General features: G+C 71.2%; 79 protein-coding genes. 39 read left to right on the plus strand and 40 right to left on the minus strand.

The genetic code is table 11. The features are described 5' to 3' along the window. The first annotated feature begins 116 nt into the window (after positions 1 to 116). A complete protein-coding gene (locus ACIQNU_RS40975) occupies positions 117 to 473 on the plus strand; it encodes a nitroreductase family protein (RefSeq protein WP_401377113.1) in 357 nt (118 codons plus the stop codon). Positions 474 to 502: 29 nt separating this feature from the next. Here the strand turns inward: ACIQNU_RS40975 and ACIQNU_RS40980 are convergent, their stop codons facing one another. After that, entirely contained in the window at positions 503 to 2,653 is a 2,151-nt protein-coding gene (locus ACIQNU_RS40980; protein WP_401376927.1) for an MMPL family transporter, read from the minus strand. Positions 2,654 to 2,875: 222 nt separating this feature from the next. Here ACIQNU_RS40980 and ACIQNU_RS40985 point away from each other — a divergent pair, with 222 nt between their 5' ends. The 3 genes from ACIQNU_RS40985 to ACIQNU_RS40995 all read left to right on the plus strand — a co-directional run bounded on the left by ACIQNU_RS40985 (position 2,876) and on the right by ACIQNU_RS40995 (position 5,650). Further along, a complete protein-coding gene (locus tag ACIQNU_RS40985; RefSeq protein ID WP_401376930.1) occupies positions 2,876 to 4,093 on the plus strand; it encodes a sensor histidine kinase in 1,218 nt (405 codons plus the stop codon). Beyond that, on the plus strand, positions 4,080 to 4,757 hold the full coding sequence (locus ACIQNU_RS40990) for a response regulator (RefSeq protein WP_401376933.1): 678 nt from the start codon (positions 4,080 to 4,082) through the stop codon (positions 4,755 to 4,757). The genes ACIQNU_RS40985 and ACIQNU_RS40990 overlap by 14 nt, the downstream gene beginning before the upstream one ends. 83 nt (positions 4,758 to 4,840) lie before the next feature. Then, complete coding sequence (locus tag ACIQNU_RS40995; RefSeq protein WP_401376936.1) at positions 4,841 to 5,650, plus strand: SAM-dependent methyltransferase; 810 nt, start codon at positions 4,841 to 4,843, stop codon at positions 5,648 to 5,650. Positions 5,651 to 5,699: 49 nt separating this feature from the next. Here ACIQNU_RS40995 and ACIQNU_RS41000 read toward each other — a convergent pair whose 3' ends face one another. From ACIQNU_RS41000 to ACIQNU_RS41015, 4 genes are all read right to left on the minus strand, one after another. After that, complete coding sequence (locus ACIQNU_RS41000; RefSeq protein ID WP_401376939.1) at positions 5,700 to 6,008, minus strand: hypothetical protein; 309 nt, start codon at positions 6,006 to 6,008, stop codon at positions 5,700 to 5,702. Between the two features lie 10 nt (positions 6,009 to 6,018). Then, positions 6,019 to 6,657, minus strand: a complete 639-nt coding sequence (locus ACIQNU_RS41005; protein ID WP_401376942.1) for a LysE family translocator — start codon at positions 6,655 to 6,657, stop codon at positions 6,019 to 6,021. Positions 6,658 to 6,745: 88 nt separating this feature from the next. Next, positions 6,746 to 7,402, minus strand: a complete 657-nt coding sequence (locus ACIQNU_RS41010; protein WP_401376944.1) for a class I SAM-dependent methyltransferase — start codon at positions 7,400 to 7,402, stop codon at positions 6,746 to 6,748. Between the two features lie 54 nt (positions 7,403 to 7,456). After that, positions 7,457 to 8,419, minus strand: coding sequence for a M56 family metallopeptidase (locus ACIQNU_RS41015; protein ID WP_401376947.1), 963 nt, complete (start codon positions 8,417 to 8,419; stop codon positions 7,457 to 7,459). Positions 8,420 to 8,737: 318 nt separating this feature from the next. On the opposite strand from ACIQNU_RS41015, the gene ACIQNU_RS41020 reads away from it, so the two are divergent. Beyond that, entirely contained in the window at positions 8,738 to 9,511 is a 774-nt protein-coding gene (locus tag ACIQNU_RS41020; protein ID WP_401376950.1) for an IclR family transcriptional regulator, read from the plus strand. 17 nt (positions 9,512 to 9,528) lie between these two features. Here ACIQNU_RS41020 and mmsB read toward each other — a convergent pair whose 3' ends face one another. The 6 genes from mmsB to ACIQNU_RS41050 form a co-directional block, all read right to left on the minus strand. After that, positions 9,529 to 10,773: a multiple monosaccharide ABC transporter permease gene (gene mmsB, locus ACIQNU_RS41025; RefSeq protein WP_401376953.1), complete on the minus strand. Its 1,245-nt coding sequence runs from the start codon at positions 10,771 to 10,773 to the stop codon at positions 9,529 to 9,531. Then, entirely contained in the window at positions 10,770 to 12,410 is a 1,641-nt protein-coding gene (gene mmsA, locus ACIQNU_RS41030; RefSeq protein WP_401377116.1) for a multiple monosaccharide ABC transporter ATP-binding protein, read from the minus strand. Before mmsA ends, mmsB begins: the two co-directional genes overlap by 4 nt. A gap of 5 nt (positions 12,411 to 12,415) precedes the next feature. Continuing rightward, complete coding sequence (gene chvE / locus ACIQNU_RS41035; protein ID WP_401376955.1) at positions 12,416 to 13,528, minus strand: multiple monosaccharide ABC transporter substrate-binding protein; 1,113 nt, start codon at positions 13,526 to 13,528, stop codon at positions 12,416 to 12,418. Between the two features lie 5 nt (positions 13,529 to 13,533). Continuing rightward, entirely contained in the window at positions 13,534 to 14,586 is a 1,053-nt protein-coding gene (locus ACIQNU_RS41040; RefSeq protein ID WP_401376957.1) for a hypothetical protein, read from the minus strand. A gap of 64 nt (positions 14,587 to 14,650) precedes the next feature. Then, on the minus strand, positions 14,651 to 15,661 hold the full coding sequence (locus tag ACIQNU_RS41045; RefSeq protein ID WP_401376960.1) for a zinc-binding dehydrogenase: 1,011 nt from the start codon (positions 15,659 to 15,661) through the stop codon (positions 14,651 to 14,653). 32 nt (positions 15,662 to 15,693) lie between these two features. Beyond that, positions 15,694 to 16,851: a mandelate racemase/muconate lactonizing enzyme family protein gene (locus ACIQNU_RS41050; protein WP_401376963.1), complete on the minus strand. Its 1,158-nt coding sequence runs from the start codon at positions 16,849 to 16,851 to the stop codon at positions 15,694 to 15,696. 307 nt (positions 16,852 to 17,158) lie between these two features. On the opposite strand from ACIQNU_RS41050, the gene ACIQNU_RS41055 reads away from it, so the two are divergent. The 3 genes from ACIQNU_RS41055 (at position 17,159) to ACIQNU_RS41065 (ending at position 20,680) form a co-directional block, all read left to right on the plus strand. Next, a complete protein-coding gene (locus ACIQNU_RS41055) occupies positions 17,159 to 18,352 on the plus strand; it encodes a serine hydrolase domain-containing protein (protein ID WP_401376966.1) in 1,194 nt (397 codons plus the stop codon). A 170-nt stretch (positions 18,353 to 18,522) separates the two neighbouring features. Then, a complete protein-coding gene (locus tag ACIQNU_RS41060; RefSeq protein ID WP_401376969.1) occupies positions 18,523 to 19,536 on the plus strand; it encodes an alpha/beta hydrolase in 1,014 nt (337 codons plus the stop codon). Positions 19,537 to 19,597: 61 nt separating this feature from the next. Further along, positions 19,598 to 20,680, plus strand: a complete 1,083-nt coding sequence (locus ACIQNU_RS41065; RefSeq protein WP_401376971.1) for a helix-turn-helix domain-containing protein — start codon at positions 19,598 to 19,600, stop codon at positions 20,678 to 20,680. Between the two features lie 28 nt (positions 20,681 to 20,708). Here ACIQNU_RS41065 and ACIQNU_RS41070 read toward each other — a convergent pair whose 3' ends face one another. The 4 genes from ACIQNU_RS41070 to ACIQNU_RS41085 all read right to left on the minus strand — a co-directional run bounded on the left by ACIQNU_RS41070 (position 20,709) and on the right by ACIQNU_RS41085 (position 25,383). Then, positions 20,709 to 21,524 carry an SAM-dependent methyltransferase gene (locus ACIQNU_RS41070; protein ID WP_401376974.1) on the minus strand — a complete coding sequence of 272 codons (816 nt, stop codon included), beginning with the start codon at positions 21,522 to 21,524 and terminating at the stop codon, positions 20,709 to 20,711. Positions 21,525 to 21,776: 252 nt separating this feature from the next. Next, entirely contained in the window at positions 21,777 to 24,113 is a 2,337-nt protein-coding gene (locus ACIQNU_RS41075; RefSeq protein ID WP_401376976.1) for an FtsX-like permease family protein, read from the minus strand. A gap of 2 nt (positions 24,114 to 24,115) precedes the next feature. Beyond that, entirely contained in the window at positions 24,116 to 24,877 is a 762-nt protein-coding gene (locus ACIQNU_RS41080; protein ID WP_401376979.1) for an ABC transporter ATP-binding protein, read from the minus strand. Beyond that, positions 24,874 to 25,383 (minus strand): PadR family transcriptional regulator, encoded by a 510-nt coding sequence (locus ACIQNU_RS41085; RefSeq protein ID WP_401377119.1) that lies wholly within the window; start codon positions 25,381 to 25,383, stop codon positions 24,874 to 24,876. The genes ACIQNU_RS41080 and ACIQNU_RS41085 overlap by 4 nt, the downstream gene beginning before the upstream one ends. Positions 25,384 to 25,595: 212 nt before the next feature. Between ACIQNU_RS41085 and ACIQNU_RS41090 the strand changes: the two genes are divergently transcribed. The 6 genes from ACIQNU_RS41090 to ACIQNU_RS41115 all read left to right on the plus strand — a co-directional run bounded on the left by ACIQNU_RS41090 (position 25,596) and on the right by ACIQNU_RS41115 (position 32,793). Beyond that, positions 25,596 to 26,876, plus strand: coding sequence for an ABC transporter substrate-binding protein (locus ACIQNU_RS41090; protein ID WP_401377122.1), 1,281 nt, complete (start codon positions 25,596 to 25,598; stop codon positions 26,874 to 26,876). A gap of 225 nt (positions 26,877 to 27,101) precedes the next feature. Further along, entirely contained in the window at positions 27,102 to 28,796 is a 1,695-nt protein-coding gene (locus ACIQNU_RS41095) for an alpha-amylase family glycosyl hydrolase (protein WP_401376981.1), read from the plus strand. Between the two features lie 105 nt (positions 28,797 to 28,901). Further along, the gene (locus ACIQNU_RS41100) at positions 28,902 to 29,693 is read left to right on the plus strand and encodes a hypothetical protein (protein WP_401376984.1); all 792 of its coding nucleotides are present in this window, start codon (positions 28,902 to 28,904) and stop codon (positions 29,691 to 29,693) included. Positions 29,694 to 29,920: 227 nt separating this feature from the next. Beyond that, positions 29,921 to 30,130, plus strand: coding sequence for a ferredoxin (locus ACIQNU_RS41105; RefSeq protein ID WP_401376986.1), 210 nt, complete (start codon positions 29,921 to 29,923; stop codon positions 30,128 to 30,130). Continuing rightward, on the plus strand, positions 30,120 to 31,505 hold the full coding sequence (locus tag ACIQNU_RS41110) for an NAD(P)/FAD-dependent oxidoreductase (protein WP_401376989.1): 1,386 nt from the start codon (positions 30,120 to 30,122) through the stop codon (positions 31,503 to 31,505). Before ACIQNU_RS41105 ends, ACIQNU_RS41110 begins: the two co-directional genes overlap by 11 nt. A 76-nt stretch (positions 31,506 to 31,581) precedes the next feature. Continuing rightward, complete coding sequence (locus ACIQNU_RS41115) at positions 31,582 to 32,793, plus strand: cytochrome P450 (protein ID WP_401376991.1); 1,212 nt, start codon at positions 31,582 to 31,584, stop codon at positions 32,791 to 32,793. Here the strand turns inward: ACIQNU_RS41115 and ACIQNU_RS41120 are convergent. Both ACIQNU_RS41120 and ACIQNU_RS41125 read right to left on the minus strand, forming a co-directional pair. After that, complete coding sequence (locus ACIQNU_RS41120) at positions 32,780 to 33,283, minus strand: FBP domain-containing protein (RefSeq protein WP_401376993.1); 504 nt, start codon at positions 33,281 to 33,283, stop codon at positions 32,780 to 32,782. The two genes, ACIQNU_RS41115 and ACIQNU_RS41120, sit on opposite strands and share 14 nt — an antisense overlap. 90 nt (positions 33,284 to 33,373) lie before the next feature. After that, entirely contained in the window at positions 33,374 to 33,670 is a 297-nt protein-coding gene (locus ACIQNU_RS41125) for a hypothetical protein (RefSeq protein ID WP_401376996.1), read from the minus strand. Between the two features lie 337 nt (positions 33,671 to 34,007). On the opposite strand from ACIQNU_RS41125, the gene ACIQNU_RS41130 reads away from it, so the two are divergent. Then, positions 34,008 to 35,210 carry an acyltransferase family protein gene (locus ACIQNU_RS41130; RefSeq protein ID WP_401376999.1) on the plus strand — a complete coding sequence of 401 codons (1,203 nt, stop codon included), beginning with the start codon at positions 34,008 to 34,010 and terminating at the stop codon, positions 35,208 to 35,210. A gap of 25 nt (positions 35,211 to 35,235) precedes the next feature. On the opposite strand, the gene ACIQNU_RS41135 is transcribed toward ACIQNU_RS41130, so the two are convergent. The 5 genes from ACIQNU_RS41135 to ACIQNU_RS41155 all read right to left on the minus strand — a co-directional run bounded on the left by ACIQNU_RS41135 (position 35,236) and on the right by ACIQNU_RS41155 (position 39,776). Further along, entirely contained in the window at positions 35,236 to 36,015 is a 780-nt protein-coding gene (locus tag ACIQNU_RS41135) for an ABC transporter permease (protein ID WP_401377001.1), read from the minus strand. Then, positions 36,012 to 36,965, minus strand: a complete 954-nt coding sequence (locus ACIQNU_RS41140) for an ABC transporter ATP-binding protein (protein WP_401377003.1) — start codon at positions 36,963 to 36,965, stop codon at positions 36,012 to 36,014. Before ACIQNU_RS41140 ends, ACIQNU_RS41135 begins: the two co-directional genes overlap by 4 nt. Positions 36,966 to 37,107: 142 nt before the next feature. Continuing rightward, positions 37,108 to 37,773, minus strand: a complete 666-nt coding sequence (locus tag ACIQNU_RS41145) for a response regulator (RefSeq protein WP_401377006.1) — start codon at positions 37,771 to 37,773, stop codon at positions 37,108 to 37,110. Further along, positions 37,770 to 38,954, minus strand: coding sequence for a sensor histidine kinase (locus ACIQNU_RS41150; RefSeq protein ID WP_401377008.1), 1,185 nt, complete (start codon positions 38,952 to 38,954; stop codon positions 37,770 to 37,772). The genes ACIQNU_RS41145 and ACIQNU_RS41150 overlap by 4 nt, the downstream gene beginning before the upstream one ends. Positions 38,955 to 39,035: 81 nt before the next feature. Continuing rightward, positions 39,036 to 39,776 (minus strand): SDR family NAD(P)-dependent oxidoreductase, encoded by a 741-nt coding sequence (locus tag ACIQNU_RS41155; RefSeq protein WP_401377010.1) that lies wholly within the window; start codon positions 39,774 to 39,776, stop codon positions 39,036 to 39,038. Positions 39,777 to 39,957: 181 nt separating this feature from the next. Between ACIQNU_RS41155 and ACIQNU_RS41160 the strand changes: the two genes are divergently transcribed. Next, entirely contained in the window at positions 39,958 to 40,833 is an 876-nt protein-coding gene (locus ACIQNU_RS41160) for a DUF3626 domain-containing protein (protein ID WP_401377012.1), read from the plus strand. On the opposite strand, the gene ACIQNU_RS41165 is transcribed toward ACIQNU_RS41160, so the two are convergent. The 3 genes from ACIQNU_RS41165 to ACIQNU_RS41175 are packed head-to-tail and all read right to left on the minus strand — an operon-like array spanning position 40,812 to position 45,607. Beyond that, a complete protein-coding gene (locus tag ACIQNU_RS41165) occupies positions 40,812 to 41,585 on the minus strand; it encodes an ABC transporter ATP-binding protein (RefSeq protein WP_401377014.1) in 774 nt (257 codons plus the stop codon). The two genes, ACIQNU_RS41160 and ACIQNU_RS41165, sit on opposite strands and share 22 nt — an antisense overlap. Further along, positions 41,582 to 44,326: an ATP-binding cassette domain-containing protein gene (locus ACIQNU_RS41170; protein ID WP_401377017.1), complete on the minus strand. Its 2,745-nt coding sequence runs from the start codon at positions 44,324 to 44,326 to the stop codon at positions 41,582 to 41,584. Before ACIQNU_RS41170 ends, ACIQNU_RS41165 begins: the two co-directional genes overlap by 4 nt. Before the next feature lie 9 nt (positions 44,327 to 44,335). After that, on the minus strand, positions 44,336 to 45,607 hold the full coding sequence (locus ACIQNU_RS41175; protein WP_401377019.1) for an ABC transporter substrate-binding protein: 1,272 nt from the start codon (positions 45,605 to 45,607) through the stop codon (positions 44,336 to 44,338). A gap of 265 nt (positions 45,608 to 45,872) precedes the next feature. Here ACIQNU_RS41175 and ACIQNU_RS41180 point away from each other — a divergent pair, with 265 nt between their 5' ends. Continuing rightward, positions 45,873 to 46,259: a DUF4259 domain-containing protein gene (locus ACIQNU_RS41180; RefSeq protein ID WP_401377125.1), complete on the plus strand. Its 387-nt coding sequence runs from the start codon at positions 45,873 to 45,875 to the stop codon at positions 46,257 to 46,259. Positions 46,260 to 46,396: 137 nt separating this feature from the next. Here ACIQNU_RS41180 and ACIQNU_RS41185 read toward each other — a convergent pair whose 3' ends face one another. Both ACIQNU_RS41185 and ACIQNU_RS41190 read right to left on the minus strand, forming a co-directional pair. After that, complete coding sequence (locus ACIQNU_RS41185; RefSeq protein ID WP_401377021.1) at positions 46,397 to 47,071, minus strand: hypothetical protein; 675 nt, start codon at positions 47,069 to 47,071, stop codon at positions 46,397 to 46,399. 72 nt (positions 47,072 to 47,143) lie between these two features. Beyond that, positions 47,144 to 47,929 carry an IclR family transcriptional regulator gene (locus ACIQNU_RS41190; RefSeq protein ID WP_401377024.1) on the minus strand — a complete coding sequence of 262 codons (786 nt, stop codon included), beginning with the start codon at positions 47,927 to 47,929 and terminating at the stop codon, positions 47,144 to 47,146. Positions 47,930 to 48,123: 194 nt separating this feature from the next. On the opposite strand from ACIQNU_RS41190, the gene ACIQNU_RS41195 reads away from it, so the two are divergent. The 14 genes from ACIQNU_RS41195 to ACIQNU_RS41260 all read left to right on the plus strand — a co-directional run bounded on the left by ACIQNU_RS41195 (position 48,124) and on the right by ACIQNU_RS41260 (position 61,233). After that, positions 48,124 to 48,288 (plus strand): putative leader peptide, encoded by a 165-nt coding sequence (locus tag ACIQNU_RS41195; protein ID WP_401377027.1) that lies wholly within the window; start codon positions 48,124 to 48,126, stop codon positions 48,286 to 48,288. Between the two features lie 170 nt (positions 48,289 to 48,458). Next, positions 48,459 to 49,544, plus strand: a complete 1,086-nt coding sequence (locus ACIQNU_RS41200) for an ABC transporter substrate-binding protein (RefSeq protein ID WP_401377030.1) — start codon at positions 48,459 to 48,461, stop codon at positions 49,542 to 49,544. 9 nt (positions 49,545 to 49,553) lie between these two features. Next, a complete protein-coding gene (locus tag ACIQNU_RS41205; protein WP_401377033.1) occupies positions 49,554 to 50,561 on the plus strand; it encodes an NrtA/SsuA/CpmA family ABC transporter substrate-binding protein in 1,008 nt (335 codons plus the stop codon). A 119-nt stretch (positions 50,562 to 50,680) separates the two neighbouring features. After that, positions 50,681 to 51,508 (plus strand): ABC transporter permease, encoded by an 828-nt coding sequence (locus ACIQNU_RS41210; protein WP_401377128.1) that lies wholly within the window; start codon positions 50,681 to 50,683, stop codon positions 51,506 to 51,508. Beyond that, the gene (locus ACIQNU_RS41215) at positions 51,505 to 52,317 is read left to right on the plus strand and encodes an ABC transporter ATP-binding protein (RefSeq protein WP_401377034.1); all 813 of its coding nucleotides are present in this window, start codon (positions 51,505 to 51,507) and stop codon (positions 52,315 to 52,317) included. The genes ACIQNU_RS41210 and ACIQNU_RS41215 overlap by 4 nt, the downstream gene beginning before the upstream one ends. After that, positions 52,318 to 53,184 (plus strand): ABC transporter substrate-binding protein, encoded by an 867-nt coding sequence (locus tag ACIQNU_RS41220; protein ID WP_401377037.1) that lies wholly within the window; start codon positions 52,318 to 52,320, stop codon positions 53,182 to 53,184. An 11-nt stretch (positions 53,185 to 53,195) separates the two neighbouring features. Continuing rightward, positions 53,196 to 54,272, plus strand: a complete 1,077-nt coding sequence (locus ACIQNU_RS41225) for an LLM class flavin-dependent oxidoreductase (protein ID WP_401377040.1) — start codon at positions 53,196 to 53,198, stop codon at positions 54,270 to 54,272. Between the two features lie 159 nt (positions 54,273 to 54,431). After that, a complete protein-coding gene (locus ACIQNU_RS41230) occupies positions 54,432 to 55,199 on the plus strand; it encodes a DUF1684 domain-containing protein (protein ID WP_401377043.1) in 768 nt (255 codons plus the stop codon). 83 nt (positions 55,200 to 55,282) lie between these two features. Then, the gene (locus tag ACIQNU_RS41235) at positions 55,283 to 56,803 is read left to right on the plus strand and encodes an ABC transporter substrate-binding protein (protein WP_401377046.1); all 1,521 of its coding nucleotides are present in this window, start codon (positions 55,283 to 55,285) and stop codon (positions 56,801 to 56,803) included. Further along, the gene (locus ACIQNU_RS41240; protein WP_401377048.1) at positions 56,803 to 57,768 is read left to right on the plus strand and encodes an ABC transporter permease; all 966 of its coding nucleotides are present in this window, start codon (positions 56,803 to 56,805) and stop codon (positions 57,766 to 57,768) included. Before ACIQNU_RS41235 ends, ACIQNU_RS41240 begins: the two co-directional genes overlap by 1 nt. Further along, entirely contained in the window at positions 57,765 to 58,667 is a 903-nt protein-coding gene (locus tag ACIQNU_RS41245) for an ABC transporter permease (protein ID WP_401377051.1), read from the plus strand. Before ACIQNU_RS41240 ends, ACIQNU_RS41245 begins: the two co-directional genes overlap by 4 nt. Next, the gene (locus ACIQNU_RS41250) at positions 58,664 to 59,464 is read left to right on the plus strand and encodes an ATP-binding cassette domain-containing protein (RefSeq protein ID WP_401377054.1); all 801 of its coding nucleotides are present in this window, start codon (positions 58,664 to 58,666) and stop codon (positions 59,462 to 59,464) included. The genes ACIQNU_RS41245 and ACIQNU_RS41250 overlap by 4 nt, the downstream gene beginning before the upstream one ends. Next, positions 59,461 to 60,225, plus strand: coding sequence for an ABC transporter ATP-binding protein (locus ACIQNU_RS41255; RefSeq protein ID WP_401377057.1), 765 nt, complete (start codon positions 59,461 to 59,463; stop codon positions 60,223 to 60,225). The genes ACIQNU_RS41250 and ACIQNU_RS41255 overlap by 4 nt, the downstream gene beginning before the upstream one ends. Positions 60,226 to 60,291: 66 nt before the next feature. After that, positions 60,292 to 61,233 (plus strand): hypothetical protein, encoded by a 942-nt coding sequence (locus ACIQNU_RS41260; RefSeq protein WP_401377060.1) that lies wholly within the window; start codon positions 60,292 to 60,294, stop codon positions 61,231 to 61,233. A gap of 88 nt (positions 61,234 to 61,321) precedes the next feature. On the opposite strand, the gene ACIQNU_RS41265 is transcribed toward ACIQNU_RS41260, so the two are convergent. The 8 genes from ACIQNU_RS41265 to ACIQNU_RS41300 all read right to left on the minus strand — a co-directional run bounded on the left by ACIQNU_RS41265 (position 61,322) and on the right by ACIQNU_RS41300 (position 72,819). Continuing rightward, a complete protein-coding gene (locus ACIQNU_RS41265) occupies positions 61,322 to 63,745 on the minus strand; it encodes a lamin tail domain-containing protein (protein WP_401377063.1) in 2,424 nt (807 codons plus the stop codon). A 222-nt stretch (positions 63,746 to 63,967) separates the two neighbouring features. Next, entirely contained in the window at positions 63,968 to 64,975 is a 1,008-nt protein-coding gene (locus ACIQNU_RS41270; RefSeq protein ID WP_401377066.1) for an aminoglycoside phosphotransferase family protein, read from the minus strand. Positions 64,976 to 64,977: 2 nt separating this feature from the next. Continuing rightward, entirely contained in the window at positions 64,978 to 65,445 is a 468-nt protein-coding gene (locus ACIQNU_RS41275) for a hypothetical protein (RefSeq protein ID WP_401377068.1), read from the minus strand. 84 nt (positions 65,446 to 65,529) lie between these two features. Then, entirely contained in the window at positions 65,530 to 66,402 is an 873-nt protein-coding gene (locus ACIQNU_RS41280; RefSeq protein ID WP_401377071.1) for an ABC transporter ATP-binding protein, read from the minus strand. Next, positions 66,399 to 67,499: a FecCD family ABC transporter permease gene (locus ACIQNU_RS41285; protein WP_401377074.1), complete on the minus strand. Its 1,101-nt coding sequence runs from the start codon at positions 67,497 to 67,499 to the stop codon at positions 66,399 to 66,401. The genes ACIQNU_RS41280 and ACIQNU_RS41285 overlap by 4 nt, the downstream gene beginning before the upstream one ends. Further along, entirely contained in the window at positions 67,496 to 68,533 is a 1,038-nt protein-coding gene (locus ACIQNU_RS41290; RefSeq protein WP_401377076.1) for a FecCD family ABC transporter permease, read from the minus strand. The genes ACIQNU_RS41285 and ACIQNU_RS41290 overlap by 4 nt, the downstream gene beginning before the upstream one ends. Before the next feature lie 16 nt (positions 68,534 to 68,549). After that, a complete protein-coding gene (locus tag ACIQNU_RS41295; RefSeq protein WP_401377078.1) occupies positions 68,550 to 69,614 on the minus strand; it encodes an iron-siderophore ABC transporter substrate-binding protein in 1,065 nt (354 codons plus the stop codon). A 181-nt stretch (positions 69,615 to 69,795) separates the two neighbouring features. Next, entirely contained in the window at positions 69,796 to 72,819 is a 3,024-nt protein-coding gene (locus ACIQNU_RS41300; protein ID WP_401377081.1) for a carbohydrate binding domain-containing protein, read from the minus strand. A gap of 410 nt (positions 72,820 to 73,229) precedes the next feature. On the opposite strand from ACIQNU_RS41300, the gene ACIQNU_RS41305 reads away from it, so the two are divergent. Then, positions 73,230 to 74,954: a carbohydrate-binding module family 20 domain-containing protein gene (locus tag ACIQNU_RS41305; RefSeq protein ID WP_401377084.1), complete on the plus strand. Its 1,725-nt coding sequence runs from the start codon at positions 73,230 to 73,232 to the stop codon at positions 74,952 to 74,954. Between the two features lie 103 nt (positions 74,955 to 75,057). Here the strand turns inward: ACIQNU_RS41305 and ACIQNU_RS41310 are convergent, their stop codons facing one another. Beyond that, positions 75,058 to 75,996 (minus strand): EamA family transporter, encoded by a 939-nt coding sequence (locus ACIQNU_RS41310; RefSeq protein WP_401377087.1) that lies wholly within the window; start codon positions 75,994 to 75,996, stop codon positions 75,058 to 75,060. Here ACIQNU_RS41310 and ACIQNU_RS41315 point away from each other — a divergent pair. The 4 genes from ACIQNU_RS41315 (at position 75,995) to ACIQNU_RS41330 (ending at position 78,775) form a co-directional block, all read left to right on the plus strand. Further along, positions 75,995 to 76,555, plus strand: coding sequence for a MarR family winged helix-turn-helix transcriptional regulator (locus ACIQNU_RS41315; RefSeq protein ID WP_401377089.1), 561 nt, complete (start codon positions 75,995 to 75,997; stop codon positions 76,553 to 76,555). The two genes, ACIQNU_RS41310 and ACIQNU_RS41315, sit on opposite strands and share 2 nt — an antisense overlap. Positions 76,556 to 76,628: 73 nt before the next feature. After that, entirely contained in the window at positions 76,629 to 77,234 is a 606-nt protein-coding gene (locus tag ACIQNU_RS41320) for a peptidoglycan-binding protein (protein WP_401377092.1), read from the plus strand. A gap of 72 nt (positions 77,235 to 77,306) precedes the next feature. After that, positions 77,307 to 78,110, plus strand: a complete 804-nt coding sequence (locus tag ACIQNU_RS41325; RefSeq protein ID WP_401377095.1) for a DUF427 domain-containing protein — start codon at positions 77,307 to 77,309, stop codon at positions 78,108 to 78,110. 98 nt (positions 78,111 to 78,208) lie between these two features. Beyond that, on the plus strand, positions 78,209 to 78,775 hold the full coding sequence (locus ACIQNU_RS41330) for a YcxB family protein (protein WP_401377098.1): 567 nt from the start codon (positions 78,209 to 78,211) through the stop codon (positions 78,773 to 78,775). 23 nt (positions 78,776 to 78,798) lie between these two features. Here the strand turns inward: ACIQNU_RS41330 and ACIQNU_RS41335 are convergent, their stop codons facing one another. The 3 genes from ACIQNU_RS41335 to ACIQNU_RS41345 form a co-directional block, all read right to left on the minus strand. Next, positions 78,799 to 79,092 (minus strand): DUF1330 domain-containing protein, encoded by a 294-nt coding sequence (locus ACIQNU_RS41335; RefSeq protein ID WP_401377101.1) that lies wholly within the window; start codon positions 79,090 to 79,092, stop codon positions 78,799 to 78,801. Positions 79,093 to 79,260: 168 nt separating this feature from the next. Beyond that, on the minus strand, positions 79,261 to 80,709 hold the full coding sequence (locus ACIQNU_RS41340) for an MFS transporter (RefSeq protein ID WP_401377131.1): 1,449 nt from the start codon (positions 80,707 to 80,709) through the stop codon (positions 79,261 to 79,263). A gap of 128 nt (positions 80,710 to 80,837) precedes the next feature. Then, complete coding sequence (locus ACIQNU_RS41345) at positions 80,838 to 81,593, minus strand: TetR/AcrR family transcriptional regulator (RefSeq protein ID WP_401377104.1); 756 nt, start codon at positions 81,591 to 81,593, stop codon at positions 80,838 to 80,840. 128 nt (positions 81,594 to 81,721) lie between these two features. On the opposite strand from ACIQNU_RS41345, the gene ACIQNU_RS41350 reads away from it, so the two are divergent. Continuing rightward, positions 81,722 to 82,681 carry an NAD(P)-dependent alcohol dehydrogenase gene (locus tag ACIQNU_RS41350; protein WP_401377133.1) on the plus strand — a complete coding sequence of 320 codons (960 nt, stop codon included), beginning with the start codon at positions 81,722 to 81,724 and terminating at the stop codon, positions 82,679 to 82,681. A gap of 177 nt (positions 82,682 to 82,858) precedes the next feature. Then, positions 82,859 to 83,821 (plus strand): EamA family transporter, encoded by a 963-nt coding sequence (locus ACIQNU_RS41355; RefSeq protein ID WP_401377107.1) that lies wholly within the window; start codon positions 82,859 to 82,861, stop codon positions 83,819 to 83,821. Positions 83,822 to 83,851: 30 nt separating this feature from the next. Here the strand turns inward: ACIQNU_RS41355 and ACIQNU_RS41360 are convergent, their stop codons facing one another. Further along, complete coding sequence (locus ACIQNU_RS41360) at positions 83,852 to 84,445, minus strand: TetR/AcrR family transcriptional regulator (protein ID WP_401377108.1); 594 nt, start codon at positions 84,443 to 84,445, stop codon at positions 83,852 to 83,854. A 208-nt stretch (positions 84,446 to 84,653) separates the two neighbouring features. Between ACIQNU_RS41360 and ACIQNU_RS41365 the strand changes: the two genes are divergently transcribed. Continuing rightward, on the plus strand, positions 84,654 to 84,927 hold a 274-nt coding region (locus ACIQNU_RS41365; protein WP_401377111.1), incomplete at its 3' end, for an SDR family NAD(P)-dependent oxidoreductase.

Below are 84,927 nucleotides of genomic sequence, written 5' to 3' on the forward strand. Positions count from 1 at the left end.
GTCTTGAGGACCAGGGGGGACCCCCATCGAGGACCTTCCGGCGCCTTGCGATCGCACGCACCAGACGCCGCACGGCCCGCCCTACCGGGCGAACGCCGGGAGTTTGACGACAGGCCCTGGCCCACAAGGCGGCCTATCTCGAACGCTACGCCGAGGCCGACAAGGGGTGGGAGGATCGCGCCGAAGCCCGGTGGCCTGCCCCGTACTGGTACATCGACACAGGGATGTCCGCCCTGCTGATGCTGCTGGCCTCCGTCGACGAAGGGCTCGGTGCCTGTTTCTTCGGGATCATGCCCGAACAACTGCGGCCCTTCCGCGCCGAGTTCGGCATACCCGATGAGTACGACCCCATCGGCGGGATCACCGTCGGCCACCGTGCCGACGACCTGCCCCCGCAGAGTCCGCGTATCGAAGAGCGCCGTCTCGGCGCGGACGAAGTCATCCACCGCGGACACTGGGGCCGACACGCCTGATACGCGAACCCGCCCGTGTCCCGCCCGTGTCACCCGGGCACTCGCGAGCGACGGTGATCCCGGCCAGCCCGGTGGGTCGGCCACCAGGTGCGGTCGCCGAGAAGGGTGACCAACGCCGGTACCAGCAGGGAGCGTACGAGCAGGGTGTCGATGAGGACGCCGACCGCCACCGCGATACCGACCTCGGCGACCGTCACGTCCGGGATCTGGCCGAGCGCGGCGAAGGTGCCTGCGAGCACCAGACCGGCCGCGGTGATGACGCCGCCCGTACTGGCCAGCCCCCGCCGTACCGCCTCGGTGTTCGCCGTGTGCCGGCGCTCCTCGCGCACCCGCTCCATCAGGAAGATCGTGTAGTCGACGCCGAGGGCGACAAGGAACACGAAGATGTAGACGAACAGGTCCGCCGCCACGCCGCCGAAGCTCATCACCTGGGTGAAGACGAGCGTGGACAGGCCGAGCGCGGCGGCGAACGACAGGACATTGGCCGCGAGCAGCACCAGCGGGGCCACGAGCGAGCGCAGCAGCAGCCCGAGGACGACCGCGACGGCGAGCAGCACCAGCGGCACGATGCGCCGTGTGTCGTCCAACGCGGCCTGCTTGTAGTCGAGTTGGACGGCCGGGCCGCCGCCGACCAGCGCGCCGTCGGTGACATCGGCGAGATCGGCCCGCAGGCTGTCGATGGCGGCGGCGGCCCGGTCGCCGTACGGGGACACGTCGAGCTGCGCCGTGATCGTCGGCCTGGCGTCGAGCGGGGTGCCCGGTTCGGCGCGCGCCACATCCGTGGCCGACGCGGTGACTTTCCCGGCGGCGGCCACCGTGGACCGGTCGGCGCCCCTCGGCAGGACCACCGTCAGGGGCGCCGAGACACCTTCGGGGAAGTGCGCCGCGAGCACGTGTGTCCCGGTGACGGACTCGGCGTTCGGCGGGACCTTGTCCATCGGGTCGGCGCTGGTGTGCAGACCGGTCAGGCCGAAGGCAGCCGCGCCGAGTCCGGCGGTGACCAGCAGCGCGTACCGGCGCGGGCGGCGCACCACCGTACGGCCGACGGCTGCCCACAGGCGGTGCCGGTCCGCGCCGCGCGGCCGGCCCGGGGCCGGCACACGCGGCCACAGCAGCCAACGGCCCGCGCACACCAGCAGCGCCGGCAACAGCGTCAGCATCGCGACCATGGCGACGACGACCCCGGCGGCGGCGACCGGCCCGAGCCCCCGCAGCCCGGCCAGATCGGCGACCAGCAGACAGAGCAGCCCGGCCACCACCGTGCCGGCGCTCGCCACGATCGCGGACGAGGTACGGCGCAACGCCTCGGCCATCGCCTCGTGCCGGTCGGCGTACCGGGCCAACTCCTCGCGGTAGCGGTTGAGCAGCAGCAGGGCGTAGTCCGTGGCCGCGCCGAAGACCAGCACGATGAGGATCGCCGACGACAGGTCGGTCACGGCGAGCCCCGCCTTCGCCAGCCCGTAGGCCGTGCCACAGGCGGCCATCACCGCCATCAGCGCGGCGAGCAGCGGCACCAGCCACAGCACCGGGGAGCGGTACGTGAGCAGCAGCAGGACCGCGACGATCACCATCGAGGTCAGCATCAGCGCCGCGTCGACGTCACCGCCGCTGTTGTCCACGCCCAGCGCCGCATCCCCGGCGACCTGCACCCGCAGACCGCCGGGCAGTTCGCCGTGCACGGCCGTCCTGAGCGCCGCGACACCTTCGTCCACGGTGTCGTCCCCGGTCTCCTGCGGCTGGATGACCACCGGGAACATCGCCGCCCTGCCGTCGTCGGACACCGTCGTCCCGCCCGGCTCGCCGACGCCTTCGGCCCGTACGGCCGCAGCCGCCGCGCGCCCCTCGGCGACGGCGGCCCGGTCCGCGTCCGTCAGCGCGTTCCCTGTGCGGCTGTAGACGACGAGCGCCGTCTCCGCCTCCGGACGCTCCGGATCCGGCTCGGCGAGCCGGGCCACGACCGTCGACTCGTAGCCACCGGGCAGATAGGCCGCCGCGTCGTCGCGCTGTACGTCACTCAGCCCGGCCGCGAGCACCATACCCAGGGCGGCCAGCGCCGCCCACACCAACAGGACGAACCACTTCCAGCGGCGTACGGCCCGGCCCAGCCGGGTGGATTCCGCAGATGTGGGCGGGCGTGGGGTGTCGACGCGGGCCGACGAGGACGGAGTGGGAGGGTGCATGCCCCCATTGCGCCTCCGCGACCCTGCCCCGGACATCGCCGTATCGAGCGCATCCCGCAGGGGCCGCCTCACTCCTGGGGACCAGGCGCACGGCGCACGGCCCGTCCGAACGGAGGAGGCGACGCGGACCGTCCGCTGCCTAGGCTCGAACCGTCCCGCACCGGCGGGCACTTGCCCCCGCCCTTCGCGAGACGAGTGCCCCCGCCATTCGAGAGACGAGCGATGTTCGACGACGACAAGGAGCCCCACCCCCTCGCGGGCCGCGCGGCCGACGCGGTGATCGTCCTTGCCGCGCTCGCCCCCGCCTTCATCGACCAGGCCACCACCGACACCTCGTCCGGCGCCTGGCTGGCCCTGTCCCTCTACGCGCTCGTCACCGCGGGCGCCCTCGCCGTACGCCGCCGCCTGCCGCTCACCGCCTTCGCCACCACCCTGCTCGCCCTCGGCACCGCGCAAGTCGTGTGTGCCGCCGCCGAGACCAAGCTCAGCCCGCTGACGGTGCTCCCGCTCGCCTTCGCCCTCTACGCCACCGGCGCCCACACCCCGCTGCGCCGCTCCCTCGCCGCCCTGACCGGCGGCGCCGCGCTCGTCGTCATCGGCGTCGGCGTCAACCACGCCACCGCCGCGAACGACTGGCGCGGCGGCTCCGACGTCCTCGCCGTCCTCTCCCCGCTACCCGCCGCCTGGGGCCTGGGCGTGGCCGCCCGCGGTCGCCGCGACAGCCTCGCCACCGCCGAGCGGCGCGCCGACGACGCGCAGCGCGAACAGCGGCTGCGCGCCGAACGCGCCGCCGCCGCCGAACGCACCCGTATCGCCCGCGACATGCACGACGTCGTCGCGCACTCCCTGACCCTGCTGGTCGTGCACGCCGAGACCATGCGTGCCCGCTCCGCCGAACTGCCGCCCTGGGCCCGCGAAGGCGTCGACGCGATGGCCGCGGCGGGACGGCAGGCCACCGGCGAGATGCGGGAACTCCTCGGCGTGCTGCGCGGCACCACCGGCGAGGCCGCACCCCGCACCCCGGCTCCGCAACTCGTCGACCTGCCCCGGCTGGTGGCGGACGCGGAGCAGGCGGGCACCCCCGTGCGCCTCGCCATCGACCCCGAGGCCACCGCTCTGCCCCGACCCGTCCAGCTCGCGGCCTACCGCCTCGTCCAGGAATGCCTGGCCAACGCCCGCCGTCACGCCCCCGGAGCCGAGATGACCCTCCGCGTCCGCACCACGCCCGACGAGACCCGCGTCGAAGCCGACTGCGGACCGCCACCCCGCGAGCACCGGCCCGCCCCCGGCGCCGGTGTCGGACTGGCCGGGCTGCGCGAACGCTTCACCGCCCTCGGCGGCGACCTCACGGCGGGACACGCCCCCGACGGCCGCTTCCGTGTCACCGCCGCCGTCCCCACCCCGGCACGCACCGGAGGTGACCACCTTGCCGCCGGCTGACCGTCCGCCCGTCCGCGTCGTCATCGCCGACGACGAGCGTGTCGTACGCGACGGTCTGCGCCTGATGCTCGAAATCCAGCCCGACCTGGCCGTCACCGGCACCGCCGCCGACGGAGACCACGCCCTGCGGCTCACCACCGACCTCACCCCGGACGTGCTGATGCTTGACGTCCGCATGCCCGGCCACGACGGCCTGTGGGTGCTCGCGCGCCTCGCCGAACGCGGTCTCCTCGCCGGGACGCGGGTGTTGATGCTGACGACGTTCGACATGGACGAGTACGTGGACGAGGCGCTGGCGGGCGGCGCCGCCGGTTTCCTGCTGAAGTCCGCCTCGTACGAGGAGATCACCGCCGCCGTACGGGCCACCGCCGCCGGCGACGGAGCCCTCAGCCCCAGCGTCGCCGGCCGCCTCATCCGCGGCTACGCCGCCCACCGCAGGGCCGGTCGCACCGACCCCGCCGACGTGGCGCGGCTCTCCGCCCTCACCGGCCGCGAGCGCGATGTCCTCGCCCTCGTCGGCGAAGGACTGAGCAACGCCGAGATCGCCGTGCGCCTCACCGTCTCCGAACACACCGTGAAAAGCCACGTCAGCCGCCTGCTGGCCAAGACCGGCTGCCGCGACCGCGCCCAGGCGGCGGTCCTGGCGCGCCGCACCACAACCTGACCTCTTACCCTGAACGTCTCCCGGAGTACGCGGTCCGGAACTAGTCTGATCATGTTCCCCAGGGCAGGAAGTGGAGTAGTCCCATGACCGATGGTTTCGATGCGGCGGCTCGGATCGACACGAGCAAGATGCATCCGGCGCGCGTGTACGACTACCTGTTGGGCGGCAAGACCAACTACGTGGTCGACGAGGAGTTCGCCGAAGGCATGATCGCCGTCGACCCCACGGTCAGGAACACGGCGATGAGCAACCGCTGGTTCATGCACCGCGCCACCCGCTGGCTCGCGGGCCGCGGCGTCGGCCAGTACATGGACATCGGTACGGGAATCCCCACCGAGCCGAACCTCCACCGCATCGCCCAGCAGGCCGACCCCACCTCGCGCATCGTGTACGTGGACAACGACCCGATCGTGCTGCGCCACGCGGAAGCCCTGCTGGACAGCACCCCGGAGGGCAGCACGGACTACGTCGAGGCGGACGTACGCGATCCCGCGCAGATCGTCGAGAAGGCCGGCGCGACGCTCGACTTCAAGCAGCCCATCGCGCTCTCCCTCATCGCGCTGCTGCACTTCGTGGGGGACGAGGACGACGCCTACGGGATAGTGAGCCGCCTGGTCGACGCGCTCCCGGCGGGCAGTTACCTCGTCATCGCCCATGTGACGGGTGACTTCGCGCCCGAGGAGAGCGCGGAGGTCGTCGCCCGGTACCGCCGCGCCGGTTCGACCCTCCGCCCCCGCACGAAGAAGGAGGTCGAGCAGTTCTTCGACGGCATGGACCTGGTGGAGCCGGGCCTCGCCCTGGCCCCCGACTGGAACCCGGACCTCGGCCCGGACCAGCCCCCGGCCGGAGACACCCCGGTGCCGGTCTATGTCGGGGTGGCCCGCAAGCGCTGAACCGCTCCCGGCGGCGCACACCGAACCGTGCGCCGCCGGCCCGCCCTCGTCAGGGCCCGTGGAGTTCGGTCTCCCACGCCTCGAACGGCGGGTCGACCCGATACCCCGGGTCGCAGTGGGCCCGAATCCACTGTGCGGCGCGGTACTGGGCGTCCCCGTCGTTCAACACCCGGCCGTCCGCGTCGACTTCCAGCACATTGCCGTAGATCGCGAACACCTGCTCCAGGGACGAACCGAACCGGAAGAGCGTCGGCCGGTAGTCGATGCCGTCGAGCAGGTCGACGTCGAGAGTGCCGTTCGCCAGATAGAAGGCGAAGAACCGCAGCGAGGCGCGAACGTCGACGGGCAGATGTCCCACCGGGGCGCTCCTAGTCCTTGCGGCCCGTAGCAGCCACCGTCACTCCCAGGCCGATCATCGTGAGGCCGCCGACCCCGCCGATCAGCGAGAGCCGCTGCGGGGAGCGCGCGAACCAGGTGCGGGTGGTCGCGGCGACCAGGCCCCACACACTGTCCGACGCCACCGCGATGATGTTGAAGACGAGGCCCAGGATCAGCATCTGCGCGGCGACATGCCCTTGCGCGCGGTCCACGAACTGCGGGAGTACGGCGGCGAAGAACACGATGGTCTTGGGGTTGGCGACGCCGACCGCGAAGCCCTCCGCGAGCGTCCGCAGGCCACTGTGCGCCGGACCGTCACCGGTGAACGCGGCGTGCAGCGAACCGCGTTGCCGCCACGCCTTGACGCCCAGATACACCAGGTACGCGGCGCCCACCAGCTTCAGTACCGTGAACACCAGCACCGAGCGCTCCACCACGGCCCCGACCCCGAACGCGACGGCGACCACGAGCACGTACGCACCGAGGGTGTTCCCGACGACCGTCGTCAGCGCGGCCCGACGCCCCTGCGCCAGCGCCCGCCCGATCACGAACAGGACGCTGGGCCCGGGAATCACGATCAACAAGAAGGACATGGCCGCGAACGCCAGCAGCCGGTCGGAAGACACCATGAGGTCTTCATACAGGGGGTGCCAGGGATCCGCAGCCCATTTTCGCGGGCGCCCACCGGCTCGCCGCCGTAGCGGCAGGAAGGGACGGTCAGCTCTCGCGCCAGACCAGCGTGTAGCGCCAGAACAGCCGACGGCGCAGGTGTGCGCCGGGCAGTACGCGGCGGGCCTCGCGGACGACGTCGGGGAAGGTCATGGTCGCCGGCCGGACCCGGGCGGTCATCGACACCGGCCCCGGCGTGCGGCGACCTCTGTTCTTGAGCCAGCCCGTCACGATGTTCAGAAGTGACGCGGCGGCGCCGAGCAGGTGGTCGCCGAGGGACCGCTCCCGATAGAGGCCGACCACCACCAGGGTGCCGCCGGGCGCCAGATGGCGGCGCAACAGGGCGAGCGTGTCGGTGAAGGGCAGATGGTGGATCGTGGCGACGCACGTGATGACGTCATAGGGGCCGGACGGCAGGTCGGTGCCCGCGTCCCCGGTCGTGAAGGTCACCGGGGCGCCGGGAGGTGTCAGGTCCCGTGCCTGGGCGACGATCGCCGGGTCCACGTCGACACCCTGGGTGGACGCCGCACGGGTGGCGAGCAGTCGTGCCAGGTCGCCGGTGCCGGAGCCGACGTCCATGGCACGGGCGAAGCGCCGGGGCAACTGCCGCAGGATCCAGCGGTGGTAGTGGGCGTTGTGGTCCCAGGGGTGGGCCGCGTTGAACTCGTCCAGTGCGCGGAGGACTCCGGTGAGCGGGGCAGTCATGCGACGAGTTCATCAGACCGCCGGCCGTCCGCGAAAGCGGTCAGCCGAGCGCGGTCAGCCGAGCGCTGTCAGGGCCGGGGCGAGGGCGATCAGCACAGGGACGAGGGGCGCGAGGGCGGCGGCCAGCGAGGTGGCGGTCCGACGGGTGCGGGCGAGCCGGGGCGGTGGTTCGAGCAGCCGCTGCACCCGGTCGCCGAACAGCCGCCGGGTCGACGAGCAGGACAACACACCCCGGTGCTGGTTGAGTTCGATGAGCGCGAGCGCCGTGGTGAGGTGACCGCAGCGGCGCGACGCCGTGTCGTCGGCGGCGAGTTCGACCAGCCGGTACGTCTGGTCGCGGAAGTGGGCGAACAGCGGGACCCTCGGGAAGCCCGTCGCCAGTGCCGTGGAGAGCTGGAGCAGCCAGTCGTGCCGGGCGTGCGCGTGCCCCAGCTCGTGGGCGAGTACCGCGTCGAGCTGCGGATCGGTCAGCCGGCGCAGCGCACCGGTGGTGACCACGAGGCGCGGCGCCGCGCCCCGCATCAACCAGGCGTCGGGATACTCGTCTTCGAGGACGAGCAGCGGGCCGTGCGCGACCGGCGGGCCGTCCGGCACCGCGTCCGGCAGCCACTCCGGCAGCTCGGGGGCGCGCTCGCGCAGATCCTCGCGGCGCAGGTCCCGTCGCCTGCGGGCCTCGACGATCTCGCGCACCAGCATCGCGCCCGACCAGGCCGCACCGCAGGCGAGCAGCAGCGTCAGCACGGTGACCCAGGCGGGCGCGGCGCCGGGCGCGTACGCGGCGATGACCCTCGGGGGCGCGGGCGCGAAAGCGTAGGCGCGCACGGAGCGGAAGACGGCCGTCGAGCCCAGCAGGAGGGCGGACAGACAGCTCAACAGGACGGTGGCGACCAGGCATTGCCACACCCACAACGCGAGAACGGGCTCCCGCTCGGCCCAGGTCACCCGGGTCAGGACACGGGGGAGCGCCAAGGCGGCCGTCAGCGCGACGGCGGCCATCACCACCAGACAGACGGCCATGCCAGGGCCCCCTTTCCGCTTGCCGCACCGGGGCGCCGGAGGGGCGGTGCACCGCGAACCCGCTGCCCGCCTCCGGCACCACCGAGGTCATGAGCGGCGAGACAGTCTAGCCACAGGTCGCGGCGGAGAGGGAGCCGGAGAAGAGGCCGGATTCGCCCGGCACGAGGGGCGCGCCGAACGATCCTTCTCCCCGCTGAGCCACCGCACCCTCCACGCCTACGGGTGAGCCGACCCATTGCCCGCCCAAGACCCCTATGGATACGCTGTGTTCGCCATTTCGGTCAGTTGTTGAAATATCGAACAAAGGGAGGGTCGGTCGTGGGCCGCCTCGTACCTGCCGTGACCCGCGCACTCGACATCCTGGAGCTGTTCCTCGACGGGGACGGCACCCTCTCCGCCCCCGAGATCGTGCGCAAGCTCGACCTGCCCCGGACGACGGTGCACGAACTGGTCGTCACCCTCACCGCCCGCTCCTACCTCGTCCCGGTGCCGGGCCGCCCGGGACGCTACCGGCTCGGCGTACGGCCGTACCAGCTCGGCAGCCGCTACGCCGAACAGCTCGACCTCGCTGCCGAGGGACAGCAGGTGGCCCGCTCCGTCGCCGAGACCTGCGACGAGACCGTCCATGTGGCGATCCTCGAAGACACCGACGTCATCTACATCGCGAAGGTGGACTCCACGCACGCCGTACGCATGGTGTCCGCGGCGGGCCGGCGGCTGCCAGCACACTGCACATCCGTCGGCAAGATGCTGCTCGCCTCGCTCCCCGAGCCCGAACTCGCCGCACGCGTCCCCGACGGCGTGGAGCTGGTCGCGATGACGCCCAACAGCATCACCGACCCGGCCGCCCTGCGCACCGCGCTCGCCGAGATCCGTGCCCGGGGCGTCGCCGTGGAGAGCCGCGAGTCCAATCCGGACGTCAGCTGTGTCGCGGCCCCGGTACGCGACCGCACGGGACAGGTCGTCGCGGCACTCTCCGTCTCCGTACCGATGATCCGTTGGAGCGACGACCGGCGGGCGGAGCTGGAACAGCTCGCCGTGCGGGGGGCCGGCGAGCTGTCCGAGCGGCTGGGGCTGCGCAGCGCGGGATGACCGGCCGCGGACACGACCTAGGAACCGACCCTCCGCTTGTTCCACACGTCGAATCCGACCGCCGCGAGCAGCACCAGCCCCTTGATGACCTGCTGCCAGTCGGTGCCGATGCCGACGAGGTTCATCCCGTTGTTGAGCACGCCCAGGACCACACCGCCGATGATCGCGCCGAGCACCGTGCCGACGCCGCCGCTCATGGACGCGCCGCCGATGAACGACGCGGCGATCGCCTCCAGTTCGAAGTTCACGCCCGCCTTGGGCGAGGCCGCGTTGAACCGGGCCGCGAAGACCAGGCCCGCCAGCGCCGCGAGCATGCCCATGTTGAGGAAGACCAGAAAGGTGACCTTCCGGTCCTTCACGCCCGACAGCTTCGCCGCGGGCAGATTGCCGCCGATCGCGTACACATGACGGCCGATGACGGCATTGCGCATCACATGGCCGAAGCCGACGACCAGGACACCCAGGATCAGCAGCACCACCGGCGCGCCCTTGTAGCTGGCGAGCAGCAGCGTGACGACGAGGACGGCGGAGACCAGCGCCACGAGCTTGAGCGCGAACAGCCGCGCCGGCAGCACATCGAGGGCGAACTCCCGCTGGCGCCCACGGTCCCGGACCTCCTGGTACACGACGAACACGATCACGGCGAGGCCGAGGAGCAGCGTGAGGTTGTGGTAGTTGGTGGTGGGCCCCACCTCGGGCAGGAAGCCGTTCGCGACCTTCTGGAGACCGTCGGGGAAGGGCCCGAGCGTCTGGCCCTTGAGGAAGATCTCGGTCAGACCGCGGAAGAGGAGCATCCCGGCGAGCGTGACGATGAACGACGGGATCCCGAGATACGCGATGAAGAAGCCCTGCATCGCCCCGGCCGCCGCCCCCAGGGCCAGGCACAGCAGCACGGCCAGCGGCCAGGCCACCCGGTGCTCGACCATCAGCACGGCCGCCACCGCACCCACGAACGCCGTGAGCGAGCCGACCGACAGATCGATGTGCCCGGCGATGATGACCAGCATCATGCCGATCGCGAGGATCAGGATGTAGCTGTTCTGGAGCACCAGGTTGGACACATTGCGCGGCAGGAGCAGATCGCCGCCGGTCCAGGCCGCGAAGAGGCACACGATCAGGCCGAGCGCGATCAGCATGCCGTACTGCCGCATGTTGCGGCGCGCCCCGTCGAGCAGCAGCCTCCACAGGCCGTCGCCGCCGGCCGGGCCGCTCCTTCCCGGCGGCGCGGGGGCCGGGGTCGTGGCGGTCACATCCGTACTCATCTCTGCTCCCTCTCGTCCCGCGCCGTCCGCGAGTCCCCGGTCGTCCGCGAGTCCCCGGTCGTCCGCAAGCCCTCGGTCGTCGGCTCGTCCCCGGTCCTCGGGTTGTCCCTGGTCATCCGGCGCATCAGCGCCTCCTGTGTGGCCTCGGCCCTCGGGACCTCACCGGTCAGCCGTCCGGCGGCCATCGTGTAGATGCGGTCGCACATGCCCAGCAGTTCGGGGAGTTCCGACGAGATGAAGACCACCGCCTTGCCCCGCGCGGCCAGTTCGTCGATGACGGTGTAGATCTCGTACTTGGCGCCCACGTCGATGCCGCGCGTCGGCTCGTCCAGGAGCAGCACATCGGGGCCCGCGAAGATCCACTTGCTGAGGACGACCTTCTGCTGATTGCCGCCGGACAGCCTGCCGACCGGCTCGAAGACCGTGGGCGCCTTGATGTTCATGGAGGTACGGAAGCCCTCGGCGACCCGCCGTTCCTCGTGCTCGTCGACGATGCCCCGCCGGGCGACCTTGGCGAGGGCGCTCAGCGAGATGTTCCGGCCGATGGTGTCGATGAGGTTCAGCCCGTAGTGCTTGCGGTCCTCGGTGACATACGCGATCCCGTGCGCGACCGCCTCCGGCACGGTCCTGGTACGGATCTCCCGGCCGTCCTTGAGCACCGTGCCACCCGCGTACCGGCCGTAGGTCCGGCCGAAGACGCTCATCGCGAGTTCGGTGCGGCCCGCGCCCATCAGACCGGCGATGCCGACGATCTCACCGCGCCGCACGGTCAATGACACATCGTCAACCACCTTGCGCTGCTGGTCGATCGGGTGGTGCACCGTCCAGTGGCGGATCTCCAGGGCCGACGCGGCGCCCGCCTCCGGTCGGTGCGGGGTGCGTTCGGGGAAGCGGTGGTCGAGGTCGCGGCCCACCATGCCGTGGATGATGCGTTCCTCGGTGGTCTCCGGGGCCCGCACGTCCAGGGTCTCGACGGAGCGGCCGTCGCGCAGGATGGTCACCGCGTCGGCGACCCGGGCGATCTCGCCCAGCTTGTGCGAGATGATGATCGAGGTGACGCCCTGGGTCTTCAACTCCAGGATGAGAGCGAGGAGTTTGCCGCTGTCCTCGTCGTTGAGGGCCGCCGTCGGCTCGTCGAGTATCAGCAGCTTCACCGACTTCGACAGCGCCTTCGCGATCTCGACCAACTGCTGCTTGCCGACGCCGATGTCGGCGACCCGGGTCCCCGGATGCTCGTCCAGGCCGACCCTGCGCAGGAGCGCGGTGGCATGCCTGAGCGTGTCGTTCCAGTCGATGAGCCCGTGCCTGGCGTGCTCGTTGCCGAGGAAGATGTTCTCGGCGACGGACAGATACGGCACCAGCGCAAGCTCCTGGTGGATGATCACGATGCCCTGCCGCTCGCTCGCCCGGATGTCCCGGAAGCGGCAGGTCTCCCCCTCGAAGAGGACATCGCCCTCGTAGCTGCCGTACGGGTGGACGCCGGAGAGCACCTTCATCAGGGTCGACTTTCCCGCGCCGTTCTCACCGCAGATGGCGTGGACCTCGCCCGCCCTGACGCTCAGCGAGACGTCCGAGAGCGCCTTGACGCCGGGGAAGGTCTTGACGATCGCGCGCATTTCCAGGACGGGGCCCGGCACCGTGGTCACTGGAGGTCGCCCGCCTTGAGATAGCCGGAATCGACCAGCTCCTTCTGGTAATTGCTCTTGTCGACGCTCACCGGCTGGAGCAGATAGGCGGGCACGACCTTGTCGCCGTTGTCGTACGTCGTGGTGTCGTTGATCTCCGGCTTCTTGCCCTTGAGTGCGGAGTCGACCATGTCCGTGGCGACCTCGGCGAGCTTGCGGATGTCCTTGTAGACGGTCTGTGTCTGCTCACCCGCGATGATCGACTTCACCGAGGCGACTTCGGCGTCCTGACCGGTGACGACCGGCAGCGGCTTGCTCCCGGAGCCGTAGTCGTCGGACTTCAGCGCCGACAGGATGCCGATGGAGATGCCGTCGTACGGCGAGAGCACCGCGTCGACCCGGGACTTCGCGTATGCCGACGTCAGTAGGTCGTCCATGCGCTTCTGCGCGGTGCCGCCGTCCCAGCGCAACGTGGTGACCTGGTTGAGTTTGGTCTGCCCGGACTTGACGACCAGTTGCTTCTTGTCGATGAAGGGCTGGAGCACCTTCATCGCGCCGCCGAAGAAGTACTTCGTGTTGTTGTCGTCGTTCGAGCCGGCGAACAGCTCGATGGTGAACGGGCCCTTCTCGCTGCCGTCCTGGAGGCCGAGCTTGTCCAGGATGTAGGTGCCCTGGAGTTCGCCGACCTTCTCGTTGTCGAACGACGCGTAGTAGTCGACGTTCTTGGTGCCGAGGATCAGCCGGTCGTAGGAGATCACCGGGATCTTGGCGTCGGCGGCCTGCTGGAGCACATTGTCCAGGGACTTGTTGTCGATGGCCGCGATCACCAGGGCACCGACCCCCTGCGTGATCATGTTCTCGATCTGCGACACCTGGGTGTCAGGGTCGTCCTCGCCGTACACCAACTTGGTCTTGTACCCGGCCGCCTTGAGGTCCTTGACGACGTTCGCCCCGTCGGCGATCCAGCGTTCCGACGACTTGGTGGGCATCGCGATCCCGACCGTGGTGTCCCCGGCGCTCTTCTTGTCCTCCTTGCTGCCGCCCGAACCGCTCTGTCCGCAGGCGGAGAGAGCGAGGGCGAGGGACGCGGCCCCGGCGGTCGCGGCGAGGACTGCTCTGCGGTTACGCATGGTGATCAGTTCCTGTTCTGCTCGTCGTGGAGAGGGGTGGTGGGGCCGACGGGAGGCGGCTGGGTGGGGAAGCGGTGCAGCGGGCCGGGCAGCCGGGTGCCGAGCGGCGCCATGTCGCCGTCCGCGCCGTGCCGGGCGAGCAGGTCGAGAGCGAGCCGGCCGCGCCGCACCCGCTCCCGTGCCGAGTCCAGGGCCAGATCCCGCAGATGGAGGCCGTACGGATAGATGCCGGGGGCCCTGGACAGGCCGAACTTGAGATAGAGCGGCGCCCCGCGCCGGATCAGCTCGGCGACCTCGTACATCCGCACATAACCGCCGAGGTCGTCGGGCGCCTCGATGTACATGTCCATGGGCGCCGCGCTCACCCGCCGGATCTCGGTGAGGTGATCCAGCGTCAGATCGCTCGGCACGTTCACGGAGTCGGCGCCCAACTGCTCGTACACGGCGTACGAGGCCGGGTTGACCGGGCCGATCAGCGCCGACACCTTCAGCGTCGTGCCGGCCGGGAGCAGCCCGGCGGCCCGCGCCCGGTGCAGCGTCCACAGCACGCCTTCGTCCGCGACGAGAAGACAGCCGACGCCCAGCTCGGCGGCACGGACGGCGTCCTCGACACAGCCGGCGACCGCGTCATGGCCACGGGCCCGCAGTCCGGCGCCGCGTGAGTCGGTGCGGACGGAGGCGCCGGTGTCCCAGGTGCCGCGCGGCCCTGTGAACAGACACAGCTCGATGCCGCGCTCGGCGGTGGCCTCGACCATCTCGGTGATCTCGGCGTCGGTCAGCATCCACACACCGCTGCCCTGGCTGATCCGGTGGATCGGCACATCGAGCCGGGACGACTCCTTGAGGACCACGGCCAGCGCCTCCGGCCCCTCGACGGAGGGCACCTCGGTGCGCCAGCGGCCACCGCCGGGGAAGGTGTGCGGCGAGGCGTCGTCGGGGGAGAGGGCGGGCGCGCCCAGGCCGAGCGCGGCGAGCGCCCGCTCACCGGGTCGGCGGGCCGCCGTGGGGAAGACATCGGTCACCAGCTGTCCTCGCGTTCCTGATCCGTCGTTCGACATATCGGACAGTGTTCGAGTTGTTGGGCGTGGAAAGTTCCGGCTGCCAGGTGAGTGGAATCAGGAGTCAGGGGCGGAGCAGAACCTTGCCGACCTTGGGCGACCCGGATCCCACCAGCTCGATGGCGTCCGGGAACTCGTGGAGCGGCAGCTCGTGCGTGATCAGCGGCAGCGGGGTGAGCAGCCCGGCGGCGAACACCCGTACCGCATGCGCCCAGGCGGCGGGCGGCGCCCCGAACACGGTGTGCACCTCAAGCTGCCGTACGACGAGATCGGTGGGGTCGAGTCCTTCGGCGCCCGGCGCCGGGATCCCCGTGAGGACGAGGCGTCCGCCGCGCCGGAGCAGCGATGCGGCGGTGCGCGCGGCGGACGCCGAGCCGGCGGCCTCGATGACGACATCGAAGCCGCCGGGCGGTTCCTCGTCCCAGGTACGGAAGCCGGTCGCGCCGAAGTCCACCGCGAGTGCGGCGCGGCCCGGATCGGTACCGACCACGAGCAGCTCGGCAGGCGACACCGCGCTCAGGAACTGGACCGCCAGCATGCCGAGGGTGCCGGTGCCCACCACGGCGACCCGCTCACCCGGCCGCACCCCCGCCTTGAGCGCGGCGGCGGCGACGCAGGCGGCCGGCTCAAGGAGGGCGGCGGCGGTCAAGTCGGCTCCGTCGGGCAGGACATGGAGCAGCCGGGCGGGAAGCGTCAGGGTCGGTGCCATGGCGCCGGGCCGGGTGAACCCGGTCTCCTCGTACCCGGCCGTGCACAGCGTGGTCTCACCCGCGTGGCAGCGGTCGCAGACCTGGCAGGCGCGGAAACCCTCACCGACGACCTTGCGGCCCACGAGCGCCCCGGGCACATCGGCACCGACCGCCTCGACGGTCCCGGACCACTCATGTCCGGGGACGACGGGGTAACGGACGTATCCCTCGGGCCGGTTGCCCCGGTAGACCTCGCGGTCACTGCCGCAGATACCCACCGCGTGCACCCGGATCCTCACCTCACCCGCTCCGGGAGCCGCCGGTGTGTGCGGCGCGAGCCGGTGTCTGCCCGGCCCCTCGACGACGACCTCGCACCCCCGACTCATCGGCACCCCTGAACTCATCCGCCCCCCGGATTTCATCGCCCCACCTTCGGCCTGCGCTGCTCCCAGCCGTCCGCCCAGAGGTCGAACCGCGCCTGCTGCTGCGGGAATTCGGCCGCCGCGTCGACGTCCAGCTCGACACCGAGACCCGGCGCGTCGGACAGCTCGAAGTAGCCGTCGACCACCTGCGGCGCGCCCTTCACGATCTTCTTGATCTCCGCGTCGGCGAAGTCGTTGAAGTGCTCCAGGATCTTGAAGTTCGGGGTGGCGAAGCCGACTTGGAGGGACGCCGTCGTGAGGACCGGGCCGCCCACGTTGTGGGGTGCCACCAGGACGTAGTGGGTCTCGGCGGTGGCGGCGAGTTTCCTGGTCTCCCAGATCCCGCCGACATGGCCGACGTCGGGCTGGATGATGTCCACGGCCTGGTTCTCGAACAGCTCGCGGAACTCGATGCGGTCGTGGATGCGCTCACCGGTCGCGAGCGGGATGTCGACCTTGGCGGCCACCTTCTCCAGCGCCTTCAGGTTCTCCGGCGGCACCGGCTCCTCCAGCCACGCGGGCTGGAACGGAGCGAGTTCACGGGCGAGCCGGACGGCGGTGGCGGGGGAGAAACGGCCGTGCATCTCCAGCATCAGCTCGGCCTCCGGGCCGATGGCGTCGCGTACCGCCTCGATGAGGGAGACGGCGTACAGGGTCTCGTCATGGCCGAGTTCGAGGTGCCCGGTCCCGAAGGGGTCGATCTTGAGCGCCTTGTACCCGCGCGCGACGACCTCCCGGGCGGCCCGGTGGTACGCCTCCGGGGTGCGCTCGGTGGTGTACCAGCCGTTGGCGTACGCCTTGACCCGGTCGGTCACCTTGCCGCCGAGCAACTGCCAGACCGGGACGCCCAGTGCCTTGCCCTTGATGTCCCAGCAGGCCATCTCGACCACCGCGATGCCGGACATCACGATCTCGCCGGCCCGCCCGTAGTCGCCGTACTTCATGCGGCGTACGAGATCCTCCGTGGCGAACGGGTCGGAGCCGACGACATGGTTGGCCTCCGCCTCCCGCAGATATCCGATCAGGGCGTCGGTGCGACCGAGCATGCGGGTCTCGCCCACCCCGGTCAGACCCTCGTCGGTGTGCACCAGGACATAGGTCAGGTTGCGCCAGGGCGTGCCGACCACATGGGTGCTGATTCCGGTGATACGCACGGCAGTTGACCCCGCACTCGTCTCGACTTGTTCGAAATCTCGTCACACGTTCGAAATGCTGGCGTGACAGTAAGGAGGCGGGCCCAGGGGTGTCAAGGGTTCAACAGGGTTGCGGGTACGGGGTGTTGGGCGGGCGGCGATCGAACCGGGGTCACCGTTCGCCCGGAGAAGGGGGGATATCCCCACGTCCGAGGGTCGGGGCTGTCGGATGGTCCGGCCCCGCCTGGGCTCCGTAGCGTCTGGCCCCATGGGAATGACAGTGCGTAGGCGGTTCGGGCGGTCGGCGGTGGCGAGGATGGCGCTGAGCATGGCTTCGGTCGGCACGATCGGGGTGGTCACGGTGATGGGCGCGGGGTCGGGCGCCGACGCGCGGGGAGCCGACGCCGACCGGGCGTCGCGCGGACAGCTCCAGCGGGACGCGGACGCCGTGCGGGACACCGGTGCCACCGGACTGACGGCGCGGGCACGGGACGCCGCCGGGCGGGACACCGTGGTCAGGTCCGGTGTCGCCGACCTGGACGACGGGGGAAGGGTCCCGAAGGACGCCTACTACCGGATCGGCAGCGACACCAAGACCTTCGTGGCCGCCGTCGCCCTCCAGTTGGCCGGTGAAGGCAAGGTGAGCCTGGACGACACCGTGGAACGGCGGCTGCCCGGCGTGGTGTCCGGCAGCGGCAACGACGGAACCCGCGTCACCCTCCGTAACCTCCTCCAGCACACCAGCGGACTCGCCGACTACACGGACGCCCTCTTCGCCGACCCCGAAACACTGACCCCCGAGCACTACCGGGAGAACCGGTTCGCCGTCCGCACGCCCGCGCAACAGGTCGCCCTGGCCATGGAGAGCGCACCCGGCTGGCTGCCGGACGCCGAAGACCCGGGCTCCGAGACCCGCTGGTCCTACTCCAACACCAACTACGTCCTCATCGGCCTGATCATCGAGAAGGTCACAGGACACCGCTGGGAACAGGAGGTCAACGACCGGATCATCGAGCCCCTGGGCCTGCGCCACACCATGACCCTCGGCACCTCGCCCTATGTGCCCCGCCCCACCGCCACGGCCTACGTGCAGTTCCCCGGCCGCGACGACCTCACCGACACCACCCTCTCCGTGGACGGCGGAGCGGACGGCGGCATCATCAGCACCACCGGCGACATGAACACCTTCCTGCGCGGTCTGATGGGAGGCCGTCTGCTGCCGCCCGAGCAACTGGCCCAGATGCGGACGACCGTGCCGGCGCCCGACAAGGCAGGCAGCGGCGAGGCCCGCTACGGACTCGGTATCGCGTGGCGCCCGGTCCGGGGCTGCCCGGACGGCGTCTGGTACCACGGCGGCACCTCCTTCGGCACCGTCTCGGAGGGCGCCGTCACCCCCGACGGCAAGGCGTCGGCCGCCGCAGCCGTCTTCACCACCCGCTACGGCGACGAGAAGCGCTTCGACGAACAGGCCGACGCCACGATCGCCCTCGTGGACCGGGCGGTGTGCGGAGGGCGCCGCTGAATCGCGCCGCTGCATCACCCCCCGGTCGGGGGCTCGGCAGCGGAGCCGTCCCGGCGGCCCGCCGTTCGGCGGGGCATCCCCGCCGAACGGCGCGTACCCTCGCCAGTCCGTGCGCGGACACGATGCACGCACGGGCCACACGGGCGTGGCCGTGCACACGAGGAGGCGCCATGACGACCGAGCCGACGACCCCGGCAGGGCCCATAGCCGACGAGCGGGCCTACCCGCCCCCGCCCTTCGACCCGGAGCTGCACGCCGCCCTCGAAGTGTTCATGGAGCACATGCCCGAGATGGTGTCGGTCGAGTCGATCCCCGCGCTCCGGGAGGGGATGACCGCCGATGTCTTCCCGGACTCGGACCTGACCCGCGACGGCGCCTTCGAGATCGAGGACCGGACGGTCCCGGGTCCCGCCGGGGCACCCGACATCTCCCTGCTGATCTGCCGGCCGACCGGTGCGGCCGGGCCGCTGCCCGCCGTGTTCCACACCCACGGCGGCGGCATGGTCCTGGGCACCAACCGGGTGGGCGTCGACATGGCGCTGGACTGGGCCGCGGAGCTGGGCATGGTCGTGGTGTCCGTCGAGTACCGGCTCGCCCCCGAACACCCGCATCCCGCTCCGGTCGAGGACTGCTACGCCGGACTCCTGTGGACCGCCGCACACGCGGCGGAACTGGGCATCGACCCCGACCGGATCGTCATCGCCGGAGCCAGCGCCGGCGGCGGACTCACCGCCGCACTCGCCCTGCTGGCCAGGGACCGAGGCGGACCGGCGCTCCTCGGGCAGATGCTGCTCTGCCCGATGCTGGACGACCGCAACGACACGGTGTCCGCCCTCCAGATGGCCGGGCGCGGCGTCTGGGACCGGACCGCCAACGACATGGGCTGGACCGCGCTGCTCGGCACGGCACGCGGCGGCCCCGACGTCTCCCCGTACGCGGCACCCGCACGCGCCACCGATCTGTCGGGGCTGCCTCCCGCCTTCATCGACGTCGGCTCGGCCGAGACCTTCCGTGACGAGGACGTCTCCTACGCCGACCGGCTGTGGCAGGCCGGGGGCCGCGCCGAGCTGCATGTCTGGCCCGGCGGATTCCACGGCTTCGACGGCTTGGCGCCCCAGGCACCGGTGTCGCAGGACGCCCGTGCGGCCCGGCTGCGCTGGCTGCGGCGCCTGCTGAACACCTGACCCACCCGCGCCGGGGGTCGGGCGCTTGGCAGAAGGGTCCCCCGGGCGGAGGATGGTGCGCGTGAGAGAGCTGGCAGGCCGGCTCGCGGCCCTCGACCCCGACGCGGGGGCCGCCGTGCAGGTCATCGCGTACTTCGACCGCCTGACCGAGAGCCGGGCCGGACTCGAAGCCCTGGTCCGGGGCGCCGCCGTCCTGTCCGGCTCGCCCGCCCGGCTCGTGGACGAACGGCGCGGTGTCCGCGTCCGCGTCGAACCAGACGGCCGGTCCGGCGGCGGAGGTCCCGTCGACCCGGCCTGGCCCCGGGCGCCCCTCGTACCGGAGGCACCGGCCGATGACGACGCGGACCCGGCCCGTACGCCTGCCGCCGAGGAGTCCGGAGCGCTCTGGCTGGAGCGCCCCGGGCCGCCCGACGGCGTCCACGCCATGATCCTCGAACGCGCGGCGGCTGCCGCACGCGCGGTCCTGGACCGCACCCGCGGACGCGCACCCGCCGGCGCACCCGCCGACGACCCCGCACTCGTGGAACTGCTCCTCGACGCGTCCGCGCCCCCGGCCGCCCGCGCTCACGCGGCGGCCCGGCTCGGACTGCACACGGAACGGGTGCGCGCGGTGGCCCTGTGGGACGGCGGAGCCGACGTGGAGGCCGTCATGGACCCCGACCGGCGGACCCCCGACGGACCACGGGCCGGCGTCGGGCCCACCGTGGCGCCGACCGCGCTGCCCGAGTCGTGGGCCGCCGCGCGCACCGCGTTGCGGCTGACGGCCGAGGGGACCGCGCGGGACCCGGGCCCGCGCAGGGTGTACGCGGACGAGCTGGGCGCGCTGGCACTGCTCGCCGCCACGGTCGGCCCCGACACCCCGCCGATCCCCGATGTCCTCGCGGTGGACCGTGCGGCGGAGGCGGCGCCGTGGGTGACGGTGACGCTGCACGCGGTGGCGTCGTCGCCGAGTCTGCGGTCCGCGGCGGCGGAGTTGACCGTCCATCACTCGACGCTCCAGGAGCGTCTGGCGCAGGCGGAGCAACTGCTCGGCTGGGACGTGCACACCCCCCGGGGCCGCCTGCGCCTGCAACTCGCCCTCGCCGTAAGGAAGTTGCGGCAGACCGCGATCCCGGCCGACCGGGACGGCCGGCCAGGTGCCTAGGGCGCTTCTGGGACGGATCTCCGTGGCGCTACGGCTTGCGGCCGACCCCGCACCACATGGGCAGCGCCTGGGCCGGGGGCACGTCGTCGGGGGCGGGGTGCCAGTCCGGGAGCTGGACGACTCCCGGGTCGAGCAGGTCCGTGCCCTCGAAGAACCGCTGAACATCGCTGTGCGTACGGGGAGTCGCCGCCGCGTGCTGGGCGGCCCGCTCGTTGTACACGCGCATCGACTCGGCGACCTCGTCCGCCCCGATGTCCGACGCGGGGTGCGACAGGACGAGGAAACTGCCGGGCGCGAGCGCGTCCAGGAGCCGTCGCGTGAGGGCGTACGGATCGTCGGCGTTCGGAATGTACTGGAGGATCGCCACCAGCATCAGACCCACGGGCTGCGACAGGTCCAGCGTGTCCTGGGCCGCCGCGAGAATCTGGTCGACGTCACGCAGGTCCGACTCCAGATAGTCCGTCGCCCCGTCAGGGGCGCTGACCAGGAGGGCCCTGGCGTGGGCCAGCACGATCGGGTCGTTGTCGACGTACACCACCCGGGCACCCGGATTGACGCGCTGCGCGACCTCGTGGGTGTTGTCGGCGGCGGGTATGCCGGTGCCGATGTCGAGGAACTGCCGGACGCCCGCCGCTCCGGCCAGCTCACGGACCGCCCGGCCGAGGAACGCGCGGTTGGCCCGCACCGCCGGGATGATCTCCGGATTGGCGGCGGCTGCCAGCTCGGCGGCCTCCTGGTCGGCGGGGTAGTTGTCCTTGCCGCCCAGCCAGGCGTTGTAGACGCGCGCGGGATGCGCCGCGGAAGTGTTGATCGGTACGAACCCGTCCGCCGCCCGGTCGTTCATGGCCTCGGTTCCCCATTCGCTGGTGTCCGCGTATCCGCCGGCGGCTGTCCATGATCCGCCCGACGCGGCCACAGCGTAGTCGAATCTACCCGCGTAACGCGCCCCTGCGCGGCGCCCGTTGCCCGCCGTACGCACCTGCTCACGGCCCGCGAACGGGGAGTACGCGCAGCCCGTGCACCGGGCTCCTCGCCGACCCTGCGGCCGGGCCGGCGGAGACCACGTCGTCGGCCGGAGCGGTGACCGGACCGTTCGTCAGCCGGGTCCCGCACCCGGATCGGGCACCCGTCGCCGCTCCGCCCGGACCGCCGGGACCACGGCCAGCGCCACCGCTGCGACCACCAGACCCAGGGCGGTCAGCAGAAGCGACGACACGGCGGGGAACACGGCGATGCCGGCGCCCACTCCGCTCGCGTGTCCCTCCAGGTCGATGAGCGGCCGGGCCACGACGAGACCCGCGACGATACCGACGGCCGCCGCGGCGCTCGCCGTGACCGCGCAGTTGGTCACCACGACACCCGCGAGCTGACGCGGTGTCAGCCCGATGGCGCGCAGTGCGGGCAGCTCCCGGGTGTGCAGCCGCAGCGCCGAACTCACCGAAGCCGCGAGTTCCGCGACCGTGATCAGCGCGAGGACGGCGATCAGCCCGGCGAGTACCCCGCTGACCAGGCCCGGTGATGCCACGGGCAGCGGTGAGCGCCGGATGTCGAGGCCGGGCAGGTCGGCCGAGAGCGCGCGGGCGACGGTCGCGGGGTCGGCGCCGGGCCGCAGCATCAGGGCGTACGACTGCGGGGCATGCGCCGTGCCGCCGTCGCGGAGGGTGTCCAGGGTCGTCGAGATGACCAGGCCGCTGTGTTCCGGCTCTATGGAGCGGCCGACGATGTGCAGGATGTGCGGGGTGCCGCCGACCGTGAGACGCACCCACTGCCCGACCCGTACCCGCGTCGTGTCGAGCAGCCCCTGCCCGGCCACCGCCTCGTCCGGCGCGGACGGCGCCCGGCCCTCCACGGCCACGAACGGATACGCGTGCCCCTCGGTACCGAGTCCGCGCAGCGTCACCGAACGGGTCTGGCCGGGGATCAGCGCGGTGACCTCGGCCGCCGGATACACCGCCCGCACCTCGGGGTGCCGCTTGATCCGGGCCAGCGCCTCCGGGTCGAGGCCGCGCTCCTGGCGGACGGTGAGGGGCGCGGGCGGGTTCACATGGCCGGTGTCGCCGTCGCGCAGCCCGTCGAGGGTCGCGACGGCCGCCAGCGCCACCGTCATCATCAGCACCGGCAGGGCGAGCCGGGCGACGGACGCGGTGAACCGGTCCCTGCGGTGGGTGGCTCCCCGCCAGCCGAGTACGAGGTGCGGTGGCGTGCCCCAGCGCAGCGCGAGCCGCGCGGACCGCGCCATGCGCCGGGGCGCCGGGCGCGCGATCCGGGCGACGGGGCTCGGTGGCACCCGGGCCGCCCGCCATGCGGCGAACGCCGTCGCGGCGGCGATGACCAGCACCGTCCCCACCCCGATCGCGACGGTCACCGCGGCGGCGCCGGGCAGCGTACGGCCGTAGTCCACCGCCTCGCCGATCGGGCCCGGCACATGGGCGCCCAGCGTGCGCACCGCGAGCGAGCCGACGCTCACGCCCGCCAGGGCGAGCGCCGAGTGCTGGACGAAGAACATGACGGCGACCTGACGCGGGGTCATGCCGATGACCTTCAGCACGGAGATGTCCCGGACCTGCCCCAGGACCCGGCCGCCGACCCCGCCGGTCACGGCCACCGCGGCGGCGAGCAGCGACCCCAGCCCGAACACCCGCAGCAACTGCCCGAGCAGCCGGTTGTCCTCGGCGACGGCCGCGCGGGCCTCCTGCCAGGTGGACAGGCGCACCACATGCTCGGGGCCGACGGCGGCGACGGCCTGCTGGACCACGAAGTCGGTGTCCGCCGCGTCGTCCAGCCGCAGCCCGACGGTCCGCCCCGCGACCGGCCCGCCGCCCGTGCCGGGACCCGCGGTGAACTGGTTGAGGGTGCCCGGTGAAGTCCAGCCCGTACCGGGCCGTTCCCCCTCCTCGTAACCCGCCTCCGACGTCGACATGACACCGACGACACGCAGGGTCGCGTACCGCGCGGGCGAGGTCTGTACGGGCGCGGTCTGTACGGGGAGGGTGTCGCCGGGCCGTACCCACAGGGCCTGGGCGGTGGACCGGTCGAGGACCACCTCGTCCGGTGCGTCACCGAGCCAGCGTCCGGTGAGGAACTGGCGCTCCCGCTCGCTGGGTTCGTCGGAGCGTGCGCCGCGCAGATCGACGGCGGCGGTCGTGGTCGCGCTCGTCGCGGTGACGGGGACGGTGCGGTAGGGGCCCGACACCGAGTCGACGCCCGGGAGTTCCGGCAGCCGTGACGTGTCCGTGCCGCCCGTCAGCCGCAGCCAGATGTGGTTGCCCCGGGTCTCCGTGAACACCTGCTGCCAGGGGCTCGCCGCGAACTGGAACAGGGCGGCCGACAGCAGCAGCGCGGCGGTCACGCCGACCGTGGCGAGGGTGAGCGACACGGCCTGGCCGCGATGGGTGCGCAGGTCCGCCAGCGCCCAGCGCAGGATGGCCCGCACGGTCACTCCGCCAGTTCGACGAGACCGACGGCCGCGTCGTGCGCGTCGTCGCTCAGCCGTACGTCGTCGATGATCCGTCCGTCGCTGAGGCTGATCACACGCTCCGCCGCGCTCGCCACCCGGGCGTCGTGCGTGACCAGGACGATCGTCTGCCCCTCCTGGTGGAACCGGGACAGCAGCCGGACGACCTCGCGGGTGCCCCGGCTGTCGAGGCTGCCCGTGGGTTCGTCGGCGAGCAGCAGGTCGGGCCGGTTGACCAGGGCACGGGCGAGGGCGACGCGCTGCTGCTCGCCGCCCGACAGATCGCCGGGGAGGCTGTCCTCCTTGCCGTCGAGGCGGAGCAGTGTGAGCAGTTCCCGTACCGCCGTGCGGCTTTCGCGGGCGCCGCGCCCGGCGAGCAGCGCGGGCATCTCGATGTTGTCGGCGACGGTGAGCGTCGACACCAGGTTGAAGAACTGGAACACGATCCCGAGATGGCGGCGGCGCAGCATCGCCCAGCGGGCCTCGCTGAGCCCGTCGACGCGGCGGCCCGCGAGGCTGATCGTTCCGCTGTCCGGACGCTCAAGACCCGCCAGGAGATGCAGCAGCGTGGACTTGCCCGCGCCCGACGTCCCGGTGATGGCCACGAACTCGCCCCGCGCGACATCGAGATCGACCCCCCGGACGGCGTGCACGAGACCCCCGTCACCGGTGTGGCTCTTGGCGAGCCCGGCGACGCTGAGCAGGGGCGGGTCGGCCGTGGGGGAGGAGTCGTCGCCGCTCATTCGAGTTCCTCCTGACAGCGCTCCAACCAGTCCAGGTCGGCCTGGAGATGCAGCGTGGCGCCCTCGATGAGCAGCCGGGCGATGCGGTTGTCCTGCTCCTCGTCGGCGCCCTCCATCCGTGCCAGGGCCCGCATGAGCGTGAGGTAGTGCCTGCGCTGCTTGTTGATGAGGTTGATCTGGTCCGCGTGGCCCGTGCGGTGCGCCAGCGCGAGCTTCATGAAGAAGTCGTCGCGGACCCGGGGCGTGTCCGACGGCGTCTCGTACCAGGCGTCCACGGCTTCCCGGCCGGCCGCCGTGATCTCGTAGATCTTCTTGTCGGGGCGGTCCGACTGGCTCACGTGCTTCCCCTCGATGAGCCCCGACTGTTCGAGCCTGCCGAGCGTGACGTAGATCTGGCCGATGTTCGGCTGAGGGTACGCCGCGCCCAGGAGTTTCTCCAGGGCCTGCTTCAGCTCATAACCGTGGGCGGGACCACCGGCGAGCAGCGCCAGCAGGTGAAGACGCACTGTCCGGGTCCCCTCCTTGGCCGCGTGGTCCGTCGATTCGCTCACGACTGTGTACGTTCAGGCAACGATCTGCGCCACCGGCTGTCGCGTCGTCCCGCAGATATACATGATGCCTGTTGGAGCACTACAGAGGGCGTGCCGGTGCCGGGGACGGCGGTTCGGGGTCCGCGGCGGCCAGGGAACACGGAGAAGATCGGGGAGGGTGACACGTGATGCGCCGGGTGTGGACGGTCGGCAGGACCCTGATCGTGGGGGTCCTGCTGGTGGCCGCCTGCGCGGGGTCCGGCGTCCGCAGTGAGGTGTCGCCGGTGACGTCGGACGGCCGGGGGCCGCTGACCCTGGCGACCGGACGTGACCTCACCGGCTACCTCAGTGACGTCCTCGCGGACTGGAACCGTACGCATCCGGCCGAGCGCGTCGACCTCGTCGAACTCCCCGAAGCCGCCGACGAGGTGCACGCGCAGATGCAGGACAGTCTGCGCGAGGGCAGCCGGCGCTTCGACGTGCTCAACATCGACGTGGCATGGACCGCCGAGTTCGCGGGCAACGGCTGGATCGCCCCCGTGGACCGCTCCCGCCTCCCCGTCGGCCGGCTGCTCCCGTCGGTCCTCGACACCGCCACCTACGAAGGCCGCCTCTACGCCGTCCCGTACGTGACCAACGCGGGCCTGCTCTTCTACCGCAAGGACATCCTCGACCGGGAGCACCTGAGCCCGCCGCGTACGTGGAGAGAACTCGCCGACCAGGCATCGGCCCTGTCCGACAAGTACGGCATGCAGGGTTACGCGGGCCAGTTCCTGCCCTACGAGGGGCTGACGGTCAACGTGACCGAGGCGATCCAGTCGGCGGGCGGCTCCCTCACCGACCACGACGGCCGCGTGACCGTCACGTCCCCCGAGGCCCGCGAAGCGCTCGACTTCCTGACCTCGGGCCTGCGCGAAGGCTGGATACCCCAGGAGGCCCTCACCTACAAGGAGGAGAACTCCCGGCTCGCCTTCGAGGAGGGCAAGCTGCTCTTCCTGCGCAACTGGCCCTATGTGCACGCCCTCGCCTCCGCACCCGGATCCGCGGTCGCCGGAAAGTTCGCCGCGGTCCCGCTGCCCGGCCTCGAAGGCCCCGGCACCGGCGTACTCGGCGGCTCCAACCTCGCCGTCAACGCCCGCTCCGCCCACCCGCGTTCGGCCGCCGACCTCATGACGTACCTGCTCAGCGAGGACGTGCAGCGCCGCGTCCTCACCGAGGGCGGGCTCCCGCCGGTGTGGGCGCCGCTGTACGAGGACCCCGCGCTGATCCGGCGGTACCCGTATCTGCCCGCCCTCGCCGAGAGCGTCCGTACCGCACGGGTGCGGCTCAAGAGCGTCGACTACGAGCAGGTCAGCCTCGCCGTCGCCGCCGTCACCCATGGCGCGCTCGCGCAGCGCACCACGCCCGCCGCCGCGCTGGACCGGCTGGACCGGGAGCTGCGGGACATTCTGGCGAGCCGCCACCCCTAGTCACCTGCTAGCTACATGTTAAGTAGCGAGACCCGAGGGTGACACGGGAAACCTGGGTTCTCGCGCGCCTCCGTCGTGCCGTTTCAGGCGAAATATCCTTCATGGTCGGCGGGTTGACCCCGGATTTCCCCGTCACGCCTTGACGTCGCTGCTCACGCGCTATTTAACATGTATGTATGTCGTCGGCGACGGGGCCGACGGATCACAGAGCGCGGATGGTGACGCATGTTCACAGCTCCCCCGGAGGACTCCATCGACCGCTCGGGCGGCTTGCGGCCGGCCGGTGTCGGCTCGGCCGGGAGCGCTTCACCGTGGTGGCGGGACGCCGTGATCTATCAGATCTATGTGCGCAGCTTCCTCGACAGCACCGGGGACGGCATCGGTGACCTCGCCGGAGTCCGCGCGGGACTGCCCTATGTGAGCAAACTCGGCGTCGACGGGATCTGGCTGAGCCCCTTCTACCCGTCACCGCAGCGCGACCACGGATACGACGTCGCCGACTACAAGGCCGTCGACCCCGTCTACGGCGATCTCGACGAGTTCGCACTCCTCGTCGCCGACGCCCACCGGCTCGGCCTCAAGGTCGTCCTCGACATCGTCCCCAACCACTGCTCCAGCGAACACCCCTGGTTCCGCGAGGCACTGGCCGCCGCACCGGGCAGCGAGGCACGCGCCCTCTTCCACTTCGCCGACGGCAAGGGCGAGCACGGCGAACTGCCGCCCAACAACTGGCGCGCCATGTTCGGCGGCCCCGCCTGGTCCCGCGTCGAGGAGGCCGACGGCACCCCCGGCCAGTGGTACATGCACCTGTTCACACCCGAGCAGCCCGACCTCAACTGGCGTGACCCACGCGTCGCCCCGTACTTCGACGAGGTCCTGCGCTTCTGGCTCGACCAGGGTGTCGACGGCTTCCGGATCGATGTGGCCGCCGGGCTCTTCCACCACCCCGACCTGCCCGACTCGGACGACCCGGGCGCCGACGAACGCACCCGCGACTCCGTCAACCCGCTCGCCTGGAACCAGCCCGAGGTGCACGGAGTGTGGCGCCGCTGGCGGGCCGTGTGCGAGAGCTACACCGCCGTGGACGGCCAGGACCGGCTGCTCGTCGGTGAGGTGTCCGTACCGACCGCCGCCGAACAGGCCGCCTATGTACGGCCCGACGAACTCCATCAGGCGTTCTTCTTCCACCTGCTCAGCGCCCCCTGGAACCCCGACGCCTTCCGCAAGGTCATCGGCGAGGCCCTGCGCGACATAGCGGGCACCGGCTCCACGGTGACCTGGGTCCTCAACAACCACGACCAGGTCCGTACGGTCACCCGCTACGGCTCCGACAACAGCGCCGCCGGAGCCGCCCGCGCCCGCGCCGCCGCCCTCCTCATGCTGGCCCTGCCCGGCGCGGCCTACATCTACCAGGGCGAGGAGCTGGGCCTGCCCGAGGTCGACCTGCCCGACGAAGCACTTACCGACCCGATCTTCCTGCGCACCGGCAGCCGCCAGTACGTACGCGACGGCTGCCGGGTGCCGCTGCCCTGGTCCGGGCACGCTTCACCGTTCGGCTTCACCGGCGCCGACAGCACCGCGCGGCCGTGGCTGCCGCAGCCCGGCTGGTTCGCCGACCACACCACGGACCGCGCCCTGAACGACACCGACTCCTTCTGGCACCTCTACCGCAACGGTCTCGCCCTGCGCCGGGACTTCCACCTGCGCGGCGACGCAACGCTGCGCTGGCTCGAAACACCGCCGGACGTCCTCGCGTTCGTCCGCGGCGACGGACTGGTCTGCGCCGTCAACTTCGGCGGCCAGGACGTCCCGGCCCCCGTCCCCGGCACCCCCCTGCTCGCCAGTGCCCCGAGCCCGGCGGGCGTCCTGCCCGGCAATGCGGCGGCCTGGTGGGCGGCCGACCCGCCCGGCGCCGTCTGAGGCGAGGCGGGCACCGGCCGGGTGCGCGGCCCGGCCGGTGCCGCACCAGAAGAGAGGCCGCGAAGCGCGGCGCGTCAGCCGACCCCGACGATCCGAGGAGACGCCATGCAGAGCAACGGCAGAAGCGCCATGGTCCCCAGGCGCACGACACGTTCGCGCGACACGGCTCCCCGTGTGGTCGTCATCTCGCCCGACGTCGCCGCCAGCGTCGAATGGGCCACCCGCCTGCACAAGGCGTGTGCGCCCCGGTTCGTCGTCCGCGCCTGGGGCGACCAACTCGCGTACGAGTACCTGCGCCGCGCCTCCGGCGTCCTGGCACTCCTGGACAGTCCGGGCCCGGAACCCACCGACGATCTCGTACAGCGCATCCGGTCCCTGCGGCTCCTGGCCCCGGTCACCGTGTCCGTGTCCACCCGGGTGGACTGCGCCGCCCTGCTGGCGGCCGGCGCGGTCAACGTCCTGCGCAGGAACACCTCCGAGAACGCCATCGCCGCCCGTATCGAGGCCGACCTGCGCTGGCTGCGGCGCGGCGGCCCGGCAGCGCACGGCGACACGTCGGTGCCCGGCATCGGACCCGACCGGCGGCCGGGCCCCCTGCGCCCCTACCGGAGCCAGTCCCTGCTCCTGGAGATCCTGCTCGGCGCGCAGGGCCCCCTCTGCTGCCACGACGTGCGCTGGCTGCTCGGCGAGGCGTCCCGCCCGATGAGCCTGCGCGCCCTGCGGGCCCGCATCGAACGCCTCGCACCGCACCTCGCCCGCCACGGCCTGACGTGCGACCGCAGCGTCCGGTGGGGCGCGGACACCTTCACCCTGCACCCGCTGGCGGGCGGCACGGCGGCCCCCGCGAGGGGAGAGACGGACACGATGGACGAGACGGCGGAACTGCTGCCCGCGTGAGCCACCCTGAGCCCCCTGAGCACCCCCTGAGCACCCCCTGAGCCACCCGAGAGCGGCAAGGGTGTCCGCCGAGGAGTCTCACGGCGCCAAGCACCGCAGCCGCACTGGTCCGTTTGGCCGCCCTACCCCGTCACCCGCACGTCCCGCCCCGGCTGCGGTCCGCCCGTTCGGGGCGTAGGACGGGAGGGGGCAGTGCGGGCGGACGGCGGGCGAGGAGCGGGTGTGCGATGCGAGTCGTGGTCGATCTGAACCGGTGCCAGGGGTATGCGCAGTGTGCCTTTCTGGCGCCGGAGGTCTTCGCCCTCCAGGGCGACGAGACGCTGAGGTACCACCCACGGGTCGCCGACGACCAGCGGGAACGGATCGGCAGGGCGGTCGCCGCCTGCCCGGTGCAGGCGATCTCGGCCGGGCCGGCGGCGGGCGCCGATGTCGACTGACCGCCCTCTGCCGCAGGTCGACACCTCCGTACGGCGCGTGGTCGTCGTCGGTGCGTCCCTCGCCGGTCTGCGGGCCGCCGAGGCGCTGCGGGACACCGGCTTCACCGGTGAACTGACCCTGGTCGGGGACGAGCGGTCGTTCCCGTACGACCGCCCTCCGCTCTCCAAACAGGTGCTGCTCGGCGAAGTGGGGGCGCACGACGTGGGGCTGCCCGCCCGTCGGCCGGTCGACGCGCGGTGGCGGCTCGGGGTGCGGGCCACCGGCGTCGATCCGCTGCGCGCGCAGGTCGTACTCGCGGACGGAGACCGACTGCCCTACGACCGGCTGCTGATCGCCACCGGGACCCGGGCCCGCCCCTGGCCCGTCCCGGCGGAGGCCGCACTCGACGGCGTGCTCACGCTCCGGACCGGCGAGGACGCCGCCGAACTCGCCCAGCGGCTCGACGCGGGACCGCGCCGGGTGCTCGTGATCGGCGCCGGGTTCACGGGGTCCGAGATCGCCTCCGCCTGCCGTGAACGCGGGCTGGACGTCACGGTCGTCGAGCGGGGACCGGCGCCCCTGGCGGGCGCTCTCGGCGGGGTACTCGGCGGATTCGCGGCGGACGTGCAGCGCGCCCACGGTGTCGATCTGCGGTGCGGTGTGACGGTCACCGCGCTGGAGGGGAGCAGGGGGCGGCTGACCGGTGCCCGGCTGTCCGACGGTTCCCGTGTCGAGGCCGATGTCGCGGTGGTGTGTCTGGGCGCGGTCCGCAACACGGAGTGGCTCGAAGGCTCCTGGCTGGCGGCGGGCCCCAGGGGCGTGGCCTGCGACGCGGGCTGCCGGGCCTTCGACATGTACGGCATCGTCACGGACGACGTGTACGTCGCCGGTGACGTGGCCCGGTTCCCGCATCCGCTGTTCGAGTACCAGATGCTCTCCCTGGAGCACTGGGGCAACGCCGTCGCCCAGGCCGAGGTCGCGGCCCACAACATGGTGAGTCCGGCGCCTCGGCGCCGCCCCCATCTCGCGGTGCCCGCCTTCTGGTCGAGCCAGTTCGGCCTCAACATCAAGTCCGTCGGGGTGCCGACCTTCTCCGACCGTGTGGTGATCGCCCAGGGGTCACCGGAGGAGGGCCGGATGGTCGCGGTCTACGGCTACCGGGGGCGGGTCACCGCGGCGGTGGCCGTCAATCGGGCCAAGTGGCTGGAGCACTACGAGCGGATGATCGAGACCGCCGCGCCCTTCCCGCCTCCGCCGGACGCCGCCGACCTGCGCGGCGAACCGGTACCCGTGCCCTCCGACGTACCCGATCCCGCTGTGCTGTCCCACGGCCCGACGGTCGCCCTCACCGGCCATCTCCCGGACCGGCGCCTCGCCCTGGTCCGGGAGAGATGAACCGGACCCCCGCCCCGGCCCCGACGCCCCGCCACGCACGCACACGCCACCGCCGACAGCGGCAAGGAGCACCGACATGTCCACGGAGACCCTGTTCCAGCGGATCGCCGACTACGCGAACCGCGCCGACCCCTACCCCCTCTACGCCGAACTCCGCGAGCACGGCGTGGCCCGCCAGCAGGACGGCTCCTATCTGGTGGGCACGTACGACGAGGTCGTCCAGTTGCTCCACGATCCGCGGATCAGCTCCGACACCCGCAACCGCACCGAACCCGACCCGGAGATCTATGACCTGGTGCCCACCTTCATCCGCGTGGACGACCCCGAGCACGAACGGCTCCGCGGCATCGCGATGCGCCCCTTCGGCCCGCCGCACACCCCCGGCCGGATCGACGCCCTGCGGGGCGACATCGCCCGGATCACGCGGGAGCTGATCGACGGGTTCGACGGCCGTGAGCGGATCGACCTCGTCGACGACTTCGCCTATCCGCTGCCTGTCACCGTGATCGGGAAGCTGCTGGGCATCCCGGCCGGGGACATGGGGCAGCTCAGACAGTGGACCGACATCATGATCGAGAGTCTCGATTTCGGGCGCGACGAGGACGCCGTCACCAAGCGGCAGCGCGGTACGGACGCGCGCCGGGCGATGGCCGGCTACCTCGGTGACCTCGCCGAGTCCCGGCGCGACCACCCCTCGGACGACATGCTCTCCGCCTTCGTCGCCGACGCGGGTCCCGAGGGGGCGTTCACCCCCGCGGAGCTGATGTCCACCGCCGCACTGCTGCTGATCGCCGGGCACGAGACGACGGTCAATCTGATCACCAACGGCGCGCTGACCCTGCTGCGGCAGCCGGAGATGCTGGCCCGGCTCCGGGACGACCCGGCCCTGATGCCCTCGGCGGTCGAGGAGCTGCTGCGGTACGAGCCCCCGGTCCAGTTCCTCCCGCAGCGCACCCCGCTCGCCGATGTCGAGGTGGCCGGCGTGACCGTCCCGAAGGGCGCGCCCCTGGTCCTGGTCCTCGCCTCGGCCAACCGCGACCCGCTGCGGTTCGACGAGCCCGACCGGTTCGACCCGGCCCGCCGGGACAACCAGCACCTCGGCTTCGGCAGCGGAGTCCACAGTTGCTTCGGGGCGCCGCTGGCCCGCCTTGAGGCACAGATCGCGCTCACCGCGCTCCTGGACCGCCTCGGTGAGGGCACCCGTCTGGTCGAGGACCCACCGCCGTACCGTACGAGTCCGCTGCTGCGCGGCCCCCGCCATCTGTGGATCGAGGCTACGGCCCCGTGACCTTGGCCACGAAGGCGTCCAGGTTGCCCAGGGCGCGGGCCACCTTCTCGTCCACGGTGAGAGTTTCTTCGTAGCGGATCGTCCGCAGCTTGGGGACGCGTTTCCCGCGGAGGTACAGCGAGCAGGCCAGGTCGGCGCAGAGGTACGTGCCTACCGTGTTGCCCTCGCGACCCTTGGCGCCGGCGAGCGGCGCGACGAGGAGGGCCACACCGGAGGCGGCATGGCCGGTGAGGCAGATCGCGCAGAGGCTCGACTTGATGGCGCCGGTGCCGCCGGCCGAGGGCACGCGCAGCGCGATGCCCAGCGGCCCGGAATCGCGGGGCACCACGAGATACGCCCGCAGCGGCGCCCCCGGGTCGTTCCAGCCGAAGAAGTCCAGGTCGTGCCAGGGCACGTCGGCGAAGTCGAGGGGGAGTCTGAGCCGGCTCGCCTCGCCTTTCGAGCAGTTCACGAAGGACGAGCGGATCTGTTTGTCGGTGAGCGGTTCCACCCGCCGGACCCTACAGAGAGCCGTTGGCACGGGCATCCAGTTTTCCGGACGGCGCCCACGCGTGCCCGACAGGGGCCGTGAGCGGCACGTTCACGGATCGCGCGGACCGGGGTGCCGCCCTTGCCGGGGTCCGGGACCGCGCAGGGTCGCCGCGATGCCGGTGAGGACCAGTCCCGCCGAGAGCAGCAGCGGCTCCGTGAGGACGAAGCTCAGCGCGAGACAGGTGATCGCGGCGGTGAGCGTCAACTGCGCCGGGCGGCGCCGGTGTTCGCGCGGTGCGCGGGGGCGGCCGGCGCCCATGGCGCGGGCCGGCTCGGTGTGCCACGGCTCGTCGCGGCGGAAGTGGTCCTCCAGGCCCGCTAGGCGCTCGTCGTCGGGGGCCGGCATGGTCCGTCCTCCCCGGCGGCCTCGGCGTCGGTGTCCGTGCCCGGTGGGGGAGCGGGGTGACGGGACCGGGAGGGCATGGGCGACTCCTTGGTGACGGCTCCTGGGCGAAGGTCCTGACGGCGTCATCCCGTCCAGCCTCGCGCGCGGGGCGTGCTCCGCGCATCGGGTACAGCACCCAATTCACGGTCGTTCACGTTGCCGGACTCACAGCTTCCGCGGGTTTACGCGGGCGGGTCAAGGTGACTACGGTTCCTGGGATGTTCCACAGTCAGGCAACCCCCACATTTTCTGTCAGACGGATTCCGAGGCGCTTCGGTTGCCTGTCGGGAGTGGGCGAGTGAGCGAGACCGCCCGGCCACAGGACCAGTGGCACATACCGCTCCCCGAGGCACGAACCGCGCGACCGTCCCCCACCGCAGCCGCACCGTCCCGGTCCGCAGCGCCCTCCGCACCACCAGGGAAGGAGCCCGCCTCCCCTCGGCCCGCAGCGCCTGCGGAGTCGGCCCGGCAGCGCGACTCCTTCTTCGACAACGCCAAATACCTGGCGATCCTCCTGGTCGCGATGGGCCACGCATGGGAGCCCCTGCGCGACGACAGCCGCGCCGCGTCCGCCCTGTACATCACCGTCTACACCTTCCACATGCCGGCGTTCATCATCATCTCCGGCTACTTCTCCCGCAGTTTCGACGCCGGCCCGCGCCGGATCCAGCGGCTCGTGACCGGGATCGCCGTCCCCTACGTGATCTTCGAAGTCGCGTACACCTTCTTCAAACGCTGGGCCGACGACGACCCCACCTACCCGATCAGCCTGATGGACCCCTGGTATCTGACCTGGTTCCTCGCGGCCCTCTTCATCTGGCGGCTCACCACGCCCCTGTGGAAGACCGTGCGGTGGCCGCTCCCGCTGGCCCTCGCCATCGCGGTCCTCGCCGCTGTGTCACCCGACATCGGCGACGACCTTGACCTCCAACGGGTCCTGCAGTTCATGCCGTTCTTCGTGCTCGGGCTCATCCTGAAGCCGGAACACTTCCGGCTGGTACGCAACCGCAGGGCGCGGATCCTGGCGCTGCCGGTGTTCGCCACCGCGCTGCTGTGCGCGTACTGGGCGGCCCCCCGGATGAACGCCGCCTGGTTCTACCGCCGCGACAGCGCCCAGGAACTCGCCGCCCCCGGCTGGAGCGGCGCCGTCATGACCCTCGCCCTTTTCGGCTGCTCGGTACTCCTGGTCGCCTGCTTCTTCGCCTGGGTGCCCGGCCGTCGCACCTGGTTCACGGTCCTCGGCGCAGGCACCCTCTACGGCTATCTGCTGCACGGCTTCCTCGCCAAGGGCTCCCGCTTCTGGGGCTGGTACGACCCCGACTGGGTGCACGAACCACTGGGCGAGATCGCGGTGACCGTGCTCGCCGGCGTCGTCATCACCGCCCTGTGCACACCACCGGTGCAACGGGCGTTCCGCTTCGCGATGGAACCGCGGATGAGATGGGCGTTCAAGCAGGACGCGGCCCAACTCGCCCGCGAACGCGGCTCGTCCCGGACCTGAGGAGTCAGGAGTCAGGAGTACGGGGTCAGGCGTCTCGGTGTCCGAGGCGCCACACCGCCGCCAGGAGCAGCAGCGCCGTGTATCCGGCGACCAGCCCCAGCGACGGCCATGCGCCGAGGGTGCCGACGGCCTCGGGGCTCGCGTCCGATGTCTGGGTCAGTTTCTCCAGGGCGGCCGTCGGCGTGGCTCCCACCACCCAGCGCCGGAAGTCGCCGAAGAGCGGCCCCAGCAGCGACGGCAGGAGCAGCAAGGCGATGACGGCCGCCACCGACCCCGCCGAATGCCGCAGCAGGACACCGACCGCCATCCCCAGAACGCCCACGACGGAGAACAGCCCCGCGATACCGAACAGCGCGGGGAACGGCTCCCCTTGGGCATACGCGCCATCCGCCAGGAACGCGTCGCCGAGCACATACGCCGCCATGCACGACACCAGGGAAACGGCGTGGAGAACTCCGGTGAGCAGGGCGGCCTTGGCGGCGACGACTCGGCCGCGGCGCGGGACCGCCGCGAGGGTGGAGGCGATGGTCCCGCCGGTGTACTCGCCGCAGACCACCAGCGCGCCCACCACGCCCGCGATCACCAAGGAGATCACGCTGAGGGTGAGGCTGCCGCCGAGCACCGTGTCATCGGGTTGCAGACTCCCGCTGACTCCCACGAACACCGCACCCGCCACGGTGACCAGACCGGACGCCCCACAGGTCCAACGGGTGGAGCGGAGGCTCGCGAACTTGGTCCACTCGAAGGCCAGGGCCTGCTTGAACCCCGGAGCCGCCGTGCCGCCTGTGGTGCGTGCCGCCTTCATCGGACCGCCTCCCTCTCCAGACCGGCGGTTTCCCGCGCGGGAGCGACACCTCGGTACTCCACGGACGACCGTGTCATCGCCGTGTAGACCTCCTCCAACGACGAATACACCGACGTGAGTTCGTGCACGGCGATGCGGTGGTCCCGGGCGAGGTCACCGATGGGGGCGGAGCCGATGCCGGTCACGCGCCAACCGCCGCGCGCGTGCAACTCCACCCGGGCGCCCCGCGCCTCCAGCAGGGCGCGCATCCGCTGAGCGTCGCCCTCGGGGGTACGTACCAGCGTCGCTCCCTGCGAGTTGGTCTCGATGAAGTCCCGCATGTCCGTGTCCGCCAGCAGCCTGCCGCGCCCGATGACGATGAGGCGGTCCGCGGTCAGCTCCATCTCGCTCATCAGATGGCTCGACAGGAACACCGTCCGCCCTTCCGCGGCAAGGGACTTCAGCAGATCCCGGATCCACCTGATGCCCTCCGTGTCCAGGCCGTTGACCGGCTCGTCCAGGATCAGCACGCCGGGGTCGCCCAGCAGCGCGGCGGCCACCCCGAGGCGCTGCCCCATGCCCAGTGACAACTCCTTCGCCCTGCTGTCCGCGACCTGGTCGAGGCCGACCGTCTCCAGCACCTCGTCCACGCGTGCCCGGCCGATCGCGTTCGACCGGGCAAGACCCAGCAGGTGCATGCGCACGGTACGCCCCGGGTGCAGCGCCTTGCCGTCCAGGAGGGAACCGACCTCGCGCAGGGGCGCGGCCAGCCGCCGGCAGGGACGTCCGTTGACGGTGACTTTGCCCGCGCTGGGCGTGTCCAGGCCGAGCGCCATGCGCAGAGTGGTCGACTTTCCCGCGCCGTTCGGCCCGAGGAACCCGGTCACAAGCCCCGGGCGTACGGTGAACGTCAAGGCGTCCACGGCGGTCGTGCCCCCGTACCGCTTGGTGAGTTCTGTTGCTTCGATCATGCATAGGACGGTACGGAGAGCGGACGCATCGGACATCCGCCACCGGGAGCCGGCCGGTACTCCCTAGGGAGCAGAAGGGCCTTAGCCCTGTTGGGCTTGCGCGGACCAAGGTCATCAGTGCGGGACGAAGCGCGAGGAAGTTCTAGCGCTCGCCGGCCCGGACCAGTCCGGTTTCGTACGCGAAGACCACCAGCTGCGCCCGGTCCCGCGCGCCGAGCTTGGTCATGACCCGGCTGACGTGGGTCTTCGCCGTGAGTGGGCTCATCGCCAGCCGGTCACCGATCTCGTCGTTCGACAGTCCCCGGCCGACATGCGCCAGAACCTCGCGCTCGCGCGCGGTCAGCGGCTCAAGCCATGCGCGGGCCATGTCCTCCGGTGCCCGCAGACGGGCGAACTCCTCGATGACCCGTCGTGTCACGGCCGGTGCGAGCAGGCTCTGCCCGAGGGCAACGGTACGGATGGCGGTCCGCAGGTCGTCCGGTTCGATGTCCTTGAGCAGAAATCCCGCGGCGCCGAGCCGCAGTGCCTCGAACACGTACGCGTCGGCCTCGAAGGTGGTGAGTATCAGGACCCTTACGTCGTCAAGGGTGCCGTCGGCGACAATGCGGCGGGTCGCTTCCAGACCGTCGGCCCGGGGCATCCGGATGTCCATGAGCACCACGTCCGGGCGGGTCGACCGGGCCAGCTCGACCGCCCGCAGACCGTCGGGCGCCTCCGCGACCACCACCAGGTCGTCAGTGAGGTCGAGCAGTGCGCGGAAACCGGCCCGGACCACGGTCTGGTCGTCGGCGAGGAGCACCCGGATCATGCCGCCGCCCCACCGACGGGCAGCGACGCGAACACGCGCCAGCCACCTGCCGCTCGCGGACCTGCCTCCACTGTGCCGCCGAGCGCCGCGGCACGTTCCCGCATACCGACCAGGCCGTAGCCGTGGGCGCCGCCCGGCGGTGCGGCCGGCGGGTGCCCGTCGTCGATGACCTCCACGGCGAGCCGGTCACCTGCCAGGGTCACCGACACGGCCGCGTGCCGGGCCGCCGCATGCTTGATCACGTTGGTGAGCGCCTCCTGCACGATCCGGTACGCCGCCAGCTCCACCAGATGCGGCACCTCACGGTCCTCCGTGTCCGCGTGCACGGTCAACCGCAGACCGGTCGCCCTGACCCGGTCCACCAGTTCGGGCAGCTCGCCCAGTCGGGGCGCCGGAGCGGTGGCGTCCGCCTCATCGGCAGGACCGCGCAGAACGCCCACGGTGGCCCGCAGCTCCCGTACGGCCTCCTTGCCCGAAAGCCGCACCTGACGCATCGCCTGCCGGGCCAGCTCCGGCCGTGCGTCCAGCGCGTCGAGGGCGAGACCGGCCTGTACGGTCATCGCCGACACGGTGTGGGCCACCACGTCATGCACCTCGCGGGCGATGCGCAGCCGCTCCAGCTCGACCTTGCGCAGCGCCTCGCGCTCCCGGTCGGCCTCGGCCCGCGCCGCCCGCGCCGCGTACTCCCTCAGCAACTCCTGCCGGGCACGCACCACTTCACCCAGAAGCAGCGGTACGAGCGGCCACAGCATCTCCAGTACGGGCGCGCCTTCCGGCTGCACCACGTCGATGCCGGCGATCACGGAGACGGCCCCGGAGGCCAGGGCCGCCGTCACCCCGGTGCGGACCGTCCGGCGCCGGTCGCCCCGGACGGCCACCGCGTACAGCGCCGCCATCACCGGCAGGTTCAGCAGCTCGCCGATATGGCCGTACAGCGCCCACCCCGCGCCCGCCGCGCCGGTGACGAGCGCCACCGCCACCGGCCGGCTGCTACGGAACAGCAGCGCGCCGATGGACACGGCGAACAGCAGCCAGGTCACCTGGTCGGCCTGCCGGTACCCCTCGACGTTCACCGCCGCGTCCGCACCCGTGAACACCGCGACGACCGCGGCGACGACGAGATCGGCGAGCCGGGGCGGCAACGGCCAGGGAACACGAGGCACATGCGGGCGACGGATCACACAGGCACGGTAGGCGAACCGCCCCCATGCCGTGTACGCCCCTGGGAGTACGGGCGTCCCCGGGGCGGGGCGCCGGGCCGGTCAGCGTCCGCCCGACACCCGCAGGACCGTTCCCGTGGTGTACGACGCGTCGGGGGACAGGAGCCAGGCGACGGCGGCGGCGATCTCCGAGGGGTGGCCCGGTCGGCGGAGGGGGATCTGCGCGGCTGCCCGCGCGGGGCGGTCGGGGTCGCCCATCGTGGCGTGCATGTCGGTCTCGATGAGGCCGGGCGCGACGGCGTTGACGCGGATGCCGTCCGGGCCGAGTTCCTTCGACAGACCGACGGTGAGCGCGTCGGTGGCCGCCTTGGAAGCGGCGTAGTGGACGTAGTCGCCGGGGCTGCCGAGAGTCGCGGCGGCCGAGGAGATGTTGACGATGGCACCGTGGCCGAGGGCCGCCATGTCGCGGGCGGCGCGCCGGCAGCACAGCAGATATCCGAGGAGGTTGACGTCCAGGACCCTGCGCAGATCCTCGGTGCGCGCGTCCGCCAGCCTGCCGAGAGGTCCGGTCACCCCGGCGTTGTTGACCAGGCCCGTCACCGGCCCGAGTTCGCTCGCCGCGATGTCGAACAGCCGCTCCACGTCGGCCTCGACGGAGGTGTCGACCCGCACCACGGCACACCGGGCGCCCGACGCACGTACCTCGTCGGCGACCATCTCGGCCGCGGCGCCGTCCCGCACGTACCCGACCGCCACGTCGTGCCCGTCGGCGGCCAGCCGGACACTGGTCGCCGCGCCGATTCCCCGGCTTCCTCCGGTGACGATGGTGACGGGACGTGACATATCTGGTGCCTCCTGGGCCGCCGGGCTGGTCCGTACGCGCGCGGTACGTGCTGGGTGGTGCTTCCTACGTGCTCCGTACATGCTCCGACAGCAAGTCGTACCCCATCACCCACCCACCACCGCACCCGGCCCGCCCGCAATTCGGGTGCGACCGTCGGCCCCGCTCCGGCACACTCCGTGGATGACAGCCGACCCGCCGCCCCGCAGGTCGCAGGAGCGCGCCCTGCGCCACGTCGCGCACCTGGCCACGGGCGCCCCGCTCGACCCGCGCCTCCGCACCACGCTGAACTTCCACCCCGACCGCCTGGTGGACGACCGCCCCATCCTGGACCGGCTCGCGGACGACGGTGTCTACCGCTCCCAGTTCGTCACCGGCACCAGCAACGGCGGCCTGACCGCACACCCCGGCGGCGACCGGTGGCGCTGGGAGAGCAGGATGTTCGGCGGCGCCTACGACCGGGCACCCGCCCACGAGCGCCCCGTATACGGCGCCCTCAACTTCCGGCAGGAGCCCTTCGGCGCCGCCCCCCGCTTCGGCTCCGCGCACTTCCGCCTGACCCCGGAGACACTGCGCCGCGCCACGTTCTGCTACCCGGACAGCTTCTGCGAACCGACCGCGTTCGGCGTCGCGTCACGCATGGCGCTGATCGAACTCGCCGAGGCCGACCGCCGTAACGGCACGGACGCACTGGACGACTACGTCGAGGCACAGATCCACGGCCCGGTCCGGCTCGACCGTGACGTGGAGGCGCTGGTCCTCGACCCGAGCCACCGGGGCACCGCCGTCGAGGCAGCCGCACGCCGACTGCCCTGCCCCCTCGCCTGGCACCCCGGATTCCGCCTCACCGTCGAGGAGTTGGGGCGGCACCCCTCCTACCGAGGTCAGGAGTACGTCGACCTCGGCGCCGGGATCGCCGTCGGCGGCCGGCTCGATCCCCGCATCATCGGGGACGCGTCCCGCACCGGCCGCCACGACCCCCAGGCCCTGAAGAAGGTCTGGCACTGCCTGGCCCGCTTCGGCTCGCCGCTGTTCGCTCAGGGCGCCGCCCCGAGATAAGCCTCCCGCACCCTCGGATCGGCCCGTACCTCCGCCGCCGTCCCCTGGGCGAGGACGCGGCCGAGGTCGAGGACGACCACGCGGGTGCAGAGGTCCATGACGAAGGCGACGTTGTGTTCCACGAGCAGGACGGCGCAGCCCTCCTCGGCCGCCAGGTGCCGGACGACTGCCGCCAGATGGCCGCTTTCGTCGTCGGTCATTCCGGACGCCGGCTCGTCGAGGAGCAGGACCCGGGGACCGTCCGCCACCGCCCGTGCCAGCTCCACCATGCGGGCCCGGCCCACCGGCAGGGTCCCGGCGTAGTCGTCCGCGATGCCGTCGAGCCCGCAGGCCCGCAGGACCTCCGTGGCCCGTGCCCGCCGTGTCCTCTCGTGGGTACGCCGCGTCGGCGCGGCGAGCAGATCGGCCGCCCAGCCGCCCCCGCCGCCGCGCCACTCCTGGGCGACGACGAGGTTGTCCGCGACGGTGAGCTGGCCGAACAGTTGCTGCCGCTGAAAGGTGCGCCGCATTCCGTGGCGGGCCCGCCACACCGGTGAGCGGCGTGTGACATCGGCGCCGTCGAGCAGGATCCGCCCCTGGTCGGGGCGCCGGATGCCGGACAGCACGTCGAAGAGGGTGGTCTTGCCGGCGCCGTTCGGGCCGATCAGCCCGCACACCTCACCGGCACGCAGACTCAGCGCGACGCCGTCGAGCGCCTGGACCCCGCCGAACCGCACCCCGATCCCCGAGGCGTCGAGTATGTGTGCGCTCATGGCTGCCCCACCCCCTCCTCCTGTCCGGCCCGCCCGTGCGCCGCGATCCCCAAGTAGGCTTCCGTGAGCTGGTCTTCCCGTACCTCCGCGCGCGGACCGCACCACGAGACACGGCCCCGCGCGAGATAGGCCACCGTGTCGGCGACCTCCAGAATCTCCGTGGCCTTCTCCTCCACGAGGAGCAACCCCGCGCCCGCGTTCCGGAGTTCGGCGAGCAGCCGGAACACCTCGTCCACGACTTGGGGTGCGAGCCCGAGCGACGGCTCGTCCGCGACGAGCACGCGCGGCGGGCGGTGCAGCAGGGGAGCGAGCGCGAGCATCTGCTGTTCCCCGCCGGACAGCGAACCGGCGACGACCCCGCGCCGCGCCGCGAGGCTCGCGAACCGTTCGTACACGGCGTCGCGGGCTTCCCTGGTGGGGAGTTGGAGCGCGAGGTTCTCCTCGATGGTGAGCGAGGGGAAGATTCCACGGCCCTCGGGGGCGAGCACGACCCCCGCCCGCGACCGGCGGACCGCGTCCTCACCGGTGGCGTCCCGCCCGGCCACCCGAACCCGGCCCGCGACGGGCGCCAGCAGCCCGGCGGCGACGCGGCACGTGGTCGACTTGCCGGCCCCGTTGGGCCCGAGCAGCGCCACGATCTCCCCGGGACGCACGGTGAGGTCGACCCCGTGCAGGACGGCGGCACCGTCGTATCCGGCCCGAATCCCGAGGAGTTGGAGCGCGGGTGTTCGCCCGGTGTCGTCCGACCCACTGGTCAGGGGTACGGGCTCGGGGCCGACGGGCCTCGGGATCACGGTGACCCCATCCCTGCCCGTCCCGCCCGCCTCCGCACGCGCAACCCGCCGCCGGTGCACCCGCACCGACACCGCCGCGCAGTACCCGTCCGGGTCGTTCGCCAGGGCCAGGCCCGCGAGGCCGAAGAGGATGACCGGGAGCTGCGCCGACTCCGTGACGTAGTCCGCGATCAGATGCGGGACGATCGCGAAGACCAGGCCCGCGACCACCGCGAACTGCGGCCTGCGCACCCCCGCCGCGACGGCGACCGCGAGCCAGATCAGTCCGGTCATCGCGGTGAAGTCGGTGGCGGTGATGCGGGTGTTGTACGACGCGTACATCACGCCTCCGAAGCCAGCGAGCCCCGCAGACAGCGTGAACAGCAGCAGTTTCGTCCGCAGGACGGAGACGCCCGAGGCCATGGCGGCGGCCGGTGCGGACCGTACCGCCAGCATCGCCCGGCCCGACGGCGAGTTGCGCAGCGCCGCGAGCGCCGCCACCGCGGCGGCGACGAGGACGACCATCGCGACACCCATCGCCCGGTCGTCGCCGAGGTCGACCGGTCCGAAGACGGGACGGGGGATCTCCCAGCCCGTGTCGCCGTTGCGCAACCAGCCCATCTGGAACAGGACATGGTCGGCGAGGAAGGCGAGGGCGAGCGTCGCCAGCGCCAGCGACCGTCCGCCGAGCCGCAGCGCGGGCAGCGCCACCAGGGCGCCGAGCACCGCCGCCACACACGTCCCCACGAGGGCCGCCGCGACGAACGGCCAGCCGTGGCTCATCAGCAGCCCGGCGACCAGCGCCGCACCCGTCACGAAGGTGGCCTGTGCCAGGGACACCATCGCGCCCAGACCCGTCACCACCGTGAACGAGATGAACACGAGCGAGATCGCGAGGCCCTGGGCGAGGATGCCGCTCCAGAAAGGGGTGGTGACCGTGTAGAAGGAGAGCGCGAGGAGCGCGGCGGCCACCGCCCACGGCCCCCACTTACGGGGCCAGGACCGGCCCGCGAGGTAGTCGACGGGTGGCGCGTCGACCGCCGCCGTGCCCGCCGTACGCTGCCGCCGTGTCATCAGCAGCAGCCCGGCGAAGAGGATCACGAACGGGACGGCGGTACGGAACCCCGTGATCTTCTCGGCGAAGTCCGCGTACCCCGCGACCAGGTTCTGCACCACGCCGAGGCCCAGGCCGCCGGCGAAGGCGAGCGGGATCGACAGGAACCGCCCGAGCACGGCGGCCGTCGCGGACACGAACAGGAACAGGGTGTAGTCGTGCGACGACAACCCGAGGAGCGGCGTCGCGAGCACACCCGCCAGTCCGGCGAGACCCGACGACAGCATCCACGCCACCGACGACAGCCGGTCCGCGCTCATCCCGCGCAGCTCCACCAGGGACCGGTTGTCGACCGCCGCGCGGAGCCTGAGCCCCAGCGGCGTGTGCCGCATCAGCACCCACAGGCCGACCGCGACCACCGCCGTCGCCACCCAGGTGATCAGCTGGTCGGAGTCGACACCCACGCCGTCCATGAGCTGCCAGGACGTGGCGGGGCTCGGGCCCACGCCCGGCAGCCCGAACTGGTTCTCGGCCGGTTTGACGGACGCTCCCGCGTCCTCCAGCAGCTCCACCACCCACAGGCCGAGCGCGGGCAGCGCGACGAGGAGGCCGATCGTCGCCACGATTTGGGCGGTCTCGCCCACCCGCGCCAGTTTGCGGAACATCAGCCGGTCGAGCCCCCAGCCGAGCGCGGGCGCGGCCACACACACCAGCAGCAGCGCGGTCGGTACGGCGGGCCAGCCGAAGCCGGAGTGCAGCTCGTAGAAGGCGAGTGCGCACAGGTACGCGGTCGCGCCGTGCGCGAAGTTGAAGAGCCCGGAGGCCGAGTAGGACAGGACGACACCTGTCGCGAGCAGTGCGTAGAGCGCGCCCGACACCAGCCCGCTCAGTACGAATCCCAGGAGGTCCGACACGTGTCACCCCTAGGTGAAGGGAATCGGCGGATAGCACTTGAAGGGCGCGGACACCCGGTACGCGCCGTCCTGGAGCTGGACCAGCGCACCGCAGCCGAACGCCTCCTGGTGTCCCTTCGGCAGGGAGCGGTCGCCGACCATCGTGCCGGTGTCGGCGTACCCGTCGGCGGCCTTCTGGAAGGAGTCGAGGGTCAGCTTCCCGCCCGCCTTCTCGGCGATGGCGAGGAACAGATCGGCCGACATGTAGCCGGTCATCATGTGCATGTTGAGGGGGACGTCCTTGCCCGCGGCCTTCCTGATGTCGGCCTTGAACTGCCGCATCGCCGCGTTGTCCTGCTCGAACGGCTGGAAGGACAGGAAGACGTGCACGCCGTCGAGCGCCTTCTTCGTGGCGCTCCTGGTGAGCAGCCCCGGGTCGTAGTCCGTCGGATCGGTGAGCACGCCCTTGTACCCGGTGCGCTTGACAGCGGTGAGCAGCCCGATGTTGTACGGGGTCTGCATCACGGAGACCACCACGTCCGGCGCCTTGCCGCCGTCGGACCGCAGGATCTCCTTCGTGTACGCGGACCAGTCGCTGGGCACCGAGGTCGCGGGCACCGTCGCCTTGGCGAACGTCACCTTGTACCCGGCGGCCTTGAAGCTCTGCCGGTAGGTGCGGATGGCGAAGGTGCCGGCGTCGTTGTCGTTGGCGAGGATCGCCACGGACTTGCCTTCGGCGCCCCCGGTGACCCGCTTCAGCCCCTCGGGCCAGCTCTGCGTGAGGGTGCCGCCCGGCATGGGCACCAGACAGCCGTTGAAGCCGTAGAGATAGCTGTTCCCGCAGAACGGCGGGACGGTGCCCCAGCCGAAGGTGGGCACCTGCTGCTTCTGCAGGAAGTCGGCGCCGGAGAACGTCACCGAACTCATCGGGGCGATCGCGAACACCTTCTCCTGCTGGACGAGTTTGCGGGCGGCGGCGAGGTTCTTCGCCGGGTCCTGGCCGTCGTCCTCGGCGCCGAGGTAGTCGATCTTCCGTCCGTTGACGCCGCCCTCCGCGTTGGCGCGGTCGAAGCGGGCCTTCGCGCCGAGGTCGGTGTCCTTCTTGCTGTAGCCGCTGGCGGTCGTCATCGAGACGATCCCGCCGACCTTGATGGAGTCGCTCGTCACTCCACGTGTCGAACTGCCTTGGCCGCCACCGGAATCGCCGGAACCACCGGAGGAGCTGGAGGCGGCGGAGTTGCATGCTGTGGCCAGCAGTAGAGCGGCTGAGGCTGCGGCGAGGGTGCGGATCGGTCGCAACACAGGGTGTCCCTCCGTCGGAGTGAGAGTGATTCTGTGTGCGAGCTGATGAACCGTCAATAACTGACTCATCAGTAGTTGATGAACCGTCAGGTCTGTTGGGGGGGGCCGTCGGAGGTGCTGAGGCGAGCCGTGGGAGGCGTTGAGGCGAGCCGTGGGAGGCGCTCGGGGCCGATTGTCAGACCTCCCGGGTACGTTCTGAAGGACGCGCGACGGTGTGCGGGCGGTGCGTGCGACGGTGTGCGGGACGAGTGGAGGGCTGGACGCGGTGGGTACCTGGGGCAGTGGGAATTTCGACAGCGACACGGCGGCGGATCATCTGTCGGACCTGACCGGACGGCTCGTCTCGGAGATCACGGAAGCGATGGCGGGCGACCCGGTCCAACTGGAGCCCGACGAGTACTGGGGCGTGGCCCTGCCGTGCAATCTGGAGCTGCTGCACACCATCGCGGCGCGCGGGTATGTCGGCGCGGAAGTGCCGGACGCTGAGGTGATCGAGGGGTGGAAGAAGACGTTCATGGCCGTCTGGGAAGCCACGATCGACGACCTGGGGCCGAGCCCGGCGTACAAGGAGGAGCGGCGCGGGGTGCTGAACCGGACCTTCGACCAGTTGGCCGATGTGGCCCGGGAGAGAGCGGAGACCATCGTGGAGTGAGCGGGCCGGGCGGTGTCCGGCGGGGCGTGGGATCAGAGGGTGCCCGAACCCACTCGGACACCCGTCCAGGGAGACTGGACAGGTGTCCGAGACGGCGTACGGCCGGGGCGCGGGGGGCGGATCTGCCCACGCGGGCTTCAGCTCTGTCCGTCGCCGGCCGGCGTGCCCTCCGTCCCACTGACCGAAGCCGCTTCCGACCCGGCCTCCGGCGCGCCGCCGGCATCCGTGCCGGCCGCGTCGGACGCCGTGTAGAAGACGGACCGCTGCTGCTTGGTCCGCTGGGCCTGGCCCTTGGCGACGAGACCTTCGAGGGTGTTCCGGATGACGGTGAGGCCGATCTTGCGGTCCGGGTGCTCCTCGGCGAGCGCGGTCGCGACCTCGGCGGCGGAGCGCGGCTCCTGCTGACCGCCGAGGAAGGTGGCCACGGCCTCGCGCAGGGTGCCCTCCCGTCCGGCGGACGCGCCCTTGTCCGAGCCCTTGCCCGCGCTCTTGCCGGTGGTCGGCTTCTCCGCCCCCTTCGAACTGCCCTTCGGTGCGGCCGACTTGGTCTTCCGCTTTCCGGCCGTCCGGGTGACGGCCTTGCCGGGGGTACGCGGCTGGGGCAGCGCGGTGGCCGAACCGCCGGCGGTCGCGGCACGGACGTCGAGCGCCTGCCGCATCCCCTCCAGCAGGACCTTGTCCGCCTCCAACGAGCGCAGTTGCTCCTGGAGCGCCGTGATCTCCGTCGAGATGCGGTCCTGTTCCTTGACGTTCTGCTCCAGGTCGGCCTCGACCTGAGCCGCGTACTGCGACTTGAGTGTGTTGTCCGGCATTGGCTTCCGATTCCTCCGGGCTTCATGGGTGTTGAGGTCGGATGTTACCTCCGCATCACGCACACCCATGTGTCATGGCAATGGCACCTGCCTGCGCTCGGAAGGTGACAGCAGCAGAATCTCCAGCGCCTGGACACACATACGGGCCTGCGCGAGGAACCAGTCCATCCGCTCATGGGTGATCACCTGCGGGGTGGCACGCACCGCCAAAGCGAAGCGCGCCGACTCCGTACGGTCGAGCAACGGCACCGCCAAAGTCCTTACCCCGTGGGCCGATTCACCGTCGTTGAGCGCGTAGGCGGCGGCCCGCACACGCTCCAGTTCCTCGGCGAGGAGAGCGGGGTCGACGATGGTGCGGTCCGTGAACGCGCGCAGGGGTGGCAGCGCGGCCGAGCCGGTCTCACCCGGACGGGGCCAGGCGAGCAGCACCTTGCCGAGCGCCGTCGAGTGCAGCGGTCGGCGCAGTCCGACCTTCGGGGTGACGGAACCACCCGCAACGATCACCGCGTGCGGCCCGCTGCGCAGTGCGAGGTCGGCGGTGGCACCCGTGCGGTGCGCGAGGTCGGCCAGCTCGGGCGCGGCCAGATGCAGACCCCGTTGGTGGTACGAGAGACGACCCAACTCCGTGACGGCGGGACCCAGTCGGTAGCGGGCCGTGCGGGCGTCCTGCTCCAGGAAACCGGCGCCGAGCAGCGTCCGCGCGAGCCGGTGCGCGGTGGACGTCGACAGGTCGAGACGGCGGGCCAGCTCCGACGCGCTGAGGTCGGGCGCGTTGTCATGGAAACAGTGCAGGACGTCCAGGGCGCGCCGTACGGCCTGCGCGCCGGCGGGCGGACGCGCGTCCACCGCTCGACTCATCGGGGCTCCTCCGTTCGATTGTTTCCCACATTACGGCACCCTTGGAGCGGCCAAATCGCCTGGTGAAACATTCTGTTCATGTCCGGTCCCACATCATGGGAAGCGGCTTGCCGGGGTGTCCGGAGCCGTGCCAGGCTGCGGCCACCGAGAGCCGAGCAGAGCCGAGTAGAGCCGAGCAGAAGGGAGCAGCCGCCGTGCCGCACACCGCCGAGACCGCTGCTGCCGTTCTGCCCGCACACGTGGTCGCACTCATACCCGTGCCGGTGTCGGTGCCGGGCGGCGCACCCACCGTGTCCCGCGCTCTCACCACGCGCCGCCACATCGACCTCGGCCGCGTCTCCAGCGCCGTCTGTCGCTGACCGCGTACCCGGGCCGCGCGCGCCACATCACCGGTTCTCTCCGGCCGTAACCACACGCGCTCCCCGCACACACCTTCGCCGGGACAGGCACACGTACGTCCACACCTCCCCGCACCACCCATTGCACCGCGCCCCACCGCACCCCTATCTCTCCACCCCGGGAAGCCCTCATGACGCATGCCCCCGTACCCGACACCCTCTGGTTCACCCGCTGTCCCGTACCCACCGCGACCGGTGTCGCCGCCGACCGGCACTGGCTGACCGATGAGTTCGCCGCCGACGGCATCGCCGTACGGTCCCTCCAGGACACCGCCGACGACGTGGACGCGGCGGCCCGCCGGACCCACTTCACACACGAACTGCCCGGACTGTTCCGCGAGGGCGGCAACGTGCCCGCGCTGTGGGCCCGTTCCCGTGGTGGGGCGACCCGGCTGATCGGGCTCACCTGGATCGAGGAGCGCCAGACCGTCCTCGTCGCTCCCGGCTCCGGCATCCGGGGCGCCGGGGGCCTGCGCGGACTGCGCCTGGCCGTCCCCCGGCACACCGTCGCCATCGACTTCTGGCGGGCCATGGCCCTGCGCGGCTTCGAGGGCGCGCTCGCGTCGGCCGGGCACACCCTGGACGACGCCCGGCTCACCGACGTATCCGCCGACGGGCACTCCGGGCAGTGGGCCGCCGAACTGGCCGCGCTGCGGCGGGGCGACGTCGACGCCGTGTACGTCAAGGGCGCCCTCGCGGTGGAGGCCGCGCGGCGCGCCGGGGCCGAGGTCGCCGTCGAACTCGACGACCTGCCGGACCGGACCCACCGCGTCAACAACGGCACCCCGCGCCCCCTCACCGTCCATCAGCGCCTCCTCGACGAGTACCCCGACCTCGTGGACCGCTTCCTCGCGGTGCTGCTCCGCGCCGCCGACTGGGCGGCCGGGCGGCCCGACGAGGTCGCCCGGATCCTCGGTGCCGAGACCGGCGCGGGCGCCGAGGGTGTCACCGGTGCCTACCGGCCGGGCACCCACCGCACCCTCCACCCGGACCTGTCCGAGGAACGCCTCACCCTGCTCGCCCAGCAGGAAGCGGGTCTGCGGGCACTCGGCTTCCTGCCCGAACCCGTCGACGTACGGGCCTGGGCCGACCCCGAACCCCTGCGCCGCGCCCGCCTCCGCCGCGCGGCGGAGCACAACGGGACGCACCCCGCCGCACCCCTCACCACGACAGCCACCGTCACCGCCACCGCCACCACGCCCCGAACGGACACCTAAGGAACCGCCATGCACCTCCGCATCCCCAGACTCGCCCCCGCCCTCGCAGCCACCGCCGCGCTCGCCGCCCTCACCGGCTGCGGCACATCGGAGGCCGGCACGGGCAGCCCGTCCGGCGGCGGCCAGGTCACCGTCCGTATCCCGGACCCCGGCAACTCCGGTGTCCTCGCCGTCGGCAAGAAGGACGGTTCGCTGGCGAAGGCGCTCGCCAAGGTGCACGCGAAGGTCGAGTGGACCGGCAGCGCGGGACCCTTCGCACCCGCCGCGCAGGCCATGAACGCCGACCAGCTCGACATCGCCACCGGCTCGATCACCTCCGGCATCACCTCCCTGGCGCAGACCCCCGGGTTCAAGTTCTTCACGGCGACCGCGCCCGATCCCGTCGGTGAGGGGATCCTCGCCAAGAACGGCTCCGGCATCGACTCCTTGCGGGACCTCGCAGGGAAGAAGGTCGCCGTCAACAAGGGCGGTACCGGGGAGTACCTGCTGCTGAAGGCGCTCGCCAAGGAAGGCATCCCCGCGGAAAAGGTCGAGCGCGTGTATCTGCGCCCCGATCAGACCGCCGCCGTTTTCAACACCGGCAAGGTCGACGCCTGGGCCGTCTGGGCGACGTACTCGGTGGCCGAACTCGGCACCGGAAAGGCGCACTTCGTCGCCGACGGCAAAGCCCTGGGCTCCGACAACTACAGCCTCACCGCCGTGCGCACCGCGTTCGCCGAGCAGCACCCGGAGATCGTGAAGGCCCTCTACACCTACCTGCACGACGGCAGCGCCCGCGAGAAGAAGGACCCGGAGGCGTACCTCAACGTCACCACGGACGCCGGACCGCAGTCACTGAACGGCGAGGCCAAGCGCGTACAGATCGACTTCACCCGCCAGGGCGGCACCGTCGAACCGATCACCGACGCCGACATCCGGCGGTTCAAGGACGTGGCGCGGTTCTACGCCGAGCAGAAGGTCACCCCGGACGAGGTCGACGTCGCCGCGCACCTCATCGACATCAGGACTCTGTCGTGACGGTGGTACGGACGGACAAGCGGGCCCCGGCGCCCGGCCAAGAACCGTCCGCCGAACCGCCGCCCGTCACCGCGGAGGCACCGACCGCCGGGAAGCCACCGTCCGCCGGGGAGTCACCGATCGCCAAGGAGCCGCCGGGCCTGGTGACCCCGCGCGCACCCGTCCGCCGCGCCCGCTCCCGCACCTACCACCTCACCGTACGGGCCCTCGGCCCGCTGGCACTGCTCGTGCTCTGGTGGGTGGCGTCGGCGACCGGTGCGCTCACGCCGGACGTGCTCGCCTCGCCCGCCGGTGTGCTGCGCGCGACGGGGGAGCTGTGGGGCAACGGCCAGTTGCCCGACGCGCTGGCCACCTCGCTCACCCGGTCCGGTATCGGCCTGCTCATCGGGCTCACCGCCGGGCTGACCCTCGGAATCGTCACCGGCTTCACCCGGCTCGGCGACGAACTCCTCGACTCCTCGCTCCAGACCCTGCGCACCATCCCGTTCCTGTCGCTCGTCCCCCTGTTCATGGTGTGGTTCGGCATCAACGAGGTCGCGAAGATCCTGCTGATCGCCGTCGCCACCACCTTCCCCATGTACGTGTCCACATCGAGCGGGGTCCGCAACAGCGACCGCAAACTGGTCGAGGCGATGCGGAGCTTCGGGATGAGCAGGCTCGCCGTCGTCCGCGAGGTCGTCCTGCCGGGCGCCCTGCCCTCGCTGCTCGCCGGGCTGCGTCTGTCGATGACGCTCAGTGTGATCGCGCTGATCGCCGCCGAGGAGATCAACGCCACGGCGGGCATCGGCTACCTGATGGCGCAGGCGCAGAGCTACGCGCGCACCGACATCCTCGCCGTCTGCATCCTTGTGTACGGGTTGCTCGGTCTGGTGGCCGACGGTCTGGTGCGGCTGCTTGAACGGTTCGTGATGCCGTGGCGTACGGCGGGTCAGGGGGCGGGCCGATGAGTACCGCCGTCCACGTCAGCGGCCTGCGCCGGGTCTTCGGCACCCGGGCCGTACTCGACGGGCTGGATCTCACCGTCGCCCGGGGCGAGTTCGTGGCGCTCCTCGGGGCGAGCGGCAGCGGCAAGACGACGCTGCTGCGGATTCTCGGCGCCCTGGACGGCGCCGACGGGGGAGAGGTCCTGGTGCCGGAGGCGCGTACCGTCGTCTTCCAGGAGCCGCGTCTCGTACCGTCCAAGCGGGTTCTCGCGAATGTGACCGTGGCGCTGCCCCGGGGCGAGGCCGAGCGGGGGCGGCGGGCGCTGGCCGAGGTGGGTCTTGAGCGGCACGCCCGCGCCTGGCCCGTCACGCTGTCCGGCGGTGAGGCGCAGCGCGTGGCACTGGCCCGCGCACTCGTCCGCGAACCCGAACTCCTGCTCCTCGACGAGCCGTTCGCGGCGCTCGACGCCCTCACGCGGCTCAGGATGCAGGACCTGGTGGGCGAGCTGTGCCGGGTGCACCGGCCCGCCGTGCTGCTCGTGACGCACGACGTCGAGGAGGCCGTACGCCTCGCCGACCGGGTGTGCGTCCTGCGCGACGGACGCCTCGTGACCGACGAGACCGTCACCGTGCCCCGGCCCCGCGACCCCGGCGACCCGGCGTTCGCTGCCCTGCGCAGACGGCTCCTCGCCGACCTCGGGGTCCGCACCCCCGCCCCGCCCGACACACCCACCCCTGAACCGGCCTCCTCCGAACCGACCCCCGCGCCCACCCCCGTATCCACGCCCGCCGCACCCACCCGCACCGCCACCCCAGAACCCGGAGTGATCTGAATGACCGTCACCATAGGTGTCCACCACAGCAACCCGTCCCTCTACTACCTCTCCCGCCTCGACTACGCGGCCGAGGAGCTGGCGACCGTCGGCGAGACCGTCGCGTTCCACACGTACACCAACGGTGTGCGCACCGGGGAACTCCTCACCGAGGGTGTCATCGACTTCGGCGGCACCGGGTCCACACCGCCCGTCACCGCGCAGGCAGCCGGGCACGACATCGTGTACACCGCCGTCTCGGCGCCCCGGCCCGACCACGGCGCGCTCCTGGTGACCGAGGACAGCCCGGCCCGCACGGTCGCCGACCTGAAAGGTGGCACCGTCCATCTCGCGATCGGTTCGTGGCAGACCCACCTCGTCGCGAAGGCCCTGGACGGTGCCGGACTGTCGTACGCCACCGACATCACCCCCGAGCGGAGCGGCGAGGACAGCGAGAAGCTGCTGAGGGCCGGGGAGATCGCGGCCTGGGTCGCGCAGGGACCGCAGCTCGTGGCGGCCCGGCGGGCCGGAGGTGTCCGTGTCCTGGCCGCCACCGGCGACGTCATCACGGACCGGTCCGTGTTCTTCACCCGCAGGGAACTGGCGCAGGACAGGCCCGAGGTGGTGGCGGCGCTGACCCGGGCGCTGCGCCGCGCGGACGCGTGGGCGGCGGCCCATCCACGGGAGGCGGCTCGGATCGCGGCCGGTGAACAGGGCGGCACCGCCGACGACTGGGAGACCGCGCTGCGCGCCCTGCCCTGGGACATCGAGGACGTGAGCGAGGCGTTCCTCGCCGAGCAGCAGGAGGCCGCCGACATCTTCGCGCGGATCGGCTTCATCGAGCGGCCGGTGACGGTCGCGGACGCCGTCGCCGCCCGGACGGCCTGAGGGAGCGCACCATGGCATCCGAAGTCCTCTGGTACATCATTCCCCGCGAAGGCGCCTACCCCTGGGAGCCGGAGGGCCGCAGGCCGGTCGACCTCGGTTACCTCCAGCAGCTCGCCGGCACCGTCGAACGCCTCGGCTTCACGGGCGCCCTGCTCGCCACCGACCTGTACGACGTGTGGCCGCTCGGCAGCGCGCTCGCCGCGTCCACCAGTACCCGCTTCAAGCCGCTGCTCGCGGTGCACCCGGGCCTGATGTCACCGACGCTGCTCGCGAAGACGGCACTCACCTTCGACACGCTGTTCGGCGGGCGGCTGCGGTTCAACGTCGTCAATGGCTCGACCCGCACCCTCGGTGAGTACGGGCTGCACGTCGAGCACGACGAGCGGTACGCCCTGAGCGCCGAGTACTGGTCGCTCGTGAAGCGGCTGACGGCGGGGGAGGTCTTCGACCACCACGGCAGGTTCTACGACCTGAAGGACGCGGGCGCTTCCTTCCGCGATCTGAAGCCGGTGCAGAGACCGCACATCCCGCTGTGGTTCGGCGGCTCGTCGGCCCCGGGCATCGAGATGGCGGCGGAGCACGTCGACACCTATCTCACCTGGGGTGAGCCGCCGCATCTGCTCAAGGACAAGCTCGACCGGGTCCGTGAGCGGGCCGCCGCGTACGAGCGGACCCTGCGCCTCGGGCTGCGGCTGCATCTGATCGTCCGCGACACCGAGGACGAGGCGTGGGCGGCGGCCGACCGGCTGCTCGACGTCACCAGCCAGGCCACCTACGCACGGCAGCTCGGCGACCGCGCGGGCGAGGACGGTGTGGGCTGGCAGCGGCAGTTCCGTCAGCACGGCGGCCGGGTGCCCGCCCGCGCACGGGAGTTGGAGGTCCACCCGAATCTGTGGCCCGGCATGAGCCTGTTCCGGCCGGGGCCCGGCACGGCGGTCGTCGGATCGACCACGCAGGTCGTGGAGCGGCTGAAGGAGTTCGAGGACCTGGGCGTCGACACCTTCATCCTGTCCGGGAACCCGCTCCTGGAGGAGGCGTACCGGGTGGCGGAGACGGTGCTGCCCGCGCTGGGCGTCGTCCGAAAGTGACTCGTGTCACTCGCCGTCAGGTCGGCCGTCTCACGAACCGTCTCAGCATGCAGGACAACTTGACATTAGCCGACCTTTTAGAAGATAAAGGAGGGCCTTTGGGTTGAACTGTACGCAGCGTGACATTCGAGGCGTGACAGTCGACGATCGTCTACGCGAATGAGTCATGCCGTGTCCCATGCCGCTGCCCCGGATCAGCCGACCGTCGGCGCAACCCCCGATCCGCCGACCGCCGACCCCGCCGGGGAGTGGGACGCCTGGCGTGCCGAGCGGGCCCGCTCGCTCACCTCGCCCACCGGCAACCTCGCCCTCGTGGAGACCCGCTGGCTGCCGGCCGGTGAGCTGCCGGACCTCGAAGCGGCCCGCGCCGGACAGCCCGCGCATGTGACGGTCACCACAGTGCGGCGCACCGACCTGGTCACCGGCGAGCCCGAGTTCGGGCTCCGGTTCTGGGACGCCGAGTCCCCCGCGATCCGGCACTTCGAGCACACCGACACCTTCACCCACGACCCGGACTGGGTCCTCGACGCCACCTTCACACCGGTGCCGGGGGCCCGCCGGGTCGCGTTCGAGCACATCCGCGACAACGGGGGCACGCGTGACCTCGTCGTACCGGGCGACATCACGCTCACCGTGGACGGCCGCGCATACACCCTGAGCGCCTTCGACGACGACGGCACCCTGCTGCTCGTCTTCGGCGACCCCACCAACGGCGACACCACCTACGGTGCCGGACGCTTCCTCTTCGTCACCCGCACCGGGGACGACCGGGTCCGCCTCGACTTCAACCGTGCTTTCGTGCCGCCCTGCGGGTACTCCGATCAGTACAACTGTCCCATGCCGCCGCGGCAGAACCGTTTCCACCTGCCCGTCCGGGCCGGTGAGAAGCTTCCCGTCTTCCGCGACGGCTTCCCCGCCCAGTACTGACCGGACCGGAACCGACCGGACCGCACGCACCTCCCCACCTCTTCGCCCCGCCCCGCCCCGCCGCACGAAAGCGCGTACCCCTCATGAGCATCAGGAAGAACTCCCTCTACGGCGTCGCCGCCGCCGCTGCCCTCGCCGTCACCCTCAGCGCCTGCGGCGGGTCCGGCTCGAACGGAGGCGGCGCGTCCGGCGGGTCCTTCGACAAGAACGCGACCGTCAACATCGGTTCGCTCTACGAGCCGCAGAACCTCGACAACACCGGAGGCGGCGGCCAGGGCGTCACCGAGGCCCTGAACGGCAATGTCTACGAGGGCCTGTTCAAGCTCACCGACGACGGCAAGGTCGAGAAGCTCCTCGCCGATGACCACAAGGTCAGCGACGACGGCCTCACCTACACCTTCACCCTGAAGGACGGCGTCAAGTTCCACAGCGGCAAGGCCCTCACCAGCGCCGACGTCAAGTACAGCCTGGAGAAGGTGATCGCGAAGGACTCGCAGTCCGCGCGCAAGAGCAACCTTGAGGTCATCAAGTCCATAGAGACGCCCGACGCCCGCACCGTCAAGGTCCAGCTCTCGCAGAAGTCGATCTCCTTCGTCTACAACCTGTCCTACGTCTGGATCATCAACTCCGAGGCGAAGGACCTGAAGACCAGCGAGGACGGCACCGGCCCGTACCAGTTGAAGAAGTGGACCCGTGGCTCCGCGCTCAGCCTCGACCGGTTCGCCGGCTACTGGGGCACCGCCGCCAAGAACAAGCAGGTCGTCTTCCACTACTTCAAGGACGCGACCGCGCTGAACAACGCGCTGCTGACCAACGCCGTCGACGTCGTCACCAGCGAGCAGTCGCCCGACGCGCTCGACCAGTTCAAGAGCAACCAGAACTACAAGGTCACCGACGGCAACTCGACCACCAAGCTGCTCCTCGCCTTCAACGACAAGGCCAAGCCTTTCACGGACGTCAAGGTCCGCCAGGCCGTCTCGTCCGCCATCGACGACAAGAAGCTCCTGGAGTCCGTCTGGGGCGGCTACGGCAAGCTCATCGGCTCGATGGTGCCGCCCACCGACCCGTGGTACGAGGACCTGACCGACGTCAACGCCTACGACACGGCGCGCGCGAAGAAGCTCCTCGACGAGGCGGGCTACAAGGACGGCTTCACCTTCACGCTCGACACCCCCAACTACGACCCGCACCCGACCGCCGCGACGTTCATCAAGTCGCAGCTCGCCAAGGTCGGCATCACGGTGGACATCAACACCATCACGCCCGACGAGTGGTACACGAAGGTCTACAAGAACCACGACTTCACGGCCACCCTCCAGGAGCACGTCAACGACCGCGACCTGGTCTGGTACGGCAACCCCGACTTCTACTGGGGCTACGACAACAAGCAGGTCACCGACTGGGTCAAGCAGGCCGAGGAGGCGTCCAGCACGGCCGAGCAGACCGAACTCCTGAAGAAGGTCAACCGCAAGACCGCCGAGGACGCGGCCAGCGACTGGCTGTACCTGTACCCGCAGATCGTCGTCGCCAACAGCAAGCTGTCCGGCTACCCGGTCAACGGTCTCAACTCGCAGTTCTTCGCCTACGACATCAAGAAGGGCTGATGGCGCGGTACCTCCTGCGCCGCTTCGCCTTCCTGCTCGTGTCCCTCGCGCTCGCGAGCGTGGTGCTGTTCGTGCTGCTCCGGATGTTGCCGGGCGACCCCGCGAACGCACTCACCTCCGTGGGCGCGAGCCCCGAGCAGATCGCGGCGGCCCGGCACTCCATCGGCTCCGACAAGCCGCTGCCCGAGCAGTTCGTGCACTGGATCGGGCAACTGGCGGGCGGTGACCTCGGCACGTCGTTCGTCAGCTCGCTGCCGGTCGGCCCCGAGGTCAGCGCCCGCCTGAACGTGACGATCCCGCTCACCCTCGCCGCGTTCGTCCTGGCGATCCTCATCGCGGTACCGGCGGGCTTCGTCGCCGCCCACCGCCGCCGCACCTGGTACGGGGCCCTCCTCAGCGGCGTGTCCCAACTCGGCCTCGCCGTACCCGTGTTCTGGCTCGGCATGATCCTCATCGCCGTCCTGGCGCTCAACGCGGGCTGGCTCCCCGCCGGAGGGTTCCCGCAGGACGGCTGGTCCGACTCGGCCCAGGCGATCCGCTCCCTCGTCCTGCCGGTCGTCACCATCGCCCTGGTGATGAGCGCGTCCCTGATCCGCTACGTCAGATCGGCGACGCTCGACGTCCTCGACAGCGACTATCTGCGCACCGCGCGGGCGCTCGGCTCCTCCTTCGGCGGGGCCATGTGGCGGCACGGACTGCGCAACGCCTCCGTACCGGTGATCTCCATCCTCGGTATCGAGCTGGCGTCCACGCTGCTCGGCGCCGTCGTCGTGGAGTCCGTGTACGCGCTGCCCGGACTCGGCTCCCTCCTCGCGACCGGCATCGCCCAGCACGACTACCCGGTGATCCAGGGCGTGCTGTTCGTCTCCACGCTCGCGGTCCTCGTCATCGGCTTCCTCGCCGACCTCGTGCAGCGGATCATCGATCCACGGCTGCGCGGCCGACTGTCGGGAGGCACCCGGTGAACCAGCCGACCAAGGACCACCTGCCCGTCCCGCCGAAATCCCCGGCCGCGGACCTGCCGCCCGCCCCGCGCAAGAAACTGTCCGCGAAGCGCTCGTACACCCTCGTCGTCGGATGTGTCCTCGCCGGGCTGATCGCGCTGATGGCGCTGGTCTCCTTCTTCTGGCTGCCCTACGCCACCGACGACACCTCCGGCGGCCGGCTCGCCCCGCCCGGCGGCGGACATTTCCTGGGCACCGACAAGCTCGGCCGTGACCTGTTCACACAGCTGATGACCGGTTCGCGGATCGCCGTCGAGGCCGGCCTCGGATCGGTCGCCGTCGCGGCGGCCGTCGGCGTCACACTGGGTGTCCTGGCCGCGTTCGCACAGGGCTGGCTCGACGACACGCTCTCCGCGTTCCTCGACATCCTCATCGCCTTCCCGACGCTGCTCCTCGCGATGCTCATCGTCGCCGCCCGCTCGGCCACCCTGAGTTCCGCGATCCTCGCCATCGGCCTCGCCCAGAGCGCGGTCGTGGCCCGCCTGGTGCGGATCCTCGTCAAACGGGTCCTGGCGCGGGACTTCATCACCGCCGCGCGGACCTCCGGCACGACCTGGCCCCGGATCGTCACCGGGCACGTCCTGCCCAACATCTGGCCCACGCTCGTCGTGAACCTCGCCCTGCAGTTCGGGCTCGCGATCCTCGCCGAGGCCAGCCTGTCGTACCTCGGCCTGGGCGCGCCGCCGCCGAACGCCTCGTGGGGCCGCATGCTCCAGGAGGCCCAGGCCACCTTCACCACCGCACCGGCCGGCGCCCTCGCCCCCGGCATCCTCCTCGTCCTGCTCGTCATCGGCGTGAACCTCATCGCCGACGGCCTGCGCGACACCCTCGATCCGACGGCCTCAAGGAGGCGCACATGACCCTCCTCGACGTGCGCGACCTCACGATCCGTACCGGCGAAGGCCACACCCTGGTCGACGCCCTGTCGCTGACCGTCGCCCCTGGAGAACGCCTCGGCCTCATCGGCGAGTCCGGTTCCGGCAAGTCCCTGACCACGCTCGCCGTGCTCGGCCTGCTGCCCGACGGCATGACCGCGCACGGCAGCGTCGAACTCGCCGGGACACAGATCGTCGGCGCGGGCGAGAAACAGCTCACCCGGGTGCGCGGCCGGGACGCCGCCATCGTGTTCCAGGAACCCCTCACCGCGCTCGACCCGCTGATGCGCGTCGGCCGGCAGCTCGCCGAACCCCTCGGCCGCCGCCGTGGCCTGAAGGGCGACGCGCTCAAGCGGGCCGTCGCCGAAGCGCTGGACCAGGTACGGCTGCCCGAACCCGACCGGATCGCCCGCGCCTTCCCGCACGAGATCTCCGGCGGCCAGCGCCAGCGCGTCGCCCTCGCCATGGCCCTCGCCTGCGACCCGAAGCTGCTCATCGCCGACGAGCCGACCACCGCGCTCGACGTCACCGTGCAGGCCGAGATGCTCGACCTGATCGACACCCTCGTCCAGGAACGTGACATGGCGGTCCTCTTCGTCAGCCACGACCTCGCCGTCGTCGCCAAGGTCACCGACCGTGTCCTGGTCCTCAAGGACGGCCGGGCCGTCGAGGAGGGCGACGTACGCGACCTCGTACGGGCACCGCGCGAGGAGTACACGCGGGCGCTGGTGGCCAGCGCGCGCCAACTCGAATCGGCACTCGACCTCGGGAGCGCGCGATGACCCCCGTACTGGCTCTTGACAAGGCGTCGTTCGCCTACCGGGGGCACCCCACGCCCGTGGTCGAGGACATCTCCCTGGCCGTCGACGCCGGGCACAGCCTGGCCCTCGTCGGGGAGTCCGGAGCCGGGAAGACGACCCTGCTGAGGCTGCTGCTCGGCCTCGCCCGCCCCACCTCCGGCACTGTCCGCTTCGACGGAGCACCGCTGACGCCGCGCGACCGTGAGCAGATGCGACGCTTCCGGCGCAGTGTGCAGTGCGTGTTCCAGGACCCCTACTCGTCGCTCGACCCGCGACAGCGCGTCGGCGGCATCGTGTCCGAGCCGCTGCGGTCCCTCGGGATCGACACCCGGCGCACCGCGGCGCCCAAGGTGGCCGATGCGCTGGAGCGGGTCGGGCTCCCGGCCGAGGTCGCCGCACGCTATCCGCACGAGTTCTCCGGCGGTCAGCGCCAGCGCATCGCCATCGCCCGCGCCACCGTGTGCGACCCGCGTGTGCTGCTCGCCGACGAGCCGGTCAGCGCGCTCGACGTCACGACCCGCGTCAAGGTCGTCGACCTGCTCAGCGAGTTGAAGCAGGAGCAGGGCCTCACCCTCGTCATGGTCTCCCACGACCTGTCGGTGGTCGCGTCGCTCTGCGAACGCACGGCCGTCCTGGAGCGGGGCCGGATCGTGGAACACGGCGACACCGCCCAGGTGTTGGGCGCCCCCGGGCACCCGTACACACGCCGTCTGGTCGAGAGCGTCCCGCGCCTGCCCGCCTGACCCGGTTCCGTACCCTGGCCGGACGGCGCCGGGGCGACGAGCACCGGCCGGACGAGGGGGCGGTACGTGCGCGCACGGGGCATCAACTACGACACCGGGTTCCTGCCGGGGGACCACCTCTCCCGCGAGACGTTCACACCGGACGCGGTCCGCCGCGACATGGCGGTCATCGCCGGTGAACTCCACTGCGATGCCGTACGTGTCTCGGGGCGCGACCCCGAACGGCTGAGCGTCGCCGCACGCTGCGCGGCGGACGCGGGGCTCGAAGTGTGGTTCGCCCCCTTCCCCGTGGACCTTCCCCCCGACCGGCTCCTGCCGTTCTTCGCGGAGTGCGCGCGGCGGGCGGAGGAGCTGCGGCGGAGCGGCGCCGAAGTCGTGTTCGTCGCCGGGTGCGAGATGAGCGCGTTCTGCGGCGGCTTCATCGAGGGCGACACCTACGGGGACCGGCTCGCGGCCATGGGGAGCGCCGACGCCGCATGGTGGTCCGCGCTCGGCCCGGTCCTGAAGCGCCTGAACGCGTTCCTCGCGGAGGCCGCGGCGACGGTCCGCGCCGAGTTCGGCGGCAAGGTGACGTACGCCGCCGCACCGTGGGAGTGGGTCGACTGGAGCCCGTTCGACATCGTCGGCGTCGACGCCTACCGGGCCGCGTACAACACCGACACCTTCCGCGACGAGATACGGGCCCACCTCGCCCACGGCAAGCCCGTCGCCGTCACCGAGTTCGGGACCTGCGCCTATCGGGGCGCGGCCGAGCGCGGCGGCAGCGCCTACCAGGTGCCGCCCGGCGCCGTGCCGGACGAGGACGAGCAGGTGCGTTACCTCACCGAACTCCTCGACATCTTCGAGGAGGAGGGCGTCGACACCGCGCTCTGGTTCACCTTCGCCGGCTACAGCAGGCCGGGGCCCGCGGACCTCGGCTCGTACGGTGTGGTGCGCGTGCTCGACACCGAGCGCTGGGAGCCGAAGGCGGTGTTCGCCGCCATGGCGGACCGCTACCGGCGCGCCTGAGACAAGCGAAAGGTGTCCGTACGCCCGCCGGAGCGTACGGACACCTCCTCACGGTCGGTACCGGGCATCAACTCCGGTACGGACCGGCTTACTTGATGCGAACGACCTGCGGGTCGTGGTCGCTCGTCTGGTCGGCGAACTCCGAGTTGATGTGGACGACCTCGTAGGCGGGCTTCTTGATGCCCGGGGTGACGAGGATGTGGTCCAGCGTCTGCGAGTTGCCGTCGTACACGTAGCTGTACCGCTCGTTCACCGGAAGGGTGTTGATGAGGTCCGTGAGGATCCCGCCCTTGGTGAGCGTGGTGAGGGGCTTGGAGAACTGGTAGTCGTTCATGTCACCGAGAACGACGACCTTCGCCTTGATGTCCTTCAGCAGCAGGCTGCCGACGAACTTGTTGACCTCCTGCGCCTGCGCGACACGCTGCGTCTCCGAGCCGAGCACCGGCGGCTGGGCGACGCCGTGCATCGGCTTGTCGCCGCCCTTGGAGTTGAAGTGGTTGCCGATCACGAACACCTGCTGGCCCTGGAAGGTGAACTCACCGACCAGCGGCTTGCGGCTGCTCTTCCAGGCGTCGGACGTGGGGTTGATCCGGCCCGGCGACGCCGAGAGCGTGATCCCCTTCTTGCCGTTGTTGACGACCTTCACCGCGGTGGTCGCGTCGCCGCCCGGACGGTCGACGAAGCTGACCCGCTGCGGGTTGAAGAGGAAGACGTTGCGGATGTTCCCGCCCGGCTCGCCGCCGTCCTGGCCGTCCGTCGGGTCGATGGAGCGCCAGTCGTACGTCGGGCCGCCGGCCTTCTTGATGGCGTCGATGAACTTGGCCATCGTCTGGTCGGCCGCGACCGTACCGTCGCTGGTGGCACCGTTGTTGTCCTGGATCTCCTCCAGGCTCACGATGTCGGGGGACGCCAGGTTCTTGACGATGCCCTGGGCGAGCCGGTCGTACTTGCTCTGCGGCTCCTGCGGGTCCAGGTTCTCGACGTTGTACGTGGCGACGGACAGCTCGTTGGCCTTGCCCTTCTGCGCCACGTCCGGCGTGAGGCCGCCCGACTTGACCGTGCCGAGCGTGGTCGACTGGATGTTGTAGCCACCGTAGTTGGCGTAGTCCAGGGGACCGGCGGTCGTGCCGGTGAGGGTGTCGCCGACATTGGCCTTGAGCTTGTCGCTGGTCAGCGACCCGATCAGCAGACGACCCGAGTTCTGGTCGTCGTAGCCGGTGTAGACGGTGCCACCGTTGGGCGTCGGGTTCTGCTTGGGCTTGGTGGTGATCCAGGTCTCGTTGTACGCGTTGGAGGCACCCACCACCCGTACGTCCTTGACCTGCACCAGCATGCCCTCGCGGGACTCCAGCCAGTCCAGCGCGAACTTGTTGGGCTTCAGCTCCAGGGGCTCGATGTTGAGTCCCTTGACCTTCGGCGCGTAGGCGTCGGCCAGCGTGGTGGCGTCGATCACCTCGGCGGCGGGCAGCTTGTTGCCGGAGGACAGCACGACCGAGGTCGGGCCGGTCAGCTCGGTCACCGACTGCGTACCGGAGGCCTGGCCACCGGGGTAGTACTCGGTGATCTTGCCGGAGACGAGGACCGAGTCGCCGACCTTCACCGTCGGCGTCGCCGAGCCGGTGAAGACGAAGATGGCCTCGCTGGTGGCCGGGTCCTTGTCCGGCGTCGGGTCCTGGATCCAGTAACCCTTGGAGCCGGTGCTCCGTACGCCGGTGACGATACCGGGCACGTTGGTGACGGACTTGCCGTTCTCCGGCGAGATCCGGGTGTTGCCCTGGATGTCGTGGATCCGCAGCGAACCGGGGGTGGTGTCGGTGGGCGACGGGGTCGGGGACGGGTCGGTGCCGCCTCCGGTGCCTCCGCTGTTGCGGGGGGTGGGCGTCCCGCCGGTGAAGTCGGCGGCGTTGTCGTCCGTGTCGGTGAGCGCGGCGTTCCGCGCGACGGACGTGGTGTTGCCCGCACCGGTGGCGGGCGAGCCCTCACGGACGAGGGCGGTGCCGAAGCCCACCAGGTCCTTGATGCCGGCGTCCGCGGCGCAGTCGGCGGCGGTCAGGCAGGTCAGCGGCGTGGTGGAGTGCACCAGGGCGATGGTGCCGCTGGTCGCCGACATGGCGATGGTGCCCACCGCGTCGGGCGTGGGCAGGGCGGTGTCGCCGCCCGCGCCCTTGGCTTCCTGGATGAGGTAGCTGCCACCGGCCGGGATGGAGCCGCTGATCTCCGTGACCTGCCACTTGGTGGTCGGGCCCGGAGAGCCGCTCAGGTACTGCACGGACCAGCCGGAGAGGTCGAAGGGGGCGTTTCCGGAGTTGCCCAGCTCGACGAAGTCGTTGGTGAGGGTCGCACCGGAGTTGCCGCCGCCACCGAAGACCTCGGCGACGACCGCGTCCGCCGAGGGGGTCGCCTGGGCGGTGAACGGAAGCGCGATGAGCGTTCCGGCGATACCGAAGGGCACGGCCAGGGCGATCACCTTGGCGCGACGGCCGCGCAGGGCCAGGGGTATGGAAGGAGGCACGTTGAGTTCTTTCTCTTGCGTGTTCTCGCGAAGTGACACTGTGAAAGTCACGCTGTGAACAGGGTGTGTGTGAGGGGTGCGAGAAGACTGAAAGCCGGCTCAAGATACGCGCGTAGATAGTGACGGAACAAGGGGTCCGCAGGGCAAGGGGCAACTGTTTCCCGGTTGTTCGCCGAAATTAACCTGTACGCCGCAATGGGTGCGAGGTGTCGAGGGTGCCCGTTATGGGAGGTGATCGCCCGCTCTGTGGTCGGTGAGCACTTCCCGGATCACATGCCGCGCATGCCCCGCGATCACCGGATTCGTCTCGCGGTAGTACGGGAGTTGGATGAGTGCCATGCACAACGCCCAGCCCCGGCCGCGCGCCCACGTCGCGTCGTCGAGCACGACGGCGGCCCGGAATCCGTTCCGTACGCGGGCGGGCAGCGGGTTCCACGCCACGATCAGGTCGCACGCGGGATCGCCGACGCCGACGGTCCCGAAGTCGATCACGGCGCTCAGCCGCCCCCGGCTCAGCAGCAGATTGCCGGGCATCAGGTCGGAGTGGAGCCACACAGGCGGGCCCGACCAGTCCGGGGCCTCCAGGGCCGCGTCCCACGCGGCGGTCGCCGCACCGGTGTCGATGTCACCGCGCAGGTCCCGGATCGCGGCCCGTGCGCCGTCGTCCACGGTCGCCAGCGGTGCGGCACGGTAGGCGGGCGGGGCGTCGGTGGGATCGATGCGGTGCAGGGCGGTGATGAACTCGGCGAGATCCAGGGCGAGTTGGGCGGCGGGGTCGGTGGAATCGGCTAGATCGGCCGAGTTGGCGGGGTCTCCGGGGTCGTCGGCGGTGCTTTCGGTGGGTGCGAGCCGGGTGGCGTCCGGGTGGTCGCCGTCGAGCCAGCGGTGGACGGACCACGGCCAGGGGTAGCCCTCGCCCGGTACGCCCTTGCCGAGTACGGCGGGTACGGCGACGGGGAGCAGCGGGGCGAGCCGGGGCAGCCACCGCTGCTCTTTCTCGATGTCCTCGACCCCGCCCGGGATCCGGGGCAGCCGTACGGTCAGGTCGTCGCCGAGCCGGTACACGGCGTTGACGGTCCCGGACGAGGGGAACCGGGTCAGCGGCAGATGTGCCCACTGCGGGAACTGCGCGGTGAGCAACCCGCGGACCAGTGGTACGTCGATGGGTGCCTCGTCGGCGTGCATCGCGCCGGCGAGAGGCGTGCTGTCGCCCATGTCGTCGTTGGGCATGGTCACTCGTCTCCGTCCGTTGCCGTGACACCGTCCGTCGCCGTGTCCCACTGCGGCAGGCCGTCCACCAGCCGCACCCCGGTACGCGGCATATCGGCCCGCTCGTGCCGGGTCTGCACGGCCGGGGGGAGACCGGGAGGTGTCGCGGGGCCCAGGCCGCGATGGACAGAGCAGTCGCAGGTGGGGGAGAGCGGGTCCGGGCAGGCGGCGGCCCACTCCTCGACGAGCCGCATGCCGGCGGTGTCGATGCGCCACCACCAGTACATGTCCCACGACGCGTGGTCGGCGGGGTCCCAGCAGTCGTGCGAGTGGTGCTCGACCACGCCACCCCCGCACGCGGAGCACCTCAGCACATCGGTGTAGTCGAAGACGACGTCGTGCCCCGGGGTGCCGGGCGGGGTGCCTCGCCGGTTCAGGGCCAGCAGCCGCGTGAGCGTGGGGGTGTCACAACATCGGGGTGCCATCGCCATGGGGTGCATGATCGCGCGGCCGGAGCGATCACGCACCCGAATATGGCGCCCGTGTCAGGCACCCGTACGACACACCCCCGGACGTCACCCCGTCCGCTCGTGCGGGATCACCATCGGCGTACCGGTCCTCGGGTCGGGCACGATGTCGCAGGCCAGTCCGAACACCTCGGAGACCAGCTCCGCCGTCACCACGTCGGCCGGCGGGCCCTCGGCGACGACGCGGCCCTTGTCCATCACCACGAGATGGGTGGCGAACCGGGCCGCCTGGTTGAGGTCGTGGAGCACCGCGACGATGGTGCGCCCCTCACGGTTCAGCTCGGCGCACAGCTCAAGAAGGTCGTACTGGTGGGCGATGTCGAGGAACGTCGTCGGCTCGTCCAGCAGGATCAGCTCGGTGTCCTGCGCCAGCACCATCGCGATCCACGCCCGCTGTCGCTGCCCGCCCGACAGATCACCGGCCGCCACATCGGCGAGGTCGGCGAGCCCGGCCCGGTCCAGCGCCAGCGCGATGGCCCGGTCGTCGTCGGGGGACCACTGCCGCAGCAGGGTGTGGTGCGGATGCCGGCCGCGCCGTACCAGCCCGCGCACACTGATCCCCTCCGGCGCGAGCGGACTCTGCGGCAGCAGCGCGACCCGGCGGGCGAACTCCTTGCCGCGCAGTCCGGACACATCGGTGCCGTCCAGTGTGACGCGCCCTTCGACCGGCTTGAGGACGCGGGCGAAGGACTTCAGCAGGGTCGACTTGCCGCAGCCGTTGGGGCCGACGATGACCGTCAGCCCGCCGTGCGGAAGGTCGAGGCTCACGTCCCGCACGACGGGCGCGCCCCCGTAGCCGAGGGTCACACCCCGCGCACCGAGCCCCTTGACGGCGGACGCGACCACCTCCGCACCGGCCGCCGCACCCACCGCCTCCGTACCCACCTCAGCACCCGCCTCCGTCCCCGCTTCGATGCTCACAGCGTTCCCCTTCTCCATTCACGAGTCAGCAGATAGCCGAGGTAGAGGCCGCCGACCGCCATGGTGTAGATGCCCACGGGCAGATCCTCGAAGACCGGCGACTGCTGGGCGGCGAGATCGGCGAGGACGAGCAGTACCGCGCCCATCAGCGCGGACAGCGTCAGCCGGGGGCCCGCGCCCCGGGTGACCCGCCGGGCGATCTGCGGGGCGGTCAGCGCGATGAACGCGATCGGACCGGCCACACTGACCGCGCCGGCGGCCAGCACGATCGACAGGACCACGGCCGCCGTCCGGGTCCGCCCGGGGTCGCTGCCGAGAGCCGACGCGATCTCGTCGCCCATCTCACTGATCGTCAGATGCCGTGCCACGAGCGCGATCAGCGGCACCGTGGCGAGCAGGACGAGCCAGATCGTCGTCGCGTCGGACCAGGACCGTGCGGCCAGACTGCCGTTGAGGTAGGCGGTCAGGACGGTCGCCTTGTCGCGCTCGACGACATAGACGACGTACTGGATGACCGCCGTGGCGATGGCGGCCACGCCGATTCCGGCGACGACCAGGCGGCCCGGGTCGCGGAAGCCGGTGCCCGTGGACACGTAGACGAGCGCCATCGCCAGGACGGCGCCGAGCAGAGCGCCCAGCGAGACCGGGACGCCGGGCAGCATCAGTGCGAAGATCGCGGCGCCCGCGCCCGCGCCGGCGCTGAGCCCGATCACGTCGGGGCTGCCGAGCGGGTTGCGGGTCACGGACTGGAACAGAGCGCCGGACAGGCCGAACGCGGCGCCGGTGGCGATCCCCGTGAACAGACGGGGACCGCGCAGCCGGTTGAGGACGAACCTGTCCTTGCCCTCCGCCCCGCTGAACACCGCCGTCGAAAGATCGGCGAGGCGGATACCGAGCCGGCCCATCGTCAGGGTGGCGACGGCGGCGATCAGGAGCACCGCGAGGACGACGAGGCACGCCACGACGGCGGTCCGCTCGACGGGCAGCGCCACGGTCCGGCCGATCCGCAGATATCCGCGGGGTGCGGTGTATTCGGCGTCCGGCGCCTGCCCGTTTCGCGCACCCGGAACAGGTGTCACGCTCTGCCGGGTCTTCATGCGGTCCCCCTCATCCGGCGCACCGCGAACAGCAGCGCGGGCGCGCCGACGAACGCCGTGACCACGCCGACCATCAACTCCTGCGGGCGCAGCAGCACACGGCCCACGACATCGGCGAACAGCAGCAGCGCCGGTCCCACCAGCGCCGAGAAGACGAGCTGCCGGCGGAAGTCGACACCGACGACCGCCCGCACGATGTGCGGGACCGCGAGGCCGACGAACGCGATCGGGCCGACAGCGGCGGTCGCCGCCGCGCTGAGCACGGTCGCCGCCATCAACCCGACCCCCCGCACCACGGCGGGGTTCGTCCCGAGCGAGGACGCCGACTCGTCGCCCAGGGCAAGGGTGTTGAGCGAGGGGCCGAGCAGCAGCGCGGCGATCAGACCGGCGGCGGCGAAGGGGAGCACCGACCAGAACACGTCGTAGCCCCGGCCGCCGAGGGCGCCGACCACCCAGTACCGGTAACTGTCGAAGATCTGCGGCCTGGACAGAGTGACGGCCTGGATGAACGCGGTCAGTACGGCGGTGAGCACGGCACCTGCCAGGACAAGCCGCACCGGGCTGCCGGCCGACCCGGTCGAGCCGATGACATGGACGAGGAACCCGGCGAGCAGCGCACCGGGCAGCGCCCACCACAGGGTCGCCGACTGGCCGGAGACGCCGAGGAACGCGGTCGCCGCGACGATTCCGGCGGCGGCACCCGCGTTGATGCCGAGCAGCCCGGGATCGGCCAGCGGATTGCGGGTCACCCCCTGCATGAGGGTGCCCGCCACGGCGAGACACACACCGGCGAGCACACCGAGGACGGTGCGCGGGTAGCGGGACTCGACGACGGTCGTGACATACGGGTCGCCGTGGCCCCCGAGCACATCGAGGACGTCACCGAACGACGTGTTCATGCTGCCGAACATGACGCTGGCGAACAGGCTCAGGACGAGGAGCACCAGGGCGGCGGCCAGGGACCACACGAGCCGGGAGGCGCCGGCCCGAGCGGGGCCCGCGCCTCCCGTGCGAGGACGGACGGAGGTCGTCATACGGAGGGGACGCGCCTCACTTGTCGGCCGCGGCGACGGCCTTGTCGATCAGCGGCAGATACCGCTCGATGCTCCACGGCACCGTCAGCGGGTTGATCATCGAGGAGGCGGTGACGAACGGGTTGTCGTTACTCGCGACGACGGCACCCTTGGACACGGCGGGCATCGCCTTGTACAGCTTCTGCGCCTCGATCTCCTTACGGGTCTTGGCGTCGGTGTAGAAGGTGAAGATCAGGTCGCTGTCGCCCAGCTTGTTGGCGTTCTCCAGACCGATGACGGAGGAGTCGGTGCCGTCGGTCTCCTTGAACGTGTCCACCACCGGGTCCACCTTCAGACCGAGCGAGGACACCACCTCCACCCGCTGCTCCGACGACCGGAACACACCGAGCGTGCCGGGGCCGGTCGTGTAGATGTACGAGAAGGTGTGGTCCTTGTACGCGGGCCGGGTCGCGGCGGCGTCGGCGAGCTGCTTCTTTATCGTCGTGGTCAGCTTGTCGCCGTCGTCGGGCTGCCCGAGCGCCTTGGCGATGATGTCGATCTGCTGGTCCCACTTGGTCGTCCACGCCTTGCCGGGGTAGGCGACCGTGGGCGCGATGTCCTTGAGGATGTCGTACTGCTTCTGCGTCAGACCGGACCACGGTGCCAGGATCACGTCCGGCTCCAGTTCGGTGATGGCCTCGATGTCGAGTTCCTCACCGCCGGTGAACTGCTTCGGCAGCTTGTCGCCCTTCTCCTTCACGGCCTCGTAGATCCACGGCATGTAGCCGGTCTTGTCGCTGCCCCAGTCGTACCGCTCCATGCCCACGGGCGTGTGGCCGAGGGCGATGGCCGTCTCGGTCGAGCCCTGGCCGAGCGTCACGACCCGCTTCGGCTGCTCGGTGATCTCCGCGGTGCCCAGGGCGCTCTTGATGCTGACGGGGAACGCGCCGCCCGCCTTGGACTCGCCGGAGCTGCTGGAGGATTCCTCGCTGAAGCCGCAGGCGCCGAGCAGCAGCGTCAGCGCGGCTGCCGCCGCGGCGGCGCCGAAGGCCCGGCGGCCCGGCCGGGCGGACGCGCCGGAGCGGGTGGAAACGAACGGCATGAGGAATCCCCTTTGAGCTGCCTGCGGTTGGTCGGCACGCCGACCAACCGCAGCGAAAAGAACTAGTAAGGGGACCCTAAGTTAGGTGACCCTCACGATCAAGTTGAGGGCCACGAACCCCGCTGTGACGGAGCCCACAGGGAGGTGTGTTGCTTGAGGTGCGTGCTGCTTGAGGTGCGTGCTACTTGAGGTACGGGCCGTCGGTCCCGATCTTTCCGGGGCCGCCCAGTACGTACACCCGCAGATTGCCCTTCCCCGGCGCCGCCGAGGTCAGCGTGCCGTTGGTGACGGTCCTGGTCTCACCCGTCACGGCCTCCGTGTACGTGCCGTTGGGTATCCCGCCGAAGGTCGCGCCGCCCGTGACGGTGACGAGCGCGAAACTGTCCGTCGCCCCTTCCGTGTAGCGGCGCTTGAACGCCATCTGGCCGGTCACGCCCTCGGTCGAGTACTGGCCCATCTGGAGCGCGGGCACGGCCCGGCGGATCAGGTTGAGCCGCTGGAGCTGTTTGACCAGGGGCTGGTCGAGGGTGGTCGCGACCTCACCGCTCGCGGAGGCGACCGCACCGAAGCCGGACGCCTTCACCGTGCCGGCCAGATGGTCGCCGAAGTAGGCGCGGCCCGTGCCCGCCAGCGGACAGGACGGCCCGCAGTCGATCTGCTTCCCCTTCTGGAACTCGATCTCCGAGCCGTAGTACAGCGTGGGGATGCCACGGAAGGTCCACATCAGCGCCATGTTCTCGGCCCAGGCGTCGGTGCCGCCGCTGTAGCGCGTACTGCTCTTGTTCGGCCCGTAGTCGTGACTGTCGACGTACACGACGTTGTACGTGGCGTCGTTCGTCGAGTCGTCCGAGTCCTTGCCGTTGTTGTACGCGTTCTGCGCGTCACCGAAGTTCATGTGCATCCGCATGTCGATGATGTTCATGCCGGAGAACCTGCTGTGGTCCGGGGTGTGGTAGCTGTTCCCGTTCAGGAAGGCGTTGGCCGACGTCGGCTGCTGCCCGGTGCCGAGCTGTTCCTCGTAGGTGTACTGCTCGATGGCCGCCGCCTCGTCGTCGGCGCTGTACTCCTTGCGCTCCTTCCAGGTGTAGAACTGCGCGGAGTGGTTGACGGAGCCGCGGTTCCACTTGTCGTTGACGAAGGCCGCGACCTCGCCGAAGACGAAGAAGTTCCGTGCCGCTTCGGCGCCGAACTTCTGGGTGACACGGTCCTGGATCGCGGGCAGGAAGCGCCGGTTCCAGGTGACCCTCGGGATGTGCACGGCGGTGTCGACGCGGAAGCCGTCCACCCCCATGTCGATGTACTTGTCGTAGGCGCCGATCAGATAGTTCTGCACGGGCGCCGACTCCGTGTCGAAGTCCGCGAGATCCTCGTGCAGCCAGCACGAACGCGAGTCCTCGCCCTCCCAGTTGCCGATCCAGCACTGGTGGTAGTACCGCTTGGGGAACATGCCCGATGTGGGGCTGGGCCACTGGCAGTTGTACAGCGTGTACCCCTCGGGGCTCTTGCCGCCCGTGGGCTTGCCCCAGTTGAGACACGTGTTCCCGGACGGCTCGGCCGTGGACCAGAGGTCGCCGTTGTAGTACGCCTTGCCGGACTTCGGATCGACGGTCAGCCCGTCGTACTCGAAGCCCGCGCTCGGCTCGTCGTAGTACCAGCTCCACTGGCTGTCCCGGACGCCGTAGACCGTCGGCGTGAACAGGCCCTTGGCGCCCCACCGGGAGCTGTGGTTGTAGACGACGTCCTGGTAGATCTTCATGCCCTTGGCGTGCGCCGCGTTGATCAGGTCCTGGTAGGAGGCTCCCGCGGACTCCAGGCGCGGGTCCACCTTGTAGAAGTCGTAGCCGTGATACCCGTGGTAGTCGTAGTCCGACCGGTTGAGGACCACCGGGGTGATCCACACGGCCGAGAATCCGAGCGCCTTGACGTAGTCCAGCTTGTCGACCAGGCCCTTGAAGTCGCCCCGGAACATGGGGTCGTTGTTCGCCGCGTTGCCGGACTTCACATGCTGGCTGCCGCCGCGGTTGTTGGCGGGGTCCCCGTCCTGGAAGCGGGCGGTGAGGACGAAGTAGATGGGGTCCTTGCGCGGATCGGTGCCGAGCGGTGTGCCGGACGCCGGTTCCGGCGCCTTCTCGCCGGTCACCACCGTGACGGGCGCGGAGGCCGCCGAGGTGTTGCCCGCCGCGTCGACGGCCTTCACCGTGTAGGTGTACGCGGTCTTCTCCTCCAGGCCCGTGTCGGAGTACACCGTGGAGCCGACGTCGGTGACGACCGTGCCCTTGGTGCTTCCGGTCCGGGTGAGCTGATATTTCGTCACGGCCCTGTTGTCGGTGGACGGTTCCCAGGACACGACCACCGAGGTGTATGTGGCGCTGGCCGTGACCTTCGCCGGGACGCTCGGCGCCTCGGTGTCCGGTTCCTCGGCGGCGCACGGGTCCTTGGCGTCCCGGGTGACGGTTCTGTCCCGCACGGTGGTGACGCCGGTCGGGAGGCTGTAGTCGGCGCCGTTGTTGTTGTCCCACACACCGTTGCCGTTGTTGAACGCGGCCTTCATCGAGGTCGCCGCGCCCAGGTCGACGGTCCGCTTCCACCAGCCGGTGCAGGCCGCCTCCATCCCGACCCCGGGCACCGCCGTCCAGGAGCCCCCGGCGGGTGCGTAGTGGAGGTTGGCGGTCGTCCAACCCGAGGTCGCCGTCGAGTAGTACACCGTCGCCGCGTTGCCGCCGGGATCCGGGCCCGGGTCCGTGCCGGCGCACGGATCGCTGTGCGCCACCACGCCGTCCTTGACGGTGATGTCTCCGGTGCCCAGCGCGTAGTTGGAGCCGCCGTTGTTGTCCCACACTCCGGAGCCGTTGTTGAAGGTGGCCTGAAGTCCGGCGGCCGAGCCGAGGTCGACGATCTGCTTCACCCAGTCGGTGCAGGCCGCCTCCATCCGTACCCCTGGCACGGTGGTCCAGGAGCCGCCGTCGGGCGCGTAGTGCAGATAGGTGGCTGGCCAGTTCTTGGTCTTCGTGTAGTAGAAGATCGTCGCGGAGGTGGCGGCCTGGGCGGCGGCCGGTTCCATGCGGGTGGACGAGGTGGGAGAGGTGTCCGGTGCTCCCGTGAGCGGTCCGAGGAGTCCGAGTAGTGCGGCGGCCGTCACGAACGCCACGAACGGGCGTCGTCGGCGGTGGTGGTGCGGGCGTGGGCGCGGGGGCGTGCGTCTCATGGGCGTCTCCGTCGAAAAGAGAACCTGAAAGCACCTGCAAGTTCTTGCGGCGTGGAAGCTACAGGTCCATGACAGGGACGTAAAGGGGTCCGGCGGAACGGACGTCCGGGGGTGATCTGGGACAACGGGCCCGCGCGCGTGCATGTGCGTGCGCGGGCCGACAGTGTGAAGTGCCGCTCCCGCCCCGATGGTTGAGGCTCCCGGGACGCATGGGTCCGAGCCCCCGATTCTGATCGTTCAGTGTTCAAAGGGTTGACCCCGCAAGGGATGCGTTCTACGGTCCCGATCGCAAGAAATTGCTGAAAGTTTTCCGAAAGATCCTTCATGTGAGCGCCGGTCAGGGCGGGTTGGAGACGCGCCGGCCGGTGACATCCGTACGGGCACCCGCAGCCCCACCTCCTGGAGGTCCCATGCACGGCCGAACCACCGCTGCGCGCAGACCTGTTGCCGCCGCCCTCGCGACGGCGGCCATCCTCGGCGGCCTCGTCGTCGGCACCGCACCGGCACAGGCGTCACCCCCCGGCACGAAGGACGTCACCGCGGTCCTGTTCGAATGGAACTTCGCCTCCGTGGCGAGGGAGTGCACGAACACCCTGGGCCCGGCCGGATACGGCTATGTCCAGGTGTCCCCGCCCGCCGAGCACATCCAGGGCGCGCAGTGGTGGACCTCCTACCAGCCCGTGAGCTACAAGATCGCGGGCCGGCTCGGTGACCGCACCGCGTTCAAGAACATGGTCGACACCTGTCACGCGGCCGGCGTGAAGGTCGTCGCGGACAGCGTCATCAACCACATGTCCGCCGGCTCCGGCACCGGCACCGGCGGCTCCTCGTACACGAAGTACAACTACCCGGGCCTCTACTCGATGCCCGACTTCGACGACTGCACCAGCCAGATCACCAACTACCAGGACCGCTGGAACGTCCAGCACTGCGAGCTGGTGGGCCTGGCCGACCTGGACACCGGCGAGGAGTACGTCCGCAAGACCATCGCCGGATACCTCAACGACCTGCTCTCCCTGGGCATCGACGGATTCCGTATCGACGCGGCCAAGCACATGCCCGCCGACGACCTCGCCAACATCAAGTCCCGGCTCACCAACCCGAACGCCTACTGGAAACAGGAGGCGATCTACGGCGCGGGCGAGGCCGTCCAGCCCACCGAGTACCTCGGCACCGGCGACGTCCAGGAGTTCCGCTACGCCCGCGACCTCAAGCGGGTCTTCAACGGCGAGAAACTGGCGTACCTCAACAACTTCGGCGAGGGCTGGGGCTACATGTCCTCCGGCAAGTCCGCCGTCTTCGTCGACAACCACGACACCGAGCGCGGCGGCGACACCCTCAACTACAAGGACGGCGCGAACTACACCCTCGCCAACGTCTTCATGCTCGCCTGGCCCTACGGATCGCCGGACATCAACTCCGGATACGAGTGGTCCGACAAGGACGCCGGACCGCCCAACGGCGGTGCGGTGAGCGCCTGTTACCAGAACGGCTGGAAGTGCCAGCACGCCTGGCGGGAGATCAGCTCCATGGTCGCCCTCCGCAACACGGCGCGCGGCCAGGCCGTCACCAACTGGTGGGACAACGGCAACAACGCCATCGCGTTCGGCCGGGGCAGCGCCGCGTACGTGGCCATCAACCACGAGTCCTCACCGCTGACCCGCACCTACCAGACCTCACTCGCGGCCGGTGACTACTGCGACGTCCAGAGCGGCAAGGGCGTCACCGTGAACTCCTCGGGGCAGTTCACCGCGACGCTCGGCGCCAACACCGCGCTCGCCCTGCACACCGGAGCCCGCACGTGCGGCGGAAGCGGCGGCGGAACCGACCCGGGGACCCCGGCCACCGGCGCCTCCTTCGGCGTCAGCGCCACCACGGCCTGGGGCGAGAACATCTACGTCACCGGCGACCAGTCCGCACTCGGCACCTGGAACACGGGCAGCGCGCTGAAGCTCGACTCCGCGAGCTACCCGGTCTGGAAGCTCGACGTGGCCCTGCCCGCCGGGACGACCTTCGCGTACAAGTACCTGCGTAAGGACGCGGCGGGCAACGTCACCTGGGAGACGGGCGCCAACCGCTCCGCGACGGTCCCGGGCAGCGGACGGGTCACCCTGAACGACACGTGGCGCGGCTGACATCTCCCACTGCACCCCTTCGGGCGGTGACCTCTGGGCGACCGGGGGCCACCGCCCGTACCCGTCCCACGGGGTCATCACGCCCTCACCACGAAGTACTCGTTCAGTCCGGACGAGGAAGTCCCTCGGCCGGGCGCCGGGCGCGTGCGGTCGCCGCTCGCCGGCGGGAGCGGGCGAGGAGGGGCCGGAGGAGAGGCCCGAGGAGGGGCTGGCCGATGAGGATGCCGGTGAGGACCATGGCCAGGCCCGTGATCTGGCGGGCGGTCAGGGTCTCGCCGGCGAGTGCCACGCCGAGGAGTACACCGGTCACGGGGTTGAGCAGGCCGATGAGGCCGACGGTCGCCGCGGGCAGATGTCGCAGGCCGGCGAACCACGCGGCGAAGGCGAGTGCCGTCGCCACGACGGTGACGTACAGGAAGGCGAGCACCGCGCCCGTGTCGAGCGGTGGCGGCGCGCCCTCCACCACGACGGCCGCCGGAAGCAGCAACAGACCCCCGGCGACGAGCTGCCAGGAGGTCGACGCGAGGACGTCCACCTCGCCACCCCAGCGCTTGGCCAGGACATAGCCGAGCGACGACAGCAGCATCGCCGAGACCGAGGCGAGGACGCCCAGCCCGCTCATGGCGGTCGCACCGGTGAGCAGCATCAGGCTCACGCCCGCGATCCCGATGACCGCCCCGGCCAGCGGCAGGGCGCGTGGGCGCTCCGCGACCAGCGCCCACGCGAGCAGCATCAGCACCACCGGCGAGGTCGCCATGACGGCCGACGCGATGCTCGTGGGCAGCAGTTGCGCCGAGAGATAGATCAGGGCGAAGAACGCGCCCATGTTCAAGGCGCCGAGGACCAGGGACTTCCACCACCAGGCGCCGTGCGGACGCCGTCGGCACACGGCAAGCAGCAGCAGTCCCGCGGGCAGTGCCCGGATCGCCGCGCCGTACAGCGGCCGGTCGTCGGGCAGGTACTCGTGCGTGACGAAATAGTTCGTCCCCCAGGCCACGGGGGCGATCGCCGTGACGAGGGACCAGCGTAGAATACCTTCCATGGAAGACAATGTACCTTCCGTGGAAGGTATCGCGCGACCGTCGGACGTGCCACGCGACCATGTGGCCCGTATCCAGGCCGAGTGGGCCCGCGAACGCCCCGACGTCGACGTCCGCCCCCAGGGTGTGATCGGGCGCCTGCACCGCCTCGCCGGACTGCTCACCGGACAGCTCGTCGCCGTCTACGAGCGCTACGGCCTCAGCGAGGGCGAGTTCGACGTGCTGGCCGCGCTGCGCCGGGCCGGGGACCCGTTCGAGCGAGCCCCGGGGGAACTCGCCGCGTTCACCATGGTCACCACGGGTGCCATGACCAAGCGGGTCGACCGGCTCGAACGGGAAGGACTGGTCACCCGGCGCCGTTCCGCCGCCGACGGGCGCGGCCGGGTGGTCGCCCTGACGCCCGCAGGGCGGGAGTTGATCGACCAGGCGTTCACGGAGCACATGCGCAATGAGCGCCGCCTGCTCGACGACCTGTCGGCGGACGACGCCGCGCACCTGGAACAGCTCCTGACGACCTGGCTGGCACGTCTGGAGGCCCCGCTCGCACAGGATCGCCGCTGAGCTGAACGCCCCGGCCGCCGCACCCGTATCACCCGTCAGCCATGCCAGGCGTCCCCATGCCGGAAGGGGCAGCATGCCGACGAGCGATCCGGACCCATCGGGCGAGCCGACCCGCACGGGCCGGCCAAAGGCCCTGGAACCCACCCGCGTCCTGACGCGACCGCGCGCCCGGACGCTCGCGGAGATGTTCTACGGGGAGCCGGCGGCCGGCGACTCCTCGGCTGCGGCGCCGATCCCCACAGATCCCGCTCACTCCCGCGCCCGACGCGCCGTCATCGCGGTGGCCGTCGCCGTCCCGGCCCTCGTCGCCCTGGGCATCGTCCTCCTGCTGACCCTCGACAGCGGCGGAACCACCGACCGCGCCACCCCCTCCGCACCGTCCGCCGAACGGGAACCCCCGGCCGCCCGGACCTCGCCCACCGACGCCGACCCGGACGGCCCCGGCACACTCCGCGAAGGAGACACCGGACCGGCCGTGACCGACCTCCAGAAACGCCTCCGGCGGATCCCCGACGTGTACGACCCGGGCGCCCCCGTCACCGGCAGCTACGACGCCCCGCTCACCGATGCGGTGGCCCGATTCCAGCTCTGGTACGGAGTCCGGGGCGACGAGACCGGCGTCTACGGCGACGACACACGGCTCGCGCTCGAATCCCGCACCGAAGGCGGCCCGGAGTAGCGTGAAACGTGGTGCTTCCGCACCTCCCGGTCCGTCCGAGTCGGTTGCAGAAGTTGGTCAGGAGAAGTCGAGATGAGCCCACTCACCACCGCTCGCGGCATCAGGACCACCCCCGAAGGCATCAGCTGGGAGCCCGGCGCACGGTGGGTACGGGGGCGCAAGGGAGACGTCACCGTCGTCGACAGCAGGCATCCGGTCCTCGTCTGGGAGCCCGACCGGCCCGTACCGCTGTACGCCTTCCCGCGCGCCGACGTCCGTGAGGATCTGCTCCGCCCCGCCCAGAACCCACCCCTCGGCAAGCACACCGGCTCGCAGATCTTCTACGACCTGGAGGTGGGCGGCGAGACCGTCGAGAACGCCGCGTGGGTGTTCCCCGCCGACGATCTCGCCGGCCACATCGCCTTCGCGTGGTTCCTGCACGGGGAGACCGTCCTCGACCACTGGTACGAGGAGGAGGAAGAGATCTTCATCCACCCCCGGGACCCGCACAAACGCGTCGACGCACTGCCGAGCAGCCGGCACGTGAGGGTCGAGATCGAGGGCACGGTCGTCGCGGACACGCACCGGCCGGTGCTGCTCTTCGAAACGGGCCTCCCCGTCCGGTACTACATCCCGCGCGAGGACGTCCGCCTCGACCTCTTCACCCCCACGGACCACGCCAGCGGCTGCCCGTACAAAGGCACCGCCACCTACTGGTCCTGGTCCGGCGAGGGCGACGTACCGCCGAACGTCGTCTGGAGCTACCTGGAGCCACTGCCCGCCGTCGCGGCGGTCCAGGGCCTCATCGCCTTCTACAACGAGGCAGTCGACATCACGGTGGACGGCGAACGCCTGAACCGCCCGACGACGGTCTTCACCCAACAACTCGGAAGGTGAGGCGACGCCCGCGACGAGGCCGGCGGGGTCACCGCCGTCGCGACGGCACCATCACTGGTGTTCGGTAGGATTCGCGGGCTTCGTAACGGGGAGGGAACATGGCCGAGGGCCGCGGTGTCGAAGGTGCCGGGACCGGCGCGGAAGTCGCTGACAACGACGTGGAAGGGCAGAACGCCGTTCAGTTGGTGTACCGGCCCGGGGCCGCTGACACGCTGGCCGGTCTGCGGGTGCGTGAGCGCGTCAAGCGGACCGGGCTGCTGTTGCGGTGGGTGTTCCTCGTACTGTGGACAGGGCAGTGGTTGCTCTCCGCCGTGGGCCGCGGGAGCGTGGACGTGGTCTCGACCGTGCTGTTCTTGTTCGTCGTGGCGCTGGTGTGGGGGTATCCGCGGATCCAGGCCGCCCACGTGCAGCGGATCATCGGATGGCAGGGCGAGTACCGCGCCACGGTGTCCCCGGCCGGGATCACCTGCCGCACCGACCACAGCACGCTGATCCAGAAGTGGTCCGTCTTCCAGGGATACCGGGAAACGGCAGGCCACTTCGTCCTGCTCAGCCGGGACCCCAACATCATGTGTCTCGATGTCCTGCCCAAGCGGGGCGTGCGGGAGGCCGGCGAGTTGGACCGGCTGCGGGCCGTCCTGGACCAGCACACCCCTCGTGTGTGACGATCCCTCGCGCCCGCTCCGACTCAGTCGAGCGCCTCGATGATGCGGATCTCCCGCTCGGCGCCGTCCCCGAGCGCGGCGCGGGCCGCCCGGTAGTCGGAACTGTTGTACGCGGCGACCGCGGCCTCGACGCTCTCGAACTCGATGAGCGTCGTGCGCTCGGTCGTCCCGGATTCAAAGGCGTGGGCCGGATTCCCGCGCGCGAGGAACGTCCCGCCCGCCGCGCGCATCGCGGGCCCGGCGAGCGCGACGTACGCGGCCAGCTTCTCCTCGTCGTGCACAGCGACGTACGTGTTGATCCAGTAAGCCTTGGCCATGTCCGCTCCCACTTCTCCGACACCGTCTACTGCGTTCTCCGACACCATCTATCACGCTGAACCCCCACGCCCCAGCCGGTGTTCCCACGCGCCGTGCCGCCATGAAGGGGACGAGCGCCGCCGCCGACCCGGTGGTTCCGGGCGGCGGCAGCGGTAGTGGTGGGTGGATCAGTTGCTGACGGCGGGTTCGGCGGCAGTCGTGGACGTGGAGTCTCCTTCCCGGCGCGGCTTGCGGAGGGTGAGGGTGGCCAGGACGGCTCCGGCGGCGGCGACGGCCGCGGCGCCGATGAAGGCGGCGGAGAAACCGTCGGTCAGCGCGGACACATCACCCAGCTTCTCGGCGCCCTGCCCGGCGGCGATGGCGGTCATGGCGGCCAGCCCGAGTGCCGAGCCGATCTGGTAGCTGGTGTTGACGATCCCGGAGGCCAGTCCGCCCTCTTCGGGACGGGCGCTGGAGATGGCCGTACCGAGCGAGGGGATGAAGGCCAGCGACATGCCCACCGCCGCCACGAGCGAGGCGGGCAGGACGTCGACCGCGTAGCTGCCGTCGGGACGTATGAAGGACAGCCACAGCATGCCGGCCGCCAGAGCCGTCATACCGGCGACGATCATCGCCTTGGCCCCGAAGCGGTTCATGAGCCGGGGCGCCGCCACGATCATCATCAGCATCACCGCGCCGGTCATCGGCAGCAGCGCGGAGCCGGACTGGAAGGCCCCGAGGTCCAGGACCTGCTGGAGGTAGAGGTTGAGGAAGAACCACATGGGGATCCACGCGCCGGCCAGGAGCAGTTGGGCGAGGTTGGCGCCCGCGAGCCCGGGGGTGCGGAAGATGCTGAGGCGCATCAACGGCTCGCCCCGCCGCGCCTGGACGGCGATGAACAGGCCGGTCAGGAGCAGACCCGCGGCGAGGACGAGCCAGGTCTGTCCGGCGCCCCAGCCGACCTCCGGTGCCCGGACGACGGCGTAGACGATCGCGCCGAGCCCCGCGGTGACGGTGAGCGCGCCGACGAGGTCGACCGAGCCGCGGCGGGCGGGGGCGGTCGGCATCAGACGGGGGATCGCGATCAGGGTGATCACGGCCACGGGGATGTTGATGTAGAAGACCCACGGCCAGCTCGTGTACTCGGTGATGACACCGCCGAGGAAGACTCCCGCGGTGCCGCCGGCCGGTGCGGCGGCGCCGTAGAGGGCGAACGCCTTGGTCAGCTCCCTCGGTTCGTTGCCGAAGAGCATCATCAGCAGGGTCAGCGCGGACGGTGCGATCAGTGCGGAGCCCGCGCCCTGGACGGCGCGGCCCGCCAACTCGACCCACACCTCGCCCGCCAGACCGGCCATCAGCGAACCGGCGGCCAGTACGGCCCATCCCGCGCTGAACATCCGCTTGGCGCCGAAGAGGTCCGACAGCCGGCCGCCGAGGAGCAGCAGCCCGCCGAAGGCGACGACATAGGCGTTGAAGACCCACGACAGATTGCCCTGGGTGAAACCGAGATCGGTCTGCATCTCGGGCAGGGCCACACCAATGATCGATGTGTCCATGATGACCATGAACTGGGCCATCGCGATGAACGCGAGCGCCCACCAGCGCCGGGTGGCGCCCTGAGCCGGTACGGCCGACATCTCACTCACCTCACATACTCCCTGGGGGTATCTCTCCCAGGAATGAGGGGAACATACCCCAGGGGGGTATCTATTTCAAAGAGGTGATCCGAGGAGGAGTTGCGAGAGGGGGCAGACCTCAGGAAGGGCTACGGCTGCGGCCTCGTGGGCCACGGCACGTGGTACGGGACAGGCGGCGTCGGCGGCAACGGGTCCGCCGGATCGGCCCGATCGGCCCGGAAGGAGGAGATCAGGAGGGCGGCGAGGCGCCGGGACGCGGCAACCGCCGTCTCCGGGGATGCCGTGGAGACACCGCAGTTCGCCATGAGGACGAGCATCAGGTCCGTCCGGTCGAAGTCGGCCCGCAGCTGCCCGGCGTCCTTGGCCCGCTGCGCCAGCACGGCGAACCCCTGCTCGGCGCGCTCCCGTTCACGGTCGAAGTCGACCGCACCGGGGAAGGCGGTCAGGAAGGCCACGGTGAATCCGCGATCGGCCGCGTGCAGGGCGCACAGCTTCTCGATGGCCGTACGGAACCCCCGCCACGGGTCCGGGTCGGCGAGCGCGTCGTCGACGACGGACGCGCAGACCCCGAGTTGGTCGGCGAACACCTCCGTGACCAGGGACTCGCGAGTCGGGAAGCGCCGGTAGAGCGTGGCCACGCCGACACCGGCCCGCCGGGCGACGGCCGCCATCGGCACGTCGAGGCCGCGCGTGGAGAACAGGTCGCGGGCCGCTTCGAGGATGCGGTGGCGATTGAGCAGCGCGTCCGCGCGGAGCCCTTCCGTCCCTGAGGAGGCGCCTCCGGCGGCGCCCGCCGTGCGGGTCTCGGTGTGCGTCGCGGTGTGTGTCGCGGTGTGGGCGGTGGCGGCGGTGGCGGGCGGCATCCGAGAGGAATCGGCGGGCATGTTTCTCACATTAGCTCAAGTGGACTACCCCCTCCATTTAGCGCGTTAGCGTGACTGTCAGTGAGGGCTCGGCGGTCACGCCGGCCTGACTTCGGCAGACAGAGGGAGCGGTAGGAACAGTGAGTGAGATGCGAGCGGCGCTGTACGACAGGTACGGGCCCCCGGACGTGCTGTACGAAGGCAGGGTGCCGAAGCCCGTCGCGGGACCCGGGCTGGTGCTGGTGCGGGTGCGTGCCGCCAGCGTGAACGGGGGCGAACTCATGGGCCGGGCGGGCAAAGTGCGGCTCGTGACGGGACTGGCGGGGCGTGGCTTCCCCAAGCGGACGGGCGTCGACTTCGCCGGAGAGATCGTCGCATTGGGCTCACCGGCGCCCGGCCTGAAGGAGGGTGACCGGGTGTGGGGCGTCATGCCCCGGTCCCAGGGCTTCGGGAGCGCCGCCGAGTACGTGGCCGTACCCCCACGGCACCTCGCGCTCGCGCCGGCCGGGCTCGATCTGGTCGCGGCAGCCGCACTGCCCGCGGGCACGACCGCGATCACCGCGCTCCGGGACAAGGCCCGCATCACGGCGGGGGAGCGCCTGCTGGTGCGCGGCGCGAGCGGCGGAGTCGGCAGCGTTGCCGTCCAGCTCGGCCGCGCGTACGGCGCCCGCGTCACCGCGCTCGCGGGGGCCAAGAACCTGGATCTCGTACGGGAGTTGGGGGCGGACGAAGCCTTCGACTACCGGACCACCGGTCCGGCGGACCTGGGCCGCTTCGATGTCGTACTGGACACGGTCGGCACCGAGTTCCGGGCCTACCGGCGGCTGCTCGCCCCAGGAGGGCGCATGGTGACGATCTCCTTCGACGGCGACCACATCCTCACGTCCCTCTCCTGCATCCTCGCGTCCACCGTCTTCGGCTCGCGCCGCGTGCGGTTCTTCAGCGGCAATCCGACCCGTGAACTGTTCGACGAACTGACCCGGCTGACGGAGAGCGGAGCGATCCGGCCCGTCGTGGACACCGTGCACCCGCTCGCCGACATCGCCGGAGCGCACCGCGCCCTGGAGGCCGGAGGGGTGCGCGGAAAGCACGTGATCCGTATCGGGTAGAGCCACAGGAGAGTGCCGTAGGGGAGCGCTGGGGAAAGCGCTGCCCGAAGACGGGCAAAAACGTTGCCGCGGTCCCCGGTCCATGCCCTACTCTCCTCCTGCGCACAATGCCATGTGCGTAACCTCTGAACACTCATGACCGGGCGCCCGTCGCCCTGCCCAGGAGGCGAGACCCGCATGGCAGCCCCGGCTTCTCCCACGCCCCGCGACACGGCGAGTGCGACCCCGCTCAGCCTGCCCGCCCCCGGCGGACGCCGTATCTCCGGGAAGATCTGGGGGGCGCTCGCGATCGTGTACGTGGTGTGGGGCTCCACGTATCTCGCGATCCGCATCGCCGTGGAGACGCTGCCGCCGTTCCTGTCGGCGGGCGCCCGGTTCCTTGTGGCGGGGCTCGTGCTCGCCGGTCTCGTCGCCTGGCGGCGTGGCCCCTCCACGCTGCGGGTGACCCGGGCCCAACTCGGGTCCGCCGCACTCGTCGGCGTGCTCCTGCTGCTCGGCGGCAACGGCATGGTCGTACTCGCCGAGACCTCGATCCCGTCCGGCCTCGCCGCGCTGCTGGTCGCCGTCGTCCCCGCCTGGGTGGTCGTCCTGCGCGCCGCGTCCGGTGAACGCCCCAGTGCCGCGACCGTCGGCGGTGTACTCGTCGGCATCGTGGGCCTCGTCGTGCTCACCGTCCCCGGGCTCAGCGGTGACGTCCGGCTCAGCGGCGTCCTCATGGTCGTCGGAGGGACCGTGGCCTGGTCGGTGGGCTCCTTCTCCTCGGGCAAACTCTCCATGCCCTCCGACCCGTTCACCGCCAGCGCCTACGAGATGCTCGCGGGCGGTCTCGGCTGTCTGCTGCTCGGACTGGCCCGTGGCGAGCAGCGCGGCCTCGACCTCGGCACCGTCTCGACCCGGTCCTGGCTCGCCTTGGCCTACCTCATCGTCTTCGGCTCCCTGGTCGCCTTCACCGCCTACGCCTGGCTCCTCCTGAGCGCCCCGCTCTCCCTGGTCGCCACCTACGCGTACGTGAACCCGGTCGTCGCCGTCCTGCTCGGCAGCCTGGTCCTCGGCGAAGCCCTCACCTGGCCGATCCTGCTCGGCGGAGCCGTCGTGGTCCTCGGAGTCGGCCTGATCGTCACCACGGAACGCCGACGCTGACCGCACCCGCGGCCCGGGGGGCTCGTCCGGTCAGACGCCCTGTCGACCGCCGTCGCGCCGGCCCGTGCCGTGCAGGAGGGTGTCGACGACCAGGGTCGCGAGTGTGTCGGGGTCCTGGTCGCGGGTGGCGCCGTGCAGCGCCTCGCCGATGAGGGCGTAGTACACGCGGCGTACCCAGTCCAGGTCGGCCGTGGGGGCGAGAAGGCCCTCGTCGCGTGCCCGGCCCAGGAGTTCGACGCAGCGCGCGCCGATCGCGTCCCAGCCTGCCGCCGCGGCACCGCCCTCGTCGGCGGGTCGGCCCAGCGCGAAGCTCCACGCGCCCTTGACCCGCAGGACGTTGGCGGTGATGCGGTGCAGGGCGACCAGGGGTGGTGTGGTGTCCGGCCGCCCATCCTCGACCGCCTCCGACAGTTGCCCAACGGCAGACTCGGTCAGCGCCTCGATCAGCGCGCGCCGGTTGGCGAACCGCCGGTGCACCGTCGTACGGGCGACCCCCGCCGCCTCCGCGATCTGCTCCAGGGACGCGCCGGGGTCGGCGGCCAGGACGCGTTCGGCCGCTTCGAGGATCGCGCGCACACTGCGCTCGGCGTCGGCCCGCAACGGGCGCGCGACGGTCTTGCCCATGGGGACCTCCTGGGGCGGGCGGTGGGTGACCCGTTCCGGACGGCGACTGTCCTGCATTGCGATCTGTCCTGAACGGATGTCCCAAACGATACGTCGGCGGGTCGACTGTCTCCATATCTGCGACATCGCTGTTGCGGTTCTCGCGAAATTCGCTACCGTTGTGTAGCAGATGATGGTGAAGCGACCGCTCGACCGAAGGGGAACCGTCATGTCCGCCTCCGTAAAGCCCACCGCTCTGATCACCGGCGCGTCCTCCGGCCTCGGCGCGGAGTTCGCCGTCCAGCTCGCCGCCCAGGGGCACGACGTCGTCCTGGTGGCCCGCTCCCGCGACCGCCTCGAAGCCCTCGCGGAGCGGCTGCGGTCGACCTGCGGTGTCCAGGCCCATGTCCTAGACGAGTCATTCCGAATGCTGACGGTGTGTCTGGGAACGCAGACAGGGCGTCCAAGATCGTTGTGTGACGAACAACCTGGACGCCCTGCTG

It is taken from the genome of Streptomyces sp. NPDC091292 (assembly GCF_044757265.1).
In the GTDB taxonomy this organism is placed as follows: domain Bacteria; phylum Actinomycetota; class Actinomycetes; order Streptomycetales; family Streptomycetaceae; genus Streptomyces.

Coding starts and splice junctions, on each gene's coding strand:
- ACIQNU_RS41185 (WP_401377021.1), bottom strand. CDS start 47,071: ATGCCGGACAACACACTCAAGTCGCAGTACGCGGCTCAGGTCGAGGCC.
- ACIQNU_RS41310 (WP_401377087.1), bottom strand. CDS start 75,996: ATGGAAGGTATTCTACGCTGGTCCCTCGTCACGGCGATCGCCCCCGTG.
- ACIQNU_RS40980 (WP_401376927.1), bottom strand. CDS start 2,653: ATGCACCCTCCCACTCCGTCCTCGTCGGCCCGCGTCGACACCCCACGC.
- ACIQNU_RS41135 (WP_401377001.1), bottom strand. CDS start 36,015: ATGAAGGCGGCACGCACCACAGGCGGCACGGCGGCTCCGGGGTTCAAG.
- ACIQNU_RS41355 (WP_401377107.1), top strand. CDS start 82,859: ATGGCAGCCCCGGCTTCTCCCACGCCCCGCGACACGGCGAGTGCGACC.
- ACIQNU_RS41145 (WP_401377006.1), bottom strand. CDS start 37,773: ATGATCCGGGTGCTCCTCGCCGACGACCAGACCGTGGTCCGGGCCGGT.
- ACIQNU_RS41015 (WP_401376947.1), bottom strand. CDS start 8,419: ATGGCCGTCTGTCTGGTGGTGATGGCCGCCGTCGCGCTGACGGCCGCC.
- ACIQNU_RS41090 (WP_401377122.1), top strand. CDS start 25,596: ATGCGCCGGGTGTGGACGGTCGGCAGGACCCTGATCGTGGGGGTCCTG.
- ACIQNU_RS41225 (WP_401377040.1), top strand. CDS start 53,196: ATGGCATCCGAAGTCCTCTGGTACATCATTCCCCGCGAAGGCGCCTAC.
- ACIQNU_RS41155 (WP_401377010.1), bottom strand. CDS start 39,776: ATGTCACGTCCCGTCACCATCGTCACCGGAGGAAGCCGGGGAATCGGC.
- ACIQNU_RS41055 (WP_401376966.1), top strand. CDS start 17,159: ATGGCTTCGGTCGGCACGATCGGGGTGGTCACGGTGATGGGCGCGGGG.
- ACIQNU_RS41285 (WP_401377074.1), bottom strand. CDS start 67,499: ATGAAGACCCGGCAGAGCGTGACACCTGTTCCGGGTGCGCGAAACGGG.
- mmsB (WP_401376953.1), bottom strand. CDS start 10,773: ATGAGTACGGATGTGACCGCCACGACCCCGGCCCCCGCGCCGCCGGGA.
- ACIQNU_RS40985 (WP_401376930.1), top strand. CDS start 2,876: ATGTTCGACGACGACAAGGAGCCCCACCCCCTCGCGGGCCGCGCGGCC.
- ACIQNU_RS41360 (WP_401377108.1), bottom strand. CDS start 84,445: ATGGGCAAGACCGTCGCGCGCCCGTTGCGGGCCGACGCCGAGCGCAGT.
- ACIQNU_RS41040 (WP_401376957.1), bottom strand. CDS start 14,586: ATGTCGAACGACGGATCAGGAACGCGAGGACAGCTGGTGACCGATGTC.
- ACIQNU_RS41275 (WP_401377068.1), bottom strand. CDS start 65,445: ATGGCGATGGCACCCCGATGTTGTGACACCCCCACGCTCACGCGGCTG.
- ACIQNU_RS41110 (WP_401376989.1), top strand. CDS start 30,120: ATGTCGACTGACCGCCCTCTGCCGCAGGTCGACACCTCCGTACGGCGC.
- ACIQNU_RS41295 (WP_401377078.1), bottom strand. CDS start 69,614: ATGCCGTTCGTTTCCACCCGCTCCGGCGCGTCCGCCCGGCCGGGCCGC.
- ACIQNU_RS41250 (WP_401377054.1), top strand. CDS start 58,664: ATGACCCTCCTCGACGTGCGCGACCTCACGATCCGTACCGGCGAAGGC.
- ACIQNU_RS41325 (WP_401377095.1), top strand. CDS start 77,307: ATGAGCCCACTCACCACCGCTCGCGGCATCAGGACCACCCCCGAAGGC.
- ACIQNU_RS41095 (WP_401376981.1), top strand. CDS start 27,102: ATGTTCACAGCTCCCCCGGAGGACTCCATCGACCGCTCGGGCGGCTTG.
- ACIQNU_RS41060 (WP_401376969.1), top strand. CDS start 18,523: ATGACGACCGAGCCGACGACCCCGGCAGGGCCCATAGCCGACGAGCGG.
- ACIQNU_RS41205 (WP_401377033.1), top strand. CDS start 49,554: ATGCACCTCCGCATCCCCAGACTCGCCCCCGCCCTCGCAGCCACCGCC.
- ACIQNU_RS41190 (WP_401377024.1), bottom strand. CDS start 47,929: ATGAGTCGAGCGGTGGACGCGCGTCCGCCCGCCGGCGCGCAGGCCGTA.
- ACIQNU_RS41335 (WP_401377101.1), bottom strand. CDS start 79,092: ATGGCCAAGGCTTACTGGATCAACACGTACGTCGCTGTGCACGACGAG.
- ACIQNU_RS41235 (WP_401377046.1), top strand. CDS start 55,283: ATGAGCATCAGGAAGAACTCCCTCTACGGCGTCGCCGCCGCCGCTGCC.
- ACIQNU_RS41315 (WP_401377089.1), top strand. CDS start 75,995: ATGGAAGACAATGTACCTTCCGTGGAAGGTATCGCGCGACCGTCGGAC.
- ACIQNU_RS41330 (WP_401377098.1), top strand. CDS start 78,209: ATGGCCGAGGGCCGCGGTGTCGAAGGTGCCGGGACCGGCGCGGAAGTC.
- ACIQNU_RS41200 (WP_401377030.1), top strand. CDS start 48,459: ATGACGCATGCCCCCGTACCCGACACCCTCTGGTTCACCCGCTGTCCC.
- ACIQNU_RS41220 (WP_401377037.1), top strand. CDS start 52,318: ATGACCGTCACCATAGGTGTCCACCACAGCAACCCGTCCCTCTACTAC.
- ACIQNU_RS41240 (WP_401377048.1), top strand. CDS start 56,803: ATGGCGCGGTACCTCCTGCGCCGCTTCGCCTTCCTGCTCGTGTCCCTC.
- ACIQNU_RS41140 (WP_401377003.1), bottom strand. CDS start 36,965: ATGATCGAAGCAACAGAACTCACCAAGCGGTACGGGGGCACGACCGCC.
- ACIQNU_RS41010 (WP_401376944.1), bottom strand. CDS start 7,402: ATGACTGCCCCGCTCACCGGAGTCCTCCGCGCACTGGACGAGTTCAAC.
- ACIQNU_RS41125 (WP_401376996.1), bottom strand. CDS start 33,670: ATGCCGGCCCCCGACGACGAGCGCCTAGCGGGCCTGGAGGACCACTTC.
- ACIQNU_RS41290 (WP_401377076.1), bottom strand. CDS start 68,533: ATGACGACCTCCGTCCGTCCTCGCACGGGAGGCGCGGGCCCCGCTCGG.
- chvE (WP_401376955.1), bottom strand. CDS start 13,528: ATGCGTAACCGCAGAGCAGTCCTCGCCGCGACCGCCGGGGCCGCGTCC.
- ACIQNU_RS41350 (WP_401377133.1), top strand. CDS start 81,722: ATGCGAGCGGCGCTGTACGACAGGTACGGGCCCCCGGACGTGCTGTAC.
- ACIQNU_RS41105 (WP_401376986.1), top strand. CDS start 29,921: ATGCGAGTCGTGGTCGATCTGAACCGGTGCCAGGGGTATGCGCAGTGT.
- ACIQNU_RS40995 (WP_401376936.1), top strand. CDS start 4,841: ATGACCGATGGTTTCGATGCGGCGGCTCGGATCGACACGAGCAAGATG.
- ACIQNU_RS41345 (WP_401377104.1), bottom strand. CDS start 81,593: ATGCCCGCCGATTCCTCTCGGATGCCGCCCGCCACCGCCGCCACCGCC.
- ACIQNU_RS41270 (WP_401377066.1), bottom strand. CDS start 64,975: ATGCCCAACGACGACATGGGCGACAGCACGCCTCTCGCCGGCGCGATG.
- ACIQNU_RS41165 (WP_401377014.1), bottom strand. CDS start 41,585: ATGAGCGCACACATACTCGACGCCTCGGGGATCGGGGTGCGGTTCGGC.
- ACIQNU_RS41320 (WP_401377092.1), top strand. CDS start 76,629: ATGCCGACGAGCGATCCGGACCCATCGGGCGAGCCGACCCGCACGGGC.
- ACIQNU_RS41255 (WP_401377057.1), top strand. CDS start 59,461: ATGACCCCCGTACTGGCTCTTGACAAGGCGTCGTTCGCCTACCGGGGG.
- ACIQNU_RS41080 (WP_401376979.1), bottom strand. CDS start 24,877: ATGAGCGGCGACGACTCCTCCCCCACGGCCGACCCGCCCCTGCTCAGC.
- ACIQNU_RS41215 (WP_401377034.1), top strand. CDS start 51,505: ATGAGTACCGCCGTCCACGTCAGCGGCCTGCGCCGGGTCTTCGGCACC.
- ACIQNU_RS41115 (WP_401376991.1), top strand. CDS start 31,582: ATGTCCACGGAGACCCTGTTCCAGCGGATCGCCGACTACGCGAACCGC.
- ACIQNU_RS41230 (WP_401377043.1), top strand. CDS start 54,432: ATGAGTCATGCCGTGTCCCATGCCGCTGCCCCGGATCAGCCGACCGTC.
- ACIQNU_RS41305 (WP_401377084.1), top strand. CDS start 73,230: ATGCACGGCCGAACCACCGCTGCGCGCAGACCTGTTGCCGCCGCCCTC.
- ACIQNU_RS41005 (WP_401376942.1), bottom strand. CDS start 6,657: ATGGTGTCTTCCGACCGGCTGCTGGCGTTCGCGGCCATGTCCTTCTTG.
- ACIQNU_RS41045 (WP_401376960.1), bottom strand. CDS start 15,661: ATGAGTCGGGGGTGCGAGGTCGTCGTCGAGGGGCCGGGCAGACACCGG.
- ACIQNU_RS41070 (WP_401376974.1), bottom strand. CDS start 21,524: ATGAACGACCGGGCGGCGGACGGGTTCGTACCGATCAACACTTCCGCG.
- ACIQNU_RS41100 (WP_401376984.1), top strand. CDS start 28,902: ATGCAGAGCAACGGCAGAAGCGCCATGGTCCCCAGGCGCACGACACGT.
- ACIQNU_RS41340 (WP_401377131.1), bottom strand. CDS start 80,709: ATGTCGGCCGTACCGGCTCAGGGCGCCACCCGGCGCTGGTGGGCGCTC.
- ACIQNU_RS41160 (WP_401377012.1), top strand. CDS start 39,958: ATGACAGCCGACCCGCCGCCCCGCAGGTCGCAGGAGCGCGCCCTGCGC.
- ACIQNU_RS41300 (WP_401377081.1), bottom strand. CDS start 72,819: ATGAGACGCACGCCCCCGCGCCCACGCCCGCACCACCACCGCCGACGA.